109 protein-coding genes, 2 tRNA genes, 1 rRNA gene, 1 other RNA gene and 1 riboswitch are annotated in these 111,547 nt (G+C 60.4%); of the genes, 66 read left to right on the top strand and 47 right to left on the bottom strand.

Annotation, left to right across the window (positions count from 1 at the left end; all coding sequences use genetic code 11):
- The 4 genes from rrf to CKW07_RS20300 all read left to right on the top strand — a co-directional run.
- Positions 1–103 (top strand): 5S ribosomal RNA (rrf, locus tag CKW07_RS20315); the annotation flags it as partial.
- Between the two features lie 149 nt (positions 104–252).
- Positions 253–912 (top strand): paraquat-inducible protein A, encoded by a 660-nt coding sequence (locus CKW07_RS20310; protein WP_095146743.1) that lies wholly within the window; start codon positions 253–255, stop codon positions 910–912.
- The gene (locus CKW07_RS20305) at positions 899–1,522 is read left to right on the top strand and encodes a paraquat-inducible protein A (protein WP_095146742.1); all 624 of its coding nucleotides are present in this window, start codon (positions 899–901) and stop codon (positions 1,520–1,522) included. Before CKW07_RS20310 ends, CKW07_RS20305 begins: the two co-directional genes overlap by 14 nt.
- Positions 1,515–3,815, top strand: a complete 2,301-nt coding sequence (locus CKW07_RS20300) for a PqiB family protein (RefSeq protein ID WP_095146741.1) — start codon at positions 1,515–1,517, stop codon at positions 3,813–3,815. The genes CKW07_RS20305 and CKW07_RS20300 overlap by 8 nt, the downstream gene beginning before the upstream one ends.
- Before the next feature lie 115 nt (positions 3,816–3,930).
- Here the strand turns inward: CKW07_RS20300 and mksF are convergent, their stop codons facing one another.
- Genes mksF through mksB form a run of 3 tightly spaced genes read right to left on the bottom strand, consistent with a single transcriptional unit; the run spans position 3,931 to position 8,736 of the window.
- Positions 3,931–6,771, bottom strand: coding sequence for an Mks condensin complex protein MksF (gene mksF, locus CKW07_RS20295; protein WP_095146740.1), 2,841 nt, complete (start codon positions 6,769–6,771; stop codon positions 3,931–3,933).
- On the bottom strand, positions 6,768–7,469 hold the full coding sequence (gene mksE / locus CKW07_RS20290; protein WP_095146739.1) for an Mks condensin complex protein MksE: 702 nt from the start codon (positions 7,467–7,469) through the stop codon (positions 6,768–6,770). Before mksE ends, mksF begins: the two co-directional genes overlap by 4 nt.
- The gene (gene mksB / locus CKW07_RS20285) at positions 7,459–8,736 is read right to left on the bottom strand and encodes an Mks condensin complex protein MksB (RefSeq protein ID WP_176465349.1); all 1,278 of its coding nucleotides are present in this window, start codon (positions 8,734–8,736) and stop codon (positions 7,459–7,461) included. The genes mksE and mksB overlap by 11 nt, the downstream gene beginning before the upstream one ends.
- Positions 8,737–8,952: 216 nt before the next feature.
- On the opposite strand from mksB, the gene CKW07_RS20280 reads away from it, so the two are divergent.
- Positions 8,953–9,699, top strand: a complete 747-nt coding sequence (locus tag CKW07_RS20280; protein ID WP_095146737.1) for an energy transducer TonB — start codon at positions 8,953–8,955, stop codon at positions 9,697–9,699.
- On the top strand, positions 9,692–10,144 hold the full coding sequence (gene rimI / locus CKW07_RS20275) for a ribosomal protein S18-alanine N-acetyltransferase (protein WP_095146736.1): 453 nt from the start codon (positions 9,692–9,694) through the stop codon (positions 10,142–10,144). Before CKW07_RS20280 ends, rimI begins: the two co-directional genes overlap by 8 nt.
- Positions 10,145–10,183: 39 nt before the next feature.
- Here the strand turns inward: rimI and CKW07_RS20270 are convergent, their stop codons facing one another.
- The gene (locus CKW07_RS20270; RefSeq protein ID WP_095146735.1) at positions 10,184–10,573 is read right to left on the bottom strand and encodes a serine kinase/phosphatase; all 390 of its coding nucleotides are present in this window, start codon (positions 10,571–10,573) and stop codon (positions 10,184–10,186) included.
- 156 nt (positions 10,574–10,729) lie between these two features.
- Here CKW07_RS20270 and can point away from each other — a divergent pair, with 156 nt between their 5' ends.
- On the top strand, positions 10,730–11,374 hold the full coding sequence (gene can / locus CKW07_RS20265; protein ID WP_095146734.1) for a carbonate dehydratase: 645 nt from the start codon (positions 10,730–10,732) through the stop codon (positions 11,372–11,374).
- A gap of 17 nt (positions 11,375–11,391) precedes the next feature.
- Here the strand turns inward: can and CKW07_RS20260 are convergent, their stop codons facing one another.
- The 3 genes from CKW07_RS20260 to CKW07_RS20250 form a co-directional block, all read right to left on the bottom strand.
- Positions 11,392–11,910: a lysine methyltransferase gene (locus CKW07_RS20260; RefSeq protein ID WP_095146733.1), complete on the bottom strand. Its 519-nt coding sequence runs from the start codon at positions 11,908–11,910 to the stop codon at positions 11,392–11,394.
- A 184-nt stretch (positions 11,911–12,094) separates the two neighbouring features.
- Positions 12,095–13,267, bottom strand: a complete 1,173-nt coding sequence (locus CKW07_RS20255; protein ID WP_095146732.1) for a hypothetical protein — start codon at positions 13,265–13,267, stop codon at positions 12,095–12,097.
- 130 nt (positions 13,268–13,397) lie between these two features.
- Positions 13,398–14,816: a short-chain fatty acid transporter gene (locus tag CKW07_RS20250; protein WP_095146731.1), complete on the bottom strand. Its 1,419-nt coding sequence runs from the start codon at positions 14,814–14,816 to the stop codon at positions 13,398–13,400.
- Positions 14,817–15,019: 203 nt separating this feature from the next.
- Between CKW07_RS20250 and CKW07_RS20245 the strand changes: the two genes are divergently transcribed.
- A complete protein-coding gene (locus CKW07_RS20245; protein WP_095146747.1) occupies positions 15,020–16,336 on the top strand; it encodes an MFS transporter in 1,317 nt (438 codons plus the stop codon).
- A gap of 6 nt (positions 16,337–16,342) precedes the next feature.
- Here CKW07_RS20245 and CKW07_RS20240 read toward each other — a convergent pair whose 3' ends face one another.
- From CKW07_RS20240 to CKW07_RS20230, 3 genes are all read right to left on the bottom strand, one after another.
- Positions 16,343–16,858 carry a RidA family protein gene (locus tag CKW07_RS20240; RefSeq protein WP_095146730.1) on the bottom strand — a complete coding sequence of 172 codons (516 nt, stop codon included), beginning with the start codon at positions 16,856–16,858 and terminating at the stop codon, positions 16,343–16,345.
- A gap of 94 nt (positions 16,859–16,952) precedes the next feature.
- Positions 16,953–17,321, bottom strand: a complete 369-nt coding sequence (locus CKW07_RS20235) for a cupin domain-containing protein (RefSeq protein ID WP_095146729.1) — start codon at positions 17,319–17,321, stop codon at positions 16,953–16,955.
- 76 nt (positions 17,322–17,397) lie between these two features.
- Positions 17,398–18,207 (bottom strand): AraC family transcriptional regulator, encoded by an 810-nt coding sequence (locus CKW07_RS20230; RefSeq protein ID WP_095146728.1) that lies wholly within the window; start codon positions 18,205–18,207, stop codon positions 17,398–17,400.
- Positions 18,208–18,357: 150 nt separating this feature from the next.
- Here CKW07_RS20230 and CKW07_RS20225 point away from each other — a divergent pair, with 150 nt between their 5' ends.
- Complete coding sequence (locus CKW07_RS20225; RefSeq protein ID WP_095146727.1) at positions 18,358–18,840, top strand: GNAT family N-acetyltransferase; 483 nt, start codon at positions 18,358–18,360, stop codon at positions 18,838–18,840.
- A gap of 30 nt (positions 18,841–18,870) precedes the next feature.
- Here CKW07_RS20225 and CKW07_RS20220 read toward each other — a convergent pair whose 3' ends face one another.
- Positions 18,871–19,683 carry a MerR family transcriptional regulator gene (locus CKW07_RS20220; protein WP_095146726.1) on the bottom strand — a complete coding sequence of 271 codons (813 nt, stop codon included), beginning with the start codon at positions 19,681–19,683 and terminating at the stop codon, positions 18,871–18,873.
- 275 nt (positions 19,684–19,958) lie between these two features.
- Positions 19,959–21,791, bottom strand: a complete 1,833-nt coding sequence (gene ggt, locus CKW07_RS20215; protein WP_095146725.1) for a gamma-glutamyltransferase — start codon at positions 21,789–21,791, stop codon at positions 19,959–19,961.
- Positions 21,792–21,970: 179 nt separating this feature from the next.
- On the opposite strand from ggt, the gene CKW07_RS20210 reads away from it, so the two are divergent.
- The gene (locus CKW07_RS20210) at positions 21,971–23,074 is read left to right on the top strand and encodes a DUF2817 domain-containing protein (RefSeq protein WP_095146724.1); all 1,104 of its coding nucleotides are present in this window, start codon (positions 21,971–21,973) and stop codon (positions 23,072–23,074) included.
- Between the two features lie 110 nt (positions 23,075–23,184).
- On the opposite strand, the gene CKW07_RS20205 is transcribed toward CKW07_RS20210, so the two are convergent.
- A tRNA-Met gene (locus tag CKW07_RS20205) sits at positions 23,185–23,261 on the bottom strand.
- 272 nt (positions 23,262–23,533) lie between these two features.
- Here CKW07_RS20205 and CKW07_RS20200 point away from each other — a divergent pair.
- Positions 23,534–24,751, top strand: coding sequence for an MFS transporter (locus CKW07_RS20200; protein ID WP_095146723.1), 1,218 nt, complete (start codon positions 23,534–23,536; stop codon positions 24,749–24,751).
- 104 nt (positions 24,752–24,855) lie between these two features.
- Here CKW07_RS20200 and ychF read toward each other — a convergent pair whose 3' ends face one another.
- The 8 genes from ychF to CKW07_RS20160 all read right to left on the bottom strand — a co-directional run bounded on the left by ychF (position 24,856) and on the right by CKW07_RS20160 (position 31,775).
- Complete coding sequence (gene ychF, locus CKW07_RS20195) at positions 24,856–25,956, bottom strand: redox-regulated ATPase YchF (protein WP_095146722.1); 1,101 nt, start codon at positions 25,954–25,956, stop codon at positions 24,856–24,858.
- Positions 25,957–25,979: 23 nt separating this feature from the next.
- The gene (gene pth / locus CKW07_RS20190; protein WP_095146721.1) at positions 25,980–26,564 is read right to left on the bottom strand and encodes an aminoacyl-tRNA hydrolase; all 585 of its coding nucleotides are present in this window, start codon (positions 26,562–26,564) and stop codon (positions 25,980–25,982) included.
- A gap of 169 nt (positions 26,565–26,733) precedes the next feature.
- Positions 26,734–27,333, bottom strand: coding sequence for a 50S ribosomal protein L25/general stress protein Ctc (locus CKW07_RS20185; protein WP_095146720.1), 600 nt, complete (start codon positions 27,331–27,333; stop codon positions 26,734–26,736).
- 141 nt (positions 27,334–27,474) lie between these two features.
- Positions 27,475–28,416 carry a ribose-phosphate pyrophosphokinase gene (locus CKW07_RS20180; RefSeq protein WP_003171603.1) on the bottom strand — a complete coding sequence of 314 codons (942 nt, stop codon included), beginning with the start codon at positions 28,414–28,416 and terminating at the stop codon, positions 27,475–27,477.
- 47 nt (positions 28,417–28,463) lie between these two features.
- Positions 28,464–28,538, bottom strand: a tRNA-Gln gene (locus CKW07_RS20175).
- 37 nt (positions 28,539–28,575) lie between these two features.
- Positions 28,576–29,427, bottom strand: coding sequence for a 4-(cytidine 5'-diphospho)-2-C-methyl-D-erythritol kinase (ispE, locus tag CKW07_RS20170; protein WP_095146719.1), 852 nt, complete (start codon positions 29,425–29,427; stop codon positions 28,576–28,578).
- Between the two features lies 1 nt (position 29,428).
- Positions 29,429–30,046, bottom strand: a complete 618-nt coding sequence (lolB, locus tag CKW07_RS20165; RefSeq protein ID WP_095146718.1) for a lipoprotein insertase outer membrane protein LolB — start codon at positions 30,044–30,046, stop codon at positions 29,429–29,431.
- A 4-nt stretch (positions 30,047–30,050) separates the two neighbouring features.
- Positions 30,051–31,775 (bottom strand): tetratricopeptide repeat protein, encoded by a 1,725-nt coding sequence (locus CKW07_RS20160; RefSeq protein WP_095146717.1) that lies wholly within the window; start codon positions 31,773–31,775, stop codon positions 30,051–30,053.
- 293 nt (positions 31,776–32,068) lie between these two features.
- On the opposite strand from CKW07_RS20160, the gene hemA reads away from it, so the two are divergent.
- The 6 genes from hemA (at position 32,069) to CKW07_RS20130 (ending at position 37,434) form a co-directional block, all read left to right on the top strand.
- Positions 32,069–33,358 (top strand): glutamyl-tRNA reductase, encoded by a 1,290-nt coding sequence (gene hemA, locus CKW07_RS20155; RefSeq protein ID WP_095146716.1) that lies wholly within the window; start codon positions 32,069–32,071, stop codon positions 33,356–33,358.
- The gene (gene prfA / locus CKW07_RS20150; protein WP_095146715.1) at positions 33,355–34,437 is read left to right on the top strand and encodes a peptide chain release factor 1; all 1,083 of its coding nucleotides are present in this window, start codon (positions 33,355–33,357) and stop codon (positions 34,435–34,437) included. The genes hemA and prfA overlap by 4 nt, the downstream gene beginning before the upstream one ends.
- Positions 34,438–35,268 (top strand): peptide chain release factor N(5)-glutamine methyltransferase, encoded by an 831-nt coding sequence (gene prmC / locus CKW07_RS20145; RefSeq protein ID WP_095146714.1) that lies wholly within the window; start codon positions 34,438–34,440, stop codon positions 35,266–35,268. It begins immediately after the preceding gene.
- Positions 35,262–36,017: a molybdopterin-synthase adenylyltransferase MoeB gene (locus tag CKW07_RS20140; RefSeq protein WP_095146713.1), complete on the top strand. Its 756-nt coding sequence runs from the start codon at positions 35,262–35,264 to the stop codon at positions 36,015–36,017. Before prmC ends, CKW07_RS20140 begins: the two co-directional genes overlap by 7 nt.
- A complete protein-coding gene (gene murI, locus CKW07_RS20135) occupies positions 36,010–36,801 on the top strand; it encodes a glutamate racemase (RefSeq protein WP_095146712.1) in 792 nt (263 codons plus the stop codon). Before CKW07_RS20140 ends, murI begins: the two co-directional genes overlap by 8 nt.
- A 114-nt stretch (positions 36,802–36,915) precedes the next feature.
- Entirely contained in the window at positions 36,916–37,434 is a 519-nt protein-coding gene (locus tag CKW07_RS20130) for an acyloxyacyl hydrolase (protein ID WP_095146711.1), read from the top strand.
- 99 nt (positions 37,435–37,533) lie between these two features.
- On the opposite strand, the gene CKW07_RS20125 is transcribed toward CKW07_RS20130, so the two are convergent.
- The 6 genes from CKW07_RS20125 to CKW07_RS20100 form a co-directional block, all read right to left on the bottom strand.
- Positions 37,534–37,839 carry a YkgJ family cysteine cluster protein gene (locus CKW07_RS20125; protein ID WP_095080050.1) on the bottom strand — a complete coding sequence of 102 codons (306 nt, stop codon included), beginning with the start codon at positions 37,837–37,839 and terminating at the stop codon, positions 37,534–37,536.
- An 81-nt stretch (positions 37,840–37,920) separates the two neighbouring features.
- Positions 37,921–38,703 (bottom strand): SDR family oxidoreductase, encoded by a 783-nt coding sequence (locus CKW07_RS20120; RefSeq protein ID WP_095146710.1) that lies wholly within the window; start codon positions 38,701–38,703, stop codon positions 37,921–37,923.
- 53 nt (positions 38,704–38,756) lie between these two features.
- Complete coding sequence (gene phrB / locus CKW07_RS20115; protein ID WP_095146746.1) at positions 38,757–40,202, bottom strand: deoxyribodipyrimidine photo-lyase; 1,446 nt, start codon at positions 40,200–40,202, stop codon at positions 38,757–38,759.
- Between the two features lie 21 nt (positions 40,203–40,223).
- Positions 40,224–41,162: a MerR family transcriptional regulator gene (locus CKW07_RS20110; protein ID WP_095146709.1), complete on the bottom strand. Its 939-nt coding sequence runs from the start codon at positions 41,160–41,162 to the stop codon at positions 40,224–40,226.
- Positions 41,163–42,125: a DUF523 and DUF1722 domain-containing protein gene (locus CKW07_RS20105; RefSeq protein WP_095146708.1), complete on the bottom strand. Its 963-nt coding sequence runs from the start codon at positions 42,123–42,125 to the stop codon at positions 41,163–41,165. It lies immediately after the preceding gene.
- A 187-nt stretch (positions 42,126–42,312) separates the two neighbouring features.
- On the bottom strand, positions 42,313–43,299 hold the full coding sequence (locus CKW07_RS20100; protein ID WP_095146707.1) for an NAD(P)/FAD-dependent oxidoreductase: 987 nt from the start codon (positions 43,297–43,299) through the stop codon (positions 42,313–42,315).
- Positions 43,300–43,495: 196 nt separating this feature from the next.
- Between CKW07_RS20100 and CKW07_RS20095 the strand changes: the two genes are divergently transcribed.
- Both CKW07_RS20095 and hemH read left to right on the top strand, forming a co-directional pair.
- Positions 43,496–44,398: a TIGR01777 family oxidoreductase gene (locus CKW07_RS20095; protein WP_095146706.1), complete on the top strand. Its 903-nt coding sequence runs from the start codon at positions 43,496–43,498 to the stop codon at positions 44,396–44,398.
- A gap of 13 nt (positions 44,399–44,411) precedes the next feature.
- Complete coding sequence (hemH, locus tag CKW07_RS20090) at positions 44,412–45,434, top strand: ferrochelatase (protein WP_095146705.1); 1,023 nt, start codon at positions 44,412–44,414, stop codon at positions 45,432–45,434.
- A gap of 77 nt (positions 45,435–45,511) precedes the next feature.
- Here hemH and CKW07_RS20085 read toward each other — a convergent pair whose 3' ends face one another.
- Together CKW07_RS20085 and upp are read right to left on the bottom strand one after the other, a co-directional pair.
- The gene (locus tag CKW07_RS20085) at positions 45,512–46,786 is read right to left on the bottom strand and encodes a uracil-xanthine permease family protein (protein ID WP_095146704.1); all 1,275 of its coding nucleotides are present in this window, start codon (positions 46,784–46,786) and stop codon (positions 45,512–45,514) included.
- Between the two features lie 2 nt (positions 46,787–46,788).
- The gene (gene upp, locus CKW07_RS20080) at positions 46,789–47,427 is read right to left on the bottom strand and encodes a uracil phosphoribosyltransferase (RefSeq protein WP_095079728.1); all 639 of its coding nucleotides are present in this window, start codon (positions 47,425–47,427) and stop codon (positions 46,789–46,791) included.
- A 165-nt stretch (positions 47,428–47,592) separates the two neighbouring features.
- Here upp and CKW07_RS20075 point away from each other — a divergent pair, with 165 nt between their 5' ends.
- The 4 genes from CKW07_RS20075 to CKW07_RS20060 all read left to right on the top strand — a co-directional run bounded on the left by CKW07_RS20075 (position 47,593) and on the right by CKW07_RS20060 (position 49,526).
- On the top strand, positions 47,593–48,150 hold the full coding sequence (locus tag CKW07_RS20075) for a hypoxanthine-guanine phosphoribosyltransferase (protein WP_095080052.1): 558 nt from the start codon (positions 47,593–47,595) through the stop codon (positions 48,148–48,150).
- Positions 48,151–48,152: 2 nt separating this feature from the next.
- The gene (locus CKW07_RS20070) at positions 48,153–48,626 is read left to right on the top strand and encodes a WbuC family cupin fold metalloprotein (protein ID WP_095146703.1); all 474 of its coding nucleotides are present in this window, start codon (positions 48,153–48,155) and stop codon (positions 48,624–48,626) included.
- A 49-nt stretch (positions 48,627–48,675) separates the two neighbouring features.
- Entirely contained in the window at positions 48,676–49,161 is a 486-nt protein-coding gene (locus CKW07_RS20065) for a hypothetical protein (RefSeq protein ID WP_095146702.1), read from the top strand.
- Positions 49,162–49,238: 77 nt separating this feature from the next.
- Positions 49,239–49,526: a PA4642 family protein gene (locus CKW07_RS20060; protein ID WP_095146701.1), complete on the top strand. Its 288-nt coding sequence runs from the start codon at positions 49,239–49,241 to the stop codon at positions 49,524–49,526.
- 67 nt (positions 49,527–49,593) lie between these two features.
- Here the strand turns inward: CKW07_RS20060 and mqo are convergent, their stop codons facing one another.
- On the bottom strand, positions 49,594–51,102 hold the full coding sequence (gene mqo / locus CKW07_RS20055) for a malate dehydrogenase (quinone) (RefSeq protein ID WP_095146700.1): 1,509 nt from the start codon (positions 51,100–51,102) through the stop codon (positions 49,594–49,596).
- A 741-nt stretch (positions 51,103–51,843) separates the two neighbouring features.
- Positions 51,844–52,077: a hypothetical protein gene (locus tag CKW07_RS20050; RefSeq protein ID WP_095146699.1), complete on the bottom strand. Its 234-nt coding sequence runs from the start codon at positions 52,075–52,077 to the stop codon at positions 51,844–51,846.
- A gap of 182 nt (positions 52,078–52,259) precedes the next feature.
- On the opposite strand from CKW07_RS20050, the gene CKW07_RS20045 reads away from it, so the two are divergent.
- Entirely contained in the window at positions 52,260–52,844 is a 585-nt protein-coding gene (locus CKW07_RS20045) for a YajG family lipoprotein (protein ID WP_095079739.1), read from the top strand.
- Positions 52,845–53,442: 598 nt separating this feature from the next.
- Here CKW07_RS20045 and CKW07_RS20040 read toward each other — a convergent pair.
- A complete protein-coding gene (locus CKW07_RS20040) occupies positions 53,443–53,649 on the bottom strand; it encodes a hypothetical protein (protein WP_095146698.1) in 207 nt (68 codons plus the stop codon).
- A gap of 194 nt (positions 53,650–53,843) precedes the next feature.
- Here CKW07_RS20040 and CKW07_RS20035 point away from each other — a divergent pair, with 194 nt between their 5' ends.
- Positions 53,844–54,131 (top strand): hypothetical protein, encoded by a 288-nt coding sequence (locus tag CKW07_RS20035; protein WP_095146697.1) that lies wholly within the window; start codon positions 53,844–53,846, stop codon positions 54,129–54,131.
- 75 nt (positions 54,132–54,206) lie between these two features.
- Here the strand turns inward: CKW07_RS20035 and CKW07_RS20030 are convergent, their stop codons facing one another.
- Positions 54,207–55,373, bottom strand: a complete 1,167-nt coding sequence (locus CKW07_RS20030; protein ID WP_095146696.1) for a 1-acyl-sn-glycerol-3-phosphate acyltransferase — start codon at positions 55,371–55,373, stop codon at positions 54,207–54,209.
- A gap of 140 nt (positions 55,374–55,513) precedes the next feature.
- Here CKW07_RS20030 and CKW07_RS20025 point away from each other — a divergent pair, with 140 nt between their 5' ends.
- The 3 genes from CKW07_RS20025 to CKW07_RS20015 are packed head-to-tail and all read left to right on the top strand — an operon-like array spanning position 55,514 to position 56,625.
- Entirely contained in the window at positions 55,514–55,696 is a 183-nt protein-coding gene (locus CKW07_RS20025) for a CPXCG motif-containing cysteine-rich protein (protein ID WP_052967976.1), read from the top strand.
- A gap of 12 nt (positions 55,697–55,708) precedes the next feature.
- A complete protein-coding gene (locus tag CKW07_RS20020; RefSeq protein ID WP_095146695.1) occupies positions 55,709–55,969 on the top strand; it encodes a putative signal transducing protein in 261 nt (86 codons plus the stop codon).
- A 35-nt stretch (positions 55,970–56,004) separates the two neighbouring features.
- Positions 56,005–56,625 (top strand): SOS response-associated peptidase, encoded by a 621-nt coding sequence (locus CKW07_RS20015; protein ID WP_095146694.1) that lies wholly within the window; start codon positions 56,005–56,007, stop codon positions 56,623–56,625.
- An 85-nt stretch (positions 56,626–56,710) separates the two neighbouring features.
- Here CKW07_RS20015 and CKW07_RS20010 read toward each other — a convergent pair whose 3' ends face one another.
- Positions 56,711–58,852 carry a methyl-accepting chemotaxis protein gene (locus CKW07_RS20010; RefSeq protein WP_095146693.1) on the bottom strand — a complete coding sequence of 714 codons (2,142 nt, stop codon included), beginning with the start codon at positions 58,850–58,852 and terminating at the stop codon, positions 56,711–56,713.
- 275 nt (positions 58,853–59,127) lie between these two features.
- Between CKW07_RS20010 and CKW07_RS20005 the strand changes: the two genes are divergently transcribed.
- On the top strand, positions 59,128–59,943 hold the full coding sequence (locus CKW07_RS20005; RefSeq protein ID WP_095146692.1) for a M48 family metallopeptidase: 816 nt from the start codon (positions 59,128–59,130) through the stop codon (positions 59,941–59,943).
- A gap of 56 nt (positions 59,944–59,999) precedes the next feature.
- On the opposite strand, the gene CKW07_RS20000 is transcribed toward CKW07_RS20005, so the two are convergent.
- From CKW07_RS20000 to CKW07_RS19990, 3 genes are all read right to left on the bottom strand, one after another.
- A complete protein-coding gene (locus CKW07_RS20000) occupies positions 60,000–60,572 on the bottom strand; it encodes a TMEM165/GDT1 family protein (protein WP_095146691.1) in 573 nt (190 codons plus the stop codon).
- An 89-nt stretch (positions 60,573–60,661) separates the two neighbouring features.
- A riboswitch (yybP-ykoY riboswitch) is annotated at positions 60,662–60,783 on the bottom strand.
- Positions 60,784–60,835: 52 nt separating this feature from the next.
- Entirely contained in the window at positions 60,836–61,834 is a 999-nt protein-coding gene (locus tag CKW07_RS19995) for a class I SAM-dependent methyltransferase (RefSeq protein ID WP_095146690.1), read from the bottom strand.
- 33 nt (positions 61,835–61,867) lie between these two features.
- On the bottom strand, positions 61,868–62,833 hold the full coding sequence (locus tag CKW07_RS19990) for a 2-hydroxyacid dehydrogenase (RefSeq protein ID WP_095146689.1): 966 nt from the start codon (positions 62,831–62,833) through the stop codon (positions 61,868–61,870).
- Positions 62,834–62,926: 93 nt separating this feature from the next.
- Here CKW07_RS19990 and CKW07_RS19985 point away from each other — a divergent pair, with 93 nt between their 5' ends.
- The 6 genes from CKW07_RS19985 to CKW07_RS19960 all read left to right on the top strand — a co-directional run bounded on the left by CKW07_RS19985 (position 62,927) and on the right by CKW07_RS19960 (position 72,664).
- Positions 62,927–63,556 carry a LysE family translocator gene (locus CKW07_RS19985; protein ID WP_095146688.1) on the top strand — a complete coding sequence of 210 codons (630 nt, stop codon included), beginning with the start codon at positions 62,927–62,929 and terminating at the stop codon, positions 63,554–63,556.
- Positions 63,557–63,699: 143 nt separating this feature from the next.
- A complete protein-coding gene (locus CKW07_RS19980; protein WP_095146687.1) occupies positions 63,700–65,382 on the top strand; it encodes a fatty acid--CoA ligase in 1,683 nt (560 codons plus the stop codon).
- A 337-nt stretch (positions 65,383–65,719) separates the two neighbouring features.
- Positions 65,720–67,594, top strand: a complete 1,875-nt coding sequence (locus tag CKW07_RS19975; RefSeq protein ID WP_095146686.1) for a DUF1302 domain-containing protein — start codon at positions 65,720–65,722, stop codon at positions 67,592–67,594.
- Positions 67,595–67,621: 27 nt separating this feature from the next.
- Positions 67,622–68,986: a DUF1329 domain-containing protein gene (locus CKW07_RS19970; RefSeq protein ID WP_095146685.1), complete on the top strand. Its 1,365-nt coding sequence runs from the start codon at positions 67,622–67,624 to the stop codon at positions 68,984–68,986.
- Positions 68,987–69,249: 263 nt separating this feature from the next.
- On the top strand, positions 69,250–71,991 hold the full coding sequence (locus tag CKW07_RS19965) for a LuxR C-terminal-related transcriptional regulator (RefSeq protein ID WP_095146684.1): 2,742 nt from the start codon (positions 69,250–69,252) through the stop codon (positions 71,989–71,991).
- Between the two features lie 172 nt (positions 71,992–72,163).
- The gene (locus CKW07_RS19960) at positions 72,164–72,664 is read left to right on the top strand and encodes a methylated-DNA--[protein]-cysteine S-methyltransferase (protein WP_095146683.1); all 501 of its coding nucleotides are present in this window, start codon (positions 72,164–72,166) and stop codon (positions 72,662–72,664) included.
- Between the two features lie 52 nt (positions 72,665–72,716).
- On the opposite strand, the gene CKW07_RS19955 is transcribed toward CKW07_RS19960, so the two are convergent.
- Entirely contained in the window at positions 72,717–73,178 is a 462-nt protein-coding gene (locus tag CKW07_RS19955; RefSeq protein ID WP_095146682.1) for a YMGG-like glycine zipper-containing protein, read from the bottom strand.
- A gap of 41 nt (positions 73,179–73,219) precedes the next feature.
- Positions 73,220–73,900 carry a DUF3313 domain-containing protein gene (locus tag CKW07_RS19950; RefSeq protein WP_095146681.1) on the bottom strand — a complete coding sequence of 227 codons (681 nt, stop codon included), beginning with the start codon at positions 73,898–73,900 and terminating at the stop codon, positions 73,220–73,222.
- A 175-nt stretch (positions 73,901–74,075) separates the two neighbouring features.
- Between CKW07_RS19950 and CKW07_RS19945 the strand changes: the two genes are divergently transcribed.
- The gene (locus CKW07_RS19945; protein WP_095079775.1) at positions 74,076–74,720 is read left to right on the top strand and encodes an MBL fold metallo-hydrolase; all 645 of its coding nucleotides are present in this window, start codon (positions 74,076–74,078) and stop codon (positions 74,718–74,720) included.
- Positions 74,721–74,837: 117 nt separating this feature from the next.
- Positions 74,838–75,542, top strand: a complete 705-nt coding sequence (locus CKW07_RS19940) for an OmpA family protein (protein WP_095146680.1) — start codon at positions 74,838–74,840, stop codon at positions 75,540–75,542.
- 92 nt (positions 75,543–75,634) lie between these two features.
- On the opposite strand, the gene CKW07_RS19935 is transcribed toward CKW07_RS19940, so the two are convergent.
- The gene (locus CKW07_RS19935; protein ID WP_095079783.1) at positions 75,635–76,069 is read right to left on the bottom strand and encodes a YhcB family protein; all 435 of its coding nucleotides are present in this window, start codon (positions 76,067–76,069) and stop codon (positions 75,635–75,637) included.
- 144 nt (positions 76,070–76,213) lie between these two features.
- On the opposite strand from CKW07_RS19935, the gene CKW07_RS19930 reads away from it, so the two are divergent.
- The 3 genes from CKW07_RS19930 to zapE all read left to right on the top strand — a co-directional run bounded on the left by CKW07_RS19930 (position 76,214) and on the right by zapE (position 79,408).
- On the top strand, positions 76,214–76,843 hold the full coding sequence (locus CKW07_RS19930; RefSeq protein WP_095146745.1) for an alpha/beta hydrolase: 630 nt from the start codon (positions 76,214–76,216) through the stop codon (positions 76,841–76,843).
- A gap of 24 nt (positions 76,844–76,867) precedes the next feature.
- A complete protein-coding gene (locus CKW07_RS19925; protein WP_095146679.1) occupies positions 76,868–78,223 on the top strand; it encodes a tryptophan--tRNA ligase in 1,356 nt (451 codons plus the stop codon).
- Positions 78,224–78,313: 90 nt separating this feature from the next.
- Positions 78,314–79,408 (top strand): cell division protein ZapE, encoded by a 1,095-nt coding sequence (gene zapE, locus CKW07_RS19920; protein WP_095079789.1) that lies wholly within the window; start codon positions 78,314–78,316, stop codon positions 79,406–79,408.
- A gap of 91 nt (positions 79,409–79,499) precedes the next feature.
- On the opposite strand, the gene CKW07_RS19915 is transcribed toward zapE, so the two are convergent.
- On the bottom strand, positions 79,500–80,396 hold the full coding sequence (locus CKW07_RS19915) for a GlxA family transcriptional regulator (protein ID WP_176465348.1): 897 nt from the start codon (positions 80,394–80,396) through the stop codon (positions 79,500–79,502).
- Positions 80,397–80,641: 245 nt separating this feature from the next.
- On the opposite strand from CKW07_RS19915, the gene CKW07_RS19910 reads away from it, so the two are divergent.
- A complete protein-coding gene (locus tag CKW07_RS19910) occupies positions 80,642–81,778 on the top strand; it encodes an acyl-CoA dehydrogenase family protein (RefSeq protein WP_095146677.1) in 1,137 nt (378 codons plus the stop codon).
- A gap of 139 nt (positions 81,779–81,917) precedes the next feature.
- On the opposite strand, the gene CKW07_RS19905 is transcribed toward CKW07_RS19910, so the two are convergent.
- Positions 81,918–82,958, bottom strand: coding sequence for an NADP(H)-dependent aldo-keto reductase (locus tag CKW07_RS19905; protein ID WP_095146676.1), 1,041 nt, complete (start codon positions 82,956–82,958; stop codon positions 81,918–81,920).
- A gap of 245 nt (positions 82,959–83,203) precedes the next feature.
- On the opposite strand from CKW07_RS19905, the gene rplM reads away from it, so the two are divergent.
- The 7 genes from rplM (at position 83,204) to CKW07_RS19870 (ending at position 88,076) form a co-directional block, all read left to right on the top strand.
- On the top strand, positions 83,204–83,632 hold the full coding sequence (gene rplM / locus CKW07_RS19900; RefSeq protein ID WP_095146675.1) for a 50S ribosomal protein L13: 429 nt from the start codon (positions 83,204–83,206) through the stop codon (positions 83,630–83,632).
- A gap of 14 nt (positions 83,633–83,646) precedes the next feature.
- A complete protein-coding gene (gene rpsI, locus CKW07_RS19895; protein WP_002555064.1) occupies positions 83,647–84,039 on the top strand; it encodes a 30S ribosomal protein S9 in 393 nt (130 codons plus the stop codon).
- Positions 84,040–84,292: 253 nt separating this feature from the next.
- Positions 84,293–84,886: a ubiquinol-cytochrome c reductase iron-sulfur subunit gene (gene petA, locus CKW07_RS19890; RefSeq protein WP_095146674.1), complete on the top strand. Its 594-nt coding sequence runs from the start codon at positions 84,293–84,295 to the stop codon at positions 84,884–84,886.
- Positions 84,886–86,097 (top strand): cytochrome bc complex cytochrome b subunit, encoded by a 1,212-nt coding sequence (locus CKW07_RS19885; RefSeq protein WP_095146673.1) that lies wholly within the window; start codon positions 84,886–84,888, stop codon positions 86,095–86,097. The genes petA and CKW07_RS19885 overlap by 1 nt, the downstream gene beginning before the upstream one ends.
- On the top strand, positions 86,097–86,879 hold the full coding sequence (locus CKW07_RS19880) for a cytochrome c1 (protein WP_095146672.1): 783 nt from the start codon (positions 86,097–86,099) through the stop codon (positions 86,877–86,879). Before CKW07_RS19885 ends, CKW07_RS19880 begins: the two co-directional genes overlap by 1 nt.
- 149 nt (positions 86,880–87,028) lie before the next feature.
- Positions 87,029–87,646: a glutathione S-transferase N-terminal domain-containing protein gene (locus CKW07_RS19875; RefSeq protein WP_095146671.1), complete on the top strand. Its 618-nt coding sequence runs from the start codon at positions 87,029–87,031 to the stop codon at positions 87,644–87,646.
- Between the two features lie 16 nt (positions 87,647–87,662).
- Positions 87,663–88,076 carry a ClpXP protease specificity-enhancing factor gene (locus CKW07_RS19870; protein WP_095146670.1) on the top strand — a complete coding sequence of 138 codons (414 nt, stop codon included), beginning with the start codon at positions 87,663–87,665 and terminating at the stop codon, positions 88,074–88,076.
- 54 nt (positions 88,077–88,130) lie between these two features.
- Here the strand turns inward: CKW07_RS19870 and CKW07_RS19865 are convergent, their stop codons facing one another.
- The 4 genes from CKW07_RS19865 to CKW07_RS19850 form a co-directional block, all read right to left on the bottom strand.
- Positions 88,131–88,709, bottom strand: coding sequence for a BON domain-containing protein (locus CKW07_RS19865; RefSeq protein ID WP_095079811.1), 579 nt, complete (start codon positions 88,707–88,709; stop codon positions 88,131–88,133).
- Positions 88,706–89,299, bottom strand: coding sequence for a phosphoheptose isomerase (locus CKW07_RS19860; protein ID WP_007904374.1), 594 nt, complete (start codon positions 89,297–89,299; stop codon positions 88,706–88,708). The genes CKW07_RS19865 and CKW07_RS19860 overlap by 4 nt, the downstream gene beginning before the upstream one ends.
- 101 nt (positions 89,300–89,400) lie before the next feature.
- A complete protein-coding gene (locus tag CKW07_RS19855; protein ID WP_095146669.1) occupies positions 89,401–89,763 on the bottom strand; it encodes a YraN family protein in 363 nt (120 codons plus the stop codon).
- A complete protein-coding gene (locus CKW07_RS19850) occupies positions 89,763–91,574 on the bottom strand; it encodes a penicillin-binding protein activator (RefSeq protein ID WP_095146668.1) in 1,812 nt (603 codons plus the stop codon). The genes CKW07_RS19855 and CKW07_RS19850 overlap by 1 nt, the downstream gene beginning before the upstream one ends.
- 209 nt (positions 91,575–91,783) lie before the next feature.
- Here CKW07_RS19850 and rsmI point away from each other — a divergent pair, with 209 nt between their 5' ends.
- From rsmI to lpxC, 18 genes are all read left to right on the top strand, one after another.
- Positions 91,784–92,656: a 16S rRNA (cytidine(1402)-2'-O)-methyltransferase gene (rsmI, locus tag CKW07_RS19845; RefSeq protein WP_095146667.1), complete on the top strand. Its 873-nt coding sequence runs from the start codon at positions 91,784–91,786 to the stop codon at positions 92,654–92,656.
- Between the two features lie 75 nt (positions 92,657–92,731).
- Positions 92,732–93,085: RNase P RNA component class A (gene rnpB, locus CKW07_RS19840), an RNA gene on the top strand.
- A 449-nt stretch (positions 93,086–93,534) separates the two neighbouring features.
- Positions 93,535–93,990, top strand: a complete 456-nt coding sequence (gene mraZ, locus CKW07_RS19835) for a division/cell wall cluster transcriptional repressor MraZ (RefSeq protein WP_019693566.1) — start codon at positions 93,535–93,537, stop codon at positions 93,988–93,990.
- Positions 93,987–94,934, top strand: a complete 948-nt coding sequence (gene rsmH / locus CKW07_RS19830; protein ID WP_371850661.1) for a 16S rRNA (cytosine(1402)-N(4))-methyltransferase RsmH — start codon at positions 93,987–93,989, stop codon at positions 94,932–94,934. The genes mraZ and rsmH overlap by 4 nt, the downstream gene beginning before the upstream one ends.
- Positions 94,931–95,224 carry a cell division protein FtsL gene (ftsL, locus tag CKW07_RS19825; protein ID WP_095079819.1) on the top strand — a complete coding sequence of 98 codons (294 nt, stop codon included), beginning with the start codon at positions 94,931–94,933 and terminating at the stop codon, positions 95,222–95,224. The genes rsmH and ftsL overlap by 4 nt, the downstream gene beginning before the upstream one ends.
- Positions 95,224–96,963: a penicillin-binding protein 2 gene (locus CKW07_RS19820; RefSeq protein WP_176465346.1), complete on the top strand. Its 1,740-nt coding sequence runs from the start codon at positions 95,224–95,226 to the stop codon at positions 96,961–96,963. Before ftsL ends, CKW07_RS19820 begins: the two co-directional genes overlap by 1 nt.
- Positions 96,963–98,426: a UDP-N-acetylmuramoyl-L-alanyl-D-glutamate--2,6-diaminopimelate ligase gene (locus CKW07_RS19815; RefSeq protein WP_095146665.1), complete on the top strand. Its 1,464-nt coding sequence runs from the start codon at positions 96,963–96,965 to the stop codon at positions 98,424–98,426. Before CKW07_RS19820 ends, CKW07_RS19815 begins: the two co-directional genes overlap by 1 nt.
- Positions 98,419–99,786 carry a UDP-N-acetylmuramoyl-tripeptide--D-alanyl-D-alanine ligase gene (gene murF, locus CKW07_RS19810; RefSeq protein ID WP_095146664.1) on the top strand — a complete coding sequence of 456 codons (1,368 nt, stop codon included), beginning with the start codon at positions 98,419–98,421 and terminating at the stop codon, positions 99,784–99,786. Before CKW07_RS19815 ends, murF begins: the two co-directional genes overlap by 8 nt.
- A complete protein-coding gene (gene mraY / locus CKW07_RS19805; protein WP_095146663.1) occupies positions 99,786–100,868 on the top strand; it encodes a phospho-N-acetylmuramoyl-pentapeptide-transferase in 1,083 nt (360 codons plus the stop codon). The genes murF and mraY overlap by 1 nt, the downstream gene beginning before the upstream one ends.
- Positions 100,869–100,873: 5 nt before the next feature.
- Positions 100,874–102,235 (top strand): UDP-N-acetylmuramoyl-L-alanine--D-glutamate ligase, encoded by a 1,362-nt coding sequence (gene murD / locus CKW07_RS19800; protein WP_095146662.1) that lies wholly within the window; start codon positions 100,874–100,876, stop codon positions 102,233–102,235.
- Entirely contained in the window at positions 102,232–103,449 is a 1,218-nt protein-coding gene (gene ftsW, locus CKW07_RS19795; protein WP_095146661.1) for a putative lipid II flippase FtsW, read from the top strand. The genes murD and ftsW overlap by 4 nt, the downstream gene beginning before the upstream one ends.
- The gene (murG, locus tag CKW07_RS19790) at positions 103,439–104,509 is read left to right on the top strand and encodes an undecaprenyldiphospho-muramoylpentapeptide beta-N-acetylglucosaminyltransferase (protein WP_095146660.1); all 1,071 of its coding nucleotides are present in this window, start codon (positions 103,439–103,441) and stop codon (positions 104,507–104,509) included. Before ftsW ends, murG begins: the two co-directional genes overlap by 11 nt.
- Positions 104,502–105,962, top strand: coding sequence for a UDP-N-acetylmuramate--L-alanine ligase (gene murC / locus CKW07_RS19785; RefSeq protein ID WP_095146659.1), 1,461 nt, complete (start codon positions 104,502–104,504; stop codon positions 105,960–105,962). The genes murG and murC overlap by 8 nt, the downstream gene beginning before the upstream one ends.
- On the top strand, positions 105,959–106,927 hold the full coding sequence (locus CKW07_RS19780; protein ID WP_095146658.1) for a D-alanine--D-alanine ligase: 969 nt from the start codon (positions 105,959–105,961) through the stop codon (positions 106,925–106,927). Before murC ends, CKW07_RS19780 begins: the two co-directional genes overlap by 4 nt.
- Positions 106,928–106,931: 4 nt before the next feature.
- Entirely contained in the window at positions 106,932–107,798 is an 867-nt protein-coding gene (locus CKW07_RS19775) for a cell division protein FtsQ/DivIB (RefSeq protein WP_095146657.1), read from the top strand.
- Positions 107,799–107,812: 14 nt separating this feature from the next.
- Positions 107,813–109,075 carry a cell division protein FtsA gene (ftsA, locus tag CKW07_RS19770; protein WP_095146656.1) on the top strand — a complete coding sequence of 421 codons (1,263 nt, stop codon included), beginning with the start codon at positions 107,813–107,815 and terminating at the stop codon, positions 109,073–109,075.
- 76 nt (positions 109,076–109,151) lie between these two features.
- A complete protein-coding gene (ftsZ, locus tag CKW07_RS19765; protein WP_095146655.1) occupies positions 109,152–110,345 on the top strand; it encodes a cell division protein FtsZ in 1,194 nt (397 codons plus the stop codon).
- Between the two features lie 112 nt (positions 110,346–110,457).
- Positions 110,458–111,369 (top strand): UDP-3-O-acyl-N-acetylglucosamine deacetylase, encoded by a 912-nt coding sequence (lpxC, locus tag CKW07_RS19760; protein WP_008016709.1) that lies wholly within the window; start codon positions 110,458–110,460, stop codon positions 111,367–111,369.
- 57 nt (positions 111,370–111,426) lie between these two features.
- Here lpxC and CKW07_RS19755 read toward each other — a convergent pair.
- Positions 111,427–111,547, bottom strand: a 121-nt coding sequence (locus tag CKW07_RS19755; RefSeq protein ID WP_141234428.1) for a transposase, incomplete at its 5' end; no start/stop codon positions are given.

Here is a 111,547-nt window from a genome sequence, read left to right as displayed (position 1 = left end):
GAGCATTGGAACCACCTGATCCCATCCCGAACTCAGCAGTGAAACGATGCATCGCCGATGGTAGTGTGGGGTTTCCCCATGTGAGAGTAGGTCATCGTCAAGATTAAATTCCGAAACCCCTATCTGCGTATGCAGGTAGGGGTTTTGTTTTGTCCGTAGAAATGTACATTTCAGGATTGAGACAAAATTGCTCAGTTATTTCTGAGCCAGAACACTAGAATAGAACCCTTATTTTCAGAGCAAGAGCCCTTTATGCCAGATCCGGTTGACGCCTCCGGGCTGTCAGATTTACCGCTGGAGAACTTGGTGGCGTGCCATGAGTGCGACTTGCTGATGCACAAGCCGCCACTTGCCCATGACGAGAAAGCCCTGTGCCCGCGCTGCGGTTATGAACTCTATGCGCATCGGCACAATGTCGTGGAGCGTAGCCTCGCCCTGGTGATCGCTGCGTTGCTGCTGTTCGTTCCGGCGAACTTTTTACCCATCATGGAACTCCATTTGCTCGGACAGTCGTCGCACGACACGGTCTGGAGTAGTGTCCTTGGCCTGTTCGACACGGGCATGCAAGGTGTGGCAGTGGTGGTATTCCTGTGCGGCATGGGAATCCCGTTGCTCAAGCTGCTCTGTCAGTTGTCGGTGTTGCTCAGTATTCGTTTTGATACCGGACGCAGCTACGGCCTGTTGCTCTATCGCATTTATCACCATATGCGCGACTGGGGGATGCTTGAGGTCTATTTGATGGGCGTGCTGGTGGCCATCGTCAAGCTGGCCGACCTCGCCTCGATCACGATAGGCGTTGGCCTGGTGTGCTTTATCAGTTTGTTGTTGACCCAGGTCTGGCTAGAGGTGGTGATGTCGCCCCATCAGATTTGGGAAGCGCTGTCAGGGGAGGATGCTCATGCGGGCGATTGATGCGGGCATTCTGATTTGTGCTGAGTGCCATCAACTGAACAAGCAGGAGCCGGGCACCGACGAGCAGACATGCACGCGTTGCGGTGCGTTGGTTCATGCTCGCCGGCCAGACAGTCTGGCACGTACCTGGGCGTTGTTGATCACGGCCGCCATTCTCTATATCCCCGCAAATGTGTTGCCGATCATGACGGTCAGCGCGTTAGGGCAGGGTCAGGGGGATACGATCATGTCCGGTGTGATCGCTCTCGTTCAGCATGGGATGTTGCCCATCGCTGCCGTGGTGTTCATCGCCAGTATCCTGGTGCCGACCTTCAAGTTGGTCGGTATCGCCCTATTGCTGTTTTCGGTGCAGCGCCGCCAGCCTTTATCCGCCCGGCAACGCATTGTGATGTACCGCTTTATCGAGTTCATTGGCCGATGGTCAATGCTGGATATTTTCGTCATCGCCATTCTGGTGGCGGTAGTCAACTTTGGTCGGCTCGCCACTATCGAGGCAAACTTCGGTGCGGTGGCCTTCGCCAGTGTGGTGATTCTGACAATGCTTGCTGCAGTAACTTTTGATCCCCGACTGATTTGGGATAACACGGAGTCGGACGACGACCATGACTGATTTGCCTAAAGCTAAAACCCGACCGGCTTCCAACTGGTCGGCCATCTGGGTGTTGCCCCTGATCGCCTTGGTGATTGGCGGATGGTTGGGCTGGCGTGCCTACAACGAGACCGGGATAGAGGTACAGGTCCGTTTTGAAAGCGGTGAAGGCATTCAGGCCAACAAGACCGAGGTCGTTTACAAGGGCATGTCGGTCGGCAAGGTCAAAAGCCTGACTCTTGATGATGCCGGCAAAAGCCGCGGGGTGATTGCCACCATTGAGATGAACAAGGATGTAGGGCAGTACCTCAAGACCAGCACGCGCTTCTGGCTGGTCAAACCGAGCGTGACTATGGCCGGGATCACCGGTCTGGAAACCCTGGTATCGGGTAACTACGTCGCCATCAGTCCCGGGGAGGGGGAACCGACTCGCAGGTTCAAGGCCCTGGCGCAGGAGCCACCGCTTTCCGATTCAAAGCCGGGTTTGCACCTGACCATCAAGGCTGATCGACTGGGTTCCCTGAACCGCGGCAGCCCGGTGTTCTACAAGCAGATCCAGGTCGGTCAGGTGAAGAGCTACCTGCTGTCCGAAGATCAGAACACCGTCGAGATCAAAGTGTATATCGAGCCGACTTACGCCAGCCTGGTGCGCAAACATACGCGTTTCTGGAATGCCAGCGGGGTCAGTATCGATGCCAACCTGTCGGGTGTGAAAATTCGCAGTGAGTCGCTTGCCAGCCTCGTTGCCGGCGGTATCGCCTTCGCCACACCGGAAACCCGCAAAGACAGCCCGCCGACGGACCCGAGCCTGCCGTTCCGTCTCTTTGAAGACTTCGATGCCGCTCAGGCCGGTATTCGCGTGAAAGTGAAACTGGGCGATTTCGAGGGCCTGCAAGCCGGCCGTACACCGGTCATGTACAAAGGGATTCAGGTCGGTAACCTCAAGGCGCTCAAGGTCGATTCCGACCTGTCCAGTGCCACTGCCGAGTTGACCCTTGACCCACTGGCCGAGGATTACCTGGTCGAAGGCACTCAGTTCTGGGTGGTCAAACCGTCGATTTCGCTGGCCGGTATCACCGGACTGGAGGCCTTGGTCAAAGGTAACTACATCGCCGTGCGGCCTGGCGACAAGGGCAGTGCCCCCAAGCGCGATTTCGAGGCTCGGCCAAAGGCGCCGCCGTTGGACCTGCGCGCACCGGGCTTGCACCTGGTGCTGTTCACTGAAAACCTGGGGTCGCTGGAGGTCGGCAGTCCGATTCTCTACAAGCAGGTCAAGGTTGGTTCGGTACAGAGTTATCAGTTCTCGCGGACCAAGAAGCAACTGGTCATCGGCGTACACATCGAAAAAGAGTACGAAGAACTGGTCAACGCCTCGACGCGATTCTGGAATGCCAGCGGCATCACCCTGACCGGTGGCCTCAACGGGATTCAAGTCAAAAGCGAGTCCCTGCAGAGCCTGATGGCTGGCGGTATTGCCTTCGATACACCGGAAGCCAAGGCCCCCCTGCAAAAGCGTATCCCGCGTTTCCGTCTGTTCGCCAACCATGAAGAGGCGACTCAGAAAGGTGCCGTGGTCACGATCAAGCTCGATCGTGCAGACGGTCTGCGCACCGGTACGCCGATTCGCTATAAAGGGCTGGATGTCGGCAAGGTCGAAGATGTTGATCTCAGCGATGACATGCAGTCCGTGCTGCTCACCGCGCGCATCACCGAAGTGCCGGAACGCATTGCCCGGGTCGGCAGCCAGTTCTGGGTGGTCAAGCCGGAGCTTGGGCTGATCAAGACTTCCAATCTGGAAACTCTGGTGACCGGGCAGTACATCGAGGTTCAACCCGCCGCGAAGAGTCTCGGTCCGCAGAAGGACTTCGTAGCGCTGCCCCAGCCTCCTGAAGCCGTGGCCCAGGAAGCGGGCTTGAGCCTGGTGTTGAGCGCTGCTCGCCGTGGTTCGCTGAAGACCGGTGTGCCAGTGACTTACCGGGAAATCACGGTCGGCAAGGTGACTGGCTACGAGCTGGGTCAAACCGCGGATCGGGTGCTGATTCATATCCTGATCGAGCCCAAGTACGCGCCTCTGGTGCGTAGCGGCACGCGCTTCTGGAACAGCAGTGGTTTTGGCCTGGACTACAGCCTGTTCAAGGGCGCGACGGTACGCACCGAATCGCTGGAAACCCTGATTCAGGGCGGTATTGCCTTCGCCACACCGGATGGGGAACGCATGGGCAACCCTGCGCGAGCGCAGCAGACCTTCCCGTTGTTCGACAAGTTCGAAGACGAGTGGCTGGTCTGGGCGCCGAAGATTCCTCTGGGCAAGTAGTCTGGAGGCCGTTGGGCGTCGGTGAGGTCGCCTTCATAGAAGGCTGAGCGATGCCCACAAAAAAGGCCGCGATCCATGGGATCGCGGCCTTTTCATTGGAGCCGGTTAAAGCAAGTCAGACCGCATCCAGCTCGGGCTCGTCCGCCTCGACCTTGACGGTGGTTTTCACCTCGTCATGGCGGCGGATGAACTTCCAGTCCTCCTCATCAATGTAGATGCCGTTCGGCCCACTGCCGCCTTCCAGGTCGATGGCCACACTGGCGCAGACCTGTGGTTTCACACTGGCCAGAATCGGCACGAAGCCCAGTTGCAGGCTGGTTTCCAGCAGAGCCGCCTGGTTCTTCTCGTCAATGTCGGCGGCCTCGTCGAGGTAGTACGGCAAGCGCACCCGTCCGGCCAGGTCACGGTCCATCAAGTGCAGCAACAAGTACATGTTGGTCAGCGCCTTGATGGTCATGGTGGTGCCGTTGGAGGCCGCGCCATCGATGTCGGTGTGAATCACGGGCTGGCCGTTGACCTTGGTGATCTCGAACGCGAGCTCGAACAGGTCCTTGAGGCCGAGTTGGTTGTGGTTCGCCGCCACCAGGCGCGCCAGGTATTCCTTGGCTTCTTCGTTTTTGTTGTCCTGCTCGGCGCTTTGGCTCAGGTCGAACACCGACAGGGTTTCGCCTTCTTCATATTGACCGGCGCTGTGGATGATCTGGTCGATATGCTTGAGGGCTTCCTTGTTCGGTGCCAGCACGATGCGGAAGCTTTGCAGGTTGGAGACCTGACGCTTGTTGATCTCGCGGTTGAACAGGGCCAGTTGGTGCTCAAGGCTGTCGTAGTCGCTGCGGATGTTGCGCAGGGTGCGCGCAATGTCGGTGACCGCCGCGCGACGCGCCTTGCCCAGGGTCAGGGCTTCGTCGGTGCGGTGTGCGTAAGCGTTGATCAGCAGTTGCAGGCGACGCTCCATGTCGTCTTCGCTGTCGAACTTGGCCACGCCCTTGAGGCGCACCTGGGCGTACAGCGCATCGATCTGGCCGTCAGCCCGCTGCAAACCCTGCCAGCTGTCCTGATAGTCATTGAGTAGCGGCAACAGGTTATCCATGGAGTCGTCGACAGGATCCATGAACGGCGTGCCGAACGGCAGGTCGGCGGGCAGCAACTGACGGCGGCGAAGGGCGTCGTCGAGGGTGCGCTGCTTGGCTTCCATGTCGCCGATCTGCCGGCCGACCAGTTGCAGCTTGGCCGACAGTTGCTGGACGCGTTCGGTGAAGGCGTCGCTGGAGCGCTTGAGTTCGTCCTGCGCGGCTTCCATCTGTGCCAACTGTTCCAGCTTGTCACCTTCTTCGGCACTCAGGGTTTGGGTGCGACGGAAGTCCTCCAGGGCTTTCTGCGCATCCAGTACCTGCTGGTACAGCGCTTCGGTCTGGGTCTTGCTCGCGGCGCGGTCGGCCGCAACCGCTTGCTGGGTCTTCAGTTGCTTGAGTTCTTTGTCCAGGCGCTCTTTCTGATCACGTAGCGCGGCGCGGTCAGCCAGCGCTTGCAAGGCCGGCGGCTCAATGTGCGACAGGTCGATGGAAAGGCCCGGGACTTCGAAGCGTTCGCCTTTGAAGCCATCCAGGATCAGCTCCATGGATTTGACCCACTGACCGTCTTCGTCCAGCGCGATGCCATGTTCGCCCAGCGGCAAGCTGAACAATGCACTGTTGAACAGGCGCATCAAGCGTTCGACGTCCTGTTGCGAGAACTCTTCACGCAGGCGGGCGTAGCTGTTGTTGTCGGCGTGGTCGAGTTGCTGCTTGACCGACTTCAGGCGCTTTTCCAGATCCCGCAGACGCTCATCAAGGTCTTCGGCGCTGAACTGGCGCGATTGCGCCAGCGCACCGGCCAGTTCGTCGTGGGCATCCTTGGCGGCCAACAATTGCTGTTCAAGCAGTTTGACGTCATCCACCAACGCGAAGCGATGCTTGAGGACCGACAACTCGCCAAGCCAGCGCTGGATGCCAGTGATCTCACGCTCCAGGCGCATCAGCTCCTGAGTGCCGCCACGCTGATCGTTCTGCAGCGCGTCCTGCTCATTGCGATAGTGCTCGGCCTGGATCGTCAGCTCTTCCTTGCGTGCGCTGGCGTAGTCCGACCAGGTGCCGAGCAGGGAGTCCAGCAGCGGCGAGATGCGGTGCAGTTTGCCACGCAGGATATTGCGCTGGGTAACGCCTGACGCGAGGGCTTCGACCAAGGGACCGGCGGTGACCAGCGAGTTGTAGTCCTGCTCCATGCGACGTACATCGCGGAAGGCTTCTTCGCACGCGGCAATGTAATCGACGCTGCCGGAACGCAGGCTGTGCTCAAAGGCATCGAGGAACAGTTGCTTGAGCTTGGCCGCGGTGATTTCGCGCATGTGCAGCAGGTTGATGAACAGCGCGCGGAAGGTCTTGAGGCTCTGTTCGCTGGTGGAGCGCAGTGGGATCAGCGTCAGGTCCAGTGGAATCGAGGTGTGACCACCCACTAGCAGGCGACGCAGTTCGTCCGGCTTGAGCTCGTAGGCTTTGAGCCCCTCGCGCTCAAGGTTGGTGAACAACTCTTTCTGGCGCAGGCAGGTGTCGTTCTTCTGGTAGTGGGCCAGGTCCAGTTTGCCGGCGTAGGCAAAGAACTGGTGACCGAAACCACCGCCCGGGCCGCGCCCGACCACGCCGATCACATGGGGGCCGTGAGGCAGCGAGACCTCCACCAGGATGTAGCTGGTGTCGGAGGCAAAGTAGAAACGCCGCGATTGTTCCAGGCTGTACTTGCCGAAACTCATGTCCGACATGCGCGCCAGAATCGGGAACTGCAAGGCGTTGATAGAAGCGGACTTGCCGAGGTTGTTCGCGCCGTAGACCGACAGCGGCTCTTCCAGCGGGAACAGGCCGAGGCTGTAGCCGGCGGTGTTCAGAAGGGCAAAGCGGCGAATGCCGTAACGTTCCTTGCTCATGCGTCGATTTCCTGTTCTTCGGCAATGGCGCGGGCGAGGGCGTCTTCGTCGCTTTCCTCACCTTCGAATTCGCTCAGGTCCAGCGGATCATCGGTTTGCAGCAGTTTTTCATCACTGTCGTCGATCAGCACCGGAGCCGGCAATGGCAGCACGCTGTGCAGGCTGGCCGCCAGGTCGCGGTCCTGCTGGACCGACAGGCAAACGTCGAGGAAACGGTGCATGGGGGGCAGAAAGCGGTAGATGCCGTTCTCTTCGTTGGCGAAACCCAGCTGGGTCATGCGGCGCATGATTTTTTCTTCCAGCTCTTCCTGGGTTTGCACTTCGGCCTGGATGAACAGGTCACGGTACTTTTCCAGCAACGACGGCAGCTCGTCGCGACCGAGGCTGCCGCCATCAAGGACGGCAATCGGGTCACGCCCCTGGTCGGCCAGGTGCTCGACCAGGATGAAGGTGAACAACGCCAGGCGCTGGGCGGTCTTGTTCACCGCCGCGGCGGCGAGATCCGGCACAAAGTAGTAGAAACCACGGGTGTCGCACACCAGCTCGAAGCCCAGGGCCTTGAACAAGGTGCGGTATTGGTCCTGGAAGTTCGACAGCTGGGCATACAGCTCGGGATCACGGCGGCTGACGTGGTAACCCTTGAACAGTTCGCGAAAGATGGGGGCCAACTGAGACAGTTCACAAAGATCAAGATGCATGAGGAGTGCTCGCGGAATTCTCGGTGGCGTCTGTGCCTGCCGAGAGCAGGGCGAAGGAGCGCAGGCTGACCTGGTGCTCGTGAGTATGGTAGTCGCGACGTTCCAGGCGTTCGCGCTGGAAGCGCTTGTCCCGTGACAGGCGGGAGAACCAGTACAGCAACTCGTCGGTTGCGCCGTCCGGTTCCTGCTCCAGCAGCCAGGTCATCAGGTCCGGCATCGGCAGCGCGCCTTCGCAGCGTTCGAGCATTTCCCGAACGGTACGCGGGGCACGCGGGGCTTCGCCTTTCTGTGTCTTGTGGGCCTTGGGAAAGCGCGCCGGTTTCGGCTCGAAACGCGCCAGGGCATACACGTAGGCCTCGACCTGGCTGGCACTGCCCAGGAAGGTGCTTTGCGGCCGGGTGAACATCGGCATGGCGGCTTGCGGTACGGCGTCGATGCCCTTGCGGCGGATCATCGACAAGGCCAGCGCCGCGCCACGGGTCACGGCATTGTGCCGACGGGCCTCTTCACGCAACGGCAGCAGCAGTTCGCGAGCGTGACGCAAGGTCAGCTGGGCGCTGGTCTGCATTTCCAGAATCCGCGCATGGGTACGCAGCAGCATGTCATCGTCGACCAGATGACCAAGGCGTTGCTGCTCGGTGAGCATGCGCAACAGCACGTTTTCGACCTTGCGCACCCCCTGTTCGAAGGCGCCGTCGGCGTTTACCAGCTGGATCATCGGCTCGACGTATTCGTCCCAGGTCGCCAGTACCTCGGCATAGCGCTGGCGCAGCGGGATCTGCCGGTCGCTGGTCTTGGCCCGCTCGGCGACGGCCACCAGGGCCTGTTCATCGTTGGCGAGCTTTTTCAGCACGTCACGCACGCGCATGTCGAGCAAACGCAACTGGCGCGCCAGGTCGTTGCCGTCACGGATGTCGAAGGCGTCTTGAATGTAGCCGGCCAGCCGCTCCAGGTGCCGCAGGTAGGCTTCGATTTCCAGACACAGGCCCAAGCGGTGCTCACGGCGCAGGTAGGCGAGGAAGTCGTGGATCTGCGCGTTCAGTTCAAAACGGTTCGGGCTTTTGGCCACCGGAACCAGAATATCGAGGCGGATCCACACGTCCAGCAGGCTGGTAATGTCCTGTGGCGTGCTGTCCAGTTGCTGGGCGGCCAGCTGTAAGCGCAGTTCGTTGAGGCTCAGTGTGCCTTGGTCGAAATGCTCGCACAGCGGCTCCAGAAGTGCCCAGTGTTCGGCGAGGGCGCGCAAGACGCGCTTGGGTTCGATCATTGGATTGGCCGGCTGGTTGGCGATTAAAAGCAGCGATTGTACTGCATCGCGTGCGATGGGCATCACCCTCGCGGGATTGACGGGACGGACAGTCGTTTTTCTATTGATCAACAGCGGGCGATCTTCAGCGAAGGGCGGTAGAATCCCGTACCTCAGTTATCCACAAGTGGCCGACCTTTGCTTATCGAGTCCCGCCGTCGCGCTTATCTGACCGCCATGCAGGTGGTCAGCTGGCTGCCGCGCACCGAATTGCCCTTTGCTGCCCCGTCGCGGCCCGAGCTGCTGCAAGCGCTGGAACCTTTGGTCGAAGCGCCGGTTGCACAGGCTCCGGTGGCGAATACCGTTGCAGAGCCGCTGGCCAGGCCGGCTGAACGGGTCAAGATTGAGGTGCCGCGCCCGACACCCACAGTGGCACGCCCGGCAAGCAAACCGGTCGAGGAGGCTGACGCCGCACCAGTGGCGGCCAAGGCCCCACAGGTCCCGCCGCCGCGTTTCGCCCTGCAATTACTGCGTGCCGGCCGCTGCCTGCTGTTGGTGGAGTTACCCACAGGCGAGGCGTTCCAGAGCCGGGATCCGGCCTATTTGCTGCTCAAGGACATGCTGCGCGCCGCCGGACTGCCGGACAGTCCGCAAATTGTCGGTGAGCCGGTGCGCTGGCCGCTGCTGGCCCGCGGCACCCTGGATCAAGGGCCGGAAGCGGCTCGCGACTTTGTTCAGGGCTTCTTGTCGGCTCGTCTGGAAGACGCTCCCTGCGTGTGCCTGTGGTTGATCGGCCTGCCGGCGGTGCGTTTTGCCGGTGAGACCAATGCCGAAAGCTACAACCGTGAACTTCAGGTCGAAGGCCTGGGGTCGGTCTGGGCGCTGCCTGGCCTGGAGTTATTAATGGAAGAGCCACAGCGTAAGGCTGAAGTCTGGCAAGCCATGCGTCGGCTGATGGCGCGTTGGAAAGAATCAAATGAGTGATGCTGTATCGTTCCGCCCGATGACCGAAGCGGATCTGGACGCTGTACTGAGGATCGAATACGCGGCGTTCAGTCATCCCTGGACCCGTGGGATTTTTCTCGATGGCCTGGGCAAGTACCAGATCTGGCTGATGTTCGAGGGGCAACAACAGGTGGGCCACGGGGTGGTGCAAATCATCCTGGATGAGGCACACCTGCTCAATATCACGGTCAAGCCTGAAAATCAGGGGCGCGGCCTGGGCCTGATGCTGCTGGAGCACCTGATGTCCCGCGCCTACGCCGCCGAGGCCCGGGAGTGTTTCCTGGAAGTGCGCGACAGCAACCGCGCCGCCTTCCGCCTGTACGAGCGTTATGGTTTTAACGAAGTCGGCCGCCGTCGTGATTACTATCCGGCGGTAGGCGGGCGTGAAGATGCTGTCGTCATGGCCTGTACGTTGGTGGATTAAGGCGAGCCCCGCGAGGGCGCGAGGGCCCTCGCCAGGGGATCAGCGCTTGCGGTCGAGCGGATCGCGCTGCGCCAGTTCGGCTTCATCCAGGCCTTTGCCACCCCCGATGTCGGCTTCATTGACAATACTCAGGTCCCAGTCGGGGCTGAAGCTTTCATCGGCTTCCTGTGCGTCGCGGGCACCGTCTTCGCGAATCAGGGTTTCCGGGCTCAGGTCATCGTCGGTGGCGTCATGCTCCTCATCTGTCGTCCCTGTCGGTGCTTCGCCGGCGGGTCGCCGTTGACGCTCGGGTTGCGGTTCGGTATCACCGATTTTTGCCCTGGATGGCTTTTCATTGAAGTCCAGCTCGCGCATCGAACCCATGCGATCTTCGTTGTCGTCGATGGGTTCCGGTTGCACCGAATTGAACGGACGTCGTGATTCGGTCATGGCAACGCCTCATACTGCGTATCTACTTATAGTGTGGACAGGTACCGGGTAGGAAGATTCCCGCACAGCCTGTACCTGAGGTTATCTGCATCACCTGCGTGACCCGGGCGGACGCTTGTCTGTCATATCAGCGCACCATTCTTGAGGCTTCAGAGCATGAACGAATTACAAGATCTGATTGATAACAACGAGCGCTGGGCCGATGCGATCAAGCAGGAAGATCCTGACTTTTTCGCCAAGCTGGCCCGACAGCAGACGCCTGAATACCTGTGGATCGGTTGCTCCGATGCACGGGTGCCGGCCAACGAAATCGTCGGCATGTTGCCGGGTGATCTCTTCGTCCACCGTAACGTTGCCAATGTGGTGCTGCACACCGACCTCAACTGCCTGTCGGTGATCCAGTACGCAGTCGACGTGCTCAAGGTCAAACACATCCTGGTGACCGGCCACTACGGCTGTGGCGGCGTGCGCGCCTCGATGCAGGACCGCCAGCTGGGCCTGATCGACGGCTGGCTGCGCTCGATCCGTGACCTGTACTACGAGCATCGCGAAGCCCTTGGCCAGCTGCCGACCGAAGAAGAGCGGGTCGATCGTCTCTGCGAGCTCAATGTCATCCAGCAAGTGGCCAATGTCGGTCATACCAGCATTGTCCAGAATGCCTGGCATCGCGGGCAGAGCCTGTCGGTTCATGGTTGCATCTACGGCATCAAGGACGGTCGCTGGAAAAGCCTGAACGCGACCATCAGTGGTTTCGAGCAATTGCCGCCGCAGTACCGCCTGCGCCCGGTTGGCGCGGTGTAAAAGACCCCGGCTCCCTGCTATTGGGGGCCGTGCCGATGCCAGTGTTGCAGAAACAGCCGACCTTCGGCGTTTGGCGGTTCATCGTAGCCGGTGATCCAGCCTCGGCATTCCGGCGAGCCACACCGACAGGCGAACTGGCGCAGCAGTTTGTCTTCGGTGCTGGTGTAGTCCATGCACAGCCAGATGCCCGGCTTGATGTCGTGCAACGCCCATAACCACAGTTCACTCATGTCGAGAAAGACATTGGGGTCGCATGAGTGTGATAGCCGCCCGCAGAAGTCCGGGTCGTAGACATGAATGCCTGGAACCAGCTGAACGGTATGCAATTGCCGGGTATGTGTCAGCTGGCCGGAGACGCGGCACATTCGCGTGATGCGCTGGTAATGGCGCTGGGCCCTGATGCCCGAAGGGGGAGGATCATTGCTGCCGACGACTTCGAAGTCGGCCAGGGATGGATAGCCCTGATTCGTACTGAGCGTTTCATAGGGGTAAATACAGGTACTCGGGTGTGGCCGAGCCGTGGCCTGGGTTTTCATGACGGATCCTTGTCTGGTCAGCGCTGCGACTACTGTCGACGGGCCATCCTGTCAGCCCTGCAGCCCCTGGGGTACTAACCAAGCGTCTCGCAAATGAAATCGCAGGTCTACTGTCAGTATTGACAGGAGAGAGTGCCTGCTTGCTGCGTCAGTGAAGGCTTACGCAGCAAGCCGGCAAGCAGGTTTAAAGTTGAGGGGTCGCCAGCGCAAGCGCAGGCAACGGTGCCCGGAGCTGCTCGAGTTGGGGTTTGATGTCCGGGGCCGAGCATTTGGCTGTGGCCTGTTCAGGTGTCAGCCCGCGGATTGAGGTATAGAACAGCTCGCAGGTCTTCACTTTCTGGGCCACCTGCCAGTTTTGTGTGCAGGATTTGAGCTGTGCGCTCGGGTCACTGGACGGTTTGCTGCCCATGCCGGCCTGCCAGCATGCGGCGCTCAAGTCCTGGCCCATCACTTTCAAGCCCACTGCATCGGCCTTGGCCTGATCGCCGTCATAGTTCTCGGGGTCGGCGGCGTACCAGATATAGCTGGGATGGTTGGAGCCCAGCACCGGCACCGTCACGCTTGGGGTCGGGTTGATGTGTGCCAGGCCCAGTACGGCCACGGTCGGCCCATACTGTTCCTTGATCCAGTTACGCACCGGTGCGCCGAACGCCACCATCGGCAAGGTCACGCCGCTGGCGGTCTGGCTGAATTGCCTGACCATGGTGGTCTGGTAGTCCTTGAAGTAACCGTAGACGCCTTCAAGGTCCTTGCCGGCATTGGAAGGGGCCGCAATCGGCGCGATATCGATGATGGTCTGGTAGGCCGGTGTTTGTTCGGCGGCAATGCCATTGACGGTCAACAGCGTTGCCCAGCGGTCAGTGGTCTTCGACTCCAGGTAGTCCTGGGCCTGAGTCAGCGAATAGTCCGGCGGGAAGTGCAGCAACTCGATGCTCTTGCGGTTTTCCAGTGCCATGCCCAAGGGCAGGAACAGGTACCAGCTGTACGCCCACTTGCCGTCGGCATTGAGTTTGTTGGCGCCATTGTGGGCCAGGTCCCCGGCATCGAGTAATGCCCTCAGCGGTTTTGCATAGCCCTTGGGTACGCCGCTGATATCAGCGACGAGCTGCTGCTTGTCGGTTCTTACCCTGACTGTTGCACTGGCGTAGCCATCGCGCCGAACGCTTTGGGTCAGGTAGTGCTCGACCGTTTGTTCCAGCGTCCAGTTGCGATAGCAGATCACATTGCAGTTGTTGGGGTAGGCGAACAACCGCGTGACCCGCTCGGTGCTGCCCAGCTTCAGCTGGGTATCGGCGAGGGCGGTGGTACTCAAGGCAAGGGCGGCGAGGGTGAGGCTCAATCCAGGGAGTTTGAACATGCTCAGATCCTTTTCAGCGTTGGCCCCGGAAACGGGGAGTAAGACATACTGAAACGATTGATAGCGCAAGGTCCAGTATCAGTCTGAAACCCTGCACCTGTTACGTGCGCCACCCTTGCGCGGCCTCGGACTAAGGCATCACCGGCGCCACATACTGGAGCGTCGTCCCCAGCACCCACAGCAGAAACAGCACCAGTGGCGTATGTACCAGCAATTGCACGAAAGAAAACCCGATCAAATCCCGCGCCTTCAATCCCAGTACGCCGAGCAGCGGCAGCATGTAGAACGGGTTGATCAGGTTGGGCAGCGCTTCGGCGGCGTTGTAGATCTGCACGGCCCAGCCCAGGTGGTACTCCAGGTCGTTGGCGACCTGCATCACATACGGCGCTTCAATGATCCATTTACCGCCGCCGGACGGAATGAAGAAGCCGAGAACGGCCGAATACACGCCCATCAGCACCGCGTACGTGTCATGGGAGGCAAAACTGACGAAAAAGCTCGAGATATGGTGCGCCAGAGACTGGCCATCAGTGCCTTTGACCACGGTCATCAACGCGGCGATGGAACCGTACAGCGGGAACTGGATCATCACACCGGTGGTGGTGGGCACCGCACGGGCCACGGCATCGAGGAAGCTGCGCGGACGCCAGTGCAGCAGCGCCCCGAGCATCAGAAACAGGAAATTGTAGGTATTGAGCCCCGAGATCGCGCTGATCGCCGGTTTCGTCGAAAATTCATGAAACAACCAGCCGGCCGCCAGCAGCACCAGCAAAATGGTCAGCAGCGGGCTGTATTCCAGCCATTCGCCGGGGCGGGAGCGAGGGGCCAGCGCCGGCAGGCTGAAGCTGGGATCGACGCCGCAGTCTTTGGCGTCACGGGCAGAGTTCGGGCCGGGGGCGGTGGCGTAGGCGACCACCAACGAGACCACGACCAGCGCCAGCAACAGGACGCCGGACTGCCAGAGGAAAATCGTCTCGGTGAATGGAATGACGCCAGTGATCGACAGGATCGAAGGCGGCAAGCTGGCCGGGTTGGCCTGTAACTGGGCCGCCGACGAAGACAGCCCCAGCGCCCAGACCGCCCCGAGCCCCAGGTAAGCGGCGGCACCGGCGGCACGGTAATCCATGCGCAACTCGGTGCGCCGGGCCAGCGCGCGTACCAGCAAACCGCCAAACACCAGCGACAGCCCCCAGTTCAACAAGGATGCGACCATGGAAATCAGTGCGACCCAGGCCACGGCCGAGCGGCCATTTTTCGGCAGGCGAGCCAAGCGGTCGATCAGTTTCACCGCCGGTGGCGAACTGGCGACCACATAACCGCCAATCACCACAAAGGCCATTTGCATGGTGAACGGGATCAGGCTCCAGAAGCCGTCGCCGAAGGCCATGGCGGCATCGGTGGGCTTGGCGCCCATGGCCATGGTGGCGACAGCGACGATGATCACCGCGAGCGCAGCGAAGACCCAGGAGTCGGGAAACCAGCGCTCGGCAAAGTTCGAGCAGCGAAGGGCAAAGCGGGCGGAGCGGCTGTCTTCGATATCGGTAGACACGCAAGTACCTCGATTTTCTTATGTTTATTGGGGTGCCAGCAGGGTCCTCGGGGCCCTTTTGGTCAGCCGGCAACAGTAATTCAATCAAGGCGTTTTTGCGGTGCTGTTTTGCACATCTAGGACTATGGTCTAACGGGTTGTCCGGGAGCGCGTTTGCGTAGACCATGGGCGCCGTGTTTTTTGTCTATTTTTCGAGCCTGTTCATGACTGCCATCCCTGTCACTCGTCCCGCGCCGTTTTCCCGGTCCGACTACAAGACCCTGGGCCTGGCGGCGCTCGGCGGAGCGCTGGAAATCTACGACTTCATCATTTTCGTATTTTTCGCCCTGACCCTCAGTCAGCTGTTCTTCCCGCCGGAAATGCCGGAGTGGCTGCGCCTGCTGCAAAGCTTCGGGATTTTTGTCACCGGCTACCTGGCGCGGCCCCTGGGCGGGATTCTGATGGCGCATTTTGCCGATCGACTGGGGCGCAAGAAGGTGTTCAGCCTGAGCATCCTGATGATGGCGTTGCCGTGCCTGCTGATCGGGATCATGCCGACCTATGCCCAGATCGGCTATTTCGCGCCCTTGCTGTTACTGCTGCTGCGGGTGTTCCAGGGGGCCGCAGTGGGCGGTGAAGTGCCCAGTGCCTGGGTGTTCGTGGCCGAGCATGCCCCCGTCGGTCATCGGGGATATGCCCTGGGCTTCTTGCAGGCTGGGTTGACGTTCGGCTACTTGATCGGCGCATTGACTGCGACCTTGCTGGCGCAGGCCTTCAGCCCGGCGGAAATTCTCGATCACGCCTGGCGCTATCCGTTTCTGCTGGGCGGGGTGTTCGGTGTGATTGGTGTGTGGTTGCGCCGCTGGCTCAATGAAACCCCGGTGTTCATGGCCATGCACGCCAGTCGCGAACGGCACACCGAGTTACCGTTGCGCACCGTGCTGCGTGAGCATCGGATGGCGATGCTGCCAGCGGTGATCCTGACCTGCGTGCTGACCTCGGCGGTGGTGACCTTTGTGGTCATCACCCCGACCATGATGCAGAAGACCTTCGGCATGACCGCCAGCCATACCTTTGCCCTGAGCAGCCTGGGTATCGTGTTCTTGAACATCGGTTGCGTGATTGCCGGGGTCATCGTCGACCGAATCGGCGCCTGGCGCACCGTAATGCTCTATAGCCTGCTGCTGCCGCTGGGGATTGGCGTGCTCTACACCAGCCTGATCGGTGGTGCGCAGTGGATTGGCCTGGCGTATGCCATTGCCGGCTTGAGTTGCGGGGTGGTGGGCGCGGTACCGTCGGTGATGGTCAATCTGTTTCCGGCGCGAATCCGGGTCTCGGGGATTTCGTTCACGTACAACATCGCCTATGCGATCTGGGCCAGCATCACGCCGTTGTTGCTGATTGGCCTGATGCCCTGGAGCCCTTGGATTTGCGTGATGTTCTGCGCGGTGATGGGGGTGGTGGGCATGAGCGCGGCGCTGTACTTCGGCTCGCGTTTGCCACAGGTCGCCCTACAGCCTGGCGCGACCTGTTGCCCTTGAGGCCTCTCAATCGCAGATATCGTCTTCGCCAACCGGCGCCGTTGCAGGCTTGAGTGCGACAATCATGTCGACCTCGACCGCGGCGCCCTTGGGCAACTGATACACGCCGACCGAGGTGCGCGTATGCACGCCGGCGTCGGCAAAGATCCCGTAGAGCACTTCCGAGGCGCCGTCGGCCACTTCACTTTGTTGGGTGAAGTCTTCGGCGCTACGTACGTAGACGTTGATGCGCAATACCTTCTGGATGGCATCCAGGTCGCCGAGCCGCTGCGCGAGGATGGCCAGGGCGCGCATCGTGCAAATCCTGGCGGCGTGTCGGCCCTGCTCCAGGGACACTTCGGCGCCGACCCGTCCTACCACCATCACCGTATTGTCGATACGCGGGATTTGCCCGCTGACGTAGACCTGATCGCCCTGCTGTACGGCGGGCACGTAGTTGCCGCCAATCCGTAGTTCACCATCAAAACGATGGCCCAGTTGGTGGGCGATGCCATCGAACAACGCTGCGCGTGATTGATCCATGCGTGACTCTCCTGTGATAGACGGTGGTGCAGGGCGGACTATAGCGCGTTGTCTCTGCCCGCAAAGCCACGGACGACATTCTCGGTGTCGTACTTCAGATCCACTGATCATTCAGCGCCGTGCGCTCGCCACCTTCATGGCCGGTATTGAGCACGCCCTTGGGCTCGATCAGCAGCAGCCGGACTTCCTGTTCGGCAAAGGGCTTGTGCTCGACGCCCTTGGGCACGACGTACATTTCGCCTGCGGACACCAGCACCTGGCCATCGCGAAAGTCGATGCGTAGCTGCCCCTCAAGGACGATGAAGGTCTCGTCGGTATCCTGATGATCATGCCAGATGAAATCCCCCAGCAGTTTCACCACCTTGAACTGATAGTCGTTCATTTCGGCGATGACCCGTGGCGACCAATGCTCGTTGATCTGCTGCAGCTTGTTGGCGAAATTCAGGCTTTGATAGGACTTCATGGCCAGGCACTCATCGGTTTATTCAGCTCGACACTAGCGAGCGCGGCCGGGTACTTCTTGCACGATTGTGCGTCGCTCAGGGACGGTGCATTTTCATCCAGCGCGCGGGCGACAGGCCGTAGGCTTTGCCGAATTGCCGGGTCATGTGGCTTTGATCGCTGAAGCCTGCGGTCAGTGCCGCCTGGGTCAGTGACTCGCCCGAGATCAGCAGCGAGCGCACCAGGTCCAGGCGGCGCATGGTCAGGTAGCGGTAGGGGCTGGTGCCGAACAGCAAGCGAAAATCCCGCGACAGGCCCCAGCGATCGCGCCCGCTGTGTTCGGCCAGTTGGTCCAGGGTCACGGCCTGGTCCAGGGCACTGTGCATGAACTCACGAGCGCGCTCGGCCGCTACATAGTCGAAGTGCTGGCGACGGGCTGGGACGCCAGATACCGCGCTCATGGCCTGGGCCAGGTCGAACAGCGCGTCCTGTTGCTCCAGTGGATCGAGCGGGCGGTCCAGGCTTTGCAGCAACACACCGGTCGCGGCGAACAGGCGCGGATCATTGGAAATGCCGGTCTTGATGAACGGCAGCGGCTGGCCGCCGAGCATCTGCTGGATCAGCGCCGGTTCGACGTACAGCATCCGGTACTTGAAACCATCTTCGGTGCCGGCTTCGCCATCGTGGACTTCATCCGGGTGCAACACCATGGTTGCGCCCGGCAGGTTGTGCCGCCAGCCACCGCGATACTGGAAGCTTTGTACGCCGGACAGGGTACGGCCAATGGCATAGGTGTCGTGGCGGTGAAGGTCGTAGCCATGCCCCGAGAAAAAGGCCTCGATACGCTCCACGCCACCCGTTTTGGGCGCGCGATGGAACCAGTCGGTGAGGAGGTTTGGCTTGCCCATGGGAAGTCTTCGTGGCCGGGTTGGCGATGACGGACACGTTAGCTCAGGCGCAGGTTGGCTGTCAGCCGGATTCCCGGTTGATCGATGGACTGAAGGTCGAGTAAAAGCTATGGGGATGGTTGAGCCCCCAAGGGACAAGGAGACCCGAACATGAGCATCAGTTTTCGAGCGGTAAACGAGCAGGACATCCCGCGTATTTGCAGTTTTGCCCGTGACCGGACGGAGCAGTTCTTTTTCTTTCCCGCCGCGACCTGGCCGCTTACCCCAGCGCAACTGCAGGGTTCGATCGACAAGCGCTCGGACTCCACGGTGATCGAGCGGGATGGCGTCGTGGTGGGGTTTGCCAACTTCTATCGCTGGGAAACCGGCGGCACCTGCACCCTCGGCAATGTGATTGTCGATCCGCAGGCCAGGGGGCAGGGGATCGGTGCGCAGTTGATCGAGCACATGATCGCCATTGCCCGGACCCGGCACCAGGCGGGCGAGGTGACGTTGTCCTGCTTCAACACCAATGTGGCCGGCTTGTTGCTCTATCCCAAGCTCGGGTTCACACCGTTTTCGATCGAAGAACGTCAGGACAGGCAGGGCCAGCGGCTGGCGCTGATTCATCTGCGTCTTGCTGCGTCAGGATGAGGGCGCAGCCTGCAAAGGCTGCGCTGGTCGTCAGTTTTTCAGCGGGATGTACAACTCGGTCACGCTGTCCGGGTGCATCGGCCCAAGAAACCGCTCACCGCTGTATTCGAACTCCACCCCCTCGTCGGGCGCCATGCCCGCGGCCGGCAGCCATTCGCTGTAAGCCGCGCGGAAGGTCTCCGGCAGGGTGGTGACGCTGCCGTGGTGCTCGACCCGAGCGTAGTGCCGAGCTGGAATCTGCAGCTCCACCATGCCCTGCACCAGCGGTGCATCGGCACTCACCGGCAAGCCTGCGACATAGCGCCATTGACCGTCGTCCAGCGGCTGGCAGACGCCAAAGGTGCCGACTGGATCCTGCAACCGGTCGATCTCCTCTTCCCGTGGAAAGAACCGCTCCCACATCTGCGCAATGCTGCCTTCGTCCTGCTGTTGCCAGCTCATGCCCATGATGCGCAGGGCGGGATAAAGGATTCGCTCGGGCGTCTGCGGTGCCGGCAGGCTGCGTTCCGGTTGCGCCAGATAGCGGGTGAGGCGGTCGAGCACCTGCTGATCGCGGGCAATCGCACTTTGCAGTGTGCGGGCATGCGTTTGCAGGGACTCGCGCAGGCTGATGACGCTGTCCAGGCTGCCGTTGTCGACCAGCATGCGGATATCTTCCAGCGCCATGCCCAACTGCTTGAGCCAGACGATACGCCCCAGGGTGATGATCTGCTCGGGGCGGTAGTAGCGATAGCCGTTGTCACGCCCGGTCAGTGCGGGGGTGAACAGACCGATGCTGTCGTAGTGGCGCAGGGTCTTGGTGGTGAGCCCGTGAATACGGGCCATTTGGCCGATGGTCAGCATGTAACCTCCTTTTTTGGCTGCTGGAACCCAGCCTATTCCTTGTCCTAGGGTAAAGCTCAAGCCTGTGGTGTGGCTAAGTCACAGGGGGGCACTTGTGGCGAGGGAGCTTGCTCCCGCTCGGCCGCGAAGCGGTCGCGATCCGGCCATCGCGTACTATCTGAATAGTCGCGGTGGCCGGTATCAGGGCTGCTATGCAGCCCAGCGCGAGCAAGCTTGCTCGCTCGCCACAGCCCCGTGTTTGACTGAGCGTGCTCATGCTTTGGTCGCACGCCCGATCAATCCCCCAACGCTGCTCCCTCGCGCCGTGGATCGGCCCCGCCGGCCCATGAGGCGTTGCCCTGTGCATCACGCACCCGGACGATGGCCTGGGTCCCACTGGTCATGTCGATTTCGTTCACCGCGTGCCCTTTATTCTTGAGCGCCTGGATCAGCGTCGGGCTGAACTGGCCTTTTTCCAGTTCGGTGGGGCCATTGCGGCTGCCGAAGTTCGGCAGGCTGATGGCCGCTTGCGGGTCGAGGTTCCAGTCGAGCATGCCGACCACCGACTTGGCGACGTATTCGATGATTTGTGAGCCGCCGGGCGAGCCGACGGTCGCGAGGAGTTTGCCGCTCTGACGATCGAAGATCAGTGTCGGCGCCATGGATGAGCGTGGGCGTTTGCCGGGTTCGATGCGGTTGGCCACTGGCTGGCCGTTTTCTTCGGGGATGAACGAGAAGTCGGTCATCTGATTGTTCAGCATGAAGCCCTGCACCATCAGGTGCGAGCCGAACGCCGCCTCAACCGTGGTGGTCATGGACACGGCGCCGCCCAGATCGTCCACGGCCACCACTTGCGAGGTGGAGATGCGCAGTGGCGAGCGATCTGGCGCATAGGCCAGTTGGACGCCCGGCGGTGTGCCCGGTTTGGCAATGCCCATGCTGCGCTCACCGATCAGCGTTGCGCGACTGGCCAGGTAGGCGGGGGAGACCAGGCCGGCGACTGGCACCGGGACGAAGTCTGAGTCCGCGACGTATAGCGCCCGGTCGGCGTAGGCCAGGCGCTCGGCTTCGGCGATCAGGTGCACGGCTTCAGGTGCCGGCTCGAGGCCGGCCGGCTTGCTGCTCTTGAGCGGTTTGAGAGGTGCCAGGGCGAAGCGCTTGTCGCGGGTCTCCAGGGCCTGCAAGGTGCCGAGGATCTGCGCCACGGCAATCCCGCCCGAGGACGGAGGCGGCATGCCGCACACCTGCCAGCGCTTGTAGTCGGTACACAGCGGAGCACGCTCCTTGGCGCTGTAGCCCTTGAGGTCATTGAGCGACAGGCTGCCGGGGTTGGCGTGGCCCTGAACCCTGGTCACGATTTCCTCGGCCACAGGGCCTTGATACAGTGCGTTCGGGCCTTCTGCGGCGATGCGCGTGAGCACCTTGGCCAGCGCCGGGTTCTTCAGTAGGGTGCCGACGGCTTTCGGGCTGCCATCGGCATTGAGAAAGTACGCGGCCATGTCGGGTGAGCGTGGCAGGAACGGATCGGAAGCGATCATTGTGTGCAGGCGTGGCGAGATCGCAAAGCCCTGTTCAGCCAGCGCGATGGCCGGTTCGAACAGCTTTGCCCAAGGCAGGCGGCCGTGTTTCTGATGGGCCAGTTCCAGCGCGCGCAACACACCCGGTGTGCCGACCGAGCGTCCGCCAATCTGCGCCTGAGGGAATGGCATCGGTTTACCGTCGGCTTGCAGGAAGAGTTTTTCGTTGGCGGCGGCCGGTGCGGTTTCGCGGCCGTCGTAGGTGCGCACGGCCTTGCCATCCCACAGCACGATCAACGCACCGCCACCGATCCCCGAGGATTGCGGCTCTACCAGCGTCAACACCGCTTGCATGGCAATCGCCGCGTCGATGGCCGAGCCACCCTGGCGCAGCATCTCACGCCCGGCTGCGGCGGCCAGCGGGTTGGCGGCCGCGGCCATGTGTTTGCCGGCGTATTGAGTCTGCAGGTCGGTGCGATACCCCGACGCCACCTCGGGCGCGGTGGGCAGGGAGCTGACCGGTGGGGCGTTGCAGGCGGCGAGGGTCAGGGCGCAGGCGATGAGCGACAGGGCGCAGAGGCGATAGCGGCTCAAGGGGAAGGCTGGAAACACGGGGCACTCCGTCCGTTGGATAAAAGATTCGGGGGGACTGTATCGGCGTGAAGAGTCAGCTGCAACGCCGGGTTGCTGCACGCTGGAACAGGGAAGGTGGCTTTTGTCCTTCATCAGCGGGCGCATTTTCTGTAGGGTCGAGGACGCGGGACCTTCATCCAGAACAACAAGAGGCCGACATGCAGACCGAGTTTCCAGATCAGCCAGGCTACCGTGCCCAGCGTGAACGTTTCCTCGCGGCAGCGACGGCCGCCGGCGCCCGGTTGACCGAGTACCCGCACCCGCTCAAGGGGCCGTTCGGTGAGGCCTTGAGCACTGACGTTGCGGTGCTTGGCGACCCCGGTGCCAAACGCCTTCTGGTGGCCTTGAGCGGCACGCACGGTGTGGAAGGCTTCTATGGCTCGGATTGCCAGAGCAAATGGCTCCAGGCGCTGGGCAAGCGCTCGCTGCCGGACGATGTCGCGGTGGTGATGATCCATTTGATCAACCCGTGGGGCACCGCATGGCTGCGTCGAGTCAACGAAGACAACATCGACCTGAACCGCAATCACCTGAACTTCGACTCACTGCTACCGGACAACCGGGCCTATGCGGCGCTGCACGCGATCTACGCGTTCGACCCGTTGCGGGGGCCGGAGCGTGATCGTGCCGATGCCTTGCTGGCCGCCCAACTGGGCGAGCAGGGCTGGCCGGCGGTGATGGCGATTGTCGAAGGGGGCCAGTACAGCCATCCCGATGGCCTGTTTTACGGCGGGCGGGCACCGAGTTGGTCGAATCGCACCTTGCACCAGATTATCGCGGCGCATCTTTCCCGGGCCGAAGTCGCCCTGTGCTTCGACCTGCATACCGGTGCCGGCGAGTATGGGCATCCGATGTTGCTGACCGTCACCCAGGCCGCCTATCCGGCGTTGCAGGAGGCGCAGGCCCTCTATGGTCCGTGGCTCTACACCGTGCAGACGGGCGCGCGCAGCCACAGCGAAACAGGGATCGCCGCCAGCGCCACTGGCTACACCTCCCAGGCGCTGCTCGATGCCTTGCCGCAGGTGCGCTTGATGCCCTTTGTCATCGAGTGCGGAACCTACCCGGGGGAGGCGGTGCATGAACACCTGCGTGACGATCACTGGCTGCACTTGCACGGCGACCCGTGTGACGCAGCAGGGCATCGGATCAAGCTCGATCTGCTGGAGCAGTTTTATCCGGCGGACCCTGACTGGCAGGAAATGGTCTGGGTCCGCACGCGGCAAATCTGGGAGAAGGCGTTGTCCGCCTTGCCGACGCTTTAGGAGAGTCGTCGATGGCCAGCACCGCGAATGTACGGTGCCGGCCATTGGGCAGGCACTTTTCTGCGGGCATAAAAAAACGGCCTACCTTGCGGTAAGCCGTTTTTAGTACTTGGTGGCTACACAGGGACTTGAACCCCGGACCCCAGCATTATGAATGCTATGCTCTAACCAACTGAGCTATGTAGCCAAGTGGCGCGCATTATTGGCTTGGAACGACGATGTGTCAAGCATAAATCTAAAATATTTCTCTACACTTTCAACCGCTTATCCTCCGACCTCGTAAAAACCATGAGTTTTGCGCTTTAGCTGTGCCCAATCCGTCCCGAGTAATCGCTTGCCCTGCTACAGGTGCGCGTTATTTAAAGTCGTTAGCAGGCTAAGGGGATGGCGCTGCTACCGTGAAAAATGGCACATTGGCGCACCGGCAAATGCGCTCCCATCCGCTGTATGGAAACTCTCATGGCAACCAGTCCCCCCCAAGCGGCCGTTTCAGCCGCGTCCGCAACCTCACACAGCAGCCCCTTGGTCATGCGCATCATCGGCGCGGTGGCGCTGGCGCATTTGATCAACGACCTGATTCAGTCCGTGCTGCCGTCGATCTATCCGATGCTCAAGGCCAATTATGGCCTGACCTTCACCCAGGTCGGCCTGATTACCTTGACGTTCCAGCTCACCGCCTCGCTGTTGCAGCCGTGGGTCGGTTATTACACCGATCGCCACCCCAAGCCCTATCTGCTGCCAATGGGCATGATCTGCACCCTGATCGGTATTCTGATGATGTCTCAGGTCGGCAGTTTTCCGTTGATCCTGCTGGCGGCGGGGCTGATCGGCATCGGCTCCTCGACCTTTCACCCGGAAGCTTCCCGTGTGGCGCGACTGGCCTCGGGCGGGCGCTTCGGTCTGGCGCAGTCGACCTTCCAGGTCGGTGGCAACGCCGGTTCAGCGTTCGGGCCGTTGCTGGCGGCGGCGATCATCATTCCGTTCGGCCAGGGTAATGTGGCCTGGTTCGGGCTGTTCGCGGTATTCGCGCTGGTGGTGCTGTATGGCATCAGCCGCTGGTACGCCAATCACTTGAGCCTGTTCAAGCTCAAACAGGGCCAGGCGGCGACTCACGGCCTGTCGAAGGGCAGGGTGATCAGTGCGTTGGTGGTCCTGGGGCTGCTGGTGTTCTCCAAGTACTTCTACATGGCCAGCCTGACCAGTTATTTCACCTTCTACCTGATTGAGAAATTCGACCTGTCGGTGGCCAGTTCGCAATTGCACCTGTTCCTGTTTCTCGGGGCGGTAGCGGCGGGGACCTTTTTCGGTGGGCCGATTGGCGACAAGATCGGGCGGAAGGCCGTGATCTGGTTCTCGATCCTTGGTGTTGCGCCGTTCACCCTGCTCATGCCTCACGTCGACCTGTTCTGGACCAGCGTCCTGAGCGTGGTGATCGGCTTCATCCTGGCCTCGGCGTTCTCGGCCATCGTGGTCTACGCCCAGGAACTGGTACCGGGTAATGTCGGCATGATTGCCGGGGTGTTCTTCGGCCTGATGTTCGGTTTCGGCGGGATCGGTGCGGCCCTGTTGGGGTACCTTGCAGACATCCATGGCATCGAATACGTGTACTTCTTGTGTTCGTTCCTGCCGTTGTTCGGGCTGTTGGCGATCTTTCTGCCTCGCACCAAAAAGGCCTGATACAACGCCAATCCCTGAGGGAGCGAACAGGCTCGCTCTCTCAGGGAGGATTTTCAGGTACAAAAAAGCCGCGAATAAACGCGGCTTTTTCGTGGATGGGTGTTTTACACGTTGAAACGGAAGTGCATCACGTCGCCGTCTTTGACGATGTAATCCTTGCCTTCCAGGCGCCATTTACCGGCTTCCTTGGTACCGGCTTCGCCTTTGTACTGGATGAAGTCGTTGTAGGCGATCACTTCGGCGCGGATGAAGCCTTTTTCGAAGTCGGTGTGGATCACGCCGGCAGCTTGTGGTGCGGTGGCACCGACGCGGACGGTCCAGGCGCGGACTTCTTCGACACCGGCGGTGAAGTAGGTCTGCAGGTGGAGCATTTCGTAGCCGGCGCGGATCACGCGGTTCAGGCCCGGCTCTTCAAGGCCCAGGGCCTCGAGGAACATGTCTTTCTCTTCACCGTCATCCAGCTCGGCGATTTCCGCTTCGATCTTGTTGCATACCGGAACCACGACCGCGCCTTCTTCTTCGGCAATGGCCATGACCACGTCGAGCAGCGGGTTGTTTTCGAAGCCGTCTTCGGCAACGTTGGCGATGTACATCACCGGCTTGGTGGTCAGCAGGTGGAAGCCCTTGATAACCGCTTTCTCGTCGCTGCTCATGTTCTTCATCAGGCTGCGCGCTGGCTTGCCTTCGGTGAAGTGAGCGATCAATTGCTCCAGCAGGCCTTTCTGGACGACTGCGTCCTTGTCACCGCCCTTGGCGTTGCGGGTGACTTTCTGCAGTTGCTTCTCGCAGCTGTCGAGGTCGGCGAAGATCAGTTCCAGCTCGATGATCTCGATGTCGCGCTTCGGGTCGACGCTGTTGGAGACGTGAATCACGTTATCGTCTTCGAAGCAGCGGACCACGTGGGCGATGGCATCGGTTTCACGGATGTTGGCCAGGAACTTGTTGCCCAGGCCTTCACCTTTCGAGGCGCCGGCAACCAGGCCTGCGATATCGACGAATTCCATGGTGGTCGGCAGGATGCGCTTTGGATTGACGATGGCCGCCAGGGCGTCCAGGCGTGGATCCGGCATCGGCACGATACCGCTGTTCGGCTCGATGGTGCAGAAGGGGAAGTTCTCGGCCGCGATACCGGATTTGGTCAGGGCGTTGAACAGGGTGGACTTGCCGACGTTAGGCAGGCCGACGATGCCGCAATTGAATCCCATGGTGTTTCCCCGAGGAGTTAGAGTCAGGCCTTCTGGCTGTGCAGGTTTTTCATCGCGCGGTTCCATTCACCGGCGAAGATATCCGGCAGCACGCCGAGGGCAAAGTCGATGCTGGCATCGAGTTTTTCCTGTTCGGCGCGAGGCGCGCGACCCAGGACAAAGTTTGAAACCATACTGGCAACGCCTGGGTGGCCAATGCCGAGCCGCAAGCGATAGAAGGTATTCTGGTTGCCCAGTTGCGCGATGATGTCGCGCAACCCGTTGTGACCGCCATGCCCGCCGCCCTGTTTGAGCTTGGCAACACCGGGAGGCAGGTCGAGTTCGTCATGCGCCACGAGTATTTCTTCCGGCTTGATGCGGAAGAAACCGGCAAGCGCCGCTACGGCCTGGCCGCTACGGTTCATGTAGGTCGTGGGAATCAGCAGGCGAACATCCTGACCTTGATGCGAGAAGCGTCCGGTCAGGCCGAAATATTTGCGATCGGCCACAAGGTTCACACCTTGTGCGCGCGCGATGCGCTCAACAAAAAGGGCCCCTGCGTTATGCCGGGTCTGTTCGTATTCGGCGCCTGGATTTCCCAGGCCAACGATCAGTTTGATGGCAGTCACGTCAGGGGCCCTTCTATGGAGTGGTGGATAACATCGCAGCAATAGGTGTGTGCGGCGAAAGTGGACGAAAAGTGCTCATTTACCATGATGTAAACTCCGCGTTCCCGCCCGCTTTCTCGCTACGTTCCAGTCCGCGATGTTACTTGATCACTCCGGCGTACAGAGTGAATTACTCTGCAGCGCCTTCTGCAGCTTCTGGAGCAACACGTGGAGCGTGAACGTTGGCAACAGCCAGGTCGTTACCGTGAGCCAGAGCAACAAATTCAACGCCTTTAGGGGCCTTGATGTTGGACAGGTGAATGATCGAACCGATTTCGGCGTCAGCCAGGTCGACTTCGATGAACTCAGGCAGGTCTTTTGGCAGGCAGGAAACTTCGATTTCCGAAGCAACGTGCGAGATTTCGCCGCCTTTCTTGGCCGGAGCAGCTTCGTTGATGAAGTGCACTGGAACGATAGCGGTCAGTTTCTGGCCCGCTACAACGCGTACGAAGTCAGCGTGCATCACGTGGCCTTTGGCCGGGTGACGTTGCAGGGCTTTGATCACGACGTTCTGCTTGGTGCCACCAACGTTCAGCTCGATGATGTGGCTGTAAGCCGCTTCGTTTTCGAGCAGTTTGGCAACTTCTTTAGCCAGCATGCTGATGGATTCAGGGGCTTTGTCGCCACCGTAAACTACAGCTGGAACCAGGCTTGCGAGACGACGCAGGCGGCGGCTCGCACCTTTCCCCAGGTCGGAACGCGCTTCAGCATTCAGAGTAAAATCGTTCATGTTGTATCTCCAAAATAACCACATTCGCCCCAGCGTTTGCGACCAGCGCTAAAGGCGATATGGGCAAAAAAGCCCCGCCCCGACAGGAATGCCGGGGCGGGGCGCTTTTCGTCATTGAGATGTGTCCGAAGGGCAGGGCCCTTAGCGGAACATCGCGCTGATCGATTCTTCGTTGCTGATGCGGCGAACCGCTTCGGCAACAACCGGTGCGATATCCAGTTGACGGATACGTGCACAGGCTTGTGCTGCTGCGGACAGCGGGATGGTGTTGGTCACCACCAGCTCGTCCAGCACGGAATTTTCAATGTTCTCGATGGCCCGACCCGACAGCACAGGGTGTGTGCAGTAGGCAAAGACCTTGGCGGCGCCATGCTCTTTCAAGGCTTTAGCCGCGTGGCACAGGGTGCCGGCGGTATCGACCATGTCGTCAACCAGGATACAGGTACGCCCTTCGACATCACCGATGATATGCATCACTTCAGAGTGATTGGCTTTCTCACGGCGCTTGTCGATGATCCCGAGATCCACGCCCAGGGACTTGGCAACGGCACGTGCACGCACGACGCCGCCAATGTCCGGGGACACGATCATCAGGTTTTCGAAGCGTTGGTCTTCGATGTCATCCACCAATACAGGGGAGCCGTAGATGTTATCTACCGGAATATCGAAGAAGCCCTGGATCTGGTCAGCATGCAGATCAACCGTGAGAACACGATCGATGCCGACGACGGTAAGCATGTCAGCGACGACTTTCGCGCTGATAGCCACACGTGCGGAACGCGGACGGCGATCCTGTCGGGCATAACCAAAGTAGGGGATCACCGCAGTGATTCGAGTGGCTGAGGAGCGACGGAAGGCATCAGCCATCACGACGAGTTCCATCAGGTTATCGTTGGTCGGAGCGCAAGTCGGCTGAATAATGAAGACATCTTTACCGCGGACGTTTTCATTGATCTCGGCTGTAATTTCGCCGTCGGAGAACTTACCGACAGAGATGTCACCGAGAGGGATATGCAGCTGACGTACGACACGCCGAGCCAGATCGGGGTTAGCGTTCCCCGTAAAGACCATCATCTTGGACACGCGCAGTACCTGAAGGCTGAGGGTATACCTGGATGAGTATAGGAAAATGGCAGGGGCGGCTGGATTCGAACCAACGCATGGCAGGATCAAAACCTGCTGCCTTACCGCTTGGCGACGCCCCTGTATCTGTTGCAACGAGTACCCAGTACCCGGTTCCTTTTAGAGCAGACCTTGTAGCTTGCGATGCAACATCGAAACGTTGCTTCCTTTTGCTACAAACCCTGTAAGGGTCTCTGTAAGAAGGGCCGAGACTTTATCAGCTTCAGCTTTGCTTGGGAAGCCCCCAAACACACAACTTCCAGTTCCGGTGAGTTTTGCTTCGGTAAATTTACCTAACAAATTCAAAGCGTTACGTACTTCTGGATAACGCCTTGTGACCACCGGCAAGCAGTCATTTCGACTGTTTCCCTTGGGAACGGGGCGCACTTTAATGGGAGATGAGTTACGTGTCAACAATGGATCTGAAAAAATTTCTGCTGTACTTACAGAGACTTGCGGTACAAGCACGACATACCAAGGCTCGGCAGGGTCTACAGGGGTGAGTTTTTCTCCCACACCCTCTGCGAAAGCTGCGTGGCCACGCACGAAAACCGGGACGTCCGCGCCCAGCGTCAGGCCCAGTGTGGCCAGGCGATCTTCATCCCAGCCCAGTTGCCAGAGATGGTTCAGCCCCAGCAGGGTGGTGGCGGCATTCGAGCTACCACCACCGATTCCACCGCCCATGGGCAGGACTTTTTCGATCCAGATATCAACACCCAGCGAACAACCGGATTGCGCCTGGATTTTCCTGGCGGCCTTGACGATCAGATTGCTGTCATGGGGGACGCCTTCGAATTCGGTGTGCAGGTGAATGACGCCGTCATCGCGCACCGCAAAGGTGATTTCGTCGCCGTAGTCGAGAAATTGAAACAACGTCTGCAGTTCGTGGTAACCGTCTTCACGGCGACCGAGAATATGCAGCATCAAATTGAGTTTTGCCGGCGAAGGCAGCGTCAGGCGATGTGCAGGCATGTCATTGCCCCAACTTGCGAGGTTGCCAGGCCTTGATCACCAGCGTGACATCGAGGTCGCGGCCGTGCAGCTTGATTCGCTCGGGCAGCCAGTAACCGTTTTGCTGTGTATAGGCGGTGTATTCGACCTTCCAGCCGTCTTGCTCGAGGCTGGCCAAGCGGCTGTCGGCATCCAGCGACAAGCGGCTTTTGCTGCTCGGTGCCGGGAGTCCGCGAACCCACCAGGCCAGATTGGACACCGGCAACTTCCAGCCCATCTGTTCTTCGAGCAGGGCGTCCGGGCTTGGCGCGGTGTAGCGACCCTGGTTGGCGACTTCCAGCGTGACGTCGCCGGGGCGACCGGTCAGGCGGGCCGCGCCACGACCCAGAGGGCCGGAGAGGCGGATATCGTAGTAGTCCTGGCGCTGCAGCCAGAACAAGGTGCCGCTGCCCGAGTCTTTCGGGGCGCGAATACCGATCTTGCCGTCGATCTGCCAGCCATCGAGGGCTGTCAGCTGTTGTTTTTGCACGCGCCATTGCGCGGGGTTGCCTTGACCCTCGAGGGATTCACGGGCGCCAAAGCCCGCACAGCCGGCGAGCAGGGCGATGAAGCTGAAAACGATGACGTGGCGCAAAAACATGATGTTAAAGGGTCTCGGATCCGGTCAGGCGCTTGATGGTGCTGCGCAGGATGGGGCTGTCAGGCTGTTCCTTGAGGAACTTGGCCCAGATTTTTCTGGCTTCGCGTTGTTGGCCCTTGGCCCACAGGACTTCGCCCAGATGCGCGGCGACTTCCTGGTCGGGGAAGCGTTCCAAAGCCTGGCGCAAATAGCGCTCGGCGTCATCGAGATTGCCCAGGCGGAAGTTCACCCAGCCGAGGCTGTCGAGAACCGCCGGGTCTTCCGGGCTCAATTGATGGGCTTTTTCGATCAGGGACTTGGCTTCGGCGTAGCGGGTCGTGCGATCGGACAGGGTATAACCCAGGGCGTTGAGTGCCATGGCGTTGTCCGGGTCGCGCTTGATGATCTGTCGCAGGTCTTTTTCCATCTGCGCCAGGTCATTGCGTTTTTCCGCCTGCATGGCCCGGGTGTATAGCAGGTTCAGGTCATCCGGGTACTGCTTCAAGGCTTTGTCGAGGATGGCCCAGGCACGGTCTTCGTGTTTATTGGCGGACAGGGTCTCGACTTCGATCAGGTACAGCTGGATCGCATAGTCCGGTTCTTCATCGCGCTCTTTCGCCAGGCGGGCCTGGGCTTCGGCGGCACGCCCGTTGTCCATCAGGATGTCGGCCTGGCGCAACTGGGCCGGCAGGTAATCGGCACCCGGGGCAACCTGGCCATACTCGATCAGGGCACCTTGGGGATCGTTGCGCTCTTCGGCGATACGCCCCAGGTTCAGGTGCGCGGAGTCGACGTGGCTGTCCCGGGCAATCAGGTCTTCCAGGTAGCCCTTGGCTTCTTCCCAGGCCTTGGCTTCCAGGCAAACGAGGGCCAGGGAGTAACGCAATTCGTCGTCTTCCGGGTACTGCTGGACCAGGCTTGAAAACTCGGTTTTCGCGTCGTCCATGCGGTCCTGTTCAACCAGCAGGCGGGCATAGGTCAGGCGCAGGCGTTTGTCGTCCGGGTACTTGCGTATGGTTTTTTTCAACAGCGGCAGAGACTCATCGCCACGATTGAGGCTTTGCAGCAAGCGTGCGCGCAGGAGGATCGGCGCTATTTCGCCTTCTTCCGGCGGATGGTTTTCCAGCAGGGTCAGTGCTCCCTGAGAGTCACCGTCCTGTTGCAGCAGCAAGGCCTTGCCGAAAATCAGCTGACTGTTGTTGGGGTGGCGCTGCAACAAACGGTCGAAACTTTTCATCAGGCCGTTGCGGGTGTCCTGGTCCGTATCGGCCGCAGACAGGGCAAGGAAGTCGAAATGGGTGTCGCCCTTGCCTTGCAGGACTTTCTCCATATAGACCATGGAGTCGTCATAACGCCCACTGCGCGCCAGTTGTATGGCGGCGGCGCGTTGCGCTTCGAGGTCGTTCGGGGCGTTTTTTGCCCAGATCAGTGCGCTGTCGAGCGCGGCCTGGTCGGCGCCCAGGTACTCGGCGATGCGAAAGGCGCGCTCGGAAATGCCAGGGTCCTGGGTATTGATGGCCTGGGTCACGTAGTTGTCCAGGGCAATGTCGTAGCGATTGCGCTGGCCGGCCAGTTCGGCACTCAACAGGCTGAAGATGGTTTCTTCGCTGAACGAGCCGTAGACCTTGGGCTTTTCAGGGGCTGGAGTGCTGCCTTCGACCGGCGGCGTACCGTCCGTCGAAACGGGTGCCAAGACCTGGCAGCCGCTTAGGAAGACAAAAGCGAGGAGCAACGCGGAAGATCTATTCATATAGGAAGAGGACGACTAACCTGCGGTCGGATCATCATGACACAAGCCTTCGGCCAAACATAACCGGGGCGCTCTTTATCTCTTTATGTAGGAGCGAGCTTGCTCGCGATGGTCGTCGACGATGAAGCGGACACCCTGAATAAGCGCGATGCCCTTGAGTTTTTCGCGAGCAAGCTCGCTCCTACAGGGTGCCTTTAAAGACACAAGGCATTAGGACAATAATCAACGGTGGTTGTTCTGAGTCTGGCGAAGTAGGACAATTGTCGGCTTCTCGACATCATCAGCGACCTTGAATGGCCTTCCTTGCACTTGGTATTAACCACAAGACTGCTTCCGTAGACGTCCGCGAGCGCGTGGCGTTTACTCCGGAACAGCTGGTTGAGGCCCTGCAGCAGCTCTGCCGACTCACCGACAGCCGCGAAGCTGCGATCCTCTCCACCTGCAATCGCAGCGAACTCTATATAGAACAGGATCATCTTTCGGCGGATGGGGTGCTGCGCTGGTTGGCCGATTACCATCATTTAAGCCTCGATGAGCTTCGCGCGAGTGCTTATGTGCATGAAGAGGATGCGGCAGTTCGTCACATGATGCGGGTCGCCTCCGGGCTCGACTCGCTGGTGCTGGGCGAACCACAGATTCTCGGCCAGATGAAGTCGGCCTATGCCGTGGCGCGCGAAGCCGGCACCATCGGCCCGCTGCTGGGGCGTTTGTTCCAGGCGACCTTCAACGCCGCCAAGCAAGTGCGCACCGACACGGCGATCGGTGAAAACCCGGTGTCCGTGGCGTTTGCCGCGGTCAGCCTGGCCAAACAGATCTTCAGCGACCTGCAGCGCAGCCAGGCGTTGCTGATCGGCGCCGGCGAGACCATTACCCTGGTCGCCCGCCATTTGCATGAGCTGGGGGTGAAGCGGATCGTCGTTGCCAACCGGACCCTGGAGCGCGCAAGCCTGCTGGCCGAGCAGTTTGGTGCCCACGCCGTGTTGCTCTCGGACATCCCGGCAGAGCTGGTGCGCAGCGATATCGTGATCAGTTCCACGGCCAGCCAATTGCCGATTCTGGGCAAGGGCGCGGTGGAAAGCGCCTTGAAATTGCGCAAGCACAAACCGATTTTCATGGTGGATATCGCCGTACCTCGGGATATCGAGCCGGAAGTGGGCGAGCTGGACGACGTCTATCTGTATAGCGTCGACGATCTCCACGAAGTGGTTGCCGAGAATCTCAAGAGCCGCCAGGGTGCAGCCCAGGCGGCGGAAGAGATGGTGTCCATTGGCGCCGACGATTTCATGGTTCGCCTGCGCGAACTGGCGGCGGTCGATGTCCTTAAAGCCTATCGTCAACAGAGCGAACGCCTGCGTGACGAAGAGCTGCTAAAGGCCCAGCGCATGCTCGCCAACGGCAGCAGTGCCGAGGATGTGCTGGTGCAACTGGCTCGTGGCCTGACCAACAAACTGCTGCACGCTCCGAGTGTGCAGTTGAAAAAGCTGACTGCCGAAGGCCGCCTCGATGCGTTGGCCATGGCCCAGGAACTCTTTGCCCTCGGTGAGGGCGCGTCGGATAGCTCTTCGGATAAAAAATCGCAATGAAAGCGTCACTGCTCAATAAGCTGGACATCCTCCAGGACCGCTTCGAGGAATTGACTGCCTTGCTCGGCGATGGCGAAGTCATTTCCGATCAGAACAAGTTCCGTACCTACTCCAAGGAGTACGCGGAAGTCGAGCCGATTGTCGCCACCTATAAACAGTTGCTCAAAGTGCAGGGTGACCTTGAGGGCGCTCAGGCGCTGCTCAAGGACAGCGACCCGGACATGCGCGAAATGGCCGTGGAAGAAGTCCGCGAAGCCAAGGAGCAACTGATCGAACTCGAGGCCAGCCTGCAACGCATGCTGCTGCCCAAGGACCCGAACGACGGACGCAATGTGTTCCTGGAGATTCGCGCCGGCACCGGTGGTGACGAGGCGGCGATCTTCTCCGGCGACCTGTTCCGCATGTATTCGCGTTACGCCGAACGGCGTGGCTGGCGGGTCGAGATTCTCTCGGAAAACGAAGGCGAACACGGTGGCTATAAAGAAGTCATCGCCCGCGTTGAAGGCGAAAACGTCTACGGCAAGCTGAAGTTCGAATCCGGCGCGCACCGCGTGCAACGGGTTCCGGCCACTGAGTCCCAGGGCCGTATCCACACCTCGGCCTGCACCGTGGCGGTATTGCCGGAGCCTGATGAGCAGGAAGCGATCGAGATCAATCCATCGGACTTGCGCGTCGACACGTATCGTTCCTCCGGTGCCGGTGGCCAGCACGTGAACAAGACCGACTCGGCCATCCGGATTACCCACTTGCCGTCGGGCATCGTGGTCGAATGCCAGGAAGAACGTTCCCAGCACAAGAACCGGGCGCGGGCGATGTCCTGGCTGTCGGCCAAGCTCAACGATCAGCAAACCAGTGCCGCGGCCAATGCCATTGCCAGCGAGCGCAAGTTGCTGGTGGGCTCCGGTGATCGCTCCGAGCGGATTCGGACCTACAATTTTGCCCAAGGCCGGGTCACGGACCACCGGGTCAACCTGACGTTGTATTCCCTTGATGAAATCCTTGCCGGTGGCGTTGATGCCGTGATCGAGCCGTTGCTGGCCGAGTATCAGGCTGACCAACTGGCAGCGATAGGTGAGTAAATGACCATCATTGCCAGTTTGTTACGCGCAGCCGACCTGCCTGACTCGCCGACCGCGCGTCTGGATGCCGAGTTGCTGCTGGCCGCGGCCCTGGGCAAGTCCCGTAGTTTCTTGCACACCTGGCCCGAGCGCATCGTACCCAGCGAAGCCGCGCTGGTCTTTGCCGAGTACCTGCAGCGTCGTCGCTCCGGCGAGCCGGTGGCCTACATTCTCGGCCAGCAGGGTTTCTGGAAGCTGGACCTGGAAGTGGCACCGCACACGCTGATCCCGCGACCGGACACCGAATTGCTGGTGGAAACCGCGCTGGACTTGTTGCCCGCGACGCCGGCCAAGGTGCTCGACCTGGGCACCGGCAGTGGCGCGATCGCCCTGGCGCTGGCCAGCGAGCGGCCGGTCTGGCAGGTCACTGCCGTGGACCGGGTCCTCGAAGCCGTGGCTTTGGCCGAGCGCAATCGCCAGCGTCTGCACCTGAATAATGTCAGTGTGCTCAGCAGTCACTGGTTCAGCGCGTTGAAAGAACATCGCTACACGCTGATCATCAGCAACCCGCCTTATATCGCCGCTGCCGACCCGCACCTGGCGGAAGGGGATGTGCGTTTTGAACCGGCCAGTGCGCTGGTAGCCGGCACCGATGGCCTTGATGACTTGCGCTTGATCATTGGCCAGGCACCGCAGCATCTGGAAGCCGGTGGCTGGTTGATGCTCGAGCACGGTTACGATCAAGCCGACGCCGTGCGTGACCTGTTGCTGAGCCAGGGCTTTGAAGAGGTCCACAGCCGCAAGGACCTCGGCGGCCATGAACGTATCAGCCTGGGGCGTCTACCGTGCTGAATGATCAGGAGCTGTTGCGCTATAGCCGGCAGATTCTGTTGCAACACGTCGACATCGACGGTCAATTGCGACTCAAGCAAAGCCGTGTACTGATCATCGGCCTCGGTGGGCTGGGGGCGCCGGTCGCGCTGTACCTGGCGGCGGCCGGGGTTGGCCAGTTGCATCTGGCGGACTTCGACACGGTCGACCTGACCAACCTGCAACGCCAGATCATTCATGACACCGACAGCGTCGGCCTGAGCAAGGTCGACTCGGCGATGGGCCGTCTGAAGGCGATCAACCCCGAGGTCCAGTTGATCCCCCATCGCGCTGCGCTGGACGAAGACTCACTGGCCGCCGCGGTATCGGCGGTTGACCTGGTGCTCGACTGCTCCGACAACTTTTCCACCCGTGAGGCGGTGAATGCGGCCTGCGTGGCGGCCCGCATACCCCTGGTCAGTGGCGCGGCCATTCGTCTGGAAGGGCAGCTTTCGGTGTTTGACCCGCGTCGTGCCGACAGCCCGTGTTACCACTGTTTGTACGGACACGGCAGTGAAGCCGAGCTGACCTGCAGCGAGGCGGGAGTGGTCGGCCCGTTGGTGGGACTGGTGGGCAGCCTGCAAGCGCTTGAGGCGCTGAAGCTGCTGGTGGGGTTCGGTGAGCCGCTGGTTGGACGCTTGTTGTTGATCGATGCCTTGGGCACCCGCTTCCGCGAACTGCGGGTCAAGCGTGATCCGGGTTGTAGTGTGTGTGGGGGCAAGCATGCGTGAGGCGCCTATCGGCGTATTCGATTCCGGCGTCGGTGGGTTGTCGGTGCTGGCGGAAATCCAGCGATTGCTGCCCAATGAATCACTGCTGTACGTCGGTGATTGCGGGCACATTCCCTACGGCGAGAAAACCCCGGAGTTCATTCGCCAGCGTTGCAGCGTAATGGCCGATTTTTTTGTGACGCAAGGCGCCAAGGCGGTCGTCGTGGCGTGCAACACGGCCACCGTGGCGGGGGTCGCGGATCTACGCCGTGATTACCCGCACTGGCCCATCGTTGGCATGGAGCCAGCGGTCAAGCCGGCAGCGGCGGCGACCCGCAGTGGCGTGGTCGGTGTGCTGGCCACTACCGGCACCTTGCAGAGTGCCAAGTTCGCGGCCTTGCTCGACCGTTTCGCCACCGATGTCCGGGTCGTTACTCAACCTTGCCCTGGCCTGGTGGACTTGATTGAAGCGGGGGATCTGCACAGCCCGGCATTGCGCTCCCTGCTGGGCGGTTACCTCGAACCCTTGTTGGCGGCCGGCTGCGACACCATTATTCTCGGCTGCACCCATTACCCCTTTCTCAAGCCGTTGCTCAGGCAACTGATCCCGACCGACATCAGCCTGATCGATACCGGCGCCGCGGTGGCCCGGCAACTCCAGCGCTTGCTGGCCGAACGCGAACTGCTGGCCGACGGGCCTGCAAGCCCTGCGCAGTTCTGGACCAGTGGCAGCGCGCAGCACTTCAGAAATATCTTGCCGATACTCTGGAATAACGCCGGGGTTGTGCGAAGCTTCAGCCTGTAGATCGTTGTCAGGAAGCGATTCAATCGGGTCGAACGTTCACGCGAAGGCTTCATTCTATTGCGGCGACTATCAGGCCAAAAAACTACAAAAATGTTCGCGAAAAGGATGTTTCTGATGAAGCGACTGTTCTGCCTGGCTGCGATTGCAGCTGCACTTTTGGGGCACAGCTACAGTGCGCAAGCGGCGGGTGTGGAGTTCGCAGTGGGTGAGACCAGCGAATCGACCATGGTCTACCGCCTGGGCATGCAATTCGATTGGGACAAGAGCTGGTTGCAGAGTGACATCGGCCGCGTGACCGGTTACTGGAGCGGGGCCTACACCTTCTGGGATGGCGACGAGGCATCGAGTAACCATAGTCTGTCGTTCTCGCCTGTATTCGTTTATGAATTCTCCGGGGAAAACATCAAGCCTTACCTGGAAGCCGGAATTGGCGTGGCGGCGTTTGTTCATACGGAAGTGGAAGACAACCAGCTCGGATCGTCTTTTCAATTCGAAGACCGCTTTGGCTTCGGCCTGCGCTTTGCCGGCGGACATGAGGTCGGCATACGCGCGTTCCATTATTCCAATGGCGGCATCAACCACCCGAACGACGGTGTCGAGAATTACTCGTTGCACTACACGATGCCGCTGTAACGTCCAAAGCGTCGCGGACCCGTCTTGCCCAAGGCACATGGCGTCTACAGGGGCGAAGCTTGCCCGCGATGGCGCCCGATTTCACATCAGGCCTGAAACTCAGCGGTACGCCGTCGCAATTCCCTGACGCTCCTCGATGCACTCCGGTGCCCCCATCTCGAACTCCCGGCAGATCAGCGGGCGTTTTTCGTAGATGGTGCACATCATCGTGTCGCGATCGAGTGCGGCGCACCAGCCGTCGTCCAGGCGCAGCATGACTTCCCCGCCCCAATCATCAGTGTCGATAAACCGGTCAGGTACGCCAGTGTCGGTGATCAGCATGACTTCGAGCTGGCAGCAGCAGGCAGCGCAGGTCGAGCAGGTGACCGCCGGCTCGACGATTTCGGTGAGGGGGATGGTGTTCATGGCAGGCAGTGTAAGGCAGCGAGCCATGGCTGTGTGAACGCTCTGACGGACGTTTTGCCGCAGCCTTGCGGCCGGCGACATTCATGGCGAGTCCTTGATGGGCGGCGAGCTCCTGAGCATGGGTTTGCCGATCACCAGTTTGACCTGGTCAGTCGGTTTCGACAGTGGCCACAGTTGCGACATATGCAAGGCCGGGAAGGCGATTTCCAATGGGCGCTGTTTAAGTTTTCCGACGATGTACCGCGCCGCCATGTCGACGGGCCAACTCAGGGGCATCGGGAACTCCGTTGCATCGATCAGCTGGGTGTCGACGTCGCCGGGGCTGACCACAGTGACTGCGATACCCTCCGGTGCCAGTTCGATACGCAAGGATTCAAACAGGTAACGCAGGCCGGCCTTCGACGTGCCATGGGCTTCTGCCCGAGGCAGCGGCAGGTAAGTCACTGAGCTGGCAATGCCCACCAGATGGGGGGCAGTGCCGGCACGTAGCAAGGGCAGGGCGGCTTCAGTGCAATAACTGCAGGCCAGCAGGTTGGTGCGCACCACATGTTCGATGATCGATGGGTCGAACGGTTGGGGGTCGACGTATTCACAGGTGCCGGCGTTGAGAATCACGCTGTCCAGCGCGCCCCACGCCTGCTGGATCTGTTCGCCGATTTCGCGCACGGTCTGGCTGTTGGTCAGGTTACCGGGGACCACCAGCACTTGCCCGGGATAGCGCAGTGCGAGCACCTTCAAGGATGCGCTTTTGCGTGCACTGACCGCCAGGTGCGCACCGGATCTCAACAATTCTTCGGCCAGCGCGGCGCCAATGCCGTTGCTGGCGCCCGTCAGCCAATACCGCCGTGGAGGCGTGAGACTCATCCCGTTCTCCTTTCAGTCAGCCAATAGCTCGGTCCAATGTGGGTACAGGTACATCACGCTATGCCCCGACACCCATCCAGGGACGCAGGCAGGTGTTTGAACGCCGCCAGTGCACGCTCGCGCGATTGGCTGAGGTTGACGATGGGTAGTGGATAGCCTGCTACGGCAAACAATCCGCCCGAGGCCGCCGGGTTGTGGATATCTTTGTTGTCCAGCCCGGCCAACTCAGGCAGCCAGTGTTTGATAAACAGCCCTTCGGGGTCGAATTTTGCCGATTGGCTCAACGGGTTGAAAATCCGGAACCAGGGCGCCGCGTCGGTGCCCGTGGAGGCACTCCACTGCCAGCCTCCGTTGTTCGCCGCCAGGTCGCCGTCGATCAGGTGGCGCATGAAAAAGCGTTCGCCCTCACGCCAGTCGATCAACAGGTTTTTGCTCAGGAACATCGCCACCACCATCCGCAGACGGTTGTGCATCCAGCCGGTGGCCAGCAGTTGGCGCATGGCCGCGTCGATGATGGGCAAGCCGGTGCGCGCCTCTTTCCAGGCGGCCAGTTCGTCAGGCGCTGTGCGCCAGGCCACGGCTTCGGTTTCCGGGCGAAAGGCCTGGTGGCGGGAGACCCGTGGGTAGCCCACCAGAATGTGTTTGTAGAATTCGCGCCACAGCAGCTCGTTGATCCAGGTCACTGCGCCAACGCTGCCACTGTCGAATTCACCCTGATTCGCTTGCAGTGCGGCGTGCAGGCATTGCCGGGGCGAAATCACGCCGGTGGCGAGGTAGGCCGACAACTGGCTGGTGCCGGGTTTGGCCGGCATGTCGCGTTCGTCCTGGTAGTAATGGATCTGTGCCTGGGCGAAAAACTCAAGCCGTCGGTGCGCTTCGTCCTCGCCTGCCGGCCAGAGTGCGTGCAGCTGCGCGCTCGGCGTCTCAAAGCCCGGGATCTGCTCGGGAACCGGGTCGCTGTTGATTGCCATGGGGGACTGAGCCTTGGGGGGCGCCACCAGCTGGGGCAGCGCGCCCTGCAAGCGGGCATGACAGACTTTGCGGAACTGGCTGTAAACCTTGAACCAGGTGCCGGTCTTGGTCAGCACACTGCCTGGCTTGAACAGCAATTGATCCAGGTAGTGATGGAAAGCGACTGCGCTGGCGTCGAGGGCCTGGCTGACGGCCGTATCCCGGCGTGTCTCATGAACGCCGTATTCTTCGTTGACGTGGACGGCCTCAACGTTCAGCTCGTTGCACAATGCAACCAGTACCCCGGGGGCGTCGTCCCAGCGGGGGGCGCTGCGGATCAGCAGGGGAATGTTCAGCTCGCCGAGCGCCTGGCTCAATGGCCGCAGGTTACGCAGCCAGAAGTCCACTTTGCACGGTGCATCATCGTGGGCCAGCCATTGCCCGGGGCTCAACAGGTACAACGCTACACTCGGGCCGCGCGCCGTGGCGGCCGAGAGAGCCGTGTTGTCATGCAAGCGCAGGTCGTTGCGCAGCCAGATCAATTGCAGGGTCGGTTTCGCCTTGGGCATTTAAATGAGTCCGCGCGCAAGCAGCATCTGGTGGGCCGCCAAGGGGTCTTTGGCGAGGAGTAAATCAGTGCAGTCTGTAGTGCTCACGGACAACTCGGTGTGGTGGATGCACACCGTGGGGCCGGCGATGAGTGTTGGGCAACTGACGTTGTGCAGAAGTTTCGTCAGCTGTTTGAGATTGATCGATGTGCTCGAGTACAGCAGTACCGCGCGTGCTTGCAGGTGCTCGACCGCCAGGGCCAGTTCGCCCGCCGGCAGCGGCCCGTCGAACACTTCCACCGGGCAGTCGGTGCTGCTGATCAGCCAGGCGGCCAGCCACAGTTGCGGCTCCAGTGGCAGGTCGGAGTGGTTGATCAGCAACAGCGGCGCACCGCGCAGCTGGCGGTTGTTGTGGTAGAGCCTGGCGCCCAATTTGCTGCGCAACCAACCATGGAAGAACCGTTGTTCCATCCGTGCGCCGAACTGCCCCTGCCAGCGCTGCTCGAGTTCGCCCAGTAGCGGCATCAGCAGTTGCTCGCACAAGGTCCGGGGCGGGTACAGCGACATGGCCTGGTTGATCAGGTCGTCGACCTCCCGCTCGGCTAGCTGACTGATGGCCCGGGTCAGTTTCTGGCGCAGGATCTTCCACTCGTTTTCCACCGTCGTGCTGAACGTCTGTGGCGTGTCGAGCAGCGGCTTGACCTGGCTCACGGCTACGCCACGGTTGAGCCAGGTCACAATGGTGTGGATGCGTTGTACATGGTCGGCCGAGAACAGGCGGTGCCCCTTTGGACTGCGCTGCGGCACGATCAGCCCGTAACGGCGCTCCCAGGCACGCAAGGTGATGGCATTGACGCCGGTCACGCGGGCCACGTCGCGGATCGGCAGCCAGCCTTCAGCCAGTGCCTGTTGGTAACCGGCGCTGCAATCCTGAGCATGGGTATCGGGTTGGTTGTTCATTTAAATCGCATTTCGCAGGCTGAGATTTTCCGGGTGCGGCTGCAGGTAGACCTGTTGCGCAACGTACGGGTCGGGATGTTGGCGCAAGTGATGCTTGAGCAGGGTCAGGGGAACCACCAGCGGCACGATGCCGTGGCGATACTGGCTGATCAGGTGCTGCATTTCCTGCTTGTCCTCGTGGCTGATGACTCGTTTGAAATAGCCGGCAAGGTGTTGCAGTACGTTGCTGTGAGTGCGGCGGGTGGCGCATTGCGTGAGGGCTGTCATCAGCGCCTTGAAGTAGCGCGGGCCCAGCTCATCGGGATCGCTCTGGCCCGGGCGACCCAGCAGATTGCCCAGGGCTTTGTATTGCACCGGGTTGTGGGCCATCAGCAGGTACTTGTAACGGGCGTGGAAGTCGGTCAGACCCTGGCGGCTCAACCCGGCTCGCAACACTGTCTGCCATGCGGCGTAGACGAATACCCGGGTCAGGAAGTTCTCGCGCAGTATCGGATCGTTGAGCCGGCCGTCTTCCTCCACCGGCATGCTTGGGTGTCGGGCGCAAAACGCCTGGGCGTAGATGCCACGTGCGCCGCCGTCCTGGAGGTTGCCGTTGGCGTGATAGACCCTGACTCGCTCCAGGCCACAGGAGGGTGATTTCTGCATGAAGACATAGCCGCAGATATCGCCGAGCTCACTGGCCATGCGCTGCCCGTAATCGGCCAGCAGGCGGGTGACATCGCGTTCAGGGTTCAGGGTGCCGACGGCGTGTGGTTGCCGCAGATCGCCGACCAGGCGAATCGGCTCGCGAGGTACCCCCAGGCCAATGGCGACTTCGGGGCAAACCGGGACACACTCGACGTAATCGCCAAGGGTCTGGCTGCACAGCCGGGACGCTTTATGCCCGCCGTTGTACCTGACCTCGGCACCCATCAGGCAGGCACTGATGGCGATTTTCGGTTTGCTCGTGCTCTGACTGTTCATCGAAGTGCCTCGGATCTAAACCTGTACAAGTAGTTGGTGTTGTACAGCTTTGTTTGATCATAGATTCGATGTTGTACAAGTCAAATTTTTTGTATAGGTTTTTGTCGGGCAGGGGCATAGGGCGCTACAGATACAGGGTGTTGGCCTGCGTGGCGTCACTTCCAGCCCGTCTATCCGGTCGCAGCGTTCACTGCAGGTGCGCATGCAAGCGGCGTGCAGCTTCCTGGCCGCTCAACCAGGCGCCTTCTACGCGTCCGGACAGGCACCAGTCGCCGCACACGTACAAGCCCAGGTCGGCATCTGCCAGTGCACCCCACTCATGGTTGCCGGCCGGGCGAGCATAGAGCCAGCGATGGGCCAGGCTGAAGCTGGGAGCGGGCATGGCGCTGTGCAACAGCTCGGCGAAGGCACCGTGCAGTTGCTCGATCACCGCTTCCTTGGACAGGTCGATGTGTTGTCGGCTCCAGGCGCTGGTGGCATGCAGGATCCAGGTGTCCAGGGTATTGTCGCGCCCGGGTTTGCTGCGATTGCGAGCCAGCCAGTCGAGCGCGCTGTCCTGGACGAAGCAGCCTTCCATGGGCGTTTCCAGCGGCGTTTCGAAGGCCAGGGCTACGGCCCAGGTCGGGTCCATTTTTACCCCCGCGGCAACCCCGGCGAGTTTCGGTGCCGCCGCCAGCAAGGCCGTGGCCTGTGGTGCCGGCGTCGCAATCACGACATGGCTGAAGGGGCCATGGGTGAAGCCCTCGGCGTCCTGCAGGTGCCAATGTTCTTCGCCGCGGTAGACCTCGGTGATGCGGCAGGCGAAGTGCACTTCCGTATCGCCGATCAGGGCGCGAGTGATGGCGCTCATGCGGGGTGTGCCCACCCAGCGGGTCTGTTCATCCGGCGAGGTACTGAGCTGTCCGCCATGAAAGTTGTAGAGCTGAGGCGCCCATTCAGCGACCCAGCCATTGGCATGCCAGCGCTGGACTTCAGTGACGAATCGGCGATCGCGGGCGGTGAAATACTGTGCGCCCATATCCAGTGAGCCGGCATCGCTGCGCTTGCTCGACATGCGGCCGCCACTGCCTCGGCTTTTATCGAACAATTGCACGACGTGCCCGGCTTCCTGCAGGGCTTGTGCTGCAGAAAGTCCGGCGATTCCGGTGCCGATGATTGCGATGGGTACAGTCATAGGGGGCCTCGTTTACCTTTCTCTACAGGCTACGCTTCGGGCCAAACCTGTACAATTTTATTTTTTGGTATAACTTTCAGCGTTCTCGTTCTGGCAGCTTGGCCTATTGTTAATCACAGAGCCGCCCGATCCGAAACATCCCTGCCTATAAAAATAGACTAGTGATCGGGGTAAAACGCCACGCGAGGAACACGTCATGCACATATTGCTGACCGGCGGTACTGGTTTGATAGGACGCCAGCTGTGCCGACTCTGGTTGAGCCAGGGGCACAGCCTGACGGTGTGGAGCCGCAAGCCGGAAAAGGTGCCTGCCTTATGCGGTGCCAAGGTGCGTGGCATTGGCCGCCTGGAAGACATTGGCCCCGCATCGGTGGACGCGGTGATCAATCTGGCCGGGGCTCCCATTGCCAGCCGACTCTGGACCCATCGACGCAAGGCAGTGCTCTGGAGCAGTCGGATCAGCCTGACAGAAACCCTGCTGGCATGGCTGGACAGTCGCGAACAAAAACCACGGGTGATGATTTCCGGATCGGCCGTGGGCTGGTACGGCGATGGTGGAGAACGTGAGTTGAGCGAGGACTCGCCCCCGGTCAGCGAGGATTTCGCCAGCCAATTGTGCATTGCCTGGGAAGAAACCGCGCAGCGGGCCGAGGCCTTGGGCATTCGCGTGGTGCTGGTGCGTACTGGCCTGGTGCTGTCGGCGGAGGGCGGCTTTTTGTCGCGGCTCTTGTTGCCCTTCAAGGCCGGGCTGGGCGGGCCGATTGGCAATGGTCGGCAGTGGATGTCGTGGATCCATATCGAGGATCAAATCGGCCTGATTGATTTTCTTCTGCATCAGAATGATGCCAGTGGTCCTTATAATGGCTGCGCGCCCAAACCGGTGCGCAATCGCGAGTTTGCCAAGACATTGGCCGGTGTACTGCACCGGCCGGCGTTCATGCCGTTGCCGTCCCTTGTGCTCAAGGTCGGTCTTGGCGAGTTGTCACTGTTGTTACTCGGTGGCCAGCGGGCAACACCGTCGCGTTTGATGGCGGCGGGTTTCACTTTCCGGTTCACTGATTTGCGTGCGGCTCTGGATGACTTGTCCAGCCGCCTTTGAAATAGGACGTTGCATGACCGATCACGCGTTGCTCCTGGTCAACCTGGGCTCGCCCGCTTCCACACAAGTCGCGGACGTGCGCAGCTACCTCAATCAATTTCTGATGGACCCCTACGTTATTGACCTGCCCTGGCCGGTTCGACGCTTGCTGGTTTCGCTGATTCTGATCAAGCGCCCCGAGCAGTCGGCCCACGCCTACGCCTCGATCTGGTGGGAAGAAGGCTCACCCCTGGTGGTGCTCAGTCGTCGCTTGCAGCAGGTAATGACTGCGCAATGGACCCAGGGGCCGGTCGAGCTGGCGATGCGTTATGGCGAGCCGTCGATTGAGACGGTACTCACACGCATCGCTGCGCAAGGTATCAAGCAGGTCACGCTCGCACCGCTGTACCCGCAGTTTGCTGACAGCACCGTGACGACCGTCGTCGAGGAAGCCAGGCGGGTCGTGCGTGAGAAGAAGCTGGATGTGCAGTTCTCTATTCTTCAACCGTTCTACGATCAGCCTGAATACCTAGACGCCTTGGCTGCCAGCGCCAGGCCGTACCTTGAGCAGGACTACGATCACCTGCTGCTGAGTTTTCACGGGTTGCCGGAGCGACACCTGAAGAAGCTCAACCCGGGCCATCGCTTTGAAGGCGGCGGCGATTGCTGTGCCGGTGCGCCTGCCGAGGTGGTTGCCACCTGTTATCGCGGTCAATGCCTGCGCACGGCGGCTGCACTGGCCGAGCGCATGGGGTTGCCCGACGGCAAATGGTCAGTGTCATTCCAGTCGCGGTTGGGGCGCGCCAAATGGATCGAACCCTACACTGAAGCCCGTCTCGATCAGTTGGCCAAACAAGGTGTGAAGAAGGTGCTGGTGATGTGCCCGGCGTTTGTCGCCGACTGCATCGAAACCCTGGAAGAAATCGGTGATCGTGGGCGGGAGCAGTTCCGCGAGGCGGGTGGCGAGGAGTTGGTGCTGGTACCGTGCCTGAACGATGACCCGCAGTGGGCGCAGGCGTTGAACACATTGTGTGAAAGGGCGCCGATCGCTGTGTAGGCGCATACATTGAAGTGACGGCAGGCTTGTTGTTGCGAGGGAGTAAGCTCCCTCGCAACAGACGATTGAGTCGCCGGTTACAACAACGGCTCATCCGGCAGTTTTTTCTTCCAGCCATCATTCCCCGGCAGGATCAGGTTCAACGCAATCGCCACAATGGCGCACAACGCGATGCCCTTGAGGCCGAAGTCATCCGGACCGGTACCGGTACCGACCAGCACACCGCCAATCCCGAATACCAGCGTGACCGAGACAATCACCAGGTTACGCGCTTCGCCCAGGTCGATCTTGTGGCGGATCATGGTGTTCATGCCCACCGCCGCGATCGAACCGAACAACAGGCACAGAATCCCGCCCATGACGGGCACTGGAATGCTTTGCAGCAGTGCGCCGAACTTGCCGATGAACGCCAGGCTCATGGCAAAGATCGCCGCCCAGGTCATGATTTTCGGGTTGTAGTTCTTGGTCAGCATCACCGCGCCCGTGACTTCGGCGTAGGTGGTGTTGGGCGGGCCGCCGAGCAGGCCGGCTGCGGTGGTGGCGATCCCGTCACCAAACAGTGTGCGGTGCAGGCCAGGCTTTTTCAGGTAGTCACGACCGGTCACACTGCCGACCGCGATCACGCCACCGATGTGTTCGATGGCCGGGGCCAGGGCCACCGGGACAATAAACAGAATCGCCTGCCAGTTGAACTCGGGGGCGGTGAATTGCGGCAGCGCGAACCAGGGCGCGGCGGCGATCTTCGCGGTATCGACGACACCGAAGAAAAACGCCATGCCAAACCCGACCAGCACGCCGGAGATGATCGGCACCAGGCGGAAGATACCTTTGCCGAACACCGCCACGATCAGGGTGGTCAGCAGCGCCGGCATGGAGATCATCATTGCCGTCTGGTAAGGAATTAGCTCGGTACCGTCGCCGGCCTTGCCCATGGCCATGTTCGCGGCAATCGGCGCCATGGCCAGGCCGATCGAGATGATCACCGGGCCAATGACTACCGGCGGCAGCAAGCGGTCGATGAACCCGGTGCCCTTGATCTTCACGGCCAGGCCCAGGAAGGTGTAGACGAAACCGGCCGCCATGACCCCGCCCATGGTCGCTGCCAGGCCGAACTGGCCCTTGGCGAGAATGATCGGAGTGATGAAGGCAAAGCTCGACGCCAGGAACACCGGGACCTGACGTCCGGTCACGACCTGGAACAAAATGGTCCCCAGGCCCGCCGTGAACAGCGCGACATTGGGGTCGAGGCCGGTAATCAGCGGCATCAACACCAGGGCGCCAAACGCCACGAACAGCATCTGCGCACCCGACAACACCTGGCGCCAGAGCGGATCGTTGAACTCATCCTGCATGCTCACGCGTCCTTCTGCTTGGTGCCGAAGATCTTGTCGCCAGCATCGCCAAGCCCAGGAATGATGTAGCCATGTTCGTTCAGTTTCTGATCGATGGAGGCGGTGTAGATGGTCACGTCCGGGTGAGCCTTCTCTACCACGGCGATGCCTTCGGGGGCGGCCACCAGGACCATGGCACAGATGTCCTTGCAGCCGGCCTTTTTCAGCAGGTCGATGGTCGCGACCATCGAGCCGCCAGTGGCGAGCATCGGGTCGATGATCATGGCCAACCGTTCGTCGATCTCCGGAACCAGCTTCTCCAGATAGGTGTGCGCTTCGAGGGTTTCCTCGTTGCGAGCCACGCCCACGGCGCTGACTTTGGCGCCCGGGATCAGGCTCAGGACACCTTCGAGCATGCCGATGCCGGCGCGCAGGATCGGCACGACGGTAATTTTCTTACCGGCGATTTTCTCGACCGAAACGGTGCCGCACCAGCCCTCGATGTCATAGGATTCAAGGGGCAGGTCTTTGGTAGCCTCGTAGGTCAGCAGTGCACCGACTTCCTGAGCAAGCTCACGGAAATTCTTCGTGCTAATGTCTGCGCGGCGCATAAGGCCAAGTTTGTGTCGGATCAGCGGGTGGCGGATCTCACGGATGGGCATAGGGAAAGGCTCCGGCGGCGGGCAAAAAAACCGGCCTAGATTAATCTATCCGAGGGTGTTGTCCTATAGACATACAGCACGTTAGTCCAGAAACGCTTGATCTGGCTCGTCTGGATGCGTACCTTTGCCCGCTTTTCCGAATCCGCCACCCCCTTGGAGAGCGCCATGTCCGCTGATCTCGAGCATATCCGTCAAATCATGCGAGAGGCTGACTGCCTGTACACCGAAGCTGAAGTCGAGGCGGCCATCGCCCGCGTCGGTGCACACATCAACGAACAACTGGCTGACAGCAATCCGGTGGTGTTCTGTGTCATGAACGGCGGCCTGATTTTCTCCGGAAAGCTGCTGACTCATCTGAAGTTCCCGCTGGAAGCTTCCTACCTGCACGCGACCCGCTATCGCAACGAAACCAGCGGCGGCGACCTGTTCTGGAAAGCCAAGCCGGAAGTGTCGTTCATCGACCGTGACGTGCTGATCATCGATGACATTCTCGACGAAGGTCACACCCTGGGTGCGATCATCGACTTCTGCAAGCACGCCGGCGCCCGCAAGGTCCACACCGCCGTACTGATCGACAAGGACCACGACCGCAAGGCGCGTCCTGATCTCAAGGCGGACTTCGTCGGCTTGCCATGCATCGACCGTTACATCTTCGGTTACGGCATGGACTACAAGGGTTACTGGCGCAACGCCAACGGGATCTATGCCGTTAAAGGAATGTAAACATGACAACGCCGAGCTTTCTCGATCAAACACTGTTTGCTGACTTGGCCGAGAAAGCCGCGGCCAGTCCTCGCGGGCGTCAGCACCACAACTTCCATCAAATGGAAGAGCCGTGCCATCGCATGGCCGTTGGCTTGCAGCCAGCGACTTACATCCCGCCTCATCGGCACCTGAGCGACGATAAGGCTGAAACCCTGTTGGTGCTCAAGGGGCGTCTCGGCGTACTGATCTTTGATGAGCATGGCGAAGTCGTTGCAAAACGCATTCTGCAGGCGGGCGGCGAGACGTTGGGTGTGGACCTTCCCGCCAGGGTCTACCATGGCCTGGTGGTGCTGGAGGCTGATAGTGTCATGTTCGAATGCAAGTCCGGGCCTTACCGGCCGGTAGGTGAGGGCGAGCACGCGTATTGGGCTCCCCGCGAAGGTGAGCCTGGCGTCGTCGAGTATCACGCCTGGATGCGCGCGCAGTTCGATTGACGGCGCGCTTCACGCTGCTACAGTGCTGGGCCCCCCTTCGGAGCCTGTCATGAGCCTTTTGATTCGCAGTTGCGCTGCGCTGTTATTGAGCGTCAGCCTGCCGCTGGCGGCCGCCCCCGCGCTGATGCACGGGCAGTTTCTGCCTCCCGATGACCTGACCCTGCGTGATGCGGCGCCCGAACAGCAGCAATTGTTGCAGGTTACCGAGTATTCGGTGGTGGTCGGCAGCCAGCGTCAGTCCAGCCAGCAACCGATTCCGATTACTTCACCCCTGATGATTCGCCTCAAAGGCAAAGCCATGAACAAAGGGGCGAGCATCAGTCAGGTGTTGGTGAATTTTGATGGCGAAAGCAAAAGCCTGAAAAAGCCGATTTACGACGAGCAGACCAAGACCCTCACGCTGTATTACCCAATGGCCCAATACCGGGTGGTGATCGACTTGCTGCGCAGCGGGACGGTGTATTGCCAGTTCCTCAGCTATGGCAATGGCCATGTCTGGGCGGATCTGCACACCGGGGCCGTGCGCTCGCGCTGAAGGTTGGTCGTTGAGGCCTGGGTCAGGGCAGGGGTAAACTGCTGGCCCCGTGAAATGTCTGCGAGCTGGAGTCGGCAATGCGTAAAGATAAGAAGCAGTTGATTGGTGACGAGATCGGCGATGCGCAGATCAAGTTGTTCCTCGATTTCGAGCCGGCTGACGCGACTTCACCGTCCCTGCACAAACTGATCAAGGCCTACCGCGGCCTGCGTATCGACGATTTCGAGCGTTTTCTGGTGTTTTTTGTCGAGGCTGGCCATGACCTAGATGGCAAGGACGAGCACGGCAATGACTTCATTGCCCTGATTTCGGACCAGCGCAACGCCGAGGACTACATCGAACTGATCCGCAAAGCGCGCGGCTAAGGTTTTCGAAGCGACAAAAAAAACGCCCCGCTCTCAAGGAGAACGGGGCGTTTTTCATGGGCGAGGATCAAGCGAAGCTTGGGGTCTCGCTGCTTTCTTCTACCAGTTCCAGTGCGACATTGTTCTGCGTGTTGATCTTGCGATACAGCGCAGCGTCGGTTTCCAGAACCTTTTCCCGGGCCGGGAAGATTTCTGCCAGCTTGGCCGCCCATTCACCGGAGGCTTTGTTCGGGAAGCATTTCTCGATCAGCTCAAGCATGATCGAAACGGTCACCGAGGCACCCGGCGAAGCGCCGAGCAAGGCCGCAAGCGAACCGTCCTTGGCCGCCACCAGTTCGGTACCGAACTGCAGGACGCCGCCCTTTTTCGGGTCTTTCTTGATGATCTGCACGCGCTGGCCTGCAACTTCCAGGCGCCAGTCTTCGGCCTTGGCTTCAGGGTAGAAGCGACGCAGCGATTCCAGGCGTTGTTCCATCGATTGCATCACTTCGCTGACCAGGTACTTGGTCAGGTCCATGTTGTTTTTCGCGACCGCCAGCATCGGGCCGATGTTGCCGGCGCGTACCGACATCGGCAGGTCCATGAACGAACCGTGCTTGAGGAACTTGGTGGTGAAGCCGGCATAAGGTCCGAACAGCAGGGACTTCTTGCCATCAACCACGCGGGTGTCCAGGTGCGGCACCGACATCGGCGGCGAACCGACGGCTGCCTGGCTGTAGACCTTGGCCTGGTGGTGCTTGACCACTTCCGGGTTGTCGCAACGCAGCCACTGGCCGCTGATCGGGAAGCCGCCGAAGCCTTTGCTTTCTTCGATGCCCGAGGCCTGCAACAGCGGCAAGGCCGCACCGCCGGCACCGAGGAAGACGAATTTTGCATCGACATCACGGGTGTTGCCGCTGTTGACGTCCTTGATGCTGACAGTCCAGCCGTTGGCGTTACGCTTGAGACCGGTCACGCGCTTGCAGTACTTGACCTGGGCATCGGGTGCGCTGGTCAGGTGCTTGAGCAGTTGATTGGTCAGGGCGCCGAAGTTGACGTCGGTACCATTGATCACGCGGGTCGCGGCGACGGTTTCATCAGCCGGACGACCAGGCATCATCAATGGCATCCACTGCGCCATTGTTGCCTTGTCTTCGGTGTATTCCATGTCCGCGAAGGCGTGGTGCCTGCTCAGCACCTTGAACCGTTCCTTGAGGAACGAAACGCCAGCGTCACCCTGCACGAAGCTCAGGTGCGGGACCGGGCTGATAAAGGATTTCGACGAGCCGAAGGTGCCTTTTTTGGTCAGGTACGACCAGAATTGCTTCGACACCTCGAACTGAGTGTTGATGTGCACGGCTTTCTTGATGTCGACGCTGCCGTCAGCGGCCTGTGGCGTGTAGTTCAGCTCACACAGCCCGGCGTGACCGGTGCCGGCGTTGTTCCACGGGTTGGAACTCTCCGCGGCACCGGAATCCATCAGCTCGACGACTTCCAGTTTGATCGCGGGGTCGAGCTCTTTGAGCAGCACGGCGAGGGTGGCACTCATGATGCCCGCCCCAACCAGTACCACGTCGACTGCTTCGTTATGCGCCATTTAACGCGTCTCCAAAATCTGCAGCACCAAATTGTCGGCATAGCTGCCAGGAGTTACAGGGCATGTTCTGTTGTGCCCCGGGTCACTCATGGCCAGGATCGCCATGTCCGAATCTTCGCAATTTTTCGCAACTTCGACAGACGCTACCCACCGGCTTCAGGGTTCCTATGAACTCACTTCAGCGCGCGGGAGGCAATTCGACTTATGGTCGATACGTCTGTTTGTGCAACCAAATCCGTAGCGGACAGGCTTCAGGCTCCGGTTCTTGAGGAGTGCTCGGTCCTGTGTAATTGGGCTGTTGTAGACGCTAATGGTGCATGTTCAGACGCAAAACTATTCATTTGCTCGCCACACTCTTGTGAAGTTGTGAAAACCCGTTTTTTCACGCTCTTTTGAAGACGTGAACCTCAAAAAAGGGCTATCTGCGCCTGGCACCGGGCCCGAGGATAGATTGCCAGCATGGGTTACATGGCAGGCAAAACGGGCAAACAGCTCAGTGACCGAGCGTCATGACAGCTCTGGCAGATGCGCGAAAAGTGGTGGTTTGCAGGGTAAACAGCAAGCTCGCCAGCTTTACTCGATCTGTGTGGGCGGCTCTCTGTGGGCGGTGCGGGGAGCCAATACGCGAGTATTAGCGATGCTGCGAGGCCCGATCAGGAGACGTCCTTATAATCGGGGGGAGATTGTAGCGAAGAAACGCAGGGAAATGGTCGTGTTTAATGACTTTTATTAGCCGTTCGGTCAGGTGGCCAACACGCGGTGCAACCGTGCGCGAGCAATGCGTGGGGTCACGCGGGCGCTGGCGGGTAGGGATTGGTGCAACCAATGAGGGCGAATCTCGTTGATTTCCACCCAACCGTCGCCCATTGGCGGCACACGACAGTGCTTGAATGCCAGGCAGCAGTCGTTGCTGTCGAGCCGGACGAAGCTGCGGAAATTACGGTGTGGAGCAAACAGCGACCAGAAAAACTGCATGGCAATGCCCTCGAGCGGTGACAGCGTTGACGTTAGCAGTGTGGCATGACACTCGGGTTACCAGGGGCTCGCTCGGCGTAACATTGCGCAAGTCTTCAGCCTATGTTCAGGGTCGCTGGTTTGAAGCGAGTGGCCCCCGCTATACTGCCGCTCTGTTTGTGCCTGATTCTGGAGAGAAGCGCATGTTGCAACGCCTGTTGTTCGGTTTGATCACTGTGACCAGTTTGACGCTGGTTGGCTGCGCCCACAGCCCGCAGCAACTAGCCCCGGAGCCGAAACTGACGACTCAACTGGCGCCGGTCGGTCATGGTCAGCCGGTGGTGGTGAAGGTGGTTGACGGTCGTCCGTCGCCGACCTTGGGCACCCGTGGCGGCCTGTACCCGGAAACCAGCGCGATTACGGTGCAAAGCGCGCAGATCCTGCCGAAGTTGCAGGCTCAGGCTGAAGCGGCTGTGCGTCTGTTGGGTTTCACGCCGACAGCCAATGCCTACAACGCGCCGCAGTTGACCGTGACCTTGGCCGAGCTGAAGTATCAGTCGCCTAAAGAAGGCATGTATGTGACCGAGGCGACCATCGGTGCGACTTTCCGTTCTGATGTGCAGAATGCCAACCGTCGCTATAGCGGTCGTTACGGTGCGTCGCTGGATCAGCGTTTTGGTATGGCGCCGAACCAGGAGACCAACACTAAGCTGGTCGGTGATGTCTTGAGTGATGCGTTGACTCGTCTGTTCAAGGATCCGACGGTGGGTCAGGTCCTGGGCGAGTAACGGTTTGCGGTGTGTCTGAAGAAGCCCGGTTTCAGTGATGAGCCGGGTTTTTTTGTTTCTGTTGAATGATCTGTGGGAGTGGGCTTGCCCGCGAAGGCGGCTTGGCAGCCAACCAATCTCTTGCAGGTGCGGTGTACATATCCGTTGCTGCGGTCATGGCGACTTATGGTTTCGCCTGACGGCGACTCACTTTTTTTACAAGCGCCTAAAAAAAGTAAGCAAAAAAACGCTTCGCCCCGAGCGTCCTGCCCCTCGCCAAGGCTCGGGGTTCCCTCGACTCCGGCATTCCTCAGGGGGCATCGCCCTCCGGTCGGCTTCGCTCGACCTCCATGCGATGTCCTCGACTGTGTCGAGGGGCGCTGCGCGCCACTCCCCTGATGAACGCCTGCGCTCGGCCTGCCGAAGGGGCGGGTGGATCAAGAGCCAGAGCAAGATCAAGAGCGGCAGGCGAGCTAACGCTCGGCCTGTTGAGTGGTGGGGCGGGTGTACGTTGGTTTGTTTTTTTTGGCGGGGTAGCGGTATTGCGCTTGTACGTGAAGGCGGCCTGATTGCTGATCAGGCACACCCTGTATTCACCCAGATGCGTCAGCAACTGTCTTCACGCGGCTTGCGAGTAGAAGTCCAGTACGCTGACGCCGGTCAGCAGGTCGGTTTCCGGCAGGTCGGGGTGCTGGTGTCCGCCCAGGGCGCAGTAGACGAGCCAGTGGCGGTCTTGAACGTTGAAGGCCAGGCTGCCGACGAGGGTTTGTTGTTCGTCGGTCGGGGTAATGAGGTAAAGGCGATCCTGGTTTTCGGCGTGCAGCATGACAAGCTCCGTGTCGGTTTCGAGGGGCGACAGCTTGGCGTGTTTAGATGACGAAGACGTGACGCAGGGCATGAGTCGGTCGAATGGCCGGTTTTTTGTCGGAAAGCGAGGGCAGGGAGCAGGGCTTTGGGTAGAATCCGCGCCGCGGGTGTTGTTTCGATGTCCCGTATGCCCCGTTTCGCATGAGGTTCACGATGTCGTTGCAAATGATCTGGTCGTTGTTTACCGCTCACCCCGCCAAACTGATCAATATCTTCGCGCTGCTGGTGGCCTGCCCCGGTGGCTGGTTGTTGCACGCGACCCGTCGTCGCGAGCAGCAGGCCCGGGCCAGTCTCGCCGCGCAGGCCGGGCGTGCGGATGCCGACACGCAGGTGCACTTGTCGAGTATCGCAACCCTGCGCATGAACCGCTTTTTCTACGCGTTCGGCTTTGCCTGCCTGGGCCTGGCGTTGCTGGTGTCGTGGATCAGTACGCGGATCTGACGGCGGCCGGGAGCCTGTCCCGGGCAAACAAAAACGGCGCCCCGAGGGGCGCCGCTTTTGTTTGAAGCCAAAGCCTTACAGCGGTAAACCCGCCTTGACCCGGTACTGATTGCGCACCGGTGTCGCGTATTGCAGCACCAGGAACGGGCGGTGTTCCTCGGGGCAGGCGTCGAGGCGGTTTTGCCATTCTTGCCCGGCCTTGGCCAGTTCTTCGGCCGGGAACAGTTCGGCAGCCTTCGGCACCTGCAATTGTGGGTCGGCGTCGTTCCACTGGGCGTACGCCAGGTAGTGCACCGGGAACAACCGGTAACCGCCGAGGATCTGCTTGTCCATCTCGACCGCCAGTTGCTTGGTGTCGTCGAACAGCTCGGTGATGGGCGCTGCAAAGTTGACGTGGACCCGGCCCTTGTAGCCGGTAATGCCCTTGGCGATGCTCACATCGTCCTCGCCCGGTGCTTTGGTGTAACTGCCGGTGGTGGCGCGGATGTACAGCTCGCGGGCCTTGGCCTGGTCGCACGGGTCGTACTCGTAGCTGATCGACACCGGGGTCAGGTTCAGCGACTGGATGACCTCGCCGAACGGCTCGTCCTTGCGGCTCATGTGAAACATCTTGAGGATCGCCGACTCGGTGCGATCGTCTCCGTCCTTGGCGCGGCCTTCGGCCTGGGCGATCCAGATCGAGGCGCAATCGTTGCGGATCGAATGGTTGATGTACGCCGACAGCAACTGATACGCCGCCATCTTCTCGCGCCGGCCGGTAATGGAGCGGTGTACGATAAAGCTCTTGTTCAGGCGCATCAGGTCGCTGACGAAGGGCTTTTGCAGCAGGTTGTCGCCAATGGCGATGCGTGGCGTGGGCAGGCCGGCGTGGTAGATCGCGTAGTTGACGAACGCCGGGTCCATCACGATGTCGCGATGGTTGGCCAGGAACAGATAGGCGCTGCCGGACTTGAATTGCTCGACGCCGGTGTAGGTCACACCGTCGGTTGCGCGCTCGATGGTGTGGTCGACATAGAACTCGACCTTGTCCTGCAGCGTTGCAACCGAGGTGACACCGGCAAACTCTCGGCGCAGCCGATGAGCTATAAGTGGTTTGAGCATCCAGCCCAGGGCGCCGGCAAAGCGCGGGAAGCGAAAGTGGGTGAGGATATCTAGAAACGCCTTGTCGCTCAGCAGCCGTGCCAGCACTGCCGGGACTTCGCTGTCGTCGTAAGGTCGGATGGCATCGAATTCGCCCATCATGCTCTCTTGTTAGAAACGGCTAGGGTAAGTAATGGATCGGATCGAATCCACACAGGGTACGGTCTGAAAAAGCAGCTCAAACAAAAATAGCCCTGCAAATAGACCGGCGATTATACGCACAAGTCACTTGGGAGACCGCGATGCTGGAAACCGAGCGCTATGAATGCCCTTACTGTGGTGAAGAAGTGGAGGCTGTTCTGGATTTATCTGGCGGTGACCAGACGTATATCGAGGACTGTCCAGTGTGCTGTCGCCCCATCACCTTTGTTCTGCAGACCGACGGTCATGAGTGGTTGCTCGAAGTTCACAGCGAAAACGAGTGAGGGGTGGCTTTTATGCAGCGCATCTACGAACCGGAAAACCTGATGGAAGGTGAGTTGCTGCAAGGCATGCTGGCCAGCGAAGGCGTGGAAGCGCACCTGGTGGGGCGCGATTTGCTCGGTGGCACGGGTGAGTTGCCGGCGTCTGGGCTGCTGGGCCTGGCGGTGGACAATGACCAGGCCCAGTACGCCCGAGAGCTGATTGCGGCCTACAATGCCGCTCTGCCGCTGCCCGGTGACGAACCGGATAGCTTTCCCGGCGTGCTGGTCTGTTAGGCTGGTGTTCGTTTGATCAAGAGTCGTGTTGCCCCATGTGTGGACGTTTTGCCCTGTTTCGTTGGAACCCCGCGTTTGCGGCCTTGCCCGGTTTTCCGGCCGATCAGCAGGCGCAGTGGAATATTTCGCCCAATGATTCGGTGCTGATCCTGCGCGCCGAGGCGGGCCAGCGTACCCTTGCGCGTGCCCGCTGGGGGTTGACGCCGGCGTGGCTGACCGATTTGTCGAAGACGCCGGCCCATGCCCGGGCGGAAACCGTCGCCGAGCAGCCGATGTTTCGCGAGGCCTTGCGCCTGCGCCGTTGCCTGTTACCGGCCAACGGCTTCTACGAATGGCGCGGTACCACCCGCAAGCGCCCGTACTGGCTGACGCCAGGAGAAGGTTCGGCATTGTTTTTTGCCGCGATCTGGGAAGCGTATCCGGTGCAGGAGCAGGTCTGGTTGAGTACGGCGGTGGTGACTCAGGCCGCCGCCAGCCAACGCCGGCCGTTGATTCTCGATGCGGCAGGGCAGGAAGCCTGGCTCAACCCCGAAACCCCGCTGCACGCCCTGCAGGCGCTGCTCGCCAGCGAGCCTGCCGCCTTGCGCGAGCGGGTGCTGGCGAACCTGGTGAATGATCCGAAGCTCAATGCACCGGAGTGCCTGACCCCGGGTTGAGTTTTTCGCAATCTGGCCGATCATTCCCACGTTCCGTGTGGGAATGCATCCCGTGACGCTCTGCGTCGCACCCATGGACCTTCAGTTAAACTCTGAACTGATTGATCAACCGTCGCTGCTGCTCGGCCAGCTTGGTCAGGTCCGCACTGGCCGCACTCGACTCATCCGCGCCGCCGGCCACTTCATTGGCCACCTGACCGATATTGATCACGTTGCGGTTGATGTCGTCGGCCACTGCGCTTTGCTCTTCGGCGGCGCTGGCGATCTGGGTGTTCATGTCGTTGATCACGGACACGGCCCGGGTAATGGTCTCCAGCGCCTGCGCCGCCCTGGCGGCGTGTTGTACGCTTTCGTCGGTCCTGTTCTGGCTGTCCTCCATCACCCGCACCACGTCGCGCGTGCCTTGTTGCAACTGTTGAATCATCGACTGGATTTCTTCGGTGGCCTGCTGGGTTTTCTGCGCCAGGTTGCGCACTTCATCGGCTACTACTGCAAAGCCGCGGCCCTGCTCGCCGGCCCGCGCCGCTTCAATGGCGGCGTTCAGGGCCAGCAGGTTGGTCTGCTCGGCAATCCCGCGAATGGCGGTCAGGATCGCATTGATGTTTTCGCTGTCCTTGGCCAGGGTTTGCACCACGCCGACGGCATTGCCGATTTCCACCGCCAGGGCGCCAATCGAGATCGAGGTGTCGCGCACGATCTGCATGCCCTGGGTGGCCGCCTGATCGGCGTGGCTGGCGGCCTGCGCGGCCTGGGTTGCATTGCGTGCCACGTCCTGGGCGGTCGCGGTCATTTCCTGCACGGCAGTGGCCACCTGATCGATTTCGGCCATTTGCTTGTGCACGCCCAGGTTGGTGCGAATGGCGATGTCTGCGGTGTGCTCCGATGAGTCGCTGACGCTCTGCACCGAGGTCACCACCTGGGTGATCATCGCCTGCAGTTTTGCCAGGAAGGTGTTGAAGCCCTTGGCGATCGAGCCGAGTTCGTCGGCGCGGTCGCTGGTCAGGCGACGGGTCAGGTCACCTTCGCCCTGGGCGATGTCATCGAGCATCGCCACCATCTGCTTCAGCGGTCGGGCGATGCCATGGCCTACGAGCCAGATCACCAACAGTCCCAGGCCGGCAATTCCCAGGCCGACCATGGCCATGCCAAACGTGTCGGCCTTGCGCTGGCTGTTCAGGTCGCCCTGCAGTTGTTGCAGGTCGGCCATCACGGCGTTCAGCGGCAATTGCAGCAGCAGGGTCCAGCGCGCGTCGGTCTGGCCGATGCCGAACGGTAGGTACAGTTCGATCTTGCCGTTGGTTTTATCGACGTTGTAGGTCACTTCGCCGCGACTGAGGTTGCCCAGGTTGGCCAACTGATTGGCGTCCAATATGTCGCTGACTTTTTCGCCGAACTTGCTTGGGTCCTTGGTGTAGGCCACCAGGCGCTGGTTGCCGCCAATCAGGGCCATTTCACCGGCACCGTTGTACAGCTTCTGGTTGGCGGCCAGGAGCATGTCCTGAATGAAGTTCACCGACAGGTCGGCGCCGACAATGCCCTGAAAGGTGCCGTTGAGCATGATCGGTTCGATGAAGGAGGCGAGCATGACGATCTTGTCGCCGACCTTGTAGGGCGCGGGGTCGATCACGCAGGATTTTTTACTCTCCTGGGAGCACAGGTAGTACTCACTGGCGCGCACGCCGGTGGATAGCACGGTGCGGTCGTTCACGTCCGCCAGTTTATCCAGGCCCAGGCTGCCGTCATCATTGCGGAACCACCACGGCAGGAAGCGTCCGGTGGTGGCGTCGACTCCGATGTCCTTGCTGCCAACGTAGGCCGTGTCGTTGTGATCCAGCGCATTGGGTTCCCAGCCGATGTAGGCGCCGAGAATTTTCGGGTTCTTCGCGACGTTCTCCTTGATCAGGCTGACCAGTTGCTCACGGCTGAGACTCAACACGGGCTTGCCCTCGGCATCCTGGGAGCCGATCAGTGTGTTGACCCGCACCAGGCCACCGGCGATCAGCAGCGGCGCTTCCAGTTCGCGCTGGATCTGGCTGACCTGGGTCTGTGCCAGGCCGCGCAGGCGTTGCTCGATGACTTGTTCGAACTGGGCCTGGGTCCGTTGCTGGACCATTTCCTGAGTGCGTGCACCGGCAAACAGCGCGTACAACACCAGCGCAACCACCACGCTGAGCACGATGGCTCCGGCGAGTGCGGCGACGGAAAACTGAATCGACTTGAATTTCATAAAGGCTCCGGACGCAGGAGGGCATCTGCCGAGCTTTATCGGCGGGGGGATGGCGGTCCATGAGCGGAAATTTCATGAATGACTGTTTTTGGCCCGGATGTGTCGCATCGAGACCGGTGTCGGGCCTTGATGCCATTGACCGAGGGGTGTTTTATAAAGGGATTGAGACTTGGGGATGGGGCCGGGCGGGAAATGGCGTGTTACACGTCTGTTGCATCTGGCGCAGATACAGCGCACCGCCTACGATACGCGCCATGTTTTCAGGGAGAGCTTTCATGAGTAAAAGTTGGGTTTTGTGTGCGCTGGGTGCCAGTTTGCTGATCGCTGGCTGTCAGTCGGTCAACACCACCAGCGGTGGCGCCGTGGGTGTGGAGCGCTCGCAGTGGATGTTCAGCATGCTGTCGACCGATGAGGTCAACCAGATGTATGCCCAGTCCTACCAGAAGACAGTGGGCGAGGCGGGCAAAAAAGGCGTGCTGGACCAGACCAGCAGCGATGCCAGGCGGGTCGATGCCATCGCCACGCGCCTGATCGCCCAGGCGCCGAACTTTCGCCCGGATTCGGCGCACTGGAAGTGGGAAGTCAACCTGATCAAGAGTGACGAACTCAACGCCAATTGCGGCCCCGGCGGCAAGATCATTTTCTACACCGGGCTGATCGACAAGCTCAAGCTCACCGACGACGAAATTGCCGCGATCATGGGCCATGAAATCGCCCACGCCCTGCGCGAGCACGGTCGTGAAGCGATGTCCAAGGCCTATGGCATTGAAATGGCCAAGCAGGGCGCTGGCGTGTTGCTCGGCCTGGGCCAGGATACCCTGGCGCTGGCCGATACCGTGGCCAACTACGGCATGACCTTGCCCAACAGCCGCGCCAACGAAAACGAAGCCGACCTGATCGGCCTGGAACTGGCCGCGCGCGCCGGCTACAACCCGAACGCAGCGATCACCCTGTGGAACAAAATGAGCAAGGTCTCCGGAGGTTCGCCGCCTGAGTTCATGAGCACTCACCCGGCTTCCAGCAGCCGGATCGAGTCGCTGCAGGCGGCGATCCCGAAAGTCATGCCGCTTTACAACAGCAGCAAGAGGTAAGCGGCAAGCTGCAAGTAGAAGCCGAGTCGCTCTGCTTGCAGCTTATGGCTTGCCGCTTAAAGCTGCAGAGCTTTGTACACCGCAACAATAGCCAGGATGAAGAACGCCGACGCTGCCAGGCGCCGGATCAGGGTCAGGGGCAGTTTGTCCGCGGCAAAGTTACCGGCCAGGACCACCGGCACGTTGGCGATCAGCATGCCGAGGGTGGTGCCGATAATCACCAGCCACAGCTCAGGGTATTGCGCTGCGAGCATTACGGTGGCGATCTGGGTCTTGTCACCGATTTCCGCCAGGAAGAAGGCAATCAGCGTGGTGAGGAACGGTCCGAACTTGCGGGCCGTGCTGGCTTCGTCGTCATCCATCTTGTCCGGCACCAGGGTCCACAGCGCGGTGGCGGCAAAGCTGGCGGCAAGGATCCAGTGCAGCACCGAATCCGAAAAGAAGCTGCCGAACCAGGCGCCGACGGCACCGGCGGCGGCATGGTTGGCCAGGGTCGCAGCGACGATACCGGCGATGATCGGCCAGGGTTTGCGAAAGCGGGCGGCGAGAATGAGAGCGAGCAGTTGCGTCTTGTCGCCGATTTCGGCCAAGGCAACGACTGCGGTGGGAACGAGTAGAGAATCCAGCATCAGGGCATTCCTAAGGGGCGGGTCGACACGGCTATGACACGTACAGCCTTCCCGCCCCGGGTAAGGTGTGCGTGTCATAGGTCTTGTCAAACCCTGCGGTCCGTCTGTGCGGACGCTTGGGTCGCATACGCCATGATCTGAGGATCAAGTATGTTGACGTATGCCGGACGAGCATGGCGCTCGTGGGAGACTACTCCCCTAGGACGGAGCGGATTCTGCCTAGGCAAAATCCATTCGGCAAGCGTTCTTTTTCAACAGGGTATTCAACCGCGCTTGGCTCGGTAGATACGGAAACCCTGTCCTTCGGCCTTGATCGAACAGGCGCCCAGATGCTCTTCGATCAGCGGCTGGTACTTCAGGAAACTATTGGCTACCAGGCGAAGTTCTCCACCATTTTTCAGATGTTTGGCCGCTTTTCGCAGCAGGTTTTCCGTAGCGAAGTAATCGGTATGAACCCCGACATGGAACGGTGGATTACTCAGGATCGCGCTCAAACCCATGGGCGCGGCGTCGATGCCATCTCCGGTCAACACCTCGGCTTCCAGGCCGTTAGCGGCCAGTGTCAGGCGGCTGCTGGCAGCGGCGAACGCATCGACGTCCAGCAGGGTGACGGTGTTGTGCGGGTAACGACGCTTCACCGCGGCCCCCAGAACTCCAGCACCGCAACCGAAGTCCAGCAAGTGACCGCTGGGCAGTTTGTCCAGGTGTTCAAGCAGCAGGGCGCTACCGCGATCCAGGCGACCATGGCTAAACACGCCCGGCAGGCTGATGACTTTCAGCGGGCCTTCGGCCAATGGCAGCTCATAGGTTTGCGCCAGGCTCTCCAGTGATTTGGCCTGCGGTGCGTTGGCCACGGTCACTTGCCAGAGCTGGCAATGCCGCGCGCTGTCGAGCTTGCGCGGTTTGCCAAAAGGGTTCAGCTGCTTGGCGGCGCCCTCGATGCCGCTGCGCTTTTCACCTACCAGGTACAGTTCGCGACCGGCCAGGCGCGAGGCGAGGGCGTTGAGGATGTAATCGGTCAGGTCCTTGGATTTGGGCAGGAACACCACGGCCGTTTCAAATTCGCGGCTCGGGGCATTCACGCCAAAATGGCTGCGCTCGGCAAAGCGCGCATCCAGCGCCGCCTGATCGCCGGCATGCCAGCACCAGCCGTGGGCCTTGGGTAACTTGCCGAGCAAGTCATCGGCGGGCAAACCGGCCAGTAGCAATTGACCTTGAAACAATTCGGCCTGACGAAGCAGTACTTCACTGCGCGGATCCATAACCTGCTCCTTGAAAAAAAGTGCGGCAGTTTATCAACTGACGACCCGCAGCGCTGTACCGCTGAAAAAACCTTGGGCGTTCTCGCTCAATTGGCCGACGATCCGTTGCCGAGCCTCGCGGCTGCCCCAGGCGTTGTGCGGGGTCACGATCAAGCGGGGAATATCGTTGGCCAGCAGGGGGTTGCCTGCGGTCGGCGGTTCGACGCTCAGCACGTCGGTTGCCGCGCCACCCAGATGACCACTGCGCAAGGCATCGGCCAGGGCCTGTTCGTCGATCAGGCCACCGCGCGCGGTGTTGACCACGAAGGCGCCGGGTTTGAGCAGCGCCAACTCGCGCGCTCCGATGAAGTGACGAGTGTGTTCGTTGAGCGGGCAATGCAAGGTCAGGGCGTCGACCTGCGCGAGCAGTTCATCCAGCGGTACACGGTCGGCGCGCGCCGGGCGTCCGGGAATCTGGCCCGTGATGACCCGCATGCCAAAGGCTTCGGCCAGCCGGGCAACCGCGCCACCCAGTTCGCCATGGCCGAGCAGGCCGAGGGTCTTGCCTTGCAGTTCGACGATCGGGTAATCCAGCAGGCAGAACTGGCTGGCTTGCTGCCAGCGACCTGCACCGACGGCTTTCTGATAGTCGCCCAGGCGGGTGGCGAGGTTGAGCAGCAACATGAGGGTGTGCTGCGCCACCGATGGCGTGCCGTAGCCCTGGCAGTTGCTCACGGTAATGCCTTGGGCACGGGCGGCGACCAGATCCACGTTGTTGGTGCCGGTGGCGGCGATCAGTATCAGCTTCAGGTTCGGGCAGGCCTTGAGGGTGGTGGCGTTGAGCGGGACTTTGTTGCTGATGGCCACGCTGGCGCCTTGCAGCCGTTCAACGACGTTATCAGGGGTGGTCAGCGATTGCAGTTGCAAGTCATCGAAGCACTGTTGCAAGCCACTGAGGTCAAGGTCACCCAGGTCAAGCGAGCTGTGGTCGAGGAAAACGGCGCGGCGATTGTTCGTCATTAACTGTACCTTTTGCGCATAAGTCTGAAGGCGTAATCTGCCGAGCCTACCAGATGAAATAACTAGTTACGCTTGGCCTAAAGGAGCCCCACCATGTACTGGACAGAGTTTTTGACCGTTGCCCTGATTCACCTGCTGGCCGTCGCGAGCCCGGGCCCGGACTTTGCCGTGGTGGTGCGTGAGGCGGTGACCCACGGTCGTCGCGCCGGGACGTGGACGGCGCTGGGTGTCGGCAGCGCGATTTTCCTGCATGTGGGTTACTCGTTGCTGGGTATCGGCCTGATCGTTTCGCAGTCGATCGTGCTGTTCAACGCGCTCAAGTGGCTGGCGGCTGCCTACCTGCTGTACATCGGTTTCAAGGCCTTGCGCGCGCAACCGGCGAAGCCTTCGACCGAAAACCTGCACAAGGAAGCCGGCGAGCGCACGGCCCGTGGCGCGTTCACCTCGGGCTTCGTGACCAATGGCCTGAACCCCAAGGCCACGCTGTTCTTCCTGTCGCTGTTCACCGTGGTGATCAACCCGCACACACCGCTGGCGGTGCAGGCCGGCTACGGGATCTACCTGGCCGTCGCCACCGCGATCTGGTTTTGCCTGGTGGCGATGTTGTTCAGCCAGCAGCGTGTGCGCGCCGGTTTCGCCCGCATGGGGCACTGGTTTGATCGCATGATGGGCGCAGTACTGATCGCAATCGGCGTAAAACTGGCCCTTACCGAGATGCATTGATCAGATTGTCGATGCGAATGCTGGCGCAAAGCCAGTATTTGCGCCGCTCTGCAAATCATTCCTTTGGCTGATTTGGCGCGCGTCCAGGCTGATTAAAGTGCCTACTTTACGCCACGACCGTGCAGTCAGATAAAGGGATGCTTATGTTGCAGACTCGCGTTATTCCGCCAGCTGAAGGTGCTTATCAATACCCGCTGTTGATCAAGCGATTGCTGATGTCCGGCAGCCGTTACGAGAAAACCCGCGAGATTGTCTACCGCGACCAGTTGCGCTACAGCTATCCGACCCTGATCGAGCGTGTCGCGCGGCTGGCCAACGTGCTCACGGCAGCAGGGGTCAAGGCCGGTGATACCGTGGCGGTGATGGACTGGGACAGCCATCGCTACCTGGAGTGCATGTTTGCCATCCCGATGATCGGTGCGGTGATTCACACCATCAACGTACGTCTTTCACCCGAGCAGATCCTCTACACCATGAACCACGCCGAGGACCGCTTCGTGCTGGTCAACAGCGAGTTCGTCGGGCTGTACCAGGCCATCGCCGGGCACCTGACCACGGTCGAGCAGACCCTGCTACTGACCGACCTGCCGGAAAAAACCGCCGACCTGCCGAACCTGATGGGCGAGTACGAACAATTGCTGGCTGCCGCGAGCCCGGAGTATACCTTCGAGGATTTCGACGAGAACTCGGTGGCAACGACCTTCTATACCACCGGCACCACCGGCAATCCCAAGGGGGTGTACTTTACCCATCGGCAACTGGTGCTGCACACCATGGGTGTTTCGACGATCATGGGCAGCATCGACAGCGTCCGCTTGCTGGGCACCAGCGACGTGTACATGCCGATTACCCCGATGTTCCACGTGCATGCCTGGGGGCTGCCGTATGTGGCCACCATGCTGGGCCTCAAGCAGGTCTACCCCGGCCGTTACGACCCGGAATACCTGGTGGAGTTGTGGCGCAAGGAAAAAGTCAGCTTCTCCCATTGCGTGCCGACCATCCTGCAAATGCTGCTCAACGCCAAGGCGGCGCAAGGCACGGACTTCGGTGGCTGGAAAATCGTCATCGGCGGCAGCGCGCTCAATCGTGCGCTGTACGAGGCGGCCAAGGCCAAGGGCATTCAATTGACGGCGGCCTATGGCATGTCGGAAACCGGTCCGCTGGTGTCCTGTGCGCACCTTAACGATGAGTTGATGGCCGGTACCGAAGACGAGCGCACCACCTACCGGATCAAGGCCGGGGTGCCGGGGCCCCTGGTGGAAGCGGCTATCGTCGATGCCGACGGTAACTTCCTGCCGGCGGACGGTGAGTCCCAGGGCGAGTTGGTGTTGCGTGCACCGTGGCTCACCGAAGGTTACTTCAAAGAGCCGCAGAAGGGGTCAGAACTGTGGGCCGGGGGCTGGTTGCACACTGGCGACGTGGCGACCCTGGACAGCATGGGGGTGATCGACATCCGTGACCGGATCAAGGACGTCATCAAGACCGGCGGCGAGTGGGTTTCTTCCCTGGACCTGGAAGACCTGATCAGCCGTCATGCAGCGGTACGTGAAGTAGCAGTGGTCGGTATTGCGGACCCGCAATGGGGTGAGCGTCCGTTTGCCCTGCTGGTGCTTCGTGAAGGCCACATACTCGGGGCCAAGGAACTCAAGGAACACCTCAAACCGTTCGTCGAGCAGGGACACCTGAGCAAGTGGGCCATCCCGAGTCAGATTGCCCTTGTTACTGAAATTCCCAAGACCAGTGTCGGCAAGCTGGACAAAAAACGCATTCGGGTCGACATCACCGAATGGCAGGCCAATAACAGCACCTTCCTCTCGACGCTTTAAGCCCCCCTTGCCGTGCCCGAAAGGGCGCGGCAGGCCCACCAAGCAAGCGCTTGGCTTGTCAAATCCATATTTTCAGCCATCCTTGCCGTGCCGGCATCTGCCGGACTGGCAGAAGGACTGTTCCAGAGTGGTCGGGGGCTGCAAATCACACTTTAGAGGGATCATGCAGTACAGCCTGCTGGATATAGTCCGTTCAAGGATTTTTAAGAACGGGGCACACGCACGAACAGGGGCGATGCAACTTTGAACGATTTGGCGAGCGCATGGCTCACTGTCCTTCAGAGCGTTTTTAAAAGTGCTAAACGCCATAACAATAAAAGCACATGGAGTAGCGTCGATGACATCAGTAAACCAGTTCTGGCGCCGGGCGAAACTGCCTCTGGCGGTCAGTCTCGCCTCTACGCTCGCCGGGCCTGCATTCGGCGTCAGTTTCAACATTGGTGAAATCGAAGGTCAGTTCGACTCGTCCCTTTCGTTGGGTGCAAGTTGGTCTACCGAGAGCGCCAACAAGAACCTCATCGGCGTCAACAACGGCGGTCACGGCCTGTCCCAGACCTCCGACGATGGCCACTTGAACTTCAAAAGCGGGGAAACCTTTTCGAAGATCTTCAAGGGCATCCATGATCTTGAATTGAAGTACGGCGATACCGGCGTCTTTGTGCGGGGCAAATACTGGTACGACTTTGAACTCCAGGACGAAAGCCGTCCGTTCAAGGACATCAGCGACGACAATCGCAAGGAAGGCGCCAAGTCCGCAGGCGGCCAGATCCTCGACGCTTTCGTCTACCACAACTACGCCATCGCCGAGCAGCCGGGTTCCGTGCGCTTGGGCAAACAGGTCGTCAGTTGGGGTGAAAGTACCTTCATCGGCGGCGGCATCAACTCGATCAACCCGATCGACGTTTCCGCGTTCCGTCGCCCGGGCGCCGAGATCAAGGAAGGCCTGATTCCGGTCAACATGTTCTATGTGTCCCAGAGCCTGACCGAGAACCTCTCCGCCGAAGCCTTCTACCAGCTGGAGTGGGATCAGACTGTCGTCGATAACTGCGGTACCTTCTTCTCCCAGCCAGACATCATCGCCGACGGTTGCGATAACAACCTGCGGGTGCTGAACAAGCGTTCGACCATTCCGGCCATCGCGCTGGGGCCATTGGCTGCCAACGGCGTCGACGTCAACGAGGAAGGTGTGCTGGTGCGTCGCGGGCCAGACCACGATGCGCGGGACAGCGGCCAGTGGGGCGCGTCCTTCAAGTACATGTTCGACCCGCTGGACACCGAGTTCGGTGCCTACTTCATGAACTACCACAGCCGTGCGCCGATCTTCAGCGCCACCGGTGCTCCGCAGTCGGTCTATAACACCGCGGCATCACTGCCAGGACCGTTCGCCGCGCTCGGGCCACTGTTGGTGGCCGGCAACTCGGAGTACTTCGTCGAGTACCCGGAAGACATTCGCCTCTACGGCCTGAGCTTCTCCACCACCTTGCCTACCGGCACGGCGTGGCAAGGCGAGGTCAGCTACCGTCCGAATGCGCCGGTGCAGCTGAACTCCACCGACATTCTGTTCGCGGGTGTACGTCCTTTGGGTGGCGCGCTGGCCAACGCTTCGCTGCTCTCGGCCTCGCCGGGTTCCGACCTGAACGGTTATCGCCGCAAGGAAGTGACTCAGTTCCAGACCACCCTGACGCACTTCTTTGACCAGGTCATGGGCGCCAGTCGCCTGACCCTGGTGGGTGAAGTCGGCGTGACCCACGTAGGTGGGCTGGAGAGTACTTCAGATGTGCGTTATGGCCGTGACCCGGTTTATGGTCCGGGCGAACTGCCCAACGGCTCCTGTGAATTCCTCAACGGGAGGACCATTGCTGGCGCCGGTCCAGGTACGGCGACCAACAATGCTACCCGTAACTGTAACGACGAGGGTTTCACCACGCCAACCTCGTGGGGCTACCGTGGTCGTGCCATCTGGGATTACAACGATGCCATCGCCGGCGTCAACCTCAAGCCGAACGTGGCCTGGTCCCATGATGTGGAAGGTTACTCGCCAGGCCCTGGCGGAAACTTCGAGGAGGGTCGTAAAGCGGTCAGCCTGGGGCTCGATGCCGAATACCAGAACACCTACACCGCAAGCCTCAACTACACCAACTTCTTCGACGGCAAGTACACCACCGTGGATGACCGTGATTTCGTCGCGCTCAGCTTCGGCGTGAACTTCTAAGCACTGCTTTTTCAGGACGAACAAGAAATGAAAATGACCAAGAATCTGTTGCACGTCGGGGTACTGGGGCTGTCGTTGCTGGCGACCGGTGTCATGGCCGCGGTCCCGGCAGCTGAAGCGGACAAGCTGGGCAAGAGCCTGACGCCGATGGGCGCGGAAATGGCGGGCAATGCCGATGGTTCGATCCCGACCTGGAAACCCCTGGCCAAGAACGCCGGTACCGTTGACAGCAAAGGCTTCCTGTCCAACCCGTATGGCAGCGAGCAACCCCTGTTCACCATCACCGCGCAGAATGTCGACAAGTACAAGGACAAGTTGGCACCGGGCCAATACGCGATGTTCAAGCGTTACCCGGAAACCTACAAAATGCCGGTGTATCCGTCCCATCGTGGTTCCACCGTGCCGGCTGACGTATTTGCCGCCATCAAGCGCAATGCCACCAACACCAGCCTGGTCTCCGGTGGCAACGGTCTGGAAAACTTCGAAACGGCCATCCCGTTCCCGATCCCGAAAAGTGGTGTGGAAGTCATCTGGAACCACATCACCCGCTATCGTGGCGGCAGCGTGACCCGCCTGGTGACCCAGGCCACGCCACAAGCGAACGGCTCGTACAGCCTGGTGTACTTCCAGGACCAGTTCGTGTTCCGCGACAAGATGAAGGACTACGACCCGAAAAACCCGGGCAACATCCTGTTCTACTTCAAACAGAAAGTGACCGCGCCAGCGCGTCTGGCCGGTGGTGTGCTGCTGGTTCACGAAACCCTCGACCAGGTCAAGGAACCACGCTCGGCGTGGGTCTACAACGCTGGTCAGCGTCGTGTGCGCCGGGCCCCGCAAGTGTCCTACGATGGCCCGGGTACCGCGGCCGACGGCCTGCGTACGTCCGACAACCTGGACATGTACAACGGTGCACCGGACCGTTACGACTGGAAGCTCGAAGGCAAGAAGGAAATGTACATCGCCTCCGACAGCTACAAGCTCGACGATCCGAAGCTCAAGTACGCCGACATCATCAAGGCCGGCCACATCAACCAGGACCTGGCGCGTTACGAGCTGCGTCGCGTCTGGCATGTGGTCGCAACCCTGAAGGAAGGTCAGCGCCACATCTATGCCAAGCGTGACTTCTACATCGACGAAGACACCTGGCAAGCCGCGGTGATTGACCACTACGACGGTCGTGGTCAACTGTGGCGCGTGGCCGAGGCCCATGCCGAGGACTACTACGACAAGCAAGTGCCGTGGTATGCCCTGGAAACCCTCTACGACCTGCAGTCCGGCCGCTACCTGGCGCTGGGCATGAAGAACGAAGAGAAGCAGGCCTATGACTTCGGCTTTACGGCCACCACCAGCGACTTCACCCCGGCGGCACTGCGCCAGGAAGGTGTTCGCTAATACGCTGTAACGAGGCCGCATCCTCGAAAAACGCCCCGACTGGTTCGGGGCGTTTTTTTGCGTTCCGCAAACCGGCCCGGCAACCTGCCTGACACACCGCGCCGTTACATTGGCCGGTGTTTGTAACGCCATACGGTCGATATGACAGAGTCGCCATGCACTTTTTGTAGCCATTTGTAGCAATAACCTTCAATCCGCCTCTGTTTACCGCTAGTCTGCGGACATCTGCAATGCCGACAACAGCACTTCAATAAGAGTTGGCTATGACTGACCTGTTCCGAATCCAGCCCCCCACCAGCACGGCACTGCCGATGCCGGAAGGGCGTTTTTACCGCCCACCCTTGCCTGATGGCTATGTACTGCGGCCTCGCTTGTGCGAGCGGCTGAGTGCTGGCCTGCAGGGGCGATTGCTGCTGGTCAGTGCGCCGGCCGGCTTCGGTAAAAGCTCATTGGCGGTGGAGTTCTGTCAGAGCCTGCCGGCGCACTGGCAAAGCCTGTGGCTGGGGCTAAGCGCGCGGGACAGTGATCCGGGGCGCTTCCTGGAGCGGCTGCTGGAAGGCCTGCAACACTATTTCCCCCGATTGGGCAGCCAGGCCCTTGGCCTGTTGAAGATGCGTCAGCGGCATCAACCGTTCGCCTTCGAAGAGTGGCTGGACGGGCTGCTGGATGAGTTGGCCGGCCAGTTGTCGACCAACAGGCCGTTGCTGCTGGTGCTGGATGACTATCACCTGGCCCAGGGGCCGGTACTTGATCGCTGTCTGCAATTTTTCCTCAATCACTTGCCCGATGGCCTGCTGGTCATGGTGACCAGTCGCCAGCGTCCGGACTGGCATCTGGCGCGTTTGCGCCTGTCGCGCCAGTTGCTCGAACTGCATGAACAGGACCTGCGCCTGACCCACGACGAATCCCTGGCCCTGCTTGACCGGCACAGCAGCTCGCTACGCGGCGAAGCGCTGGAGAGCCTGATTTCGCGCAGCGAAGGCTGGGTCGCCGGGCTGCGATTCTGGCTGTTGGCGGCCTCTGAGGCAGGGAGTGGAGGTGCGTTGCCGCAACCGCTGCACGGGGGTGAAGGACTGATCCGCGACTACCTGCTCGAAGAAGTCATCGATTGCCTGCCTCCCGAGGTGCAGTCGTTTCTCTACGATACGGCTCCGCAAGAACGCTTTTGCAGCGAGCTGTGTGACGCGGTGCGCGAGGCGCATGACAGCGCCGAGATCCTGCGCTTTCTGCTGTCCCATCAGGTGTTTCTGGTGCCACTGGACGAACATGGCCACTGGTATCGCTATCACCACCTGTTTTCCGACCTGTTGCGCAGTCGGCCGACCGCCAATGCGGTGGTCCCGACCGCCAGCCTGCACCTGCGCGCTTGTCGTTGGTTCAATGCCCAGGGGCTGCTCGACGAAGCTGTCGAACAGGCGTTGCGCGCCGGGCATCTGGACGTTGCGGCCAACCTGGTGCAGAACCTGTCCGAGGAGCAACTGCTGGCCGAGCAGAACGTGGGCATGCTGTTGCGCTGGAAAATGGACTTGCCCGACAGCCTGCTGATCAGCACCCCGCGCCTGATCGTGCTGTACAGCTGGGCGTTGGGGATGGCCTGCCAGCTGGATGCCGCCGAGGAGTTGGCCAGCCATTTGAGCCGGTTCCTGCCGGCCCCTTCGGCCACTGCACAGAAGTCCATGCTCGCGCAGTGGCTGGCGCTGAGCGGGATCATTGCCCGGGGGCGTGGCCAGCGTGAACTGACCTTGCGCTACTGCAGCGAAGCCCTGGAGAGCCTGCCGCAAAAACGTTACGGCCAGCGCTTGATGTGCCTGTCGACCTTGTCCAACCTGGCCATCGTCGATGCCGACCTGTGGCGTGCCCGTGGCCTGAACCGTGAGTCGCTGGAGCTGGCGCAACGGGTCGGCAATCCATTATTCGAGGCGCTGGCCCATTACGACCGGGCGCGGGTGCTGCAGGCGCGGGGGGAAATTCTCCGCTCGCTGGAGGAAGTGCATCAGGGCCAGAAACGCTTGCAGGGGCTGGCACCGCAGCGCCTGTATGCGGTTCGTGCACGCCTGACCCTGTATGAAGGTTTTTTGCTGACCCTGCGCCTGCAGCCCGAAGCCGGGTTGGCGCGATTGCACCAGGGCCTGAGTGAGGCGCGGGCCTGTCGCGACATCAGTGTGTTGATCGGCCACTGTGTGATCGCCAGGCTTGAGGGCGGTAAAGGCGAGTTTGCCAAGGCATTCGCCGAATTGGGTGAGGCCGAGCGGCTGATGCATATCTGGGACGTGCCGCCTATCTACTACCTGGCGATGATCACGCTGGTCAAATGCGAACTCTGGCTGGCCCAGGGCCGTACCGACCTGGCCGAGGCCTGGCTGATGCGACTCGGCCAGACCTACAACGGCGAACAGGCCGCGGCGCCCCCCGAATTCCACCCACAAATGCCGTTGCACATCGAGTTGCAACAAGCCCTGCTGGAGTCCATACAAGGGCAGCCGATGCTGGCCGAAGGGCGACTCAATGCCTTGTTGGAGCATGGACAGAAAACCGGCCGCCAGTTGCTCAGCGTCATGGCGCTGAGTCAGAAGGTTGCCTTGTTACTGAGCACTGGACGCGAGCCGCAAGCGCGACAGGCCTTGGCGCAAGCGTTCGAAGCGGCCGCCGTCGGCGGCGCATTGCAACCCTTTGAGTGGCTGCTGCGCGAGCGTGCGCACTGGTTGCGCGAACAACTGGCGCACTGTCCAGACAGCTCGTTGCGTCAGAGCCTGATGGAGCGTTTACCGCACGCCGCGATCCGCGAAAGTGCAGAGCCGCAGCACGGCGCGGAAACCCTCAGCGTCCGCGAACACGCGGTGCTGCAACTGATCGCCCGAGGCTGCTCGAACCAGGAAATCAGCGATCAGCTGTTCATCTCGCTGCACACGGTGAAAACCCACGCCAGCCACATCAACAGTAAACTGGGGGTCGAGCGCCGTACACAAGCCGTGGCCCGGGCGAAAGAATTGGGACTACTGGCATAACCCTCGGTCCTATTGCCCGCGGAATCTCAAGCTCGCGCGCTGCAATGTCCTGTCCATCCAGCAGTTCAACCGCAAGAAACGTAGTTCTTGCGGTTGAATCACCCATTATTGTGAATGTGTCCCCTGACAACGATGAACGATCGCTCTTGAGCGTCGGATCAAGGAGTCTCCCATGTCATACGTGTTTAAGCGGATGCCTTCACCGGTCGGCACCCTCACCCTGATAGCCAAGGGCAACAAGCTCTGCGCCATTCTCTGGGAAAACGAAAAACTCAACCGGGTACGCATCGGCCCGCTGCAGGAAGATATCCACAGCCCGGTTCTGCAGGAAGCCGAACACCAGCTCAAGCAGTACTTTGCCGGTCACCGCGACCGCTTTGATCTGGAGCTGGACTTTGCCGGTACTGAGTTCCAGCAAAAGGTCTGGCGCGCGTTGTTGACCATTCCGTTCGGGGAAACCCGCAGCTATAGCCAGATTGCCCAACAGATTGGCAGCCCCAGGGCCGTACGGGCAGTGGGGGCGGCCAATGGCAAGAACCCGATCTCGATTGTCACGCCCTGTCATCGGGTGATTGGCGCATCAGGAAGTCTGACCGGGTTTGCCGGTGGGCTGGCGGCGAAGCAGTTTTTGTTGGGGCTGGAGGGGAAGGAGACGTTGCCTTTGGGGTTCTGACGGGGAGCGGGGGGCTGTTTCCGTGGTTCCGGAGGCGGCTACCCGTCTGCGGTCAAGGCAAGACGTTATAGCCCCGCTGTTGCAGGCAACTGGTATAGACCGAGTTGCTGGCGTTGACGTTTTGTTCGGAGGTGCTCATGTTCTGCCGGCGTTCCTGGCGTTGTCTCGATGCTCCGACGACAGCACCGGCAGCCGCTGCGCTCTGGGCACGATTCTGGCGGTAGTCTTGCTTGACGTCATCGTCGACCTGATCGTACAACTCTTCATGCTGGCGGCCCCGGACCTCCGCTGCCACGCTCCCGGCGACAGCCGCGGTGGCCGCGCCTTTTACACGACCGCCTGTCGGCACCGTGTTTTGTGTCGGGTATTGGGCGTTGGCCTGGGATTGGCAAGCGCTGGTGTCTTGCTGGATGGTCTGGGAGGTCTGGTTGTTGAGTGGGACAACCGTGACCGCCAGGGCGCTGGAACTGGCGAGTAGCCCGAGCACCGACAGAATAGACGTCAATTTTTTCATGAACTCGGGCCTCTCATGGGTCCAGTGCGATGACGGATGGCTTACTGCTTGGAAAGCAGGGCTTGCATGTCAGCGGAGACGGTCTTGATCGCTGCCTTGAAGTCTTTGGCGGTAATCGGCGTGTCGGAGTTTTCCAGACCTTCACCGAAAACCTTGCGCACCATCTTGGCGACCGGCAAGCCGGATTTGGCGTCGATCAGGTCGGCTTCGATATACACCTCGGCAATCTGGTCGCGGGTACCCATGGCTACCTGAGTGGTGCCGACAATTGCTGCGATCGGAACGGCTTCATACCAGTGCATGGGTTCGTTCGAGGCAGATACCTCGGTGATCGCCGCGTGCATGATCAGGGTCCGGGAGCCCTCAGGCGCCAGCTTGGTGCTCGAAACGACCTTGTACTGCTGTGCAAGGGTGTTTCTGGTGCTTTCGTTCGCCATGAATTGCAGGTCTTTCAGGGTGCTCAGGCTGACCCGGTCGGTCGGCTTCGGCTCTGGATACAGTTCCAGTTGGTCGAATACCACCGTGGAGTACGCCCCAGGCTTGAAGCCAGGCGCTACCCAACGCAGCACTTTCTGGCCACTTGGCGAGGTGGTCTCTTGCAGGCCTTCGTAGTTAGGCAGGAAGCCGGAGTATTGCTCCTGTTCCGTCACTTTCGAGACGCAACCGGTCAGCAGCACGCTGCTCAGTGCAATACCCACCATCCATTTACTCGACATACTCATAAAATTCGTACCCTGGTCAAAGAGCCGGGAGGGTGCCCGAACCCGATCGGCAATTCGAATCATTGATTCTCAAAAAAAGATCAAATGAGCGCTCTTGGCCCGGGGTTGCCTGCCAGGTATCGCCATTCCATGACGACCTGGGTCAAAATGGGCGATCCACTCTTCAGGAGTCTCCATGGACGTCGCAAAACCCGCGCTCATCCGCGAAACCTTTCCCGTCGGCCCTTTGCAGTGCAACTGCACGATCATCGGCGATCCGATCACTAAAAAGGCGATTGTCGTCGACCCGGGTGGCAATCATGAGTTGATTCTGGCGCGGCTGGAGGCCTTGGGGTTGAAGGTGGTGAGCATCATTCATACCCATGCGCACCTGGATCACTTCCTGGCCTCCGGTCAGTTGAAGGAAAAAACCGGCGCCACCTTGCACCTGCATAAGGAAGATCAGTTCCTCTGGGACAATCTGGAGATGCAGTGCGGCATGTTCGGGGTGCCCTATACGCCGGTGCCGCCACCGGATCGCTGGCTGGCCGATGATGAGGAACTGGCTTGCGGTTGTGGCGTGGCGTTGCACACGCCGGGGCATACGCCGGGTTCCATGAGTTTCTGGTTTTCCGAGGCTAAGCTGCTGATTGCCGGTGACACGCTGTTTCGGCGCGGGGTAGGGCGCACGGACTTGTGGGGCGGTGATCAGGCGACTATCGTGCGCTCGATCAAGCAGCGCCTGTACACCCTCGATGAAGAGGCAACGGTGGTAACCGGACATGGTCCGGATACCCGCCTGGGTGATGAAATGCGTGACAATCCATTTGTACGAGCCTAGATCCCCTGGTGTTGGAGGCGGCCACGGAATTTTTGCCGGTCGCTGTGTTCCAACTTCCGCAAGGGTCTATTGCCAACGTCCGTTGCACCACAGAATGTAAAAAAGTAGGAGCTTTCCATGTTCACCTCGCGTCGTTTGATTATTGTCGCTACTGCCGTGGCCTTGTTGTCTGGCTGTGCGTCCCCTAACACCTATGACAACCAGGGTCAGGCCGACGGCGGCTCCACGGGCATGAGCAAGACCGCCAAATACGGCGGCCTGGGTGCGCTGGCAGGTGCCCTGGCGGGCGCGGCCATCAACCACGACAACCGTGGCAAGGGCGCGCTGATCGGCGCTGCCGTGGTCGGTGCTTCCGCCGCCGGTTACGGCTACTACGCCGACCAGCAGGAAAAGAAACTGCGCGCCAGCATGGCCAACACCGGTGTTGAAGTGCAGCGTCAGGGTGATCAGATCAAGCTGATCATGCCGGGTAACATCACGTTCGCCACCGATTCGGCGAATATCGCATCAGGCTTCTACCAGCCGCTGAATAATCTGGCCGGCTCCCTGAAGGAGTTCAACCAGAACCAGATCGAGATCGTCGGCTACACCGACAGCACCGGCAGCCGCCAGCACAACATGGACCTGTCCCAGCGTCGTGCCCAGAGCGTGGCTACCTACCTGACGTCCCAGGGCGTGAGTGGTGCCAACCTGAGTGCTCGTGGTGCCGGCCCGGATAATCCGGTCGCCAGCAACGGTGACACCAATGGTCGTGCGCAGAACCGTCGCGTCGAGGTCAATCTCAAGGCGATCCCTGGTCAGCAGTACGGCCAGGTCCAGTAATACCCGCAAGTGCCTGACTGAACCCCGGGCGTAAAAAAGCCCGCCCGATCCTCAGCAGATCGGGCGGGCTTTTTATATTGCGCGAAACCTGATTACTTTTTCAGACCGTAATGCTCATCGAGCATGCCCGGTGCGTTCGGCGTTTTGGGAGCGTAGTCGCGAGGCGGTTCCTGATCGCGCGGCGGTGTCAGGCGTTCCCGTGGCGCTTGCACGGCATCGGCCTGCAGGGCCGCCAGCAGGCGTTGGCGAGTCTGTTCGTCCAGGGCCAGGCGGTTGGCGCCCTCGGCGAGGTGGTCTTGTACTTCCTGATAGCTCTGAGTGAGTTTCTTCACCAGCATTGCGGTGCTGTTGAAGTGGGTGACCACTTCATTCTGATAGCTGTCAAAACGTTCCTGAATGTCATCCAGCTGTCGTTGCGTGCTGTTAGGCACGGCATTGGGCAGCAAGCGAGCAACCAGGAATCCAATGGCGACACCGGCAACCAGGGCAAGAGTCGGCAACAACCAAACTAAGAGCGAGTGTTCCACGAGTCCTTCCTCTATAAACGGCTTTGCTTTACGTTAACGGCTCGAACCTGCGCTGTATACCGCGATTCACTCGCAATAGATTGGCACAGACAATTTGCTAGACGAGTCGACCCGATTCGAGGTCACGGAGTTCCTTCCTTGCTGATGCGTGAAACCCCTGTAGTGATTGATGGCCCGGTCGGCCAGCTCGAGGCCCTTTACCTGGACAACGAGCAACCACGCGGCCTGGCGCTGATCTGCCATCCCAACCCGGTGCAGGGTGGCACCATGCTCAATAAAGTCGTGTCGACCTTGCAGCGCACTGCCCGCGATGCCGGTCTGATCACATTACGTTTTAATTATCGGGGTGTAGGCGCCAGCGCCGGCAGCCATGACATGGGCAGCGGTGAAGTCGACGACGCGCAAGCCGTGGCCGAATGGTTTCGCGCCAAACACCCTGGCTTGCCGATGACGCTGTTCGGTTTTTCCTTCGGTGGGTTTGTCGCGGCCAGCCTTGGCGGGCGCCTGGAAGCCAAGGGGGAGAACCTGGATCGGCTGTTCATGGTGGCGCCGGCGGTGATGCGCCTGGGTGATCAGGATCAGTTGCCCAGGCACTGTGCACTGACGTTGATCCAGCCGGAAACCGACGAAGTCATCGATCCGCAGCTGGTTTACGACTGGTCCGAGGCCCTTGATCGCCCCCATGAGCTGCTGAAAGTGGCAGAATGCGGACACTTTTTTCACGGCAAGCTGACCGATCTCAAGGATCTGATCCTGCCGCGCCTTTCGAATTGATTGCAGTCAGATAAGCGATTACCCATGACTACTCGTACGCGCATCCTCACCGGTATCACCACCACCGGCACTCCGCACCTGGGCAACTACGCCGGCGCGATCCGCCCGGCAATCGTCGCCAGCCGTGACAGCAATGCCGATTCGTTCTACTTCCTGGCCGACTACCACGCCCTGATCAAGTGCGATGACCCGCTGCGCATCCAGCGCTCGCGTCTGGAAATCGCCGCGACCTGGCTGGCCGGTGGCCTGGATGTGGATCGGGTCACCTTTTACCGCCAGTCCGACATCCCGGAAATCCCCGAGCTCACCTGGTTGCTGACCTGTGTCGCGGCCAAGGGCCTGCTCAACCGTGCGCACGCCTACAAGGCGTCGGTGGATAAGAACGTCGAAACCGGGGAAGACCCGGATGCCGGTATCACCATGGGCCTGTACAGCTACCCGGTGCTGATGGCGGCGGACATTCTGATGTTCAACGCGCACAAGGTGCCGGTCGGCCGCGATCAGATCCAGCACGTGGAAATGGCCCGCGACATCGGCCAGCGTTTCAACCACCTGTTTGGCCAGGGCAAAGAGTTCTTCACCATGCCCGAGGCGTTGATCGAGGAGAGCGTCGCCACCTTGCCGGGCCTCGACGGCCGCAAGATGTCGAAAAGTTACGACAACACTATTCCGTTGTTCTCAAGCGCCAAGGAAATGAAGGACGCGATTTCGCGGATCGTCACCGACTCCCGCGCCCCAGGCGAAGCCAAGGACCCGGACAACTCGCACCTGTTCACCTTGTTCCAGGCCTTTGCCACTCCGGCGCAGGCCGACGAGTTCCGCAGCGAACTGTTGCAGGGCCTAGGCTGGGGTGAGGCGAAGAACCGTCTGTTCCAGCTGCTCGACAGCGAGTTGGGCGAGTCCCGCGATCGATACTACAAGCTGATGGAGCGTCCATCCGACCTGGAAGACATTCTGCAGATCGGTGCGAAAAAGGCCCGTGCGGTCGCCACGCCGTTCCTGAATGAACTGCGTGAGGCGGTCGGCCTGCGTTCTTTCGTCAACCAGACGCAGGTGGCGGCGACCACCAAGAAGAAAGCCGTGAAAGCCGCGCGCTTTGTCAGCTTTCGTGAAGAGGACGGTAGTTTCCGTTTCCGTCTGCTGGCCGCTGATGGCGAGCAACTGCTGTTGTCGCGTCACTTCGCCGACGGTAAAACCGCAGGTCAGGTGACCAAGCAGCTGCAATCCGGCCAGGCGCTGGATGTGCGCAGCGAAGACCTGAGCTTCAGTGTCTGGCTGGAAGGCGAGTGTGTCGGCGACAGCCCAGCCTTCGCGGACAGTGCGGCGCGAGACGTCGCTATCGACGCCCTGCGGGTTGCTCTGACGCCCGTACAGGAATAATCAGCGGCTCGGCCCGACCAAGGGCCGATTGCCATTCTTCAGGGCCGTCGCTACAGTGTCGGCCCGTTTTTGTTGCCTTGCTAACGAATTATGACGCCCCTAGAACGATATCAAGCTGATCTGAAACGCCCGGAGTTCTTCCACGACGCGGCCCAGGAAACTGCTGTGCGCCATTTGCAGCGCCTGTACGACGATCTGGTCGCGGCTTCGCAGAGCAAGCCGGGCCTGCTCGGCAAGCTGTTTGGCAAAAAGGACCAGGCGCCGGTCAAGGGCCTGTACTTCTGGGGCGGCGTAGGTCGCGGCAAGACTTACCTGGTCGACACCTTCTACGAAGCGCTGCCGTTCAAGGAAAAGTCCCGTACTCACTTCCACCGCTTCATGAAGCGTGTGCACGAAGAGATGAAGACCCTGGGCGGCGAGAAAAACCCGCTGACCATCATCGCCAAGCGTTTTTCCAACGAAGCGCGGGTGATCTGTTTCGATGAGTTCTTCGTGTCCGACATCACCGACGCGATGATCCTCGGCACCCTGATGGAAGAACTGTTCAAGAACGGCGTGACCCTGGTGGCCACGTCGAACATCGTGCCGGACGGCCTGTACAAGGACGGTCTGCAGCGCGCGCGGTTCCTGCCGGCTATCGCGCTGATCAAGCAGAATACCGACATCGTCAACGTCGACAGCGGCGTCGACTACCGTCTGCGTCACCTGGAGCAAGCGGAGCTGTTCCACTGTCCGCTCGACGAAGCGTCCCACGAAAGTCTGCGCAAGAGTTTCCGCGCGCTGACGCCGGAATGCACGGCCGCGGTCGAGAACGACGTGCTGATGATCGAGAACCGCGAGATTCGCGCCTTGCGCACCTGCGACGACGTTGCCTGGTTCGACTTCCGCGAACTGTGCGACGGTCCGCGCAGCCAGAACGACTACATCGAACTGGGCAAGATCTTCCATGCCGTGCTGCTCAGCGGCGTAGAGCAGATGAGCGTCACCACCGATGACATCGCCCGGCGTTTCATCAACATGGTCGACGAGTTCTACGACCGTAACGTCAAGCTGATCATTTCTGCTGAAGTCGAACTCAAGGACCTCTATACCGGCGGTCGCCTGAACTTCGAGTTCCAGCGCACCCTCAGCCGCCTGCTGGAAATGCAGTCCCACGAGTTCCTGTCGCGGGCACACAAGCCGTAGGGCGTTTCGGAAAATAAAAAAGGGCCTGCATTGCAGGCCCTTTTTTGTGCGCTGAAGAACCCGAATCTTGATTGGTGTTGAGCCTTACGAGCTATGCCGCTTGCTGGAATTGCTGCCGATACTGGTTCGGCGACAGCTCGGTGTGCTGGCGGAACAGACGGGCGAAGAAGCTCGCGTCGTCGTAGCCGACTTCGTAGCTGATGGTCTTGATGCTCTTGCGGCTGCCCGAGAGCAGGCCCTTGGCGGTTTCGATGCGCAACCGTTGCAGGTAGTGCAGCGGCTTGTCGCCGGTGGCGGTCTGGAAGCGGCGCATGAAGTTGCGGATGCTCATGCCGTGTTCACGGGCGACGTCTTCGAAGCGGAACTTGTCGGCAAAGTGCTCTTCGAGCCAGTGCTGGATCTGCAGGATGATCACATCCTGATGCAGCTTCTGTCCGCCGAAGCCAATGCGGCCGGGGGAATAGCTGCGCTGCACTTCATACAGGATGTCACGGGCCACGGCCTGGGACACGTTGGCGCCACAGAAACGCTCGATCAGGTAGATATAGAGGTCGCAGGCCGAGGTGGTGCCGCCGGCGCAGTACAGGTTGTCGGCGTCGGTCAGGTGCTTGTCCTTGTTGAGTTGGACATTGGGGAAGCGTTCCTCGAAGGCGTTGAAAAAGCGCCAGTAGGTGGTCGCTTCCTTGCCATCGAGCAATCCGGCTTCGGCCAGCCAGAACACCCCGGTGGCCTCGCCGCAGAGCACCGCTCCACGGGTGTGTTGCTCGCGCAACCATGGCAGCACTTGTGGATAACGTTGGCACAGGGTGTCGAAATCGTCCCAGAAGGCCGGGAGGATGATGATGTCAGTGTTTTCCAGGCCGCCGTCCACCGGCATGAGCACATCGCTGAAGCTGTTGACGGGTTTACCGTCGGGGCTGACCACGCGGGTTTCGAATCCGGGAGTCAGGCCATGACCCTGTTGTTTGCCGTAGCGCAGGCTGGCCAGGTGGAAGAAATCCTTGGCCTGCATGAGGGTGTAGGCAAAAACCCGGTCGATAGCCAGGATACTGACACGCCGCAAGGGCGAGGAGGGTTGGATAGACATAATTCAATTTATTCTTATAGGGGAAAGTGGTCACCAAGCGGCTGGATCGTCTTATTTTTTGGCTGATGTGTCCAGTGTCCTGTTCCGGGCGTGGGGCTTAGGCTCTGGGATTCAATTTTCGGCCAACAATAATCACAGGTGCCCCGATGATTCCAAGAACCTTGTTCAGTTCCGAGCACGAACTGTTTCGCGACAGCGTACGAACCTTCCTCGAGAAAGAGGCCGTGCCCTTTCATGCTCAATGGGAAAAGCAGGGTTACATCGACCGTGAACTCTGGAGCAAGGCAGGGGAGGCGGGGATGCTGTGTTCCCATCTGCCGGAAGAGTACGGTGGCCTCGGTGCGGATTTTCTCTACAGCGCGGTGGTCATCGAGGAGGTGGGGCGGCTGGGGCTGACCGGCATCGGCTTCTCCCTGCATTCGGACATCGTGGCGCCGTACATCCTGCATTACGGCAGTGAAGCCTTGAAACACAAATACCTACCCAAGCTGGTCTCGGGGGAAATGGTCACCGCCATTGCCATGACCGAGCCCGGTGCCGGTTCCGACCTGCAAGGGGTGAAAACCACCGCAGTGCTGGACGGTGATGAGTACGTGATCAACGGCTCGAAAACCTTCATTACCAACGGTTTTCTCGCGGACCTGGTGATTGTCGTGGCCAAGACCGATCCCAAGGCCGGGGCCAAGGGCACCAGCCTGTTCCTGGTGGAAGCCGACACCCCGGGCTTCGACAAGGGCAAGCGCCTGGAAAAGGTCGGTATGAAGGCCCAGGACACCTCCGAGCTGTTCTTCCAGGACGTGCGGATTCCCAAGGAGAACCTGTTGGGGCAAGCCGGGATGGGTTTTGCCTACCTGATGCAAGAGCTGCCACAGGAGCGCCTGACGGTGGCCGTCGGTGGCCTGGCCTCGGCCGAGGCGGCGTTGCAGTGGACGCTGGACTATACCCGCGAGCGCAAGGCGTTCGGCAAGTCGATCGCCGACTTCCAGAACACCCGCTTCAAGCTGGCGGAAATGGCCACCGAGATCCAGATTGGTCGGGTGTTCGTCGACCGCTGCCTGGAGCTGCACCTGCAAGGCAAGCTCGACGTGCCGACGGCGGCGATGGCCAAGTACTGGGGCACCGACCTGCAATGCAAGGTGCTCGACGAGTGCGTGCAACTGCACGGCGGCTACGGCTTCATGTGGGAATACCCGATCGCCCGGGCGTGGGCGGATGCGCGCGTGCAGCGGATCTATGCCGGGACCAATGAAATCATGAAGGAGATTATTGCGCGGTCGCTTTGATTCGGTGTTGAGCGTTCCCGCGCTCTGCGTGGGAACGCTGTTATGGACGCTCTGCGTCCGCCGTTGATGCTGTGACGTAGAGCGTCACGGGACGCATTCCCACGCGGGAGCGTGGGAATGATCATCATCTAAAGGTCAATCAGGGCGCAGGGTTCGGGTGATCCTTGTGAATCGCCTCGATTCCCGCCAGCACTTCGTCGGACAACTTCAGGTCGACGCTGGCGATGTTGCTGTCCAGTTGTTCCAGCGTCGTTGCGCCGATGATGTTGCTGGTGACGAACGGTTGCTGGTTCACGAACGCCAGGGCCATTTGAGCCGGGTCCAGGCCGTGCTCGCGGGCCAGCGCCACATAACGACTGCACGCGGCTTCCGACTGCGGGTTGAAGTAGCGGCTGAAGCGACTGTAGAGGCTCAGGCGGCCTTTTGCCGGGCGAGCCCCACCTTCGTACTTGCCTGAGAGAAAGCCGAACGCCAGCGGCGAGTAGGCGAGCAATCCGCACTGTTCGCGAATGGCGATTTCCGCCAGGCCCACTTCAAAGCTGCGGTTGAGCAGGTTGTAGGGGTTCTGGATCGAGACCGTTCGTGGCCAGCCGCGGGCTTCGGCCAGGGCGAGGAAGCGCATGGTGCCCCACGGGGTTTCGTTGGACAGGCCGATGTGGCGAATCTTGCCGGCCTTGACCTGTTCGTCCAGTGCTTCAAGGGTGTCCTCGAGCGGCGTCAGGTTGACTTCACTCTTGTGCTTGTAGCCCAACTGGCCAAAAAAGTTGGTGCTGCGCTCCGGCCAGTGCAGCTGGTAGAGGTCGATCCAGTCGGTCTGCAGGCGCTTGAGGCTGGCATCCAGGGCCTGGACGATGTGTTCGCGATTGTGCTTGAGATGGCCGTCGCGGATGTAGTCGATGGTGTTGCCCGGCCCCGCGATCTTGCTGGCCAGGACCCAGTCGGCGCGATCGCCGTGGCGTTTGAAGTAGTTGCCGATGTAGCGCTCGGTGCTGGCGTAGGTTTCGGCCTTGGGCGGTACCGGGTACATTTCGGCGGTGTCGATGAAATTGATCCCGGCGCGCTTGGCCCGTTCAATCTGCGCGAAGGCTTCAGCCTCGCTGTTTTGCTCGCCCCAGGTCATGGTTCCGAGGCAGATGGCGCTCACTTTCAGGTCGGTGCGGCCTAGCTGGCGATAGTCCATCGGGTGCTCCCTTGGCAAAACATTCATAAAAGCAGGTTGAAAAATTTTTTACAATCTGCATAATTGCGCACCTCTTTCTGCAGTGGAAGTGATGCGCCGCCGCCGAAGAATCTTGCCGTTGAACGGACGCGCCGACCCGAGCCCCCGAAAGCGTCTGTATCCGGCTGCCTTTGACTTGTCAAAGTACGCACTATTCAGTAAGATCCGCCGTCTAATTTACAGGGCGGCCCCTGAGGCTATAAAGAATGAAAACTTTTACTGCTAAACCGGAAACAGTACAGCGCGACTGGTTTGTCGTCGATGCTGCAGGTCAGACCCTGGGTCGTCTGGCCACTGAGATCGCGAGCCGTCTGCGTGGCAAGCACAAGCCTGAGTACACTCCTCACGTTGACACCGGCGACTACATCGTCGTTATCAATGCCGAGCAGATCCGTGTTACCGGTGCTAAAACCACTGACAAAATGTACTACTCCCACTCCGGTTTCCCGGGCGGCATCAAGTCGATCAACTTTGAAAAGCTGATCGCCAAGGCCCCTGAGCGCGTGATCGAGACCGCGGTTAAAGGCATGCTGCCTAAGAACCCACTGGGTCGCGACATGTATCGTAAGCTGAAAGTCTATGCGGGCGCTGCTCACCCTCATACTGCTCAGCAGCCCCAAGAACTGAAGTTTTAACGGAATAGTTCATTATGTCGGCGACTCAAAATTACGGCACTGGCCGTCGCAAGACCGCAACCGCACGCGTTTTCCTGCGTCCGGGTACTGGTAACATCTCCATCAACAACCGTTCGCTGGATAATTTCTTCGGTCGCGAAACTGCCCGCATGGTAGTTCGTCAGCCGCTGGAATTGACTGAGACTGTCGAGAAGTTCGACATCTACGTCACCGTGATCGGTGGTGGTGTAAGTGGTCAAGCTGGCGCAATCCGCCACGGTATCACTCGCGCTCTGATGCAGTACGACGAAACCCTGCGTGGCGCTCTGCGCAAAGCTGGCTTCGTGACTCGCGATGCTCGTGAAGTTGAACGTAAGAAAGTTGGTCTGCGTAAAGCGCGTAAGCGTCCGCAGTACTCGAAGCGTTAATTCGCTTTCGCGTTCAAAGGCGCCCAGTCTCCTCACGGAGCTGGGCGTTTTTTATGGGCCAAGATTTGTGGTGTGACAACTTGCCACATCCGTAGAGGCCCTATACTACAAGGCTTGGCGGTTGTGCCGGGTGGTAATTACCTTGTCAGAATTGGGGCTTTTCATTACCATTCGGCAAAATTTTTATAAGTTCAGATTTTTACTTAGTAGATGCCTGATTTAACAGGCCACAAAGCTGATGGGAGAGGACTGAATGAGCAATGACGGCGTGAATGCAGGCCGGCGTCGCTTTCTGGTAGCAGCCACATCCGTGGTGGGTGCTGCAGGAGCGGTGGGGGCTGCGGTCCCGTTCGTGGGGTCGTGGTTTCCCAGTGCCAAGGCGAAGGCCGCAGGTGCACCGGTGAAAGTGAATGTCAGCAAAATCGAACCAGGTCAGCAAATGATTGCTGAATGGCGCGGTCAGCCGGTGTTCATCGTCCGCCGTACCCAGGAGATTTTGGGGAATCTTACGAAGATCGAGGGTGATCTCTCCGATCCGGACTCCAAGAGCTCGGTACAACCGACCTATGTGGACCCCAAGACGCGTTCGATCAAGCCAGAGGTTCTGCTGCTGATCGGTATTTGCACGCACCTGGGCTGTTCTCCGACTTTCCGTCCAGAAGTGGCGCCAGCGGATCTTGGTCCGAAATGGGTAGGGGGTTATTTCTGCCCTTGCCACGGTTCCCACTACGATCTGGCTGGCCGTGTCTTCAAGTCGCAGCCTGCGCCTTTGAACCTGCCAGTTCCCCCGCATTCCTATGAGTCGGATGACATCATTGTCGTCGGCGTCGATACGGAGAAAGCGTGATGAGCAAGTTCATGGATTGGGTTGATGCGCGCTTTCCCGCCACCAAAATGTGGGAAGACCATCTCAGCAAGTACTACGCCCCGAAGAACTTCAACTTCTTCTACTTCTTTGGCTCCCTGGCGCTGCTGGTTCTGGTTAACCAGATCGTAACCGGCGTCTGGTTGACCATGAGCTACACCCCGTCGGCGGAAGAGGCGTTCGCCTCCGTCGAATACATCATGCGCGACGTCGAGTACGGCTCGATCCTGCGTCTGCTGCACTCCACCGGCGCTTCGGCGTTCTTCATCGTGGTTTACCTGCACATGTTCCGTGGCCTGCTCTACGGTTCGTACCAGAAGCCGCGTGAGCTGGTGTGGGTGTTCGGCATGCTGATCTACCTGGCGCTGATGGCAGAGGCCTTCATGGGCTACCTGCTGCCTTGGGGCCAGATGTCCTACTGGGGTGCCCAGGTGATCATCTCGCTGTTCGGTGCGATCCCGGTCATCGGCGACGACCTGACCCAGTGGATCCGTGGTGACTACCTGATTTCGGGCATCACCCTGAACCGCTTCTTTGCCTTGCACGTAGTCGCCTTGCCGATCGTGATTCTTGGTCTGGTGGTGCTGCACGTTCTGGCGCTGCACGAAGTCGGTTCGAACAACCCTGACGGCGTGGACATCAAGAAGTACAAGGACGAAAACGGCGTACCGCTGGACGGCATTGCCTTCCACCCATACTACACCGTGAAAGATATCGTCGGCGTTGTGGTGTTCCTGTTCATCTTCTGCTCGATCGTGTTCTTCTTCCCGGAAATGGGCGGTTACTTCCTCGAGAAGCCGAACTTTGAAGTGGCGAACGCATTCAAGACTCCTGAGCACATCGCTCCGGTCTGGTACTTCACCCCGTTCTACGCGATCCTGCGTGCGGTTCCGGACAAGCTCCTGGGCGTCATCGCCATGGGTGCCGCGATTGCCGTGCTGTTTGTCCTGCCTTGGCTTGACCGCAGTCCGGTCAAATCTATGCGCTACAAAGGCTGGCTGAGCAAGATCTGGCTCTGGGTGTTCTGCATTTCGTTCGTGATTCTGGGTGTGTTGGGTGTGTTGGCTCCAACACCGGGTCGTACGCTGCTGTCGCAGGTATGTACCTTCCTGTACTTCGCCTACTTCATTCTGATGCCGTTCTACACCAGGCTCGAGAAGACCAAACCGGTTCCGGAAAGGGTGACTGGCTGATGAAAAAGCTATTTGCTGTACTGATTCTTGCGGCTATGCCTGTGTTCTCGTTCGCGTCTTCGGCGGGCGGTCCTGAGCTGGAAAAGGTCGATATCGACGTTTCCGACAAAGCGGCAATGCAAGATGGCGCACGTACGTTCGCCAACTACTGCATGGGTTGCCACAGTGCCAAGTTCCAGCGCTATGAGCGCGTTGCCGACGATCTGGGGATTCCTCACGATCTGATGTTGAAGAACCTGGTGTTCACCGGCGCCAAGATTGGCGATCACATGAGCATCGGTATGCAGCCGGCAGACGCCAAGGCCTGGTTCGGTGCTGCGCCGCCTGACCTGACCCTGGTGGCTCGCGTTCGTGGTACCGACTGGCTGTACGGTTACCTGAAGTCGTTCTACGAAGATCCGTCGCGCCCTTGGGGTGTGAACAACAAGGTGTTCCCGAACGTGGGCATGCCTAACGTGCTGGTCGGCCTGCAAGGTCGCCAGGTCGTAGGTTGCAAACAGGTTCAGGTCGTCGAAGACGGCAAGAAGCAATATGATCCGCTGACCGGCACGCCGCTGACTCATGAAGCGTGCGATCAGTTGACCATCGTGCCGAAGTCCGGTGCTCTGACTGAAGAGCAGTTCGATGAGAAGGTCAAGAATCTGGTAACCTTCCTCGCTTACTCGGCTAACCCGGTTAAGCTGGAGCACCAGCGCATTGGTACCTATGTGTTGCTGTACCTGGCGTTCTTCTTCGTATTCGCCTATCTGCTCAAGCGCGAATACTGGAAAGATGTGCATTGATATAGCTTCAAGTAATTGCTGTTAACCGCGCGCGCCCAAGGGCGCCTCCGAAAGTGTAACGAGTCTGGTCATCCAGGCGTTACGGGAGGCGCCCTCTGGGCGCGCTCGTTTTTCCGCTCCGATAATTTCAACAAGCGAGGAGGATCGCCATGGGCGTGACCAATCGGTTGGCCTGTTACTCCGACCCCGCCGACCACTATTCCCACCGAGTGCGAATCGTACTGGCAGAGAAGGGTGTCAGCGCCGAGATCATCAGTGTGGAGGCGGGCCGTCAGCCGCCAAAACTGATCGAAGTGAACCCCTACGGCAGCTTGCCCACCCTGGTCGATCGTGACCTGGCGTTGTGGGAGTCGACGGTGGTGATGGAATACCTGGATGAGCGTTACCCGCATCCGCCTTTGCTGCCGGTTTATCCCGTGGCGCGTGCCAACAGCCGTCTGCTGATACATCGCATTCAGCGCGACTGGTGTGGCCTGGTGGATCTGATTCTGGATTCGCGGACCAAGGAGCCCGCGCGCGTACAGGCTCGCAAGGAGTTGCGTGAAAGTCTCACCGGGGTTTCGCCGTTATTTGCCGACAAACCTTTTTTCCTGAGTGATGAACAAAGCCTGGTGGATTGTTGCCTATTGCCAATACTCTGGCGTTTGCCGATGCTAGGTATCGAACTGCCGCGGCCTGCCAAGCCGCTGCTTGATTATATGGAGCGCCAGTTTGCGCGTGAGGCATTCCAGGCGAGCCTGTCTGCTGCCGAACGCGATATGCGCTAAGGCTTAAGGAGCCGCTATGAACTCCAGTCGACCTTATTTGGTCCGCGCGCTCTATGAGTGGATTGTGGACAACGACTGCACACCGCACATGCTGGTCAATTCCGAGTTTCCATCGGTGCAGGTCCCCCAGGGGTTTGCCAGTGATGGACAGATTGTTCTGAACGTCTCTCCTGCGGCTGTTCGTCATCTGCACATGGATAACGAGGCGGTCAGCTTCGAGGGGCGCTTCGGTGGTGTTCCTCATACCCTGTACGTGCCTGTAGGCGCGATCCTGGGCATTTACGCCCGGGAAAATGGTCAGGGTATGGTGTTCGATCTGGAATCGCCTCTGGATGACGAGGAAGAGATCGAGCAGGAAGGTGATCAGTCTCCACCCGATGACGAGCCGCCGCGCCCAAGCGGTCGACCCAGTTTGAAGGTGGTGAAGTAATAAAAAAGGCGATCCGGATGGATCGCCTTTTTTGTGCCTGGCGTTCGGGTTACATCAATCGATGTACTCGAACAGCTTCACAATCTTTTGTACGCCGGAAACACCCTGTACCAAATTGGTCGCCTGGGCGGCTTCCTGCTTGGTCAGCAGGCCCAGCAAGTAGACGATGCCATTCTCGGTCACGACCTTGATGCGTGAGCCGGGAATGCTCGGGTCGGTGAGCATCTGGGCTTTGATCTTGGTGGTCAGCCAGGCGTCGTTATTACGGGCCAGCAACGACGAAGGCTGCATCACTTGCAGTTCGTTATGCACGGTCTTGACCCGCTGGACGGCAGCCGCGGCCTGCTCGGCTTGAGCCTTGAGGTCGGAGCGGGGTGTTTGTCCGGCGAGCAGCACGACGCCGTTGAAGCTGGTCACGACGATGTGCGAGTTGCGATCCAGGTCCGGGTTGGCCTTGGCCACGTTCACGCCGACCTTGGTTTCGATCAGGGAGTCGTCGATCTTGCTACCGAAGGTGCGAGTGCCACGGTCATCTTGAATAGGGCTTTCACGGCTGGCGCTCACCATCGAGGTGCAGCCGCTGATGGCAAGGCTCAGGGTCAGGGCCACAAGGCCGAGGCGATTAAGGGTCATTCTTCACTCCCGAACAATTGGCTGTCGATCAAGTCGCAGAGGCAGTGGATCGCCAGCAGGTGAACTTCTTGAATGCGTGCGGTGACGTTGGCCGGTACGCGAATTTCGACGTCTTCAGGCAAAAGCAGCGAGGCCATGCCGCCGCCGTCGCGACCGGTCAATGCTACGACAATCATTTCGCGATCATGTGCGGCCTGGATCGCTTGAATAATGTTGGCCGAGTTGCCGCTGGTGGAAATCGCCAGCAATACGTCGCCGGGTTGGCCCAGTGCACGGATTTGCTTGGAAAATATTTCGTTGTAGCTGTAGTCGTTGGCGATCGAGGTGATCGTCGAGCTGTCGGTGGTCAGTGCGATGGCTGGCAGGCTTGGGCGCTCGCGCTCGAAACGGTTAAGCAATTCGGAAGAGAAATGCTGTGCGTCGCCGGCCGAACCGCCATTACCGCACGAAAGCATTTTGCCTTCGTTGAGCAGGGCGTTGACCATCACTTGGCTGGCTTGCTCGATGTGCGGTGCAAGTACGTCCATCGCCTGTTGCTTGGTATCGATACTGGCCTGAAAAAGCTGGCGAATTCGGGATTGCATGTCCATCTGTGTGACCTTAAGTGGCGCGGCTTGGTGGCACGGCAAAGTGCGGCCCGCAAAGCAAAGAGCAAAAGTATTGGGTTAAAGGCGGCCTTGCCCGAGAGCGGTCAGCTATCAAAGGCATTCCGTAGCCAGTTCAGCTGTGTTGCGGTGCTGTCTATGGCAACTACATCAAAGCGGCAGGGGGAATCGGCCCAGCGCGACTCGCTTTGCAGAAAGTACTGCGCGGCGAGAATCAGTTTTTGACGCTTGCGCGCATCGATGCTGCCGAGCGCGCCACCCCATTGGGTGTTTTGTCTGTAGCGGACTTCGACGAATACTACTGTATCGCCGTCAAGCATGACCAGATCAAGCTCACCGCGTTTACACAGCCAGTTCTGCGCCAGGAGGCATAGGCCCTGTTGCTGGAGATGCTGGAGCGCCTGGCTTTCAGCATCTCGCCCGCGTTGTTGGCGTGACCTGTCAGGCATTAACGTTGGGTGTCTGGCAGGCGCTGAACCTGCCCGTTGACGAACTGTGCCCAAGGCAACTGACGTTGAATACGCTGTGTCGGGCTCATGCTCAGGTTGCCCGATTGGCCTTCGATGGTGCTGTCAGGCAATGCCTTGAGCTGACCCAGGCGTGGAGCCAGGCGGTAGGCATCGACACCCATGGCATACAGGCGGCCCAGGCTGCCACTGGCTTGCGGCCATTGAGCGGTCACTTGCTGGCGCAGCGGATCATTGATGTTCAGCAGCCATGGGGTATCGCAGAAGCGAATGCCATTCATGTCGTTGTACTGGTTCTGGTCGCCGCTGGCGCTGTACACATGGGACGTGGCGTAGACCGGTACGTCGCCCGCGTACTGGAAGTTCAGCGTGGGCTTGATCTGTTGGGCCTGTTGCGGGGTCGAGGCCAGGAAGATGAACTCGATGTCCTGGCGACGCGAAGGTTGTGCGGCGACCTGGGAGCCCAGGGTGCTTTGCAGACTCTTGGCGCGACCTTCGCTCTGGCGCAGCTGGAACAGGTCGGCGATTTGCTGGGCCAGTTGCACGGGCTGGTCGACACGTTCGACACCGATGATGGTGCCGCCGTTGCCTTGCCAGTCCTGACTGAACGCCTTGAGGACGCGATCGCCCCATTCGCCTTTTGGTACCAGGACGGCGGCGCGATGCAGGCCGTCGGCCCGTGCGCGACGGGACACTTCGCGGGCTTCGTCCTCGGCGGCCAGGCCGAACTGGAACAGTTGGGCGGGGACTTGATCGCCTTCGCTGTAGTTCAGTGCCAGGGTGGTGATGGGCAGTTGTGGGCGGGCGCTGAGTTGTTTGACCAGTGGTTTTTCCAGTGGGCCAACAACCAGTTGCACCCCATCGGCCTGCGCCTTGCGATAGAAGTCGTCCAGCGAGGTCAGACGCGAGCTGTCATAAAACTCGATGGCTGGTGGCTTCTGTCCGGCCTGTTGAGCCTGATAGTGAGCGGCCATGAAGCCTTCGCGCAGGGCCTTGGCCACCGAGGCCAACGGGCCTTCCTGGGGCAGCAGCAGGGCGATTTTGCTGACGGGCTGGCTGGCCAGTTGCTTGAGCTGGGTCAGGGGCAGAGGCAGTTGAATGGCGGCCGGGTGTTCCGGGTGCTGGGCACGCCATTGCTCGATGGCAGCCTGTTGCAGTTCCAGCGTGCCCGCGGTTTTCACCGCCACGGCCAGGCTCATCCAGCCACCGAGTTCGTCGTCGGTGATCGGTTGCAGTTGATCGGTTGGTAGGGACGCGATAAGTCCCCAGATGGCCTCATGGTTCTTGCTGGCGGCGTCACCTTCGAGCATCGGTGCAATGGCGATGCGCTGGCGGACGGCGGCCAGGGTCTGGCCATCGGCTTCGAGGGCGCGGGCGCGGACGGTGCCGGTGCGCACTTGCTGCTCGTCGGGCAACTCGTCCAGGCGTTGCAGGCTTGGATGGCTCAGGGCGGTTAGCGCCGCCTTGGGCTGGTTGCGAGTCATGGCCAGTTCCGCCGCCAGGGTGCTGGCGAAGACCTGTTGGCCGGGCTTCAGCTGTTGCACTGGAACCTGTTGAAGTATTTGCGCGGACTGGTCGGCGTTACCTTGACGGTAGGCCAGGTCGGCGGCGCTCAGGCGCAGCAGGGCAGCCTTTTCCGGATTGTCTGAGGTGGCGGCCTGTTCGAGCAGTTGCTCGATACTGGCATCCGCAGTCCGTGGAAGGTCGCCAAGGCTGGACGAGGGCGAGCTGGCGCAAGCCGCCAGCAAGGCAGCAAGGCAGAGGGCAGTGAACAGCCGCAGGCAAGCGATCATGTAAGTGTTCCTGATACTCGATCAAATTAGCGTGGAATTGTACCCAAGCGCTGGCCGGGGCGCGATGTTGCTGGTGTGAAACGTTCAATTTAGGTCGTGTAAATGTTACGGGGCTCAACAGTGGCGGGTGTCCAATGACGACAGTGACGCTCATCCGAGGGGCTACTACGCGCTACAATGGCGGTTTTACCAACCATGAGGTGTGCGCTTTGACTGCTCCAGGTGCTTTGAATTCCGCTGCTGGCTCGCTTTATGTGGTGGCGACGCCCATCGGCAACCTGGATGACATCAGTGCCCGCGCGCTGAAAATCTTGCGTGAGGTGGCGTTGATCGCAGCTGAAGATACCCGTCACTCCTTGCGGTTACTGCAACATTTCGGGATTGGTACGCCTTTGGCCGCTTGCCATGAGCACAACGAGCGCGATGAGGGCAGTCGCTTCATTACGCGTTTGCTGGCAGGCGACAACGTCGCGCTGATTTCTGACGCGGGTACTCCACTGATCTCTGATCCCGGTTATCACCTGGTGCGTCAGGCGCGGGCGGCCGGTATTAATGTAGTCCCGGTTCCGGGTGCTTGCGCGTTGATTGCGGCATTGTCTGCGGCGGGGCTGCCGTCGGACCGCTTTATCTTCGAGGGTTTCCTGCCGGCCAAGGCCGTTGGGCGTCGTGCGCGTCTGGAGTCTATAAAGGAAGAACCGCGCACCTTGATCTTTTACGAGGCGCCGCACCGGATTCTGGAGTGCCTGCAGGACATGGAACAGGTGTTTGGCGCAGGCCGTCCGGCGTTGCTGGCGCGTGAGCTGACCAAGACCTTCGAGACGCTCAAGGGGCTGCCGTTGGCCGAGTTGCGTGCCTTCGTCGAGGCCGACAGCAATCAGCAGCGCGGCGAGTGCGTGGTATTGGTGGCTGGCTGGACGGCCCCGGAAAGCGAGGACGCGGTCAGCAGTGAGGCGATGCGTGTCCTCAATCTGTTGCTCGAGGAGATGCCCCTCAAGCGTGCGGCAGCCCTGGCGGCGCAAATAACCGGTGAGCGCAAGAACGTGCTTTATCAAGTGGCCCTGGAAAAGCAGAAAGGCGAGTAAGCGCGCGGGCTGTAGAGCGGTAAAAGGCTTTTATTGCTTGTTCTTCGGGCGTTGTGCCGTTAACCTTCGCGGCGGAGAGTCGATCGGACAGTCGCTGCCCTCTATGAAAATTAGGGGGGGGAGGAAAGTCCGGGCTCCATAGGGCGAAGTGCCAGGTAACGCCTGGGAGGCGCGAGCCTACGGAAAGTGCCACAGAAAATAACCGCCTAAGCACTTCGGTGCCGGTAAGGGTGAAAAGGTGCGGTAAGAGCGCACCGCACGACTGGCAACAGTTCGTGGCTAGGTAAACCCCACTTGGAGCAAGACCAAATAGGGTCCCAAGGCGTGGCCCGCGCTGGGACCGGGTAGGTTGCTAAAGGTGTCCAGTGATGGCCATCGTAGACGAATGACTGTTCAAGACAGAACCCGGCTTACAGATCGACTCTCCACCTTATTTATCTTCTCTGCCTGAGCCACAGGCAGAGAGGCTTGGTACTATCGACTGGCTAGCGTTCAAGTGGCTGGCGGTGATAAGTTTAATGTCGATAGACCGTCCCGCAGGACCCCGTTTGCAGAGGCGCCCGTAGTAGCCATTACCCACCCTGCTTGAATCAATAGCAGACGCGCTTTTGTAATACCAAAAAAATCTTACTCTTAACAAATTACTTTAACTTCTGAACGTAGCCTTCAGTGCTGCTTCAAGTTGTCGAGCTCAATCCCCCGTCAAATACTCGTAACCTCTTCTTTTGCGCCTCTAAATCTCCGATCTGTAAGGCTTTTCCTACGATCCGCGCCTTGACGGTGTGGTAGGCGCATTCCTATAGTGTGCACAAGTGGCGAAAAGTGGCATGAAGTGGGTTTTTTGAGCGTAAAACGCTAAAATTTGGAGAAACGCTAACGTGTTTCGCGGAGCCAACGCTATTAGTCTCGATGCAAAAGGCCGTCTCGCCATGCCGAGCCGGTATCGTGACGAGCTCGTTTCGCGAAGTTCGGGGCAGTTAATCGTAACGATTGATGCCGTTGACCCTTGTTTGTGCGTTTACCCCCTCGATGAGTGGGAGCTGATTGAAACCAAACTGCGCGCACTGCCTTCGCTGCGCGAAGAAAACCGTCGTTTGCAACGCTTGCTGATTGGTAATGCCGTCGATCTCGAACTCGATGGCAGTGGTCGTTTTCTGGTTCCGCCGCGTCTGCGCGAATACGCCAAGTTGGATAAGCGCGCAATGCTGGTAGGCCAACTGAACAAGTTCCAATTGTGGGACGAGGATGCCTGGGATGCAGTGTCTGCTGCTGACCTGGCTGCTATTCAACAACCGGGCGCCATGCCTGATGAACTGCGTGATTTGATCCTGTGACTATTGATAGCGGCTTTAACCACATCACCGTACTGCTTGACGAAGCCGTCGAGGCTCTCGCCGTACGCCCTGATGGGTGCTATCTCGATGGCACCTTCGGGCGCGGCGGTCATAGCCGCCTGATACTCAGCCAGCTTGGTCCAGATGGCCGGTTGCTGGGATTCGACAAGGATCCTCAAGCGATTGCCACCGGGCAAACGCTAGCGGCCGAAGACGGCCGCTTTGTCGTTGTGCAGCGCAGCTTTGCCGAGCTGGGTTCGGAAGTGGCCGAGCGCGGCCTGGCCGGCAAGGTCAGCGGCGTTCTGCTTGACCTGGGGGTGTCTTCGCCACAGCTCGACGATCCCGAACGCGGCTTCAGCTTCCTCAATGACGGCCCGCTGGACATGCGCATGGACCCGTCCCGCGGGATCAGTGCGGCCGAGTTCGTCAACACCGCGCCTGTCGAAGAAATTGCCCGCGTATTCAAGGAATACGGCGAAGAACGTTTTTCCGGTCGCATGGCCCGTGCCGTGGCCGAGCGTCGCGACATCAAGCCGTTCGAGCGCACCGGGGATCTGGCCGAAGTCCTGAAAGTGGCCAACCCGGCCTGGGAAAAAGGCAAGAACCCTGCCACCCGTGCATTCCAGGGCCTGCGGATTCACGTCAACAACGAACTGGGCGACCTTGAAACCGGTCTTGAAGCGGCGCTCGAGGCGCTGGAAGTCGGTGGTCGTCTGGTGGTGATCAGCTTCCACTCGCTGGAAGACCGCATCGTCAAGTTGTTCATGCGCAAACTGGTCAAGGGTGAAACCGATAACCTGCCGCGCAACCTGCCGGTACGTTTCGAAGCCTTTGTGCCGAAAATCAAAATCCATGGCAAAGCGCAGTTCGCCGGCGAAGCCGAGCTCAAAGCCAACCCACGTTCGCGTAGCGCCGTCATGCGCGTCGCGGAGAAGCTGCGGTGAGCAAGCTCTTTGCCAAGCCTCTTCCAGGCGGCAGCTTTTTCATGCTGCTGCTGTTTGTTGGCGTGCTGATGTCCGCGATCGCGGTGTCCTACAGCGCCCACTGGAATCGTCAGCTGCTCAACTCGCTGTACAACGAGTTGAGCGTGCGTGACAAGGCACAGGCAGAGTGGGGTCGCCTGATCCTCGAGCAAAGTACCTGGACGGCCCACAGCCGTATCGAAGTACTGGCCACCGAACAACTGAAAATGCACATCCCGGGCGCGGCTGAAGTGCGAATGGTGGCGCCATGATGAAACTCGAAGGCGCGCTGTTTCCCTGGCGTTTTCGCCTGGTGCTGGGCTTGCTCGGCATCATGGTGGCGGCGATTGCCTGGCGCATCATCGACCTGCAGGTCATCGATCGCGACTTCCTCAAGGGGCAGGGCGATGCGCGCAGTCTTCGTCACATTCCCATTCCAGCTCACCGTGGCCTGATCACCGACCGCAACGGTGAACCCTTGGCCGTGAGTACCCCGGTCACGACCTTGTGGGCCAATGCCAAGGAAATGCAAACGGCCAAGGAAAAATGGCCGGCGCTGGCGGCTGCCCTGGGCCAGGACCCGAAAGCCCTGACCGAGCGCCTGGAAGCCCAGGCCAACAAGGAATTCATCTATCTGGTGCGCGGGTTGACCCCCGAGCAGGGCCAGCTCGTGCTCGACCTCAAGGTGCCCGGTGTCTATGGCATTGAAGAGTTCCGGCGTTTCTACCCGGCCGGTGAAGTCACCGCCCATATGGTTGGCTTTACCGATATCGACGATCACGGTCGTGAAGGGGTGGAACTGGCCTATGACGAATGGCTGGCGGGCGTTCCCGGAAAGCGTCAGGTCATCAAGGACCGGCGCGGCCGGTTGATCAAAGACGTTCAGGTGACCAAAAACGCCAAGGCCGGTAAGCCCTTGGCGTTGTCCATTGACCTGCGCCTGCAATACCTGGCTAACCGCGAGTTGCGTAACGCCATCATCGAGAACGGCGCCAAGGCCGGCAGCCTGGTGATCATGGACGTGAAGACCGGCGAGATCCTCGCCATGGTCAACCAGCCAACCTACAACCCGAACAACCGCCGTAACCTGCAACCGGCGATGATGCGTAACCGCGCGATGATCGACGTGTTCGAGCCAGGTTCGACCATGAAGGCGATCTCCATGAGCGCCGCGCTGGAATCCGGTCGCTGGAAGCCGAGTGACACCGTCGAGGTGTACCCGGGCACGCTGCAGCTGGGCAAATACACCATCCGCGACGTTTCCAAGACAGAAGGCCCGGTACTGGACCTGACCGGGATCCTGATCAACTCCAGTAACGTGGGCATGAGCAAGATCGCCTTCGATATCGGCGGCGAAACCATTTTCCGTCTTGCCCAGCGGATTGGCCTGGGCCAGGACACCGGCCTGGGCTTCCCGGGCGAGCGGGTCGGCAACCTGCCGAACTACCGCGAATGGCGCAAGGCCGAGACCGCGACACTGTCCTATGGCTACGGTATTTCGGTGACGGCCATCCAACTGGTCCATGCGTTTTCGGCGCTGGCCAACAACGGCCGTCTCGCACCGCTGACCCTGATCAAGACCGACAAGCCCCCGCAAGCCGCCCAGGTGATGCCGGAAAGCGTGGCCAAAACCATGCAGGGCATGTTGCAGCAGGTGATCGAGGCTCCGCGCGGTGTGTTCCGTGCACAAGTACCGGCCTATCACGTGGGCGGCAAGTCAGGTACTGCGCGTAAGACCTCGGTGGGCACCAAAGGCTATGCCGAAAACTCCTATCGTTCGCTGTTCGCCGGCTTCGGCCCGATGAGCGATCCGCGTTTCGCGATCGTTGTCGTGATTGATGAACCGAGCAAGGCCGGCTACTACGGTGGCCTGGTTTCTGCGCCGGTGTTCAGCAAAGTGATGTCCGGCACCCTGCGCCTGATGAACATCACCCCGGACAACCTGCCACCGACCCAAACAGCCAATGCAACACCGGCTATTCCAGTTAAAGCCAACGGAGGGCGCGGCTGATGTCTCTTAGCCTGAACAAGATTTTTGCCCACGCAGGTCATGACCTGCTGATCCGCGAACTGACCCTGGACAGCCGTAGCGTGCGGGCAGGCGACCTGTTCCTTGCCGTGCCTGGCGGCAAGTTCGACGGCCGTGCGCACATTGCCGATGCGCTGCAGCGCGGTGCGGCGGCGGTGGCGTATGAAGTCGAAGGGGCAACCGTCCTGCCGATTACCGACGTGCCATTGATTCCGGTGAAGGGCCTGGCCGCGCAGCTGTCCGATATCGCCGGGCGCTTTTATGGCGAGCCGAGCCGTCACCTGAACCTGATTGGCGTGACCGGCACCAACGGTAAAACCAGTGTGACCCAACTGGTCGCGCAAGCGCTGGACCTGCTGGGGCAACACTGCGGCATCGTGGGCACCTTGGGCAGCGGTTTCCATGGCGCGCTGGAAAGCGGCCTGCACACCACGCCGAACCCCATCGCCGTTCAGGCCACCCTGGCTGACCTGAAAAAGGCCGGTGCCAAGGCCGTGGCCATGGAAGTGTCTTCCCATGGCCTGGATCAAGGCCGAGTCAGCGCGCTGGCATTTGATGTGGCCGTGCTCACCAACCTGTCGCGCGATCACCTGGATTACCACGGCACCATGCAAGCCTACGGCGAGACGAAATCCAGGCTGTTCGGCTGGAACGACTTGAAGTGCCGGGTCATCAACCTCGATGACGAGTTCGGTCGGACGCTGGTTGCTGACAAGGGTGAGTCGCGGCTGATTACCTATAGCCTGGAAGATTCCAGTGCCTACCTGTATTGCCGTGAAGCTGCGTTCGACGACGAAGGCGTACGCGCCACGCTGGTGACGCCACAGGGCGAACACCATCTGCGTAGCACCTTGCTGGGGCGATTCAACCTGAGCAACGTGCTGGCCGCGGTAGGCGCACTGCTGGGGCTGGACTACGCGCTGGATGAAATTCTGCGTGTGCTGCCAAAACTCGAGGGTCCGGCCGGTCGCATGCAGCGCTTGGGCGGTGGCAGCCAACCCTTGGTGGTGGTCGATTATGCCCACACCCCGGATGCGCTGGAAAAAGTCCTGATGGCCTTGCGTCCGCACGCCAAGGGCAAGCTGCTCTGCCTGTTCGGTTGCGGCGGCGATCGCGATCGCGGCAAGCGTCCGTTGATGGCCGAAGTGGTTGAACGCCTGGCCGATGGCGTGCTGGTGACCGATGACAATCCGCGCACCGAAGACCCCGCGCAGATTTTCGATGATATTCGCGTCGGTTTTTCCGCTGTGGATAAGGTTCGTTTCGTTCCGGGTCGCGGTCGGGCAATTGCCGAGCTGATTGCCGGTGCCAGCGCCGATGATGTGATTGTCCTGGCCGGCAAAGGTCACGAGGATTACCAGGAAATCAACGGCGAACGCCATGACTTCTCTGATCTGGTCGAGGCCGATCATGCCTTGACCGCATGGGAGGTGGCCCGTGCTTAAGGCCTTGAAACTCAGCGAAGTGGCAGGCCCATTGGCAGGCCGCGTACTGTCCGTAGACAGCCATTTTGACGGAGTCAGCATCGACAGCCGGGCGATCCAGCCTGGCCAACTGTTCATTGCGCTGACCGGTCCGCGCTTTGATGGTCATGACTACCTGAACGACGTGGCCGCCAAAGGCGCGGTTGCCGCCGTGGTCGAGCGTGAAGTGGCCAACGCCACCCTGGCGCAGTTACTGGTCAAGGATGCGCGCCAGGCGTTGGGCCAGCTCGGCGCGCTGAACCGTGCCGCGTACCCGCATCCAGTGGCGGCGATCACCGGTTCCAGCGGCAAGACCACGGTCAAGGAAATGCTCGCGAGCATCCTGCGCACGCGTGGCCCGGTGCTGGCGACCCGTGGCAACCTGAACAACGACCTCGGCGTGCCGTTGACCTTGCTCGAACTGGCCCCGGAACATACCGCAGCCGTTATCGAACTCGGCGCCTCGCGCATCGGCGAGATTGCCTACACCGTCGGCCTGACCAAGCCGCATGTCGCGATCATCAACAATGCCGGTACCGCCCACGTTGGCGAGTTTGGCGGGCCAGAGAAAATCGTCGAAGCCAAGGGCGAGATTCTCGAAGGGCTGGACACTGATGGCGTCGCCGTCCTGAATCTCGACGACAAGGCCTTTGTCATCTGGGAAAAGCGCGCGGCCGGCCGTCAGGTGCTGACATTTTCCCTGGACGACAGCCGTGCCGATTTCCACGCCAGCGGCCTGGATCGCGATGCACGTGGCTGCCCATCGTTCACCCTGCACAGCCCGCTGGGTATCGCGCATGTTCAATTGAATCTGCTGGGTGCCCATAACGTGGCCAATGCCCTGGCAGCTGCCGCGGCCGCTCATGCCCTGGGTGTATCGCTGTCCGGTATCACCAGCGGCCTGAATGCCGTGCAACCGGTCAAGGGGCGCGCGGTTGCGCAGCTGGCGACCAACGGCATGCGCGTAATTGATGATACTTACAACGCAAACCCCACCTCCATGTGCGCTGCCGTTGATATACTGGTCGGCTTTTCCGGTCGCACCGTCCTGGTGCTCGGGGATATTGGCGAGTTGGGCGAGTGGGCGGAGCAGGGGCACCGCGAAGTTGGCGCGTATGCCAGCGGCAAGGTTTCCGCACTTTACGCAGTAGGCCCGATGATGGCGCATGCCGTCGCAGCCTTCGGTGAACAGGCTCGTCATTTCGCCAACCAGGCGGATCTGATTGCGGCGCTGGGCGCCGAACACGATACAAACACCACTATTTTGATCAAGGGCTCGCGCAGCGCTGCGATGGAAAACGTCGTCGCGGCCTTGTGCGGTTCGAGCGGGGAGAAACATTAATGCTGCTGCTGCTAGCGGAGTACTTGCAACAGTTCTACAAGGGCTTCGCGGTCTTTCAGTACCTGACCCTGCGCGGGATTCTCGGTGTACTGACCGCGCTTGTACTGTCGCTGTGCTTCGGCCCGTGGATGATCCGCACCCTGCAGCACCGTCAGATCGGCCAATCGGTCCGTCACGACGGCCCGCAATCGCACCTGTCCAAATCGGGCACCCCGACCATGGGCGGCGCGCTGATCCTGTCGGCCATCGCTGTCAGCACCTTGCTCTGGGCCGACCTGAGCAACCGTTATGTCTGGGTCGTGTTGTTGGTGACCCTGCTGTTCGGCGCCATCGGCTGGGTTGACGACTACCGCAAGGTCATCGAGAAAAACTCCCGTGGCCTGCCCAGTCGCTGGAAATACTTCTGGCAGTCGGTGTTTGGCCTGGGCGCGGCGATTTTCCTGTACATGACCGCCGCCACACCGGTGGAAACCACCCTGATCCTGCCGATGCTCAAGGACTACAGCATTCCGCTGGGCGCCGGTTTCATCGTGCTGACCTATTTCGTGATCGTCGGCTCCAGCAACGCGGTCAACCTGACCGACGGCCTCGACGGCCTGGCAATCATGCCGACCGTGATGGTGGGCGGCGCGCTGGGAATCTTCTGCTACCTGTCGGGTAACGTGAAGTTCGCCGAATACCTGCTGATCCCTTATGTTCCGGGCGCGGGTGAGTTGATTGTGTTCTGCGGTGCGTTGATCGGTGCCGGCCTGGGCTTCCTCTGGTTCAACACCTACCCGGCGCAAGTCTTCATGGGCGACGTCGGCGCACTGGCGCTGGGCGCGGCCTTGGGCACCATCGCGGTGATCGTCCGCCAGGAAATCGTCCTGTTCATCATGGGCGGTGTGTTCGTGATGGAAACCCTGTCGGTGGTGATCCAGGTGGCTTCTTTCAAGCTGACCGGTCGCCGCGTGTTTCGCATGGCGCCGATTCACCACCACTTTGAACTCAAGGGCTGGCCCGAGCCGCGCGTGATCGTCCGTTTCTGGATCATCACCGTGATTCTCGTGCTGATTGGCCTTGCCACCCTGAAGCTGAGGTAGAACGAGTGTCTCTGATCGCTTCTGACCACTTCCGCATCGTTGTCGGCCTCGGCAAGAGCGGCATGTCCCTGGTTCGCTTCCTGGCGAACCGGGGCGTGGCGTTTGCAGTGGCCGATACGCGGGAAAATCCACCGGAGCTGGTCACGCTGCGCCGTGACTACCCGCACGTGGAAGTGCGTTGTGGCGAGCTGGACGTCGAATTCCTCTGCCGCGCCGACGAGCTCTACGTGAGCCCTGGCCTGGCCCTGGCGACACCCGCCCTGCAGGCGGCTGCGGCCCGAGGGGTGAAATTGTCCGGTGACATCGAGCTGTTCGCGCGTAACGCGAAGGCGCCGATTGTCGCCATCAGCGGTTCTAACGCGAAAAGCACCGTGACCACCCTGGTCGGCGACATGGCGGCCGCCGCCGGCAAGCGCGTGGCCGTGGGCGGCAACCTCGGCACGCCGGCACTCGACCTGCTGAGCGACGACGTCGAGCTGTACGTGATGGAGCTCTCGAGCTTCCAGCTGGAAACCACCGATCAGCTCAACGCTGAAGTGGCCACCGTGCTCAACATCAGCGAAGACCACATGGACCGCTACAGCGGCCTGCCGGCCTACCACCTGGCCAAGCATCGGATCTTCCGTGGCGCCAGGCAGTTCGTGGTCAACCGTCAGGACGCCCTGAGCCGTCCACTGATGGGCGAAGGCCAGCCCTGCTGGACCTTCGGCTTGAGCAAGCCTGACTTCAAGGCCTTCGGTATCCGTGAAGAAGACGGCGAGAAGTACCTGGCCTTCGAATTCCAGAACCTGATGCCGGTGCGCGAGTTGAAAGTTCGCGGCGCCCACAACCAGTCCAACGCCCTGGCGGCGCTGGCGCTCGGTCATGCGGTCGGCCTTCCGTTCGATGCGATGCTTTCGGCGCTGCGTAACTTCGCCGGCCTCGAACACCGTTGCCAGTGGGTGCGTGACCTGGATGGCGTCGGTTACTACAACGATTCCAAAGCCACCAACGTCGGAGCGGCCCTGGCTGCGATCGAAGGCCTGGGCGCGGACATCGACGGCAAGATCGTGCTGATCGCCGGTGGTGACGGCAAGGGTGCCGAGTTCAAGGACCTGCGCGATCCGGTGGCGGCCAACTGCCGCACCGTGATCTTGATGGGCCGTGATTCCGACAAGATCGGCGAGGCCATCGGCGATGCCGTACCGCTGATTCGCGCGGGTTCCCTGGTTGACGCCGTGGCGCAATGCCGTGCCGCAGCCCAACCGGGCGACGTAGTGCTGCTGTCGCCGGCGTGCGCCAGTTTCGACATGTTCAAGAACTACGAAGACCGTGGTCACCAGTTCGTCCAGGCCGTGAACGCATTGGCCGGGGAGGACGTGGCATGAACCTGAAAGACATCATCAAGCCGTACCCGTCGCCGCTCATCACCGGGCGTGGCATCGACCTCGACTTCCCGATGCTCGCCGGCTGCCTGACGCTGCTCGGTCTCGGGCTGATCATGATTGCATCGGCATCGACCGAGGTGGCGGCGGCGCAGTCGGGCAGTGCCCTGTATTACATGATTCGCCACCTTATCTACGTGGTGCTGGGCCTTGCTGCCTGCATCGTCACCATGATGATTCCGATCGCTACCTGGCAACGCCTGGGCTGGGTGATGCTGATTGGCGCGTTCGGTCTACTGGTGATGGTGATCATCCCGGGGATCGGTCGTGAAGTGAACGGTTCGATGCGCTGGATCGGCTTCAGCTTCTTCAACGTTCAGCCTTCCGAGATCGCTAAGGTGTTCGTGGTGATCTACCTCGCCGGTTATCTGGTGCGTCGTCAGAAAGAAGTGCGTGAAAGCTGGATGGGCTTCTTCAAGCCGTTCATCGTACTGCTGCCGATGGCGGGCCTGTTGCTGATGGAGCCGGACTTTGGCGCCACCGTCGTGATGATGGGGGCCGCTGCGGCAATGCTGTTTCTCGGTGGGGTCGGGCTGTTCCGTTTTTCCCTGATGGTTGTCCTGGCGGTCGGGGCGGTGGTGTTGTTGATCCAAATGCAACCGTATCGAATGGCGCGCCTGACCAACTTTGCCGACCCGTGGGCTGACCAGTTCGGTGCTGGCTATCAGTTGTCTCAAGCCTTGATCGCTTTCGGTCGCGGCGAATGGCTGGGCGTTGGCTTGGGCAACAGTGTGCAGAAACAGTTCTACCTGCCGGAAGCCCACACCGACTTCGTGTTCTCGGTATTGGCCGAAGAACTGGGCGCTATAGGTTCGTTGTGCACGGTAGCGCTGTTCGCCTTTGTCTGTATTCGTGGCATGTACATCGGCTTGTGGGCCGAGAAGGCCAAGCAGTATTTCGCCGCCTACGTGGCCTACGGTTTGTCGTTCCTGTGGATCGGTCAGTTTCTGATCAATATCGGAGTGAACGTCGGCCTGCTGCCGACCAAGGGCCTGACTTTGCCGTTTCTCAGCTACGGCGGCAGCTCGCTGGTGATCTGCAGCGCCTGCCTTGGCCTGTTACTGCGCATCGAGTGGGAGAGTCGGACCCACCTGGGCAGCGAAGAGATTGAATTCAAGGAGAGCGATTTTGCCGAGGAACCGACCCATGGGCGCTAACGTGCTGATCATGGCGGGCGGCACCGGTGGCCACGTGTTCCCGGCGCTGGCCTGTGCCCGCGAGTTTCAGGCCCGTGGCTACACCGTGCACTGGCTCGGCACCCCGCGCGGGATCGAAAACGAGCTGGTCCCGAACGCGGGCCTGCCGTTGCACCTGATCAACGTCAGTGGCCTGCGCGGCAAGAGCAAGCTGTCGCTGCTCAAGGCGCCCTTTGTCCTGCTCAAGGCGATCTGGCAGGCGCGCCAGGTCATCCGTCAGCTCAAGCCGGTCTGCGTACTGGGCTTTGGCGGCTATGTCACCGGTCCCGGTGGCGTGGCAGCGAGGCTGGCCGGGGTCCCGGTGATCGTTCACGAACAGAATGCCGTCGCCGGTACCGCCAATCGGCTGCTGGTGCCGTTGGCCGCACGAGTCTGCGAAGCTTTCCCGGACACCTTTGCTGCCAGTGGCAGCCGGCGTACCACCGGTAATCCGGTACGCGCCGAGTTGTTCCTCGAAACACAACGCCCAGCCCTGGCCGGACGTAAAGCGCGCTTGTTGATCCTGGGCGGTAGCCTGGGCGCAGAACCGTTGAACAAATTGCTGCCTGAAGCCCTGTCGCAGGTGCCTGCCGAACTGCGTCCGGAAGTGTTTCATCAGGCCGGAAAAAATCACGATGAAGTGACTGCCGAGCGCTATCGCGCCGCCAGCGTCGAGGCGCAGGTGCAGCCTTTCATCAAAGACATGGCCCAAGCCTATGGCTGGGCCGACCTGGTGGTCTGTCGCGCAGGTGCGCTGACTGTCAGTGAGCTGGCTGCTGCCGGTCTGCCCTCGATGCTGGTGCCTTTGCCCCACGCGATCGACGATCACCAGACCCGCAACGCCGATTATTTGGCTCGTGAAGGCGCCGCCTTCCTGATGCCGCAAAGAACGACTGGCGCAGCGGATCTCGCTGCACGCCTGACAGAGGTCTTGATGCAACCACAACGACTCAACGACATGGCCAGCGCCGCTCGTCGCCTGGCCAAACCCGATGCAACCCGTAACGTGGTCGATATCTGCCTGGAGGTGGTTCATGGTTGAGAGTCAGAAAGCCATGCCGCAACCTGAAATGCGCCGCATCCGTCGTATCCACTTCGTCGGTATCGGCGGTGTGGGCATGTGCGGGATCGCCGAAGTGTTGTTGAACCTGGGCTATGAAGTGTCCGGTTCCGACCTGAAGGCCTCGCCGGTGACCGAGCGCCTGGAGTCCTTCGGCGCACAGATCTTCATCGGCCACCGCGCCGAGAACAGCGCGAGCGCCGATGTGCTGGTGGTGTCGAGCGCCGTGAATACCTCCAACCCGGAAGTCGCGACCGCGCTGGAGCGCCGCATTCCGGTGGTGCCACGTGCCGAGATGCTGGCCGAGCTGATGCGCTACCGCCATGGCATCGCAGTGGCCGGTACCCACGGCAAGACCACCACCACCAGCCTGATCGCTTCGGTGTTCGCCGCCGGTGGCCTGGACCCGACGTTCGTGATCGGTGGCCGCCTGAATGCAGCCGGCACCAATGCCCAGCTGGGCACCAGCCGCTACCTGATCGCCGAAGCCGATGAAAGCGACGCCAGCTTCCTGCACTTGCAGCCGCTGGTGGCCGTGGTCACCAACATCGACGCCGACCACATGGCGACCTACGGCGGTGACTTCAACAAACTGAAGAAAACCTTCGTCGAGTTCCTGCACAACCTGCCGTTCTACGGTCTGGCGGTGTTGTGCCTGGACGATCCGGTGGTTCGTGAAATCCTGCCACAGGTCAAGCGCCCGACGGTCACTTACGGTTTCAGCGAAGAAGCCGACGTGCGCGCCATCAATGTTCGCCAGCAGGGCATGCAGACCTTCTTCACGGTGCTGCGTCCTGACCGTGAGCCGCTGGATGTGTCGGTGAACATGCCGGGCAACCACAACGTCCTCAATGCCCTGTCGACCATCTGCATCGCCACGGACGAAGGGGTCAGCGATGAAGCCATCGTCCAGGGCCTGTCGGGCTTCCAGGGCGTTGGCCGACGCTTTCAGGTGTACGGCGAACTGCCGGTCGAAGACGGCAGCGTGATGCTGGTCGACGACTACGGTCACCACCCGACCGAAGTCGCCGCGGTGATCAAGGCCGTCCGCGGTGGCTGGCCGGAGCGCCGCCTGGTGATGGTCTACCAGCCACACCGTTACAGCCGCACCCGCGACCTGTACGACGATTTTGTCAATGTACTGGCTGACGCCAACGTCCTGCTGCTGATGGAAGTCTACCCGGCCGGCGAAGAGCCGATCCCGGGCGCGGACAGCCGCAAATTGTGCAACAGCATTCGCCAGCGCGGCCAGCTCGACCCGATCTACATCGAGCGCGGCGTCGACCTCGCGCCACTGGTCAAACCGTTGCTGCGTGCCGGCGACATCCTGCTGTGCCAGGGCGCCGGCGATATTGGCGGCCTTGCGCCGAAACTGTTGAAGAGTCCGTTGTTCGCGGGTGCCATTGTCGCGCCTAGCGAGGGGAAGTTGAAATGACTGCAGCCTACGCCAATCTGTTCTCGACCATCGCCCCGAAAGACTTCGGCCGTGTTGCCGTACTGTTCGGTGGCAAAAGCGCTGAACGCGAAGTGTCGCTCAAGTCCGGCAACGCCGTGCTTGAAACCCTGCAAAGCGCCGGCGTGGACGCCTTCGGCATCGACGTCGGGGACGACTTCCTGCAGCGCCTGCTCAGTGAAAAGATCGACCGCGCGTTCATCATTCTCCACGGCCGTGGCGGTGAAGACGGCAGCATGCAGGGCCTGCTGGAGTGCCTCGGCATTCCCTACACCGGCAGCGGCATCCTGGCTTCGGCCCTGGCCATGGACAAACTGCGCACCAAGCAGGTCTGGCACACCCTGGGCATTCCGACGCCACGTCATGCGGTATTGAGCAGCGAAGCCGACTGTATTTTGGCGGCGACGGAACTGGGCTTCCCTTTGATCGTCAAACCGGCGCATGAAGGTTCAAGTATCGGTATGGCCAAAGTGACATCAGCGTCTGAGTTGACCGACGCCTGGAAAGCGGCCAGTGCCTACGATTCGCAAGTTCTGGTTGAGCAATGGATTCAAGGTCCGGAGTTCACCATCGCCATGCTGCGTGACCAGGTGTTGCCACCGATCGCCCTGGGGACGCCGCACACTTTCTATGACTACGACGCCAAGTACCTGGCTTCCGATACCCAGTACCGGATCCCGTGTGGCCTCGACAGTGCCAAGGAACAAGAGCTCATGGACCTTACGGCGAAAGCCTGTGAGGCGCTGGGCATCGCCGGTTGGGGGCGGGCAGACGTGATGCAGGACGCCGATGGGCAGTTCTGGTTCCTGGAAGTCAACACCGCACCGGGCATGACCGATCACAGCCTGGTGCCAATGGCGGCACGGGCAGCAGGCCTGGATTTCCAACAGTTGGTGTTGGCGATCCTGGCGGCAAGCGTTACCGGCAACGAAGAGCTGCGAGGTTAAGGCCATGCAAGGCGCCCATCTACGTCATCAGCCATCCGCACCCGGCCGCAAGCCGGTGCCGCGGGGTGCCAGCCGAATGGTGGCCAAAGAGCCGATGTCGGTGCGCCTGCCCAAAGCCAATTTCGCTTTTCTCAAAGCCGTGTTCTGGCCCGTGCTGCTGGTGGCCCTGGGGTTCGGTACCTACGAAGGCGCACAACGCTTGATGCCGTACGCCGACCGGCCGATCACCCGGATCAACGTGCAGGGCGACTTGAGCTACATCAGCCAGCAAGCGGTGCAGCAGCGGATCGCTCCGTACGTGGCGGCGAGCTTCTTCACCATCGACCTGGCGAGCATGCGCACCGAGCTCGAGCAGATGCCATGGATCGCCCACGCCGAAGTGCGTCGCGTCTGGCCGGACCAGGTGGTGATTCGCCTGGAAGAACAACTGCCCGTGGCCCGCTGGGGCGATGAGGCATTGCTGAACAACCAGGGCCAGGCGTTTACGCCGCGCGAGTTGGCCAACTACGAGCATTTGCCACAGTTGTTCGGCCCGCAGCGGGCCCAGCAGCAGGTGATGCAGCAGTACCAGGTGTTGAGCCAGATGCTCAGGCCTTTGGGTTTTTCGATTGCCCGGCTGGAGTTGCGTGAACGCGGCAGCTGGTTCCTGACCACGGGTGCCGGCAGTTCGGGACCGGGGATCGAGTTGTTGTTGGGCCGCGGCAAGCTGGTGGAAAAGATGCGCCGCTTCTTTGCCATCTATGACAAGACGCTTAAAGAACAGATTACGAACATTGCGCGCATCGACCTGCGTTATGCCAACGGCCTTGCCGTCGGCTGGCGGGAACCTGTAGCGCCCACGACGGCCCAACCCGCCGTCGCGAAGAATTGAGAAGAGGCAGGACCATGGCAAACGTGCAAAGCGGCAAAATGATCGTCGGTCTGGATATCGGCACCTCCAAGGTGGTGGCGCTGGTAGGCGAGGTCGCGGCCGATGGCCAGCTGGAAATCGTCGGGATCGGTACACACCCGTCCCGCGGCCTGAAGAAGGGCGTGGTGGTGAATATCGAGTCCACCGTGCAGTCCATCCAGCGTGCGATCGAAGAAGCGCAACTGATGGCCGGTTGCCGGATCCACTCGGCGTTCGTCGGCGTGGCCGGCAATCACATTCGCAGCCTGAACTCCCACGGTATCGTGGCGATTCGTGATCGCGAAGTCAGCTCGGCCGACCTTGAGCGCGTCCTCGACGCCGCCCAGGCCGTGGCGATTCCGGCCGACCAGCGGGTACTGCACACCTTGCCGCAGGATTACGTGATCGATAACCAGGAAGGCGTGCGTGAGCCGCTGGGCATGTCCGGCGTGCGTCTGGAAGCCAAGGTCCACGTGGTGACCTGCGCGGTGAACGCGGCACAGAACATTGAAAAGTGCGTGCGTCGCTGTGGCCTGGAAATCGACGACATCATCCTCGAGCAACTGGCGTCCGCGTACTCGGTACTGACCGACGACGAGAAAGAGCTGGGCGTGTGCCTGGTGGACATCGGCGGCGGTACCACCGACATCGCGATCTTCACAGAAGGCGCGATTCGTCATACCGCAGTGATCCCGATTGCCGGTGACCAGGTGACCAACGACATCGCCATGGCGTTGCGCACCCCGACCCAGTACGCCGAAGAAATCAAGATTCGCTACGCCTGCGCCCTGGCCAAGCTGGCCGGCGCCGGTGAAACCATCAAGGTTCCGAGTGTCGGTGACCGTCCGCCGCGCGAGCTGTCCCGCCAGGCCCTGGCCGAAGTGGTCGAGCCGCGTTACGACGAACTGTTCACCCTGATCCAGGCCGAACTGCGTCGCAGTGGCTACGAAGACCTGATTCCGGCCGGCATCGTGCTGACCGGCGGTACCTCGAAGATGGAAGGTGCCACCGAGCTGGCCGAAGAGATTTTCCACATGCCGGTTCGTCTGGGCGTGCCCCATGGCGTCAAGGGGCTGGACGATGTGGTGCGTAACCCGATTTATTCAACCGGCGTTGGTTTGCTGATGTACGGCCTGCAAAAGCAGTCCGACGGCATTTCCTTCTCGGGGATCAGCAGCAACCGCGACAGCTACAGCAACGAAGAGGCCAAGGGCCCGTTGCTTGATCGCATCAAAAGCTGGGTCCAGGGCAATTTTTAAGCAGTAGATTCAAGCGGTACGCAACACGCAGTAGGCGCAGTAGGCGAAAAAACTAGAGAAATGAAGGAGAGGGAAAATGTTCGAACTCGTAGACAACATCCCCGCAAGCCCGGTTATTAAAGTTATCGGTGTTGGCGGTGGCGGCGGCAACGCTGTCAATCACATGGTCAAGAGCAACATTGAAGGCGTTGAGTTCATCTGCGCCAACACTGATGCCCAGGCGCTGAAAAACATCGGCGCGCGGACCATCCTGCAACTGGGCACCGGCGTGACCAAAGGCTTGGGTGCCGGCGCGAACCCTGAGGTCGGTCGTCAGGCCGCCCTGGAAGACCGTGAGCGCATTGCTGAAGTGCTGGCCGGCACCAACATGGTGTTCATCACCACCGGCATGGGCGGCGGTACCGGTACCGGTGCGGCTCCGATCATTGCCGAAGTGGCCAAGGAAATGGGGATCCTCACCGTTGCGGTGGTGACCCGCCCGTTCCCGTTCGAAGGCCGCAAGCGTATGCAGATCGCCGACGAAGGCATCCGCATGCTCTCCGAAAGCGTTGACTCGTTGATCACCATTCCCAACGAGAAGCTGCTGACCATCCTGGGCAAGGACGCAAGCCTGCTGTCGGCTTTCGCCAAGGCTGACGACGTTCTGGCCGGTGCCGTTCGCGGTATCTCCGACATCATCAAGCGTCCAGGCATGATCAACGTCGACTTTGCCGACGTACGTACGGTCATGAGCGAAATGGGCATGGCCATGATGGGCACTGGCTGCGCCAGCGGTCCTAACCGTGCGCGTGAAGCGACCGAAGCGGCGATCCGCAACCCGTTGCTCGAAGACGTGAACCTGCAAGGTGCACGCGGCATCCTGGTGAACATCACCGCCGGTCCTGACCTGTCCCTGGGTGAGTACTCCGACGTGGGTAGCATCATCGAAGCCTTCGCTTCCGAGCACGCCATGGTCAAGGTCGGTACCGTTATCGATCCGGACATGCGCGATGAACTGCACGTGACTGTGGTTGCCACCGGCCTGGGTGCTAAAATCGAGAAACCTGTGAAGGTCATCGACAACACCGTTCACACTTCCATGACCACAGCAACGGCTCCAGCCCATGCCGCACGTCAGGAAATGCCGTCGGTGAACTACCGCGACCTGGATCGCCCAACCGTGATGCGCAACCAGGCTCAGGCCGGTGCGGCAGCGGCGGCGAAGCTCAATCCGCAAGACGATCTGGACTACCTGGACATCCCGGCATTCCTGCGTCGTCAGGCCGATTGATGAAATGTATCAGGGGTATTAGGGTGATTGGTGTTCAGCAAAGGTCTGGTCTGCTATTATCGCCAGCCTTTGTTGATACCAGTTCGCAATTTGCGCTGAAGCGGCCCATGCCATGATTAAACAACGCACCCTGAAGAATATTATCCGTGCCACAGGTGTCGGCCTGCACTCCGGGGAGAAGGTTTACCTGACCCTCAAGCCTGCGCCTGTAGACACTGGCATTGTGTTTTGTCGTGCTGACCTTGACCCTGTGGTGCAGATTCCTGCTCGCGCGGAAAACGTTGGCGAAACCACTATGTCGACGACACTGGTCAACGGTGACGTCAAAGTGGACACGGTAGAGCACTTGCTCTCGGCCATGGCTGGCCTGGGCATCGATAACGCCTACGTCGAGCTCTCCGCGTCCGAAGTCCCGATCATGGATGGTAGCGCTGGACCTTTCGTATTCCTGATTCAATCGGCTGGCCTGGAAGAACAGGACGCAGCCAAGAAGTTCATCCGGATCCTGCGTGAAGTGACAGTGGAAGACGGCGACAAGCGCGCCACTTTCGTCCCTTTCGACGGTTTCAAAGTGAGTTTCGAGATCGATTTCGATCACCCGGTGTTTCGTGACCGCACTCAAAGTGCCAGCGTGGATTTTTCCAGCACTTCGTTCGTAAAAGAAGTCAGCCGCGCCCGGACCTTTGGTTTCATGAGTGATATCGAGTACCTGCGCAAGCACAACCTCGCACTCGGCGGTAGCGTTGAAAACGCCATCGTGGTCGACGCTGATGGTGTACTGAACGAAGACGGCCTTCGCTATGAAGACGAATTCGTGAAGCACAAGATCCTCGATGCCATTGGTGACCTCTACCTACTGGGCAATAGCCTGATTGGTGAGTTCAAAGGCTTCAAGTCGGGCCATGCACTGAACAACCAGCTTCTGCGCAAATTGATTGAGCAGACAGATGCTTGGGAAGTCGTGACCTTCGAAGACGCCAGCACTGCACCGATCTCTTACATGCGCCCTGTTGCGGCTGTGTAAGTAAAAACCTCTCTAGTTTTTAAAGGCTGCCTTCGGGTGGCCTTTTTTTATGGTTCTTCACGGATTACCGGGAAAGACGCTCTTGATCTTCATGAAAAAGAATTCGCTATCCCGGTAACCGTACGCCACCCGCTTGATGACCTTTATTCGATTGTTGATACCTTCCAACTGACCCGTA

The sequence above is a fragment of the Pseudomonas sp. Irchel s3b6 genome (assembly GCF_900187415.1).
Taxonomy (GTDB): Bacteria; Pseudomonadota; Gammaproteobacteria; order Pseudomonadales; family Pseudomonadaceae; genus Aquipseudomonas.
This window is presented reverse-complemented; position numbering and strand designations above follow the sequence as displayed.

Excerpts from the sequence above, each read along its gene's own strand:
- CKW07_RS20310 (WP_095146743.1), top strand. The coding sequence starts at position 253 with ATGCCAGATCCGGTTGACGCCTCCGGGCTGTCAGATTTACCGCTGGAG.
- CKW07_RS20305 (WP_095146742.1), top strand. The coding sequence starts at position 899 with ATGCGGGCGATTGATGCGGGCATTCTGATTTGTGCTGAGTGCCATCAA.
- CKW07_RS20300 (WP_095146741.1), top strand. The coding sequence starts at position 1,515 with ATGACTGATTTGCCTAAAGCTAAAACCCGACCGGCTTCCAACTGGTCG.
- mksF (WP_095146740.1), bottom strand. The coding sequence starts at position 6,771 with ATGAGCAAGGAACGTTACGGCATTCGCCGCTTTGCCCTTCTGAACACC.
- mksE (WP_095146739.1), bottom strand. The coding sequence starts at position 7,469 with ATGCATCTTGATCTTTGTGAACTGTCTCAGTTGGCCCCCATCTTTCGC.
- mksB (WP_176465349.1), bottom strand. The coding sequence starts at position 8,736 with ATGATCGAACCCAAGCGCGTCTTGCGCGCCCTCGCCGAACACTGGGCA.
- CKW07_RS20280 (WP_095146737.1), top strand. The coding sequence starts at position 8,953 with ATGCAGGTGGTCAGCTGGCTGCCGCGCACCGAATTGCCCTTTGCTGCC.
- rimI (WP_095146736.1), top strand. The coding sequence starts at position 9,692 with ATGAGTGATGCTGTATCGTTCCGCCCGATGACCGAAGCGGATCTGGAC.
- CKW07_RS20270 (WP_095146735.1), bottom strand. The coding sequence starts at position 10,573 with ATGACCGAATCACGACGTCCGTTCAATTCGGTGCAACCGGAACCCATC.
- can (WP_095146734.1), top strand. The coding sequence starts at position 10,730 with ATGAACGAATTACAAGATCTGATTGATAACAACGAGCGCTGGGCCGAT.
- CKW07_RS20260 (WP_095146733.1), bottom strand. The coding sequence starts at position 11,910 with ATGAAAACCCAGGCCACGGCTCGGCCACACCCGAGTACCTGTATTTAC.
- CKW07_RS20255 (WP_095146732.1), bottom strand. The coding sequence starts at position 13,267 with ATGTTCAAACTCCCTGGATTGAGCCTCACCCTCGCCGCCCTTGCCTTG.
- CKW07_RS20245 (WP_095146747.1), top strand. The coding sequence starts at position 15,020 with ATGACTGCCATCCCTGTCACTCGTCCCGCGCCGTTTTCCCGGTCCGAC.
- CKW07_RS20240 (WP_095146730.1), bottom strand. The coding sequence starts at position 16,858 with ATGGATCAATCACGCGCAGCGTTGTTCGATGGCATCGCCCACCAACTG.
- CKW07_RS20235 (WP_095146729.1), bottom strand. The coding sequence starts at position 17,321 with ATGAAGTCCTATCAAAGCCTGAATTTCGCCAACAAGCTGCAGCAGATC.
- CKW07_RS20230 (WP_095146728.1), bottom strand. The coding sequence starts at position 18,207 with ATGGGCAAGCCAAACCTCCTCACCGACTGGTTCCATCGCGCGCCCAAA.
- CKW07_RS20225 (WP_095146727.1), top strand. The coding sequence starts at position 18,358 with ATGAGCATCAGTTTTCGAGCGGTAAACGAGCAGGACATCCCGCGTATT.
- CKW07_RS20220 (WP_095146726.1), bottom strand. The coding sequence starts at position 19,683 with ATGCTGACCATCGGCCAAATGGCCCGTATTCACGGGCTCACCACCAAG.
- CKW07_RS20210 (WP_095146724.1), top strand. The coding sequence starts at position 21,971 with ATGCAGACCGAGTTTCCAGATCAGCCAGGCTACCGTGCCCAGCGTGAA.
- CKW07_RS20200 (WP_095146723.1), top strand. The coding sequence starts at position 23,534 with ATGGCAACCAGTCCCCCCCAAGCGGCCGTTTCAGCCGCGTCCGCAACC.
- ychF (WP_095146722.1), bottom strand. The coding sequence starts at position 25,956 with ATGGGATTCAATTGCGGCATCGTCGGCCTGCCTAACGTCGGCAAGTCC.
- CKW07_RS20185 (WP_095146720.1), bottom strand. The coding sequence starts at position 27,333 with ATGAACGATTTTACTCTGAATGCTGAAGCGCGTTCCGACCTGGGGAAA.
- ispE (WP_095146719.1), bottom strand. The coding sequence starts at position 29,427 with ATGCCTGCACATCGCCTGACGCTGCCTTCGCCGGCAAAACTCAATTTG.
- lolB (WP_095146718.1), bottom strand. The coding sequence starts at position 30,046 with ATGTTTTTGCGCCACGTCATCGTTTTCAGCTTCATCGCCCTGCTCGCC.
- CKW07_RS20160 (WP_095146717.1), bottom strand. The coding sequence starts at position 31,775 with ATGAATAGATCTTCCGCGTTGCTCCTCGCTTTTGTCTTCCTAAGCGGC.
- hemA (WP_095146716.1), top strand. The coding sequence starts at position 32,069 with ATGGCCTTCCTTGCACTTGGTATTAACCACAAGACTGCTTCCGTAGAC.
- prfA (WP_095146715.1), top strand. The coding sequence starts at position 33,355 with ATGAAAGCGTCACTGCTCAATAAGCTGGACATCCTCCAGGACCGCTTC.
- prmC (WP_095146714.1), top strand. The coding sequence starts at position 34,438 with ATGACCATCATTGCCAGTTTGTTACGCGCAGCCGACCTGCCTGACTCG.
- murI (WP_095146712.1), top strand. The coding sequence starts at position 36,010 with ATGCGTGAGGCGCCTATCGGCGTATTCGATTCCGGCGTCGGTGGGTTG.
- CKW07_RS20130 (WP_095146711.1), top strand. The coding sequence starts at position 36,916 with ATGAAGCGACTGTTCTGCCTGGCTGCGATTGCAGCTGCACTTTTGGGG.
- CKW07_RS20125 (WP_095080050.1), bottom strand. The coding sequence starts at position 37,839 with ATGAACACCATCCCCCTCACCGAAATCGTCGAGCCGGCGGTCACCTGC.
- CKW07_RS20120 (WP_095146710.1), bottom strand. The coding sequence starts at position 38,703 with ATGAGTCTCACGCCTCCACGGCGGTATTGGCTGACGGGCGCCAGCAAC.
- CKW07_RS20110 (WP_095146709.1), bottom strand. The coding sequence starts at position 41,162 with ATGAACAACCAACCCGATACCCATGCTCAGGATTGCAGCGCCGGTTAC.
- CKW07_RS20105 (WP_095146708.1), bottom strand. The coding sequence starts at position 42,125 with ATGAACAGTCAGAGCACGAGCAAACCGAAAATCGCCATCAGTGCCTGC.
- CKW07_RS20100 (WP_095146707.1), bottom strand. The coding sequence starts at position 43,299 with ATGACTGTACCCATCGCAATCATCGGCACCGGAATCGCCGGACTTTCT.
- CKW07_RS20095 (WP_095146706.1), top strand. The coding sequence starts at position 43,496 with ATGCACATATTGCTGACCGGCGGTACTGGTTTGATAGGACGCCAGCTG.
- hemH (WP_095146705.1), top strand. The coding sequence starts at position 44,412 with ATGACCGATCACGCGTTGCTCCTGGTCAACCTGGGCTCGCCCGCTTCC.
- CKW07_RS20085 (WP_095146704.1), bottom strand. The coding sequence starts at position 46,786 with ATGCAGGATGAGTTCAACGATCCGCTCTGGCGCCAGGTGTTGTCGGGT.
- upp (WP_095079728.1), bottom strand. The coding sequence starts at position 47,427 with ATGCCCATCCGTGAGATCCGCCACCCGCTGATCCGACACAAACTTGGC.
- CKW07_RS20075 (WP_095080052.1), top strand. The coding sequence starts at position 47,593 with ATGTCCGCTGATCTCGAGCATATCCGTCAAATCATGCGAGAGGCTGAC.
- CKW07_RS20070 (WP_095146703.1), top strand. The coding sequence starts at position 48,153 with ATGACAACGCCGAGCTTTCTCGATCAAACACTGTTTGCTGACTTGGCC.
- CKW07_RS20065 (WP_095146702.1), top strand. The coding sequence starts at position 48,676 with ATGAGCCTTTTGATTCGCAGTTGCGCTGCGCTGTTATTGAGCGTCAGC.
- CKW07_RS20060 (WP_095146701.1), top strand. The coding sequence starts at position 49,239 with ATGCGTAAAGATAAGAAGCAGTTGATTGGTGACGAGATCGGCGATGCG.
- mqo (WP_095146700.1), bottom strand. The coding sequence starts at position 51,102 with ATGGCGCATAACGAAGCAGTCGACGTGGTACTGGTTGGGGCGGGCATC.
- CKW07_RS20050 (WP_095146699.1), bottom strand. The coding sequence starts at position 52,077 with ATGCAGTTTTTCTGGTCGCTGTTTGCTCCACACCGTAATTTCCGCAGC.
- CKW07_RS20045 (WP_095079739.1), top strand. The coding sequence starts at position 52,260 with ATGTTGCAACGCCTGTTGTTCGGTTTGATCACTGTGACCAGTTTGACG.
- CKW07_RS20040 (WP_095146698.1), bottom strand. The coding sequence starts at position 53,649 with ATGCTGCACGCCGAAAACCAGGATCGCCTTTACCTCATTACCCCGACC.
- CKW07_RS20035 (WP_095146697.1), top strand. The coding sequence starts at position 53,844 with ATGTCGTTGCAAATGATCTGGTCGTTGTTTACCGCTCACCCCGCCAAA.
- CKW07_RS20030 (WP_095146696.1), bottom strand. The coding sequence starts at position 55,373 with ATGATGGGCGAATTCGATGCCATCCGACCTTACGACGACAGCGAAGTC.
- CKW07_RS20025 (WP_052967976.1), top strand. The coding sequence starts at position 55,514 with ATGCTGGAAACCGAGCGCTATGAATGCCCTTACTGTGGTGAAGAAGTG.
- CKW07_RS20020 (WP_095146695.1), top strand. The coding sequence starts at position 55,709 with ATGCAGCGCATCTACGAACCGGAAAACCTGATGGAAGGTGAGTTGCTG.
- CKW07_RS20015 (WP_095146694.1), top strand. The coding sequence starts at position 56,005 with ATGTGTGGACGTTTTGCCCTGTTTCGTTGGAACCCCGCGTTTGCGGCC.
- CKW07_RS20010 (WP_095146693.1), bottom strand. The coding sequence starts at position 58,852 with ATGAAATTCAAGTCGATTCAGTTTTCCGTCGCCGCACTCGCCGGAGCC.
- CKW07_RS20005 (WP_095146692.1), top strand. The coding sequence starts at position 59,128 with ATGAGTAAAAGTTGGGTTTTGTGTGCGCTGGGTGCCAGTTTGCTGATC.
- CKW07_RS20000 (WP_095146691.1), bottom strand. The coding sequence starts at position 60,572 with ATGCTGGATTCTCTACTCGTTCCCACCGCAGTCGTTGCCTTGGCCGAA.
- CKW07_RS19995 (WP_095146690.1), bottom strand. The coding sequence starts at position 61,834 with ATGGATCCGCGCAGTGAAGTACTGCTTCGTCAGGCCGAATTGTTTCAA.
- CKW07_RS19990 (WP_095146689.1), bottom strand. The coding sequence starts at position 62,833 with ATGACGAACAATCGCCGCGCCGTTTTCCTCGACCACAGCTCGCTTGAC.
- CKW07_RS19985 (WP_095146688.1), top strand. The coding sequence starts at position 62,927 with ATGTACTGGACAGAGTTTTTGACCGTTGCCCTGATTCACCTGCTGGCC.
- CKW07_RS19980 (WP_095146687.1), top strand. The coding sequence starts at position 63,700 with ATGTTGCAGACTCGCGTTATTCCGCCAGCTGAAGGTGCTTATCAATAC.
- CKW07_RS19975 (WP_095146686.1), top strand. The coding sequence starts at position 65,720 with ATGACATCAGTAAACCAGTTCTGGCGCCGGGCGAAACTGCCTCTGGCG.
- CKW07_RS19970 (WP_095146685.1), top strand. The coding sequence starts at position 67,622 with ATGAAAATGACCAAGAATCTGTTGCACGTCGGGGTACTGGGGCTGTCG.
- CKW07_RS19965 (WP_095146684.1), top strand. The coding sequence starts at position 69,250 with ATGACTGACCTGTTCCGAATCCAGCCCCCCACCAGCACGGCACTGCCG.
- CKW07_RS19960 (WP_095146683.1), top strand. The coding sequence starts at position 72,164 with ATGTCATACGTGTTTAAGCGGATGCCTTCACCGGTCGGCACCCTCACC.
- CKW07_RS19955 (WP_095146682.1), bottom strand. The coding sequence starts at position 73,178 with ATGAAAAAATTGACGTCTATTCTGTCGGTGCTCGGGCTACTCGCCAGT.
- CKW07_RS19950 (WP_095146681.1), bottom strand. The coding sequence starts at position 73,900 with ATGAGTATGTCGAGTAAATGGATGGTGGGTATTGCACTGAGCAGCGTG.
- CKW07_RS19945 (WP_095079775.1), top strand. The coding sequence starts at position 74,076 with ATGGACGTCGCAAAACCCGCGCTCATCCGCGAAACCTTTCCCGTCGGC.
- CKW07_RS19940 (WP_095146680.1), top strand. The coding sequence starts at position 74,838 with ATGTTCACCTCGCGTCGTTTGATTATTGTCGCTACTGCCGTGGCCTTG.
- CKW07_RS19930 (WP_095146745.1), top strand. The coding sequence starts at position 76,214 with ATGCGTGAAACCCCTGTAGTGATTGATGGCCCGGTCGGCCAGCTCGAG.
- CKW07_RS19925 (WP_095146679.1), top strand. The coding sequence starts at position 76,868 with ATGACTACTCGTACGCGCATCCTCACCGGTATCACCACCACCGGCACT.
- zapE (WP_095079789.1), top strand. The coding sequence starts at position 78,314 with ATGACGCCCCTAGAACGATATCAAGCTGATCTGAAACGCCCGGAGTTC.
- CKW07_RS19910 (WP_095146677.1), top strand. The coding sequence starts at position 80,642 with ATGATTCCAAGAACCTTGTTCAGTTCCGAGCACGAACTGTTTCGCGAC.
- CKW07_RS19905 (WP_095146676.1), bottom strand. The coding sequence starts at position 82,958 with ATGGACTATCGCCAGCTAGGCCGCACCGACCTGAAAGTGAGCGCCATC.
- rplM (WP_095146675.1), top strand. The coding sequence starts at position 83,204 with ATGAAAACTTTTACTGCTAAACCGGAAACAGTACAGCGCGACTGGTTT.
- rpsI (WP_002555064.1), top strand. The coding sequence starts at position 83,647 with ATGTCGGCGACTCAAAATTACGGCACTGGCCGTCGCAAGACCGCAACC.
- petA (WP_095146674.1), top strand. The coding sequence starts at position 84,293 with ATGAGCAATGACGGCGTGAATGCAGGCCGGCGTCGCTTTCTGGTAGCA.
- CKW07_RS19885 (WP_095146673.1), top strand. The coding sequence starts at position 84,886 with ATGAGCAAGTTCATGGATTGGGTTGATGCGCGCTTTCCCGCCACCAAA.
- CKW07_RS19880 (WP_095146672.1), top strand. The coding sequence starts at position 86,097 with ATGAAAAAGCTATTTGCTGTACTGATTCTTGCGGCTATGCCTGTGTTC.
- CKW07_RS19875 (WP_095146671.1), top strand. The coding sequence starts at position 87,029 with ATGGGCGTGACCAATCGGTTGGCCTGTTACTCCGACCCCGCCGACCAC.
- CKW07_RS19870 (WP_095146670.1), top strand. The coding sequence starts at position 87,663 with ATGAACTCCAGTCGACCTTATTTGGTCCGCGCGCTCTATGAGTGGATT.
- CKW07_RS19865 (WP_095079811.1), bottom strand. The coding sequence starts at position 88,709 with ATGACCCTTAATCGCCTCGGCCTTGTGGCCCTGACCCTGAGCCTTGCC.
- CKW07_RS19860 (WP_007904374.1), bottom strand. The coding sequence starts at position 89,299 with ATGGACATGCAATCCCGAATTCGCCAGCTTTTTCAGGCCAGTATCGAT.
- CKW07_RS19855 (WP_095146669.1), bottom strand. The coding sequence starts at position 89,763 with ATGCCTGACAGGTCACGCCAACAACGCGGGCGAGATGCTGAAAGCCAG.
- CKW07_RS19850 (WP_095146668.1), bottom strand. The coding sequence starts at position 91,574 with ATGATCGCTTGCCTGCGGCTGTTCACTGCCCTCTGCCTTGCTGCCTTG.
- CKW07_RS19820 (WP_176465346.1), top strand. The coding sequence starts at position 95,224 with ATGAAACTCGAAGGCGCGCTGTTTCCCTGGCGTTTTCGCCTGGTGCTG.
- CKW07_RS19815 (WP_095146665.1), top strand. The coding sequence starts at position 96,963 with ATGTCTCTTAGCCTGAACAAGATTTTTGCCCACGCAGGTCATGACCTG.
- mraY (WP_095146663.1), top strand. The coding sequence starts at position 99,786 with ATGCTGCTGCTGCTAGCGGAGTACTTGCAACAGTTCTACAAGGGCTTC.
- ftsW (WP_095146661.1), top strand. The coding sequence starts at position 102,232 with ATGAACCTGAAAGACATCATCAAGCCGTACCCGTCGCCGCTCATCACC.
- murG (WP_095146660.1), top strand. The coding sequence starts at position 103,439 with ATGGGCGCTAACGTGCTGATCATGGCGGGCGGCACCGGTGGCCACGTG.
- murC (WP_095146659.1), top strand. The coding sequence starts at position 104,502 with ATGGTTGAGAGTCAGAAAGCCATGCCGCAACCTGAAATGCGCCGCATC.
- CKW07_RS19780 (WP_095146658.1), top strand. The coding sequence starts at position 105,959 with ATGACTGCAGCCTACGCCAATCTGTTCTCGACCATCGCCCCGAAAGAC.
- CKW07_RS19775 (WP_095146657.1), top strand. The coding sequence starts at position 106,932 with ATGCAAGGCGCCCATCTACGTCATCAGCCATCCGCACCCGGCCGCAAG.
- ftsA (WP_095146656.1), top strand. The coding sequence starts at position 107,813 with ATGGCAAACGTGCAAAGCGGCAAAATGATCGTCGGTCTGGATATCGGC.
- ftsZ (WP_095146655.1), top strand. The coding sequence starts at position 109,152 with ATGTTCGAACTCGTAGACAACATCCCCGCAAGCCCGGTTATTAAAGTT.
- lpxC (WP_008016709.1), top strand. The coding sequence starts at position 110,458 with ATGATTAAACAACGCACCCTGAAGAATATTATCCGTGCCACAGGTGTC.